Origin of the sequence: Spirosoma flavum (assembly GCF_042686045.1) — a bacterium.
Lineage (GTDB): Bacteria > Bacteroidota > Bacteroidia > Cytophagales > Spirosomataceae > Spirosoma > Spirosoma flavum.
This window is the reverse complement of sequence record NZ_JBHUOM010000050.1, coordinates 1-91,459: the sequence shown is the minus strand read 5'-3', so window position 1 is coordinate 91,459 and position 91,459 is coordinate 1. Positions and strand designations below refer to the sequence as shown.

At 47.6% G+C, this 91,459-nt stretch carries 69 protein-coding genes; 52 read left to right on the top strand and 17 right to left on the bottom strand.

Annotated elements, in window-relative coordinates:
- From ACFS25_RS31415 to ACFS25_RS31385, 7 genes are all read left to right on the top strand, one after another.
- Nucleotides 1–182: hypothetical protein (locus tag ACFS25_RS31415; RefSeq protein WP_381509121.1), on the top strand; the 182-nt coding region annotated here is incomplete at its 5' end.
- Entirely contained in the window at nt 173–502 is a 330-nt protein-coding gene (locus tag ACFS25_RS31410; protein ID WP_381509119.1) for an ArsR/SmtB family transcription factor, read from the top strand. The genes ACFS25_RS31415 and ACFS25_RS31410, both read left to right, overlap by 10 nt.
- Before the next feature lie 56 nt (nt 503–558).
- A complete protein-coding gene (locus ACFS25_RS31405; protein WP_381509118.1) occupies nt 559–1,494 on the top strand; it encodes an arsenite methyltransferase in 936 nt (311 codons plus the stop codon).
- Between the two features lie 32 nt (nt 1,495–1,526).
- Nucleotides 1,527–1,970, top strand: coding sequence for an arsenic resistance N-acetyltransferase ArsN2 (arsN2, locus tag ACFS25_RS31400; protein WP_381509116.1), 444 nt, complete (start codon nt 1,527–1,529; stop codon nt 1,968–1,970).
- Nucleotides 1,971–2,149: 179 nt separating this feature from the next.
- Nucleotides 2,150–3,256 (top strand): ArsO family NAD(P)H-dependent flavin-containing monooxygenase, encoded by a 1,107-nt coding sequence (locus ACFS25_RS31395; RefSeq protein ID WP_381509114.1) that lies wholly within the window; start codon nt 2,150–2,152, stop codon nt 3,254–3,256.
- 10 nt (nt 3,257–3,266) lie between these two features.
- Nucleotides 3,267–4,328, top strand: a complete 1,062-nt coding sequence (gene arsB, locus ACFS25_RS31390) for an ACR3 family arsenite efflux transporter (RefSeq protein WP_381509112.1) — start codon at nt 3,267–3,269, stop codon at nt 4,326–4,328.
- Nucleotides 4,325–5,125 (top strand): metallophosphoesterase family protein, encoded by an 801-nt coding sequence (locus ACFS25_RS31385; protein WP_381509111.1) that lies wholly within the window; start codon nt 4,325–4,327, stop codon nt 5,123–5,125. Before arsB ends, ACFS25_RS31385 begins: the two co-directional genes overlap by 4 nt.
- 19 nt (nt 5,126–5,144) lie before the next feature.
- Here the strand turns inward: ACFS25_RS31385 and pstB are convergent, their stop codons facing one another.
- From pstB to ACFS25_RS31355, 6 genes are all read right to left on the bottom strand, one after another.
- A complete protein-coding gene (pstB, locus tag ACFS25_RS31380; RefSeq protein ID WP_381509109.1) occupies nt 5,145–5,933 on the bottom strand; it encodes a phosphate ABC transporter ATP-binding protein PstB in 789 nt (262 codons plus the stop codon).
- On the bottom strand, nt 5,926–6,786 hold the full coding sequence (pstA, locus tag ACFS25_RS31375; protein ID WP_381509107.1) for a phosphate ABC transporter permease PstA: 861 nt from the start codon (nt 6,784–6,786) through the stop codon (nt 5,926–5,928). The genes pstB and pstA overlap by 8 nt, the downstream gene beginning before the upstream one ends.
- The gene (pstC, locus tag ACFS25_RS31370) at nt 6,779–7,687 is read right to left on the bottom strand and encodes a phosphate ABC transporter permease subunit PstC (protein ID WP_381509105.1); all 909 of its coding nucleotides are present in this window, start codon (nt 7,685–7,687) and stop codon (nt 6,779–6,781) included. Before pstC ends, pstA begins: the two co-directional genes overlap by 8 nt.
- A gap of 8 nt (nt 7,688–7,695) precedes the next feature.
- Nucleotides 7,696–8,670 (bottom strand): PstS family phosphate ABC transporter substrate-binding protein, encoded by a 975-nt coding sequence (locus ACFS25_RS31365; protein WP_381509103.1) that lies wholly within the window; start codon nt 8,668–8,670, stop codon nt 7,696–7,698.
- A gap of 215 nt (nt 8,671–8,885) precedes the next feature.
- On the bottom strand, nt 8,886–9,143 hold the full coding sequence (locus ACFS25_RS31360) for a hypothetical protein (protein WP_381509101.1): 258 nt from the start codon (nt 9,141–9,143) through the stop codon (nt 8,886–8,888).
- Nucleotides 9,144–9,403: 260 nt separating this feature from the next.
- Nucleotides 9,404–9,682, bottom strand: a complete 279-nt coding sequence (locus ACFS25_RS31355) for a hypothetical protein (protein WP_381509099.1) — start codon at nt 9,680–9,682, stop codon at nt 9,404–9,406.
- A 552-nt stretch (nt 9,683–10,234) separates the two neighbouring features.
- Between ACFS25_RS31355 and ACFS25_RS31350 the strand changes: the two genes are divergently transcribed.
- Both ACFS25_RS31350 and ACFS25_RS31345 read left to right on the top strand, forming a co-directional pair.
- Nucleotides 10,235–13,393 carry a TonB-dependent receptor gene (locus tag ACFS25_RS31350; protein WP_381509097.1) on the top strand — a complete coding sequence of 1,053 codons (3,159 nt, stop codon included), beginning with the start codon at nt 10,235–10,237 and terminating at the stop codon, nt 13,391–13,393.
- 143 nt (nt 13,394–13,536) lie between these two features.
- The gene (locus ACFS25_RS31345; RefSeq protein ID WP_381509123.1) at nt 13,537–16,047 is read left to right on the top strand and encodes an alkaline phosphatase family protein; all 2,511 of its coding nucleotides are present in this window, start codon (nt 13,537–13,539) and stop codon (nt 16,045–16,047) included.
- A gap of 469 nt (nt 16,048–16,516) precedes the next feature.
- Here the strand turns inward: ACFS25_RS31345 and ACFS25_RS31340 are convergent, their stop codons facing one another.
- Together ACFS25_RS31340 and ACFS25_RS31335 are read right to left on the bottom strand one after the other, a co-directional pair.
- Complete coding sequence (locus tag ACFS25_RS31340; RefSeq protein WP_381509095.1) at nt 16,517–18,133, bottom strand: RagB/SusD family nutrient uptake outer membrane protein; 1,617 nt, start codon at nt 18,131–18,133, stop codon at nt 16,517–16,519.
- Nucleotides 18,134–18,213: 80 nt separating this feature from the next.
- Nucleotides 18,214–21,222, bottom strand: a complete 3,009-nt coding sequence (locus ACFS25_RS31335) for a SusC/RagA family TonB-linked outer membrane protein (RefSeq protein ID WP_381509094.1) — start codon at nt 21,220–21,222, stop codon at nt 18,214–18,216.
- Between the two features lie 195 nt (nt 21,223–21,417).
- On the opposite strand from ACFS25_RS31335, the gene ACFS25_RS31330 reads away from it, so the two are divergent.
- From ACFS25_RS31330 to ACFS25_RS31275, 12 genes are all read left to right on the top strand, one after another.
- Nucleotides 21,418–22,485, top strand: coding sequence for a phosphatidylinositol-specific phospholipase C1-like protein (locus ACFS25_RS31330; RefSeq protein ID WP_381509092.1), 1,068 nt, complete (start codon nt 21,418–21,420; stop codon nt 22,483–22,485).
- Nucleotides 22,486–22,994: 509 nt separating this feature from the next.
- Nucleotides 22,995–24,329 (top strand): sigma-54-dependent transcriptional regulator, encoded by a 1,335-nt coding sequence (locus ACFS25_RS31325; RefSeq protein WP_381509090.1) that lies wholly within the window; start codon nt 22,995–22,997, stop codon nt 24,327–24,329.
- A 294-nt stretch (nt 24,330–24,623) separates the two neighbouring features.
- Nucleotides 24,624–24,704, top strand: coding sequence for a potassium-transporting ATPase subunit F (locus ACFS25_RS31320; RefSeq protein ID WP_114408399.1), 81 nt, complete (start codon nt 24,624–24,626; stop codon nt 24,702–24,704).
- A gap of 13 nt (nt 24,705–24,717) precedes the next feature.
- A complete protein-coding gene (gene kdpA, locus ACFS25_RS31315) occupies nt 24,718–26,433 on the top strand; it encodes a potassium-transporting ATPase subunit KdpA (protein WP_381509088.1) in 1,716 nt (571 codons plus the stop codon).
- 48 nt (nt 26,434–26,481) lie between these two features.
- Nucleotides 26,482–28,551: a potassium-transporting ATPase subunit KdpB gene (gene kdpB / locus ACFS25_RS31310; protein ID WP_381509086.1), complete on the top strand. Its 2,070-nt coding sequence runs from the start codon at nt 26,482–26,484 to the stop codon at nt 28,549–28,551.
- Between the two features lie 59 nt (nt 28,552–28,610).
- Entirely contained in the window at nt 28,611–29,174 is a 564-nt protein-coding gene (locus ACFS25_RS31305; protein ID WP_381509084.1) for a K(+)-transporting ATPase subunit C, read from the top strand.
- 37 nt (nt 29,175–29,211) lie between these two features.
- A complete protein-coding gene (gene kdpA, locus ACFS25_RS31300; protein WP_381509082.1) occupies nt 29,212–30,921 on the top strand; it encodes a potassium-transporting ATPase subunit KdpA in 1,710 nt (569 codons plus the stop codon).
- Between the two features lie 71 nt (nt 30,922–30,992).
- Complete coding sequence (locus ACFS25_RS31295) at nt 30,993–32,144, top strand: porin (protein ID WP_381509081.1); 1,152 nt, start codon at nt 30,993–30,995, stop codon at nt 32,142–32,144.
- A 73-nt stretch (nt 32,145–32,217) separates the two neighbouring features.
- Nucleotides 32,218–33,348: a sensor protein KdpD gene (locus ACFS25_RS31290; protein ID WP_381509079.1), complete on the top strand. Its 1,131-nt coding sequence runs from the start codon at nt 32,218–32,220 to the stop codon at nt 33,346–33,348.
- Between the two features lie 2 nt (nt 33,349–33,350).
- Nucleotides 33,351–35,129, top strand: a complete 1,779-nt coding sequence (locus ACFS25_RS31285) for an ATP-binding protein (RefSeq protein ID WP_381509077.1) — start codon at nt 33,351–33,353, stop codon at nt 35,127–35,129.
- Nucleotides 35,130–35,622: 493 nt separating this feature from the next.
- On the top strand, nt 35,623–36,012 hold the full coding sequence (locus ACFS25_RS31280) for a hypothetical protein (protein ID WP_381509075.1): 390 nt from the start codon (nt 35,623–35,625) through the stop codon (nt 36,010–36,012).
- 170 nt (nt 36,013–36,182) lie between these two features.
- The gene (locus ACFS25_RS31275; protein WP_381509073.1) at nt 36,183–36,443 is read left to right on the top strand and encodes a hypothetical protein; all 261 of its coding nucleotides are present in this window, start codon (nt 36,183–36,185) and stop codon (nt 36,441–36,443) included.
- Nucleotides 36,444–36,613: 170 nt separating this feature from the next.
- Here the strand turns inward: ACFS25_RS31275 and ACFS25_RS31270 are convergent, their stop codons facing one another.
- Nucleotides 36,614–36,889 carry a hypothetical protein gene (locus tag ACFS25_RS31270; RefSeq protein WP_381509071.1) on the bottom strand — a complete coding sequence of 92 codons (276 nt, stop codon included), beginning with the start codon at nt 36,887–36,889 and terminating at the stop codon, nt 36,614–36,616.
- A 502-nt stretch (nt 36,890–37,391) separates the two neighbouring features.
- Here ACFS25_RS31270 and ACFS25_RS31265 point away from each other — a divergent pair.
- The 6 genes from ACFS25_RS31265 to ACFS25_RS31240 all read left to right on the top strand — a co-directional run bounded on the left by ACFS25_RS31265 (nt 37,392) and on the right by ACFS25_RS31240 (nt 46,731).
- A complete protein-coding gene (locus ACFS25_RS31265; protein ID WP_381509069.1) occupies nt 37,392–37,748 on the top strand; it encodes a hypothetical protein in 357 nt (118 codons plus the stop codon).
- 737 nt (nt 37,749–38,485) lie between these two features.
- Nucleotides 38,486–38,911, top strand: coding sequence for a response regulator (locus ACFS25_RS31260; RefSeq protein ID WP_381509068.1), 426 nt, complete (start codon nt 38,486–38,488; stop codon nt 38,909–38,911).
- 168 nt (nt 38,912–39,079) lie between these two features.
- The gene (locus tag ACFS25_RS31255) at nt 39,080–40,003 is read left to right on the top strand and encodes a sensor histidine kinase (RefSeq protein ID WP_381509066.1); all 924 of its coding nucleotides are present in this window, start codon (nt 39,080–39,082) and stop codon (nt 40,001–40,003) included.
- A complete protein-coding gene (locus ACFS25_RS31250) occupies nt 40,000–41,091 on the top strand; it encodes a response regulator (protein WP_381509064.1) in 1,092 nt (363 codons plus the stop codon). Before ACFS25_RS31255 ends, ACFS25_RS31250 begins: the two co-directional genes overlap by 4 nt.
- Before the next feature lie 934 nt (nt 41,092–42,025).
- Nucleotides 42,026–45,271 (top strand): SusC/RagA family TonB-linked outer membrane protein, encoded by a 3,246-nt coding sequence (locus ACFS25_RS31245; protein WP_381509062.1) that lies wholly within the window; start codon nt 42,026–42,028, stop codon nt 45,269–45,271.
- Nucleotides 45,272–45,294: 23 nt separating this feature from the next.
- Nucleotides 45,295–46,731 (top strand): SusD/RagB family nutrient-binding outer membrane lipoprotein, encoded by a 1,437-nt coding sequence (locus ACFS25_RS31240; protein WP_381509060.1) that lies wholly within the window; start codon nt 45,295–45,297, stop codon nt 46,729–46,731.
- Between the two features lie 424 nt (nt 46,732–47,155).
- On the opposite strand, the gene ACFS25_RS31235 is transcribed toward ACFS25_RS31240, so the two are convergent.
- Nucleotides 47,156–47,308 (bottom strand): hypothetical protein, encoded by a 153-nt coding sequence (locus tag ACFS25_RS31235; protein WP_381509058.1) that lies wholly within the window; start codon nt 47,306–47,308, stop codon nt 47,156–47,158.
- On the opposite strand from ACFS25_RS31235, the gene ACFS25_RS31230 reads away from it, so the two are divergent.
- A complete protein-coding gene (locus tag ACFS25_RS31230; protein WP_381509056.1) occupies nt 47,307–49,313 on the top strand; it encodes a penicillin acylase family protein in 2,007 nt (668 codons plus the stop codon). The two genes, ACFS25_RS31235 and ACFS25_RS31230, sit on opposite strands and share 2 nt — an antisense overlap.
- A 427-nt stretch (nt 49,314–49,740) precedes the next feature.
- Here ACFS25_RS31230 and ACFS25_RS31225 read toward each other — a convergent pair whose 3' ends face one another.
- On the bottom strand, nt 49,741–51,708 hold the full coding sequence (locus ACFS25_RS31225) for a KUP/HAK/KT family potassium transporter (RefSeq protein ID WP_381509054.1): 1,968 nt from the start codon (nt 51,706–51,708) through the stop codon (nt 49,741–49,743).
- Between the two features lie 213 nt (nt 51,709–51,921).
- Between ACFS25_RS31225 and ACFS25_RS31220 the strand changes: the two genes are divergently transcribed.
- Both ACFS25_RS31220 and ACFS25_RS31215 read left to right on the top strand, forming a co-directional pair.
- Nucleotides 51,922–52,923: a type I glyceraldehyde-3-phosphate dehydrogenase gene (locus ACFS25_RS31220; RefSeq protein WP_381509052.1), complete on the top strand. Its 1,002-nt coding sequence runs from the start codon at nt 51,922–51,924 to the stop codon at nt 52,921–52,923.
- 95 nt (nt 52,924–53,018) lie between these two features.
- The gene (locus ACFS25_RS31215) at nt 53,019–53,492 is read left to right on the top strand and encodes a Dps family protein (protein ID WP_381509050.1); all 474 of its coding nucleotides are present in this window, start codon (nt 53,019–53,021) and stop codon (nt 53,490–53,492) included.
- 107 nt (nt 53,493–53,599) lie between these two features.
- Here the strand turns inward: ACFS25_RS31215 and ACFS25_RS31210 are convergent, their stop codons facing one another.
- On the bottom strand, nt 53,600–54,601 hold the full coding sequence (locus ACFS25_RS31210; protein ID WP_381509048.1) for an FAD:protein FMN transferase: 1,002 nt from the start codon (nt 54,599–54,601) through the stop codon (nt 53,600–53,602).
- A 327-nt stretch (nt 54,602–54,928) separates the two neighbouring features.
- Here ACFS25_RS31210 and parS point away from each other — a divergent pair, with 327 nt between their 5' ends.
- From parS to adhP, 6 genes are all read left to right on the top strand, one after another.
- Nucleotides 54,929–55,339 carry a type II RES/Xre toxin-antitoxin system antitoxin gene (gene parS / locus ACFS25_RS31205; protein ID WP_381509046.1) on the top strand — a complete coding sequence of 137 codons (411 nt, stop codon included), beginning with the start codon at nt 54,929–54,931 and terminating at the stop codon, nt 55,337–55,339.
- Between the two features lie 15 nt (nt 55,340–55,354).
- Nucleotides 55,355–55,828, top strand: a complete 474-nt coding sequence (locus ACFS25_RS31200) for an RES family NAD+ phosphorylase (RefSeq protein ID WP_381509044.1) — start codon at nt 55,355–55,357, stop codon at nt 55,826–55,828.
- A gap of 163 nt (nt 55,829–55,991) precedes the next feature.
- The gene (locus ACFS25_RS31195; RefSeq protein WP_381509043.1) at nt 55,992–56,135 is read left to right on the top strand and encodes a hypothetical protein; all 144 of its coding nucleotides are present in this window, start codon (nt 55,992–55,994) and stop codon (nt 56,133–56,135) included.
- A gap of 88 nt (nt 56,136–56,223) precedes the next feature.
- The gene (locus ACFS25_RS31190) at nt 56,224–57,093 is read left to right on the top strand and encodes a universal stress protein (protein WP_381509042.1); all 870 of its coding nucleotides are present in this window, start codon (nt 56,224–56,226) and stop codon (nt 57,091–57,093) included.
- Between the two features lie 235 nt (nt 57,094–57,328).
- The gene (locus ACFS25_RS31185) at nt 57,329–58,159 is read left to right on the top strand and encodes a DUF6544 family protein (protein WP_381509041.1); all 831 of its coding nucleotides are present in this window, start codon (nt 57,329–57,331) and stop codon (nt 58,157–58,159) included.
- Between the two features lie 130 nt (nt 58,160–58,289).
- Entirely contained in the window at nt 58,290–59,327 is a 1,038-nt protein-coding gene (adhP, locus tag ACFS25_RS31180; RefSeq protein WP_381509040.1) for an alcohol dehydrogenase AdhP, read from the top strand.
- A gap of 81 nt (nt 59,328–59,408) precedes the next feature.
- Here adhP and ACFS25_RS31175 read toward each other — a convergent pair whose 3' ends face one another.
- Together ACFS25_RS31175 and ACFS25_RS31170 are read right to left on the bottom strand one after the other, a co-directional pair.
- Entirely contained in the window at nt 59,409–59,825 is a 417-nt protein-coding gene (locus tag ACFS25_RS31175) for a hypothetical protein (protein WP_381509038.1), read from the bottom strand.
- A 261-nt stretch (nt 59,826–60,086) separates the two neighbouring features.
- The gene (locus tag ACFS25_RS31170) at nt 60,087–61,094 is read right to left on the bottom strand and encodes an SDR family oxidoreductase (RefSeq protein ID WP_381509037.1); all 1,008 of its coding nucleotides are present in this window, start codon (nt 61,092–61,094) and stop codon (nt 60,087–60,089) included.
- Nucleotides 61,095–61,407: 313 nt separating this feature from the next.
- Between ACFS25_RS31170 and ACFS25_RS31165 the strand changes: the two genes are divergently transcribed.
- The 11 genes from ACFS25_RS31165 to ACFS25_RS31115 all read left to right on the top strand — a co-directional run bounded on the left by ACFS25_RS31165 (nt 61,408) and on the right by ACFS25_RS31115 (nt 77,290).
- Nucleotides 61,408–63,369, top strand: coding sequence for a tetratricopeptide repeat-containing sensor histidine kinase (locus ACFS25_RS31165; RefSeq protein WP_381509035.1), 1,962 nt, complete (start codon nt 61,408–61,410; stop codon nt 63,367–63,369).
- A gap of 37 nt (nt 63,370–63,406) precedes the next feature.
- The gene (locus ACFS25_RS31160) at nt 63,407–64,042 is read left to right on the top strand and encodes a response regulator (RefSeq protein ID WP_381509034.1); all 636 of its coding nucleotides are present in this window, start codon (nt 63,407–63,409) and stop codon (nt 64,040–64,042) included.
- 143 nt (nt 64,043–64,185) lie between these two features.
- Nucleotides 64,186–65,076 (top strand): DUF4190 domain-containing protein, encoded by an 891-nt coding sequence (locus ACFS25_RS31155; RefSeq protein ID WP_381509032.1) that lies wholly within the window; start codon nt 64,186–64,188, stop codon nt 65,074–65,076.
- Between the two features lie 17 nt (nt 65,077–65,093).
- The gene (locus ACFS25_RS31150; protein ID WP_381509031.1) at nt 65,094–65,510 is read left to right on the top strand and encodes a hypothetical protein; all 417 of its coding nucleotides are present in this window, start codon (nt 65,094–65,096) and stop codon (nt 65,508–65,510) included.
- A 141-nt stretch (nt 65,511–65,651) separates the two neighbouring features.
- Nucleotides 65,652–68,861 (top strand): TonB-dependent receptor, encoded by a 3,210-nt coding sequence (locus ACFS25_RS31145; RefSeq protein WP_381509029.1) that lies wholly within the window; start codon nt 65,652–65,654, stop codon nt 68,859–68,861.
- 78 nt (nt 68,862–68,939) lie between these two features.
- Nucleotides 68,940–69,806, top strand: coding sequence for a glycerophosphodiester phosphodiesterase (locus ACFS25_RS31140; RefSeq protein WP_381509027.1), 867 nt, complete (start codon nt 68,940–68,942; stop codon nt 69,804–69,806).
- Nucleotides 69,807–70,027: 221 nt separating this feature from the next.
- Entirely contained in the window at nt 70,028–72,799 is a 2,772-nt protein-coding gene (locus tag ACFS25_RS31135; protein ID WP_381509025.1) for a TonB-dependent receptor, read from the top strand.
- A gap of 25 nt (nt 72,800–72,824) precedes the next feature.
- Nucleotides 72,825–74,099, top strand: coding sequence for a right-handed parallel beta-helix repeat-containing protein (locus ACFS25_RS31130; RefSeq protein ID WP_381509023.1), 1,275 nt, complete (start codon nt 72,825–72,827; stop codon nt 74,097–74,099).
- Between the two features lie 68 nt (nt 74,100–74,167).
- Complete coding sequence (locus ACFS25_RS31125) at nt 74,168–75,271, top strand: phytase (RefSeq protein WP_381509021.1); 1,104 nt, start codon at nt 74,168–74,170, stop codon at nt 75,269–75,271.
- A 399-nt stretch (nt 75,272–75,670) separates the two neighbouring features.
- A complete protein-coding gene (locus ACFS25_RS31120) occupies nt 75,671–75,847 on the top strand; it encodes a hypothetical protein (RefSeq protein WP_381509020.1) in 177 nt (58 codons plus the stop codon).
- A 129-nt stretch (nt 75,848–75,976) separates the two neighbouring features.
- Nucleotides 75,977–77,290 (top strand): esterase-like activity of phytase family protein, encoded by a 1,314-nt coding sequence (locus tag ACFS25_RS31115; RefSeq protein ID WP_381509018.1) that lies wholly within the window; start codon nt 75,977–75,979, stop codon nt 77,288–77,290.
- A gap of 148 nt (nt 77,291–77,438) precedes the next feature.
- Here ACFS25_RS31115 and ACFS25_RS31110 read toward each other — a convergent pair whose 3' ends face one another.
- Nucleotides 77,439–78,686 (bottom strand): replication initiation protein, encoded by a 1,248-nt coding sequence (locus ACFS25_RS31110; protein ID WP_381509017.1) that lies wholly within the window; start codon nt 78,684–78,686, stop codon nt 77,439–77,441.
- Between the two features lie 937 nt (nt 78,687–79,623).
- Between ACFS25_RS31110 and ACFS25_RS31105 the strand changes: the two genes are divergently transcribed.
- The 3 genes from ACFS25_RS31105 to ACFS25_RS31095 all read left to right on the top strand — a co-directional run bounded on the left by ACFS25_RS31105 (nt 79,624) and on the right by ACFS25_RS31095 (nt 83,326).
- The gene (locus ACFS25_RS31105) at nt 79,624–80,586 is read left to right on the top strand and encodes a ParA family protein (RefSeq protein ID WP_381509015.1); all 963 of its coding nucleotides are present in this window, start codon (nt 79,624–79,626) and stop codon (nt 80,584–80,586) included.
- Between the two features lie 31 nt (nt 80,587–80,617).
- The gene (locus ACFS25_RS31100; protein WP_381509013.1) at nt 80,618–81,571 is read left to right on the top strand and encodes a hypothetical protein; all 954 of its coding nucleotides are present in this window, start codon (nt 80,618–80,620) and stop codon (nt 81,569–81,571) included.
- 531 nt (nt 81,572–82,102) lie between these two features.
- Nucleotides 82,103–83,326, top strand: a complete 1,224-nt coding sequence (locus ACFS25_RS31095) for a tyrosine-type recombinase/integrase (RefSeq protein ID WP_381509011.1) — start codon at nt 82,103–82,105, stop codon at nt 83,324–83,326.
- A 216-nt stretch (nt 83,327–83,542) separates the two neighbouring features.
- Here the strand turns inward: ACFS25_RS31095 and ACFS25_RS31090 are convergent, their stop codons facing one another.
- Together ACFS25_RS31090 and ACFS25_RS31085 are read right to left on the bottom strand one after the other, a co-directional pair.
- On the bottom strand, nt 83,543–84,781 hold the full coding sequence (locus ACFS25_RS31090) for a BamA/TamA family outer membrane protein (RefSeq protein WP_381509009.1): 1,239 nt from the start codon (nt 84,779–84,781) through the stop codon (nt 83,543–83,545).
- 956 nt (nt 84,782–85,737) lie between these two features.
- Entirely contained in the window at nt 85,738–86,427 is a 690-nt protein-coding gene (locus tag ACFS25_RS31085) for a hypothetical protein (RefSeq protein WP_381509008.1), read from the bottom strand.
- Between the two features lie 326 nt (nt 86,428–86,753).
- Here ACFS25_RS31085 and ACFS25_RS31080 point away from each other — a divergent pair, with 326 nt between their 5' ends.
- Together ACFS25_RS31080 and ACFS25_RS31075 are read left to right on the top strand one after the other, a co-directional pair.
- On the top strand, nt 86,754–89,654 hold the full coding sequence (locus ACFS25_RS31080; RefSeq protein ID WP_381509006.1) for a TonB-dependent receptor: 2,901 nt from the start codon (nt 86,754–86,756) through the stop codon (nt 89,652–89,654).
- A 40-nt stretch (nt 89,655–89,694) separates the two neighbouring features.
- On the top strand, nt 89,695–91,398 hold the full coding sequence (locus ACFS25_RS31075; protein WP_381509005.1) for an IPT/TIG domain-containing protein: 1,704 nt from the start codon (nt 89,695–89,697) through the stop codon (nt 91,396–91,398).
- The last annotated feature ends 61 nt before the right edge of the window (nt 91,399–91,459 follow it).

Here is a 91,459-nt window from a genome sequence, read left to right as displayed (position 1 = left end):
TTGGGCCAATTGGGATCCCCAAAATGCCAATTACGATAAATAAGTCTTTAATTTATATTGGTGTCGCATTGAAAAGACCAGAGCCTTGCTCTGGTCTTTTTTTTACGCAGATTACTGTCAAAAAAATTAATCGTACTATTACGATAAGAAAAGAATTGTCTACCTTTGTTATATGGGCGTGACCAAGACTGAAATCTTCACCGAACAACAAAACCGCATTGCGGATCTGGCTAAGGCATTTGCCCATCCGGCTCGGGTGGCTATCCTGCAATTATTGGCCGAGAAAAAAGCCTGCGTCTGTGGGGATTTAGTCGATGAGTTGCCTCTGGCTCAGGCGACAGTTTCTCAGCATCTAAAGGAATTAAAGCGCATCGGCATTATTCAGGGCGAGATTGATCCCCCACGTGTGTGCTATTGTATCAACGAGCCCGTTTGGGAAGAAGCCCGTCAGGCCTTTGGTCTGGTATTTGACTTGGCGGCCTTTCCCAGTTGTTGTTCATGACCGATTGCTTTTTTTATCCACTTGAATCGTAATATTACAATATACCAATAGATTGTATGGAAACTCAGCAACGTAATGATACTAATCTGAAGACAGTAGTCAAAGAAACCTATGCCGCCGTTGCCAATCAAAGCCGACAGCAGAACGCGGCTTCCTGCTGCGGAGCCGGCCCCGTCAGTTATTCACCCGTTGATAATTCGGCTATTATGGCCGATGATTATAGCCACCTGGCGGGCTATGTACCTGAGGCCGATTTAGGACTGGGGTGCGGTTTGCCCACTCAATTTGCCCGAATTCAGCCGGGTGATACGGTTATTGATCTCGGATCGGGAGCCGGAAACGATTGCTTTGTTGCCCGTCATGAGACGGGGCCAACGGGTAAAGTGATCGGCATCGACTTTACCGAGGCTATGATCCAGCGGGCCCGCCACAATGCCGACGTTTTGGGTTATAACAATGTTGAATTTCGGGTGGGTGATATCGAGCATATGCCCGTTGGCGATAGTGTTGCCGATGTAGTTGTATCCAATTGTGTACTGAATCTGGTACCCAACAAAAAGGCAGTATTTGCCGAAATAGCCCGGGTTCTCAGACCTGGTGGTCATTTTAGTATTTCTGACATTGTCCTGAAAGGCGATTTACCCGATAACTTTCGTCAGGCAGCGGAGCTCTATGCCGGGTGCGTTTCGGGCGCTATTCAAAAGCAGGCGTATCTTGACCTGGTTGAGGAGACGGGTTTTATTGGCTTGACTCTGCAAAAAGAAAAGTCCATTTTTCTGCCTGATGATATCCTTTCTCATTATCTGACCCCTGATCAAATTGCCACTTATCGGGCATCGGGTGTCGGCATTGAAAGCATCACGGTGTATGCCCGAAAGCCGGGGGAAACCCAATCATCGGGTGTCGCGGCTACATCGAACCGGACTGAAGGAATGCCCACGGTCGATAGCCCACAAACACAAGTCTGTACACCCGGTGGAGGTTGCTGCTAACATAGTTTTTAACATCCAATTGAGTCTTTTGTATGACAATTCACCTTCAAGCGGCCCGGCTCGACGATCATCCGCAGGTGATCGCACTACTGAAGCAAGCTAACCTGGTTACGGAGGACTGGCCCCCAACGCTGACTGGTTTCTGGCTGGCCTTCGATGGCTTGACGTTGATTGGTTCGGCAGGTATTGAACCACTTGGCACCGATGGCTTGCTACGTTCAGTCGCCGTTCGGCCCTCGTACCAAAGTCAGCATATTGCCCGCCAGCTTATTGAGAAACTTGTCCAGCAAGCCCGCCAGCAAGGTCTAGCTACGTTATATCTGATCACTACAACAGCTGACGCCTATTTTGCCCGGTTAGGATTCACGGCAGTTGAGCGAGCACAGGTGCCGGACTCGATTACTCGGACACCCCAGTTTGATGGTCTCTGCCCGGTCTCGGCCATTGTTATGAAACGAAACCTGATTGTCAACTAATTCAACATGACCAATGGAAGTGTATAGTCTATTGATTTGAATGATGGCTGTGATCCGTCAGATCTGAGTGGTATGCCGGCTAAATTCGTTCGGGTAACTTGTGATGTCGATCGGGCTACCCATGCCATTGAACAAAATGCTTTTTCTCTACTGAATTTGCCGACCCGCCAATTAATATTATGAATACACGTCCAACCCAGAGTCGCCAGCCGTCCATCAGCCAAATTGATGTGATTGTGATTGGCGGAGGCCAGAGTGGGCTAGCGATGGGCTACTTTCTGCGCCGGACGGGTCTTCAGTTTGTTATCCTCGACGAGCAGAACCAACCCGGCGGGGCCTGGCAACACGGCTGGAATTCCCTGCGGTTATTCTCCCCGGCAGATGCCTCGTCTTTACCCGGCTGGCCCATGCCTCGTCCGGCGGCTACAACCGCTGGCTTTCCGGATCGAAATTGGGTCATTGATTACCTGACCCAGTACGAGTCCAAATACCAATTACCCATAGTTCGGCCCGTGTGTGTAGAGCGTATTACCTACGATGGGCAGGTTTACCTGGTTCAAACCGCCAGCGGAGACTATCAGGCCCGAGCCGTGGTGAATGCAACGGGTTCGTGGAGCCAACCCTACATCCCGGATTATCCGGAGCGGTCTGCGTATACCGGGCTACAGCTTCACTCAGCTCAGTACCGGAAGCCCAGACCGCTAGCCGGTTTGCGCACGCTCATTGTAGGGGGTGGCAACTCGGGCGCGCAAATTCTGGCCGAAGTATCTCAGCTTACCCAAACACGCTGGGTTACCGAACAGGAGCCAACCTTTCTACCCGATGATGTATACGGGCGGATTCTATTTCAGCGGGCTACTGAGCGCTACCATCAGGGAACAACCGGAGTACCAGCCCGGAGCCTGGGTGACATCGTTATGGTCCCTTCTGTTCAGGATGCCCGCAGCCGGGGAATATTGACCAGCGTGCGGCCCTTTGTGCGGATGACACCAACCGGGGTTGTCTGGACTGATGGCCGGGAGGAGCCCTTCGATGCGGTCATTTGGTGCACCGGCTTTCGTCCGGCAACGGGTTATCTGCAACCACTTGGCATTCTGGAGGCATCCGGGAAAGTTCGTACGCAGGAAACGCAAGTCCAGGGAATGCCCGGTTTGTGGATGGTAGGGTATGGTTCCTGGACGGGTTTTGCCTCCGCGACGCTGATCGGCGTTGGCCGAACCGCCCGGACAACCGCTGACCAGATTAGCCGATTTTTGGCTCCAAATGAGCCTCTTTCAACCACTTAACCGTAACAGTATGTCTTTACCCATTCAACTTGAACAACCCCGGCTTTCCTTTCTGGACCGGTTTCTGACCCTATGGATCTTTCTGGCAATGGCCGTAGGCGTGGCCCTAGGCTACTTTTTTCCTCAGACGGAAAGTTTTATCAATCAGTTTAACGTCGGCACCACCAATGTGCCACTGGCCATTGGGCTTATTCTGATGATGTATCCGCCCCTGGCCAAAGTCCGTTTCGAGGAATTGCCAAAGGTATTCAATGACCCTAAAATATTGCTGCTCTCACTGGTGCAGAACTGGATAATCGGCCCGCTGCTGATGTTTGGACTGGCGGTTATCTTTCTACCCGACAAGCCCGAGTACATGACCGGCTTAATTATGATCGGCATTGCCCGCTGTATTGCAATGGTTATTGTCTGGAATGATCTGGCGCGGGGTGACCGCTTGTACGCGGCTGGTTTAGTGGCCTTCAACAGCGTGTTCCAGGTTCTGTTTTATTCAGTCTACGCCTACGTGTTTATCACCGTCCTGCCACCCCTGTTTGGTCTGAAGGGCTACACCGTCAACATCACAATTGGGGAAGTAGCTAAGAGTGTATTTATTTATCTTGGCCTTCCGTTCCTGGCCGGTATTCTTTCCCGCTTTATCCTGACACGGCTGAAAACAACTAATTGGTACGAGCAGACCTTTTTGCCCGCAGTGAGTCCGATTACCCTCATCGCCCTGTTGTTCACAATTGTGGTCATGTTCAGTCTAAAAGGACGGTTGATCGTCTCTATCCCATTTGATGTCTTTAGAATCGCCCTGCCTCTAACGATCTATTTTGTGATCATGTTCTTTTCTGCTTTTTACCTCTCCAAGCGGGCCGGGGCCGATTATGCCAAATCTACCTCTTTGGCCTTTACCGCAGCGGGAAATAATTTTGAGTTGGGTATTGCCGTCGCCATTGCTGTATTTGGTATTAACTCCGGAGCCGCGTTTGCCGCCGTTGTGGGTCCCCTCATCGAGGTGCCTGTGTTAATTTTGATGGTCAACTTTGCCTTGAAACAACGTCTTTCTTTTACCCCTTCAACCAGATGAAATTAGCCCTGTTTTCAGACATTCACGCCAACTTGCCCGCCCTGGAAGCGGTCCTTTCCGACATAGATAGCCGCCAGCCAGACGCCGTTTATTGCCTGGGCGATCTGGTCGGGTATAATATTTGGCCCAACGAAGTGATTGCAGAAATTCGTCGGCGTGGCATTCCAACTATCGCCGGAAACTATGATTTTGGCATTGGCCGCAGCAGTGATGATTGCGGATGTGCTTACCGGGAAGAAGACGAAAAGGCAATGGGCAAAATTTCCATTGCCTACACCAATAAAACCGTGGGCGACGCCGAGCGGCAGTATCTGCGCACACTACCTACCCACATCCGGCTCGAATTCGAGTTGGGCAATGATCCAGCCCACCTCTGGCAGCAACAACCTCCTCTTTCGCTTTTATTGGTACATGGCAGCCCCCGGCGCGTAAATGAGTATCTGTTCGAGGATCGGGGTGATAGAAGTCTGGGGCGTGTGCTGGAAGGCGCTGGTGCTGATATTCTCTGCTTCGGCCATACACATAAACCTTTTCACAAAGTTGTCAGTGCTGATCCGGAAGGCCAGGAAACATACCTTCGGCACGCCATCAATATCGGCTCGGTGGGCAAGCCAAAGGACGGCGACCCCAGGGCGTGCTATGTGATTCTGACGATTGACCAAGCCGCCAGACCTGGTTCAAAAGATGGAATCCATGTCGAATTTGTGCGGGTTGCCTACGATGTAGAAAAGGCCGCCCGCGCCGTTGAGGAAAGCGAATTGCCCGACCTCTATGCTGACATGCTTCGGCGTGGTTAATTACACTGCGGTATCAAAATTACCCGAAATGTCCGTTGAGGTAGCTGTGGGTTTTTTCTTCCCGTGGTTGTTCGAATAAGGCCTTTGTGTTGTTCATCTCGATTAATTCTCCCAAGTAAAAAAACGCTGTTTCATCGCTGACCCGGCGGGCCTGCTGCATGTTATGGGTCACGATGATGACGGTATAGTCTTTTTTTAATTCGGTAATTAATTTTTCAATAACGTCGGTAGCCATTGGGTCAAGGGCCGAGGTTGGTTCATCCATCAAAATTACTGTCGGCTTGATGGCTAAGGCTCGCGCAATGCATAACCGTTGCTGCTGACCACCCGACAGTGTCAACGCCGATTTTTTAAGATCATCTTTCACCTCGTCCCACAAACCCGCCTGGATCAGCGAGGCTTCCACCGTTTCGTTGAGTTCACGACCAGTTTTTAACTGATTGATTCTTAATCCATAGGCTACATTGTCAAAAATGGATTTTGGGAAAGGATTCGGCTTCTGAAACACCATACCGACTTGTCGACGCAGCTCGTACACATCATATCCCGGTGCATATATATCCTGCCCGTCGAGGTGAATAGTCCCTTCCATCCGACTCTCCGGCAGCAAGTCGTTCATTCGGTTGAGCAGTCGCAGAAACGTTGATTTGCCGCAACCCGATGGCCCAATCAGGGCCGTTACCTGATTGGGCCGAACGGATAAATTGACATCTTTTAACGCTTGTTTTTTCCCATAGAAAAAATTAACGCACTCAGCGTCCATCTTGGCAGGCGGTGATTCTTGGTCGTTAGTCTTTAGGTTATCCATTTGCCTGGTGGTTCCACCGATTGCGAAGGTAAATGGCCATACCATTCAGCAGAAACGTAATGAGTAGCAGTATGATGATGGCGGCAGCAGCATTGGTAAAATAGGCTGTTTGCGGGCGTGAAATCCAGTTGTAAATCTGTAGGGGCAGCACTGTATAGGGGTCGAATGGCGAATGCGGGGTTGACACAAATACTTTAGCCCCAAGAACGATCAGGGGGGCCGTCTCGCCGATAGCCCGCGATAAAGCCAAAATAATTCCTGTCAATACACCACTACCCGCAGCGGGCAACACCTGTTGGTAGATAGTTTGCCAGCGTGTGGCGCCTAACGCGTAGGAAGCCTCGCGAATCGAAGCCGGTACTGTTTTCAAGGCTTCGCGTGTGGACACGATGATTACCGGCAAAATGAGCAGCGAGAGCGTCAGCGCACCAGCCATAAAACTAGCCCCCAGATGCAGTCCCCGTGAAAAAACCTGAAGGCCCAGCAACCCATAAATCACCGATGGGACCCCGGCCAGGTTGTTGATATTTATTTCCAGAAACGCGGCAAACCGATTATTGTTACCGTACTCTTCCAGATAGACGCCTGCCCCAACGCCCACCGGAATGGCCAGCAAGGCGGTTAGGATCATGAGCCAGCCCGTACCGACAAGCGCCGGTAAAATCCCGGCTTTTTCAGCGAAACGAGAAGCCCCGGTGGTTAAAAAGGCACCATCAAGCCGTTGCAAACCATCCCATAGCAAAGCGCCTAACAGTAGCAAAAGAGTAGCCAAACCCAGGCCGGTAGCCAGAATACCGAGTCCGCGAAAGAGCCAGTCGTTTCGCCGGTTAACCGAAGAAATGGGGTTAGTCATAGTGTTCGCGATAGCGTCGATTGAGAAAATAACCCACCGTATTCAACCCAAAAGCTAGCAGAAACAAACTTAACCCAACCGCAAAAATAGTATTGTATTCCAGAGAGCCCTGTGCTACATCGCCCTGGCTGACCTGCACGATGTAAGTGGTAATGGTTTCTACAGGTACCAGTGGATTGAGCGTTAGTCGAGGTTGTTGCCCGGCGGCCACCGCCACAATCATTGTCTCACCGATGGCTCTGGAAATCGCCAGAATGACTGATACCATCACCCCGGAGAAAGCGGCTGGAATAATAACCCGCCAGGCTGTCTGCATACGGGTAGCGCCGAGGGCCGCAGCACCTTCGCGCAATCCAGAAGGAACCGCCTGCATGGCGTCTTCGCTCAGCGACGAGACGAGCGGTAAGAGCATAAATCCCATCACCAAACCAGGCGATAGAGCATTAAAACCGGCCAGGCCCGGAATAAGGTGTTGCAGCAGGGGTGTCACAAACGTAAGGGCGAAATAGCCGTAGACAATCGTCGGGATGGCTGCCAGCAACTCCAGAAGCGGTTTTAACACGTTTCTCACCGCTGGCCGGACGTATTCACTCAGATAACAGGCAATCAGCAATCCCAGTGGCAACGCGACTAGTAAAGCAATGAGAGTAGTGAGAAAGGTACCACTCAGCAGGGGTAAAATGCCGAAGTGCTTATCGGCAAATAAAGGTGTCCATTGGGTATCGGTCAGGAAATCCAGAATTGAGACATCCTGAAAAAACGCAACGGAATCCCACACCAGTACACCCAGAATACCGAGCGTGGTGAGTAGGCTGATACTGCCGCACAAAGCCAGCAACAACTCGATACCCCGCTCAATTATGCGTTGCCGGGGCCGGTTTGGGGTGTTGCGATCTGCCATGTAGTAGGTTACTTAAGCAACTGGTCTATCCTGACACCAGCGCTTTTTTTAGCAAAGAGCGAGCCAGTTTGTCCTTTCATAAAACGTTGCCGCACACGTTGATAAATAGCCGCTGAAAAAGGAACGTAGCCAGTCTCCTTTACCAAAGTAGGCGCGTTGGCCAGAAAAAACGACATGAACTGCCGCACAATGGGCCGCTGTGCCTGTTCGCGGCTCATATACACAAACAGGGGGCGGGTCAATGGTTGATAAATACCGCTTCGGACATTCTGATAGGTGGGCATAATCGCTCCTTTTCCAGTACTATCCTGATCATCATCAATGGGAATTGCCTTAAGTTTCGCTTTGTTTTCGAGGTAATAAGCCAGCCCCACATAACCCAGTGCAAGCGGGTCGGTCGAAACACCCTGAACCAACACATTGTAGTCTTCGCTGGATGTATAGTCGCCCCGGCTGGACCGACGCGTGCCGACTATAGCCTCGGTAAAGTAGTCGTAAGTACCTGATGTTATACCCGCCCCATACAAATGAATTTCGCTGTTGGGAAAGCTGGGCCGTATCTGGTTCCAGCGCATAAGTTTGCCCTGTGCGGCTGGCTGCCAGATCTTTTTTAATTCAGCCACAGTAAGTTTGTCCACCCAGTTATTGGATGGATGCACAACTACCGACAGTCCATCATAGGCAATGGGCAGTTCAATCAATTCCAGTCCGGTTTTCTTTCCCATAGCCAGTTCGTCTGCTGTAATGGGTCGTGATGCATCGGCAATGTCGGTTTCGTTAACGAGTAGTTTGGCCAGCCCGCTGCCACTACCCGACACGCCGATGGCAACGGATAATGTGGGGTGTGTTTTGAGAAATTCCTCTGCCACAGCCTCCGTAATGGGATAGACCGTACTCGACCCGTCGATCAGGATGAGGTTTTCGTCACGCCGGCGGCACCCCCAAAGCAGAAGCATCAACGCTACCAGCTGGACTTTAGGCATCCATTTGTCGGCAAATAACACCATAGATCTAAACGGAATAAAGCCTGCTGTACCGTTGCACAACAGTTTCTGAGCCGGTGCGGAGATTATCGTCGATTAAGTTTATGTTATGTTTTCAACGACACCGTTAAATGACCTTATTTCAGGACAGATATAGACGAGTCTGCAAGTTAGTAGGGAAGAACAAAATGACTGGTAGTGAACCTATTGTTGATCTAAATTTTGATTTGTTTGAAGACCGCTTTTTGATAGTCATCTTGTATTTTCTCCAGAAATTTTCTCGATTGATTGAGCCCTGTACTAATAGTAAGTCTAACTGTACTGACGACCTCCTCCTCTTCCTCCAGCCGGTTTACTTTTTCCAGGTGACCTTCCAGTTTTTTTATCAATTTTTCATACGTCTTAATCACCTTCTGACGCCTTTTCTGAATCTTTTTTAACACCTTTCGTTCAGCAATTCCGGTTGACTCCATACGATTTTGAGAAAGAAATCATCCTTAACCGAAGCAATGACCGCCGTGATTCATTGATGATAAACAGACAAAAATAACGGCTTGATTTTTTGACGTATTTAGACATACTCTTACAGGAGGGAGTTAGTCGCAACCGTAGAGTGGACTAGTTCATGCCTGAACGCTCTGACAATGACATCCAGGTCGGATTATTGATACCCGTTTTTGATGTAACACCCTAGGAATCAGTAAAGCCGCCATTACGCCTAAACGCGATTTAGTTAAGCAGCTCCCGGGTAGCTCAGACCCGTGAACCGATAGGTATTTTTTAAATAGGCTTTAGCGATGGAACGGATGGAATCCAGGCTTGTCTGTATGGTTATTGATTGCCCGGAGTGATCGTACGGCATGGATTCATCGGTTAATACATCATAGATACCCTGTGGCGTCAGGTCGTTATCTTCATAGCCCCAGAATAGAAAGTCAAGAGCATCGATCAAGCTGTCGAAACCTACTGCCGTTGAGGTTTGAAGCTGGTTATAAACGGCGATAAAGCGCATAATTTTTTCGATTACGTTGAGCGGCAAAGATAGCGGGTTCTTAAAGCGAGGGTGTTACGTAGGCATTATGATACAGATCAGTTAACCTCAGATCTGCTAATCTAGCGATAACAATGAGTGTAAACTGCGTCCATATAATTTTAGACGCTATTCAATCTAACAAGCAGCACACTCGCACAGTCAGTTTAATTTTTTTTGTCAGATTTTGCTGTATTTAGTTGGATTTTGTAATTCCTGCCGAATGAGTTGAGCCCCTTTTATTAAATAAACCGGCAACTAAAAACCTGAATTAATTTAAGCAACTTGATGAAAGTGGGAGGCAATTAAAAAGGTGTTTCCTATACAAACTAATACACAGCACATGTCTATCCTTTGTAATCAGTCGCATACGAATAAAGCACTGATAATTGTACAGGCGGTGATACCCATTAGGAAAAATTTATGTTTACATTAAATAAACATTAAACCTGTTTTATTCAAAGTATGATAACATACACGTAACACCTAGGAAATCTTACGTAGAGACCTTTGGGGGCACAAAAACCCCATGTAATGGTCAATTTTTCAAAGTTTATTTTTGTACTTTTCCTATTTACAGCTTACATTTCAAAAGCTCAAACCAATCTGGCGGGCATTTATGGAAAGGTAATCGATCAGGATGGGAAGCCGCTGGAGATGGCGACCGTTCAAATCAAAAATGAATCGACTGGTTTTAGGGCCAATACGGTGTCTAACGAGAAAGGTGAATTTCGTTTAAAGGAATTACCACTGGGCGCGCCTTATTCCATCACGGTTCAATTTATTGGGATGGCGACTCAGGCACAGACCGGATTTTCGCTCAGCCAGGGAGATCTGCTACAGGTATCCTTCAAACTAGTCGAAAGCTCCCAGCAACTGGAAACGGTCGTGATTTCCTCAACGTCCTTAACCAACAAGATCGAAAACATTGGTACGGCAACGGCTATTACAGCCAAAGATATCAATCGGCTACCCGTAAACGGACGTAATTTCTCGACTTTGGCCGACCTTTCGCCACTGAGCACCGGCAATAGTCTGGGCGGACAGTTAGGTTCTGCCACCAATTTTACCATCGATGGTATGGCTGCCCGAAGCACCATAGCTGGAGGGCAACCAACTGGCGCTTACTCGATTACGATGGAGGCCGTCCGGGAATTTCAGGTGGTGACCAACCAGTACGACGTTACCTACGGAAACGCGGGTGGGGGTACCATCAGTACCGTAACCAAGTCGGGGACAAATAAACTGAGCGGCAGCGCATTTACTTTCCTGAGAACCAGTGGACTCTCGAGTCCTTATGGACTTAACGAGCAGAAAAGAAACCTTCCCTTTAACACGGCTCAATACGGCTTTTCGCTGGGCGGACCCATTATTAAAGACAAACTGCACTTTTTTGTCGCCTGGGATCGTCAGGCCAGTACGCAACCGCTATTAATCGCGCCTATTCAATCGACAGCCGATGCCCTGCGCTATAACGTTACCCAGGCCACTGAAGACAAGTTTCTGAGTATCGCCCGCAGCAAATACGGCGTGGGCAATGCTCCTCAGTTTGGCCAGTTCACCCGTGTCAAAAATACCCAGGCTCTTTTTGCCCGTATTGACTGGCAGATTAACGCCAAAAACCTGCTAACGATCCGAGATAACTACATTTATGATCTGGATAACCAGTCGGATGGGGATAATACGACTATCAACATGTACGAGGTGTATAGCACTCGTAAGAGTTCCAACAACAGCCTGATGGCCTCGTTGCGGACAACGATCAATCCAAAGGTGACCAACGAGTTAAAGCTTCAGCACTTTTGGGAGTACAATAAAATGTATGCCAATCCGCAGTTACCGGAAGCCAATATTCCAAGAGCAACCGTGGCCAATGTGGCGTCTGTCAATCCAACCGATTCAACTAAGTCGTTGTTTACCAGCATTCAATTGGGCGGCCAGCGCTACGGGGGTGACTATTTCAATAATAACCTGATCCAGCTGGTTGACAATTTATACGTGAATACCAACAAGTTCAACTTCACGTTTGGGGCTGGTTTGACGTTCAGCAACCAAAATTCCATCTATGGCAGTGAAACCAATGGCCGTTTCTGGTATACGGGATTACCCGCGTTTGAGAATCTGGCTCCCTATCGCTTCACACGGGATGTTTATTTGAGCGATACCCCCAATGTTAAATTCAACGTGCTTATTCCCAACGTCTACGCCCAGGCACAAACGACCGTTGCTCCGGGCTTAAACGTCACAGGTGGTGTCCGGATAGATTATACCGACTATCTGACCAAGCCGAATTTTAATCAAACCGTATTCAACACATTGGGGCTAAGAACAGACAACAGGCTGGCTACCCTTCAGATACAGCCTCGGGTACAAGCGACCTGGGATGTCCGTCAGGACGGGAAAAATATCATTCGTGTAGGGGGTGGTATTTTAGGTTCTGCCCTCAACCCTTATTCGATGATCAATAACATGCTGTTTGATGGTAGCCACATCGCCAGCATTGATGTGACGGGCAATCTGGTACCAATGCCAAACTTTCCCGCCTATCGCGCTAACCCGGCCTCCGCACCAGGTTTAGATCTGGTTAATAATCCAAACGTGCCTAAATTATACACCATCAATATGAATGGCAAAGACGCTAAGGTCCCTACCGTTTATAAACTCAATGGGTCGTATAGCCACTTCTTCAGCCCTAATTTCAGAATGAGTATTGCGGGGTATATGTCGTTCGCCCGCAACAACTACACGTATATCGACAAGAATATGGTCGATCAGCCCTTCTTCACCTTATCGCAAGAAGCCAACCGACCCGTTTATGTTCCTGCTTCGTCTATCTTAACGTCAAATGGATCTCAGAACTGGATTCTGGGCCGTAAAACAACCGAAGTAGGGCGCGTGCTGCAACTGGAAAGTTTAGGTAAAGTGAATCAGGCTGCCGTTGTCGTGGATGCCAATTACCGGTATTTCAAGGATGGAGAAATTGCCTTTTCGTATACCTGGAACCAGACAAAGGACAATACTTCCTATAACGGTAACGTAGCCAATACCGCAACACTCGTACAATACACGGCTGGCGATCCCCGCACATTGAATCAGATGAATTACTCCGATAACCATTTTCGGACCAAGATTGTCGTTTATGGCAATACGCCCACTTTTTACGGATTTAACCTGGGCTTCCGTTTTTCAGGCTTGAGCGGCACGCGCTATTCGATGATTGTCAATGGCAACATCAACGGCGATTTCGTAGAAACAAACGATCTGGCTTTTGTCTATGATCCAAACAGCGCCGAAACACCACAATACCTAAGAGACGGTATCAATGCGATTCTGAATAATCCGAACGTGGAAAAAAGTGCGAAAGATTATATCCGTAATAGCTTCGGGAAGGTTGCCGAACGAAATGCCGGGGTAAATCCGTTTTATGGAACGGTTGATTTGCGCCTGACCTACAAAGTCAAAACGTTCGGGAAACAATACATTGAACTTTCTGGCGATCTGTTTAACACCGCTAACCTGATCAATAAATCCTGGGGCGTTAACCATGCGCTGGGAGCGACTTCGTTGCTGTCGAGATCTGGCTTCGACCCGGTCACCAACAATTATAAATATGCCGTAAATACTAATGCGGGTGTATCCGGTTTAAGCGGAAGTCCTTATCAATTTCAACTTGGCGCCCGGTATGGGTTTTAGAGATACCCATAGAGTTATAGTGCTTTATACACCAAACGGAGTTACCTAATTTAGGTAACTCCGTTTGGTGTATGCGACGACGCATTTAGTATAATTTGACGTAATTGCAATTACCCCAAAACAAGTTTATGCTTATTTATCACATGATGAACCGTTCAACTAGCCTTTATAGCGTTGGTGTGCTTCTTTTTCTGTCGATACTGGCGGGATGCCACCGGAAAAATAGCTCGACTCAGGCAACGGAGGAAGTGGAGGTGTATAAAAAACTGGCGGCTAAGCGGGTCAATTTACCCAATGGCTGGGCCCTCACGCCACCTGGCCGAAGTGTTGATCTGGATGATTTACCCTTGAACTTAGTGGTGTCTCCCTCCAAAAAATATCTGGCTGTCACCAACAATGGGCAGAGTACCCAAAGCATTACGTTGCTGGATGCCCGTACGGAGCAAATTCTTGATACGGTTAGGGTTGGTAAATCCTATTTGGGCCTGGCGTTTAGTGAAGATGAGACGCGGTTATACGCGTCGGGAGGGAACGACAACCGGATTCTGGTTTATAAACTAGAGAATCAAAAGTTACTGCCCGACGAATCAATTGTACTGGGTAAACCCTGGCCAGTAAAAATTTCACCGACGGGTCTATGCGTTGATGATGCCAAAAACCGACTCTACATTGTTACCAAAGAGGATAGTTCCCTGTATATAGCGGATACGAAAACCCGGCAGATTCTTCATAAGTTAAACATAGGGGCTGCCGCTTACACCTGTATATTATCACCCGATAAAAATCAGCTTTTCGTATCTCTGTGGGGCGGTGCCAGCGTGTTGATTGTTGATATCAATACGCTGAAAACAGTCGCTAAAATCAAGACCAATAAAAACCCGAACGATTTGCTGTTGACTCGCGATGGGCGATATCTTTTTGTGGCCAACGGCAACGATAACACGGTTGCTCTGATTGATGTGGCCAAACAGCAGGTTAGTGAAACGCTGACGACGTCGCTATTTCCGGATGCTCCGGTAGGAAGCACACCCAATGGCCTGGCCCTGAGTGACAATGAGAATACGCTATACATTGCCAACGCCGATAATAACTGTCTGGCAGTGTTTGATGTGACCCGTAAAGGCCATAGCCAATCCAGCGGATTTATTCCCACCGGCTGGTATCCAACAGCGGTAAAAGTGATCGGATCCAGACTGTTCGTTACGAACGGAAAAGGATTTTCCTCGAAAGCCAATCCCAGAGGACCAAATCCTGTGCGAACGCGAACTCCTCAACAAGTCGGGCCCAATCCGCAGGCGAACCCAGGGCCGGTTCAGTACATTGCTGGCTTATTCAAAGGTACACTCTCGATCATCGACATTCCGGACAGCGATGTATTGGCGGCCTACTCACGGCTGGTTTATGCTAACACACCCTACACCAAAAGCAAGGAACTCCGGTCGGAAGGGGAAGCGGGTAACCCAATTCCAATGCGGATCGGCGGGACGGGGTCGGCGTCACGATCACCCATCAAATATGTGTTTTACATCATCAAGGAAAATCGCACCTACGATCAGATTTTAGGCGATATGAAAGAAGGCAATGGGGATGCTGCCCTTTGTTTATTTCCCCAGAAAGTGACCCCGAATCAGCATGCGCTGGCGAAACAATTTGTGCTGTTAGACAATTTTTACGTCGATGCGGAAGTCAGCGCCGATGGGCATAACTGGTCATCAGCCGCGTACGCCAATGATTACGTCGAAAAAAACTGGGTGACCAGCTATGGCGGTCGGGGTGGCACCTATGACTACGAAGGCCAGAAAGAAATTGCCCACCCGCGCGACGGTTTTATCTGGGATCACTGTTTGCGGGCCGGTGTAAGTTTTCGGAGTTACGGCTGGTTTGCCGATGAGGAGAAGCCCAACATTAAGACGCTGGAGGGTAAATTTTGTCCTGCTTTCAAAGGGTATAATCTTGGTTATTTGGATAGTAAGCGGGAGGAAGCCTGGGAAAAAGACTTCGACGAACTGGTAACCGCCGGGAAAGTCCCCCAACTCAACACGGTCCGTTTTGGCAACGACCATACATCGGGGGCTCGGATTGGGATGCCTACGCCAGATGCGGCCCTGGCAGATAACGATCTGGCCGTAGGCCGGTTTGTCGAACACCTGTCCAAAAGTCCCATCTGGAAAGAATCAGTTGTGTTTATTTTGGAAGATGATGCACAAAACGGTCCCGACCACGTTGATGCACACCGCTCGATTGCGTTTGTAGCCGGGGGCTTTGTGAAACGTAATTTTGTCGATCACACCATGTATTCTACCTCGGGGCTGCTGCGAACGATCGAATTAATTTTAGGTCTGAAGCCCATGAGTCAATACGATGCTGCCGCAACTCCCATGTGGCGTTGTTTCAACAAACAAGCTGATATTGCTGGGTTTACCTCTCTCGAACCGGGTGTTGATATTAACCAGAAAAATGTGGCCTTCAATCGAAACTCTAAACGTTCGTCACAGTTCAACCTGACCCGTCCCGACGAGATTGATGACCTTATTTTCAGTGAGATTGTCTGGCAAACGGTACGGGGAGAAAACAGTACGATGCCTGCCCCTCGCCGGGGTGCCTTTGTCCGAGCCGGAAAAGCGGGCATGTCTGATGACGACGATGATGATTAGATTCTGGAGTTAGCATCTACCTGTATTCGATTAGCTATAAGGGATGAAATCCTGACGGAAGCTAATATTTGCCTTGAACTTTAGTCTTGAGTTCAACGGTCTACCAATAATCTAAAAAGTCAGCCACCAGTTTATTCCGAACTAGTGGCTGACTTTTTAGATTAGGTAAGGCAACTCATAAAAACGCCGAACTCAAGCTGGTTCGGCGTTTCCCATTCTCTTAACCTAATGAACTAAATATCTAATTCTTTAAGGGGCATTCGATACCCTAAAGTGCGACTGTTTATTTCTAGTGAATGATTCAAATCGTACCCTAAGTGGGACTTTATTACTTGTTAAATAGTAGCCTCTAGGCCGGTCAAACAGGTAAAAGAAAAGCAGTTCAAGAACATGAGACTAAAATTGCTGTTGGGTCTTAGTCGTGCGATTTCCCATTTCCCCATGTGCAGGCCGGACATTTCATAAGCCATTAGTAACCAGGATTTTGCAGTAAGCTTGGGTTCAAAGACCGTTCGGTGGCTGGAATTGGATACAATCGGCGGAAGGTTTCTTTATTATCCTTGAAACCCCACACATCCTCAAACTTACCGAAGCGAATCAGGTCGTTTCGGCGCCAGCCTTCCCACGAGAACTCGCGGGCGCGTTCGTCCAGCAAACCATCCAGATTGGTACTGGTAGCAAGCGTTGTTTTGGCACGAGTCCGAATTTTATTCACTAGTATAACGGGTGTCTGCATCTCGCCACCAATGCTGGTAGCGGTGGCTCCCCGGAGAATAGCTTCGGCTTTCATCAGATAAATATCAGCAAGCCGGAATACGGGCATATCGTTGCTTTGGTAGCGATCAGTAGACGAGTTTTTATCGGGATAAAACTTTACAGAACGAATACCCTTCGCCTGCGCCAGAATATCGTTACCAACATCCATTTTGGCCGGGTTCGTCAAGGTTAACTCTGGCGAAAATTCCAGTTGCCAGGTAATCGTAGCGGTGCCATCGGCTCCGGCATAGGTAGCATCCAGTCCTTTTTTAGTCGTTTGCGTCGTGATGGGGTTACCGTTGAAATCGAACTGCTTGCCTACCAGCCAGGTATCGTTCCTGACATCGCCGGGTAGATTAAATCTGGCGTAGAACTCCTTAATAGTGCTCATGGCGATACTAGGCCGAAACGGAATTGCGTACTTGGCCATCAAGAGCGGGTGCGTAGCAAAGCGGGTGAACATGTTGCCTTTCACCAGATTACCGTCGTAGGGAACGGCAAAGATTATATCCTTGATCTGCGGCCCGTTATCAGGATTGAAAATACTCTGATAACTGTCGTCGAGGGCAAATAAACCACTGGCTTTTGTTAAAATGGTGTCGCAGGCGGCCACCGTTTCGGCATATTTTGGCTGACCAGCGTACACGCTGGCGTTCAGATACAGTTTTGCCAGAAGGGCCTGGGCCATCCATTTTGTCGCGCGGCCATACGTAGAGGCTCCGGTAGTTGTAGCCAGATTAGGCATAGCGGCTTTTAATTCACTTTCGATGAATGCAAATACATCGGCACGTTTCGCGTTTGTCGGCAACTTAGTATCCCCAAAGACAGTTATAATCGGCACATCACCGTATAAATCCATCATGTAAAAATGATACAATGCCCGCATGGCCCGCAACTCGGCAACCGACGCTGTCTTGGCTGGTGAGTCCGGTGTGCCCTCAAACAGTTTGAGAATGCGGTTCGCGATGTTAATGCCGCCATATCCCCACTGCCAGACACCTTTAACTGTAACGTGATCGGGCGTCCAGTTGTGCAAATGTAACTGGCGATACTGTCCACCGTCATCGAAGTTTCCATCGCGGGCGGGGATAATGGCCTCATCAGTAGCCAGTTCCTGGAGACGCCAATAGTCAATGGCGTAACTGGTGGTCGAACTTAGGGCTAGTTGTGTATAGATGGGACCAGTAGCCGCCAGATAATCACTGCTGGTACTGGGAAAGTTTGCCGGGGTAAGCTCCGATTCAATTGGTACGGTCAGGTCGGCGCAGCCACTCAGCGTAAAGCAAAGGGCCGTTGCGCTGAGTGCAATATAGTTAGTTATGAATTTCATGGCTTCAGAAGAGCTGTAAATCTGTCCTGCGATTAACTAAGTCAGGCTAAAAAAAATACCGCAGAACAGACGATAACGCGTTAAAATGAGATATTAGCCCCGAACACGTACGAGCGCGTTTTAGGGTAAAAATTGTTTTGGTCGATGCCCGGCGTCAGGCCACCCAGACTAATTTCAGGATCAATGCCCTGATAGTGAGTGAGTGTAAACAGGTTCGTGCCGGTTGCGTAGAAGCGTAGATTTTTCAGCACTTTAGAGCCCGTTTTTACTGTGTAGCCCAGCGTAGCATTGTCTAAGCGGATATAGGAACCATCTTCAATATACCGGTCCGAAAGCAGGTACGAATTGATGTCGGTGATTGGCTCCTTGAGGATAATGCGGGGCTGATTATAAGCATTGGCATCAGCCGGACTGTTTAGACCAGCCAGCGTAGCATTCAGGATTTTGTTGCCCGTTACGCCCCGCAAAAATACGTTCAGATCGAAAGCTCCGAAACGAACGCTGTTGTTCCAGCCAAAAAGTAGTTTTGGTTGAGCGCTGCCTGTCGGTACAAAATCGGATGAGGTTGGCGTTGTCGTTAGCGTACCATCGGCTTTCTGAAACTGCGAGACACCTTTTTCGTTCAGCCCCGCGTATTTCCAGGTGTTAAACGTGCCTACCGGCAACCCTTCTTTCACAATCTGCGATGAGTTGCCCGATTGCCCTTTACCCCCTACGTAAGCCGTTGGAATCTGGTTGAGCGTAAATACATCGTTGGACAGCGTTTCAATCTTATTGTCGTTATGAGCCAGATTGACCGATGTTCGCCAGGTTACGCGCTTTGATTGAATGGGTGTAGCCGCCAGTGTCAGTTCAACGCCTACATTTCGCATCTTACCGGCATTGGCTGTCAAGGTATTAACGAAGAATTGCGTGGTCGATACCCCATACGTCCAGATCAGATCTGATGTCAGTTTATTATAAAATTCCAACGTACCGCTCAGCCGATTCTTGAGTACCGAGAAGTCAAGCCCGACGTTGTACATCGCCGTTTGTTCCCACTTCAGGTTAGGGTTGGGGTTTTGTGTTGGACCAATACCGTTAATGAAATTACCATTGTAGTAGAACTTACCCGTTGAGTTGTAGCGCAGCAGGGAAATAAACGGGTCGAAGCCGAGTGAGTTACCCGTCACGCCATAGCCCGCCCGCAGCTTAAGGTCATCGAAGAGGTGGATATTTTCCATAAACCGCTCGTTATTGATGCGCCAGCCCACCGATACTGCCGGAAAAAGACCCCACTGATTGTTGGTTCCGAAAGCCGAAGAACCATCACGACGGATAGATGCCTGCAACAGGTAACGGTCAGCATATTGATAGTTTACCCGGCCATAGTATGAAATCAGGCGGAGCGTTTTGATCGTTACCGTGCCATAATCCGTAAGATAACCCGTTGGCGGGCTCCCTAAGCTGAGGTTGTTGTAGGTGGTTGCATCCGATACGAAACCTTTATTCGACGACTGGAATCCATCGCCGGTGCGGTCCTGCTGCCATGAATAACCCGCCAACAATTTCAGCCCATGCTCACCGAATTGCTTGTTATAACTGAAATACGATTCGATGATGCGCTTAGTATTCGTGTAGGAAGAACGAATGGCCAGTCCGTTGGCACCATAGGCACCCAGCGAATAGCGATTGGCATAGGTGTTATTATCGATCTGCTCATTCTGGCTCGACAGGCTTAAATTATAATCCAGACCGGGTAGAAGGGTAGCCTGAATCTGTCCATTGGCCAGAAACGTTTTGGTACGCGTATTCAGCGTGTTCGTCTCAATAAGAGACAGCGGGTTCGCGTTACCCCGAGCTAAATTTTCTTTAAACGTACCATCAGCGTTGCGAACATTCACCGTTGGTAGGTAGGCCACCATATTCCCAAATACCTCATTCGGAATGTTGTTGGCCAGATTGTCGGAGTTGCTCAGCGACAGGGATAGACGAAGTCGATCATTAAGTGCTTTTTGCTGAATATTAGCCCGGATAATCATCCGCTCGCGCGACGACCCACGCATAATACCTTGATTATTAAGGTAATTAACGCTGGCTCCGTAAAGCGTATTGGCTGTGCCGCCGTCAAATGACAGCGTGTGGTTGTGTGAATAAGCGGTGCGGGTGACCTCTTTTTGCCAATCTGTGTTGACTGGAACACCATTATTGGTATCATCGTCAACCGGGTTTAGGGCTTTCCCGTTTGCTTTCAGATAACCCCGAATTTCGTCGCCTGTCAGCACGTCAATCCGTTTCGATACCTGTTCAATACCACCATACCCGTTATAGGATACCCGCGACTGACCTTCTTTACCCCGGCGCGTCGTCACCAGAATAACGCCATTAGCAGCCCGCGCCCCATAAATAGCCGTTGCCGATGCATCGCGGAGGATGTCGATGGATACAATATCATCGGGTGGGATGAGGTTAATTGACGCATCGGGTACGCCATCAATCACGTAAAACGGCTCCTGAGCTGCTCCTTCGCGCAGAGTTGATGGCCCACGCAGGACGATAGATTGGGCACTCTGGTTCGGGTTGCCGGAACGGGTGATGTTCAATCCGGCCACTTTACCCTGTAGCAGTTGAGCGGGTGAGGTCACTACACCCTGGTTAAAATCTTCGGCTTTAACCGTTGCAATCGAACTGATGATGTTCTTTCGCAATTCAGTACCGTAACCAGTTTTTACAACCACTTCATCCAGTTGACTGGCACCCGGCGTTAACTGCACCGTCAGTGAAGTCTGTGAGCCAATTTCTATTTCTTTTGGGTCAAAGCCGATAAACGAAATAACAATTACCGCTTTACCATCGGGAACGCTGAGGGAAAATTTGCCATTAGCATCGGTAGTTGTCCCCGAATTGCTGCCTTTTAGCTGGACCGTAGCACCGGGCAACGGACCGTTTTTCTCGTCGGTGACCGTACCCGTAATAGTTCGCTGAGGCTGGTCGGCTGTGTATGAGTAGGGGTGGGGTGGAGATCCGGCGAATACTGGCGAACCCAGCAAGAGTGCGGGAACGAACAACGGAACTACACCACCGAATACTATTCGGGTAAAAAGGGCCATACGTATGTTGATACTTAGGTTATGGCCGCAAAATTACTGCCCCGACAACGATTCTACTGATGAATGGCTATTACGATTCTGTTAGCATTGTCGTCCTTTATGCCTGAAAAAACTTTACTTTCCGGGTCGTGATTTAATATACAAATAACATTCGTGCCCGTATCTTGGTCGTTTACTTTAAGCTAGTTAGTTTTTATGAAAGTGATCGTTTCTCTAGTTGTTACTTTGCTGGTTACGGCCCTGGTACCACCCAGTCTGGATACATTGAAACTAAACCAGATTCAGTGTATCGGTTCGCACAATAGTTACAAACAGGCCATAGATCCCGCCCTGTTCGCCATGCTGAACCGGAGTGACTCAACTGGCCGCTACAAAGCCATCGAATACAGCCACATCAGCTTAACGGACCAGTTGACTATGGGCTTACAAAATCTTGAAATCGACATTTACGCTGATGCCAAGGGTGGCAAATACGCGCATCCGCTGGGTCTTAATCTGGTAAAAGGGCAGCCATCTTATGATCAGGCGGGGGTGATGAATGAGCCGGGGTTTAAAGTGCTCCACATCCAGGATATTGATTTTAGAAGCAATTGCCCAACGTTAAGAGGTGGTCTGGCCGAACTCAAACGGTGGTCTGATGCTCACCCGAATCACTACCCGGTTTTTATCACAATGAATGCCAAAGACGATACGATCAAGCGGCCAGGTTTTGCCATTCCTGAACCATTTACGGCGCCGGTACTCGATCAGTTGGACAGTGTAATTGTTGCCGGTCTAGGACGTAGTCGGTTAATAACTCCTGACGATGTACGTGGTCAGGCCAAAACGTTGGAAGCGGCTGTTTTGGCCGATAACTGGCCAACCATGAAAGCCGCCAGGGGTAAATTCATGTTTGTGCTTGATGAAACTGGCGACAAGCGGGCGGCTTACGTAGCAGGACATCCGTCACTTAAAGGTCGTGTCCTGTTTGCCAACGCCGAGCCGGGTACACCAGAAGCTGCTTTTCTAATCCTAAACAACCCGGTGACTGATGTGGACCGGATTCAGGCGATGGTGAAGAAGGGCTATATCGTTCGCACCCGCGCTGATGCCGATACCAAAGAAGCCCGTGCCAATGATAAACGCACCTTTGAGGCCGCCTGCCAATCCGGAGCGCAAATCATCACAACGGATTATTACGCTCCCAGCACATTTTTCAAGTCGCCTTACGTCGTGAGCTTCGACGCAGGAAAGTACATTCGGCTAAATCCCTCTTTGCGGTAGATACAAATACGTTAAGCTTTAAAGTAGTATCTGACTTATGTTAGTGGCGAGTATTTAGCTAATGATACAGGCGTGGTATGAAGAAAAATACCAGCTGTTGAGCATTAAATATGGCTAAGAGGAAAGCATTATGATAAGGCTTGATTAATCCCGCAGGGTCTTGAAAAAAACGAAGGAATATCTCAAAACGGTCGCTTCTCAGCAGGTAGAATTATAAACGTACAACCCCTAATTCTAATCAGGATTGGGGGTTGTTTGATTTATTGTAACGGGGGCGGAGTGAACCCCTAATTTACTCACTGACAGGCCGCCCGGAACTGCGGATTCATAATGCCCCGTTTTATTTATTCAAAAACATCTTTACTCAAATCAGAAATATCCTTTTCCGTTAGCAGCCATCCTTTTATTGTGATAAATTGGTCGTCATAATCATCCAATAGTAACCAGATTTAGGGTACAACTGGCACCACATCTGGATTTGCAAAATCGATATTGTTATTAAAAACTTTATGCCTGGTACCATTCTGCTGATTGACGACGAACCCAAGCTACGGCAGTTGATGGCCCGCATTTTAAGTTTAGAATACTATAACGTATTGGAAGCCAATGATGGCCGTACTGGTCTACGTGTGCTGGAACACACAGACGTACATTTGGTGATCAGCGATGTAAAGCTGCCTGATACTAATGGAATTGATCTGACAGCCAAGATCAAGCAAACTTATCCAGCCATCGAAATCATAGTGCTGACAGCCTATGGTACCATTGCCGATGGGGTTAAGGCCATAAAGAATGGCGCCTTTGATTACATTACCAAAGGGGATGATAACGACAAAATTATACCCCTCGTTAGCCGGGCAATGGATAAAGCGCAGTTGCAACTGCGCATTAAACAACTGGAAGCGCAGGTTCAGCAACGCTACGGTTTTGACGGGATAATTGGCCAGTCACGGGCCATTCAGCAAGCTATCGAACTGGCTCGCAAGGTTGCCCCAACTGATACGACGGTATTACTGACTGGCGAAACTGGTACTGGAAAAGAAGTATTTGCGCAGGCTATTCACCAAGCTAGTCCGCGCCGACTGGGGCCGTTCGTGGCCATAAACTGCGGAGCGCTCAGTAAAGATATTCTGGAGAGCGAGTTGTTTGGGCACCGCGCGGGGGCGTTCACGGGTGCCAGCCGAGATCAGAAAGGGCTTTTTGCCGAAGCAAATAAGGGCACTATTTTTTTAGATGAAATCGGCGAAATGCCGCTCGATTTGCAGGCAAAACTACTACGCGTACTCGAAACCCGTGAGTTTACCCGGGTAGGTGATACCAAGGCTACCCAGGTAGATGTTCGCATCGTGGCGGCTACCAATCGAAGTCTGGAGCAAGATGCCACTGGTGGACAATTTCGGCTCGATCTATTCTACCGACTCTCCGTCTTTTCTATTGAGTTACCCGCTCTGCGAAGCCGACCTGAAGACATTCCTCTATTGGTGGATCAGTTCGCCCAGCAGAATGCGGCAAAAATTGGCAAAAAACCGATGGGACTTAGCCAGGTATTTTTGGACGTGCTCATGCGCTACACCTGGAAGGGTAATATCCGGGAGTTAAAGAATGTTATTGAACGCGCAGTTATCCTCAACGACGGTCCTACGCTGTTGCCTGAGCATTTGCCGCTGGATGTCCAATCACCCGCCAGTGTAATTACTAGTCCCTTATTTGACTTGGCATCGGTTGAGAAACAGCACATCGCCCATATTCTGCAATACACCGGCGGTAACAAAACGGAGACCGCCCGATTACTCGGTATTGGTCTAAGTACCCTCTACCGGAAGATTGAGGAATACCACCTGTAGTCTACCAAAATGAGAATAAACCTTGCCATTTTGGTAGGGTAGCCCGTTCTTCTATAAATCTCTCTTTTTATTTGTTCGTGCTTAACTTTCTGACTTTCAGAAAGTTAAGCACGATTGTGTTCTCATGAGCAAAAGTGGACTGCTTTTTGGCATAACCAGTTCAAACTAAACAATGTCACGCACAAATCATGGGCACTCTTCTGCTTCTCATCATCTCGCCACTACTCTGTTTTGCTCTTTTCTACAAAGCTATTGAGTGGTTCGAACACATTTAATGTATAACCCCGGACTATCATGATCACTCTCGTTTTTATTGCCGCGCTACTGGTTTTCGCCTACATGCTGTACGTGCTGATTAAGCCGGAAAAATTTTAACTTATTCACTACGATGACAACTGAATGGATGGGCATTATCGTCATGTATGGCCTAACGGTCCTATTTGCGATTCCGCTGGGCAAGTTTCTTGCTAAAGTTTTCAAAGGAGAACCCAATGCGTTCGACTTTATGAAGCCCCTGGAGCGGCTGATTTACCGCCTTGGAGGGGTCGACGAAACCGCCGACATGACCTGGAAACAGAATCTGGCCGCGCTGCTGACGATTAATCTCGTGTGGCTGGTGCTGGCTTTCGTGCTGTTACTAACGCAGGGTAGCTTGCCGCTCAACCCCGATGGCAATCCCTCGCAAACGCTGGATCTGGCGTTTAGTACGGCTATTAGTTTTCTGGTCAACTGCGATCTGCAACATTACTCCGGTGAGTCGGGCGTAACGTACCTGACACAGCTATCCGTCATGATGTTCCTGATGTTTGTTTCGGCGGCTACCGGGATTGCCGCAGCCGTATTATTATTTCGCTCGTTTTTGCCCCAAGTGTCAGAAACCGTCGGCAATTTTTACGTGCTGTTCACCCGCTCCATCACTCGCCTGTTGCTCCCTGGTTCCATCGTTATTGCTCTGATTTTAGCCTTTAACGGAACACCGGCCAGCTTTGACGGAAAGGACACTATTGTCACCATGCAGGGCGACACAGTTGGTGTTTCGCGCGGGCCAGCGGCTGGCTTCATTGCTATCAAACACCTGGGTACGAACGGCGGAGGCTGGTTCGGAGCCAACTCAGCGCACCCACTCGAAAACCCCAATTACTTCACTAACATGGTCGAAATGGTAGCCCAGATGCTGATCCCTATAGCGATGATTTTCGCGCTGGGTTTCTTCATCAACCGCAAGCGGTTTGCCTGGATGATCTATGGCGTTATGACCATTGGCATGCTGGTGCTCCTGATACCAACCCTATTTAGTGAGTTGGGCGGTAATCCGGCTATTGCCCACATGGGCGTTTCGCAGTTGACGGGCGCGATGGAAGGCAAAGAAGTACGGTTTGGCCCGTTAGCGTCGGCTTACTGGAGTATCGTGACCACCATTATTTCGACCGGATCGGTCAACTCCATGCACGACTCCTCGATGGCCTTATCGGGTACGATGGAACTGCTAGGCATGATGGTTAACGCGTTCTACGGCGGGGTGGGCGCGGGTCTGTTAAACTTCTATTATTTCCTGATCATCGCCGTCTTTATTTCGGGCCTGATGGTAGGGCGAACACCCGAACTGTTTGGTCGCAAAGTGGAAGCGCGGGAGATCAAAATTGCATCGATCGTGGCCTTGCTTGGTACATTGCTCGTGAAAGGCGGTACAGCCCTGGCGGCCTGGTTATTGATCAACTACGGCGATGCCGACTGGGCAGTGAAACCGTCGGCCTGGCTCAATAATCCCGGTTTTCACGGTTTTTCGGAGATATTGTATGAGTTCACCTCGTCTAATGCCAACAACGGATCGGGCTTCGAGGGACTGGGCGATAATAATTTTTTCTGGAACTTCTCCACAGGTATTGTCCTGCTGCTGGGCCGATTCATCCCCATCATCGGACCAATTGCTATTGCCGGTCTGCTGGCTCGCAAGAAGTACGTACCTGAATCAGCCGGTACACTGCCCGTCGATACGCCAACCTTCGGTCTGATGATTTTCGCGGTCATCTTTATCATCACGGCTTTGTCGTTCTTCCCCGCTCTCACGCTGGGACCACTGGCAGAATTTTTCTCACTAAACTAGTGAACGTGTAGGCCGCGTATTCGGCATAACGCTCTTAAAAATACTAACATGGCAAAGCAATCATCCTCCCCTAGTTTATTCCAGCGTGAACTCGTTGGAACGGCTATCCGGGCCTCATTTATAAAGTTAAATCCGACAATTCTGATTAAAAATCCAGTGATGTTTACCGTCGAAATTGGCACCCTGATCATGGTGTTGGTGACGATCTACATTGCCCTTTCGGGCGATACCACACAGGGGTCGCTGGGGTATAACCTCATCATCACGCTCGTGCTGCTACTGACAGTGTTATTCGCCAACTTCGCCGAGGCCATTGCCGAAGCGAGGGGCAAAGCGCAGGCCGAATCGCTTCGTAAAACCCGTCAGGAAACACCAGCGAAAGTCATTCGACCTGTGGGTAAAATGTATACCAACGAAGTTGAACTGATTTCATCGGCTCAACTGGTTAAAGGTGACGTATTTCTCTGCGAACCGGGCGACATTATTCCCTCCGACGGGGAGATTATTGAAGGTTTGGCGACCATCGACGAATCGGCCATCACGGGCGAATCCGCTCCCGTAATCCGCGAAGCGGGGGGTGATAAGTCGTCGGTCACGGGTGGCACCAAAGTGCTGTCTGACCGCATCAAGGTGCAGGTAACGACCCAACCCGGTGAATCCTTTCTTGACAAAATGATCGCGCTGGTGGAAGGCGCGACCCGACAAAAAACGCCGAATGAGATTGCGTTGACTATTCTGCTGGCAGGCTTCACCCTGATCTTTATCATCGTCTGTGTCGCCCTCAAACCATTTGCCGACTACGCCAATACGCCCATTACCATTGCTGCGTTGATTTCGCTGTTTGTGTGTTTGATTCCAACCACGATCGGCGGACTGTTGTCGGCCATCGGGATTGCGGGTATGGACCGGGCGCTCCGGGCCAACGTGATTGCCAAATCGGGCCGGGCTGTTGAAACGGCTGGCGACATTGATACGCTGTTGCTGGATAAAACGGGTACCATTACCATCGGCAACCGGAAGGCGACCCACTTTTATCCGGCTCCGGGCATTTCGGAAGCGGATATGATTCGGGCGTCTGCTCTGAGTTCATTAGCTGACGAAACACCGGAAGGAAAATCGATTGTCGAACTGGCCGGCGTGCCGGTAACCAGCCGACTATCGACGGAGGGCGCAACGCTGATCAAATTCACCGCAGAAACGCGCTCGTCAGGAATTGATATACCTGGTGGAAATAATAGCGGTCCATTGCGAATTCGGAAAGGGGCTACCGACTCCATTCGGAACATCGTCACGCGGGCAGGCAATACCTTTCCGCCTGAAACCGATGAACAGGCTAAAAAGATTGCGGCTCTTGGCGGTACGCCATTAGTAGTTGCCGAAAATGAACTGGTGATCGGTGTGATCGAATTACAGGATATTATCAAGCCCGGCATAGCCGAACGTTTCGAGCGACTGCGGAAGATGGGGGTCAAAACGGTTATGGTAACGGGTGATAATCCATTGACAGCCAAGTTTATCGCTGAAAAGGCGGGCGTTGACGATTATATCGCCGAAGCCAAACCGGAAGATAAAATGAACTATATCCGTCATGAGCAAACGGGTGGCAAACTGGTAGCCATGATGGGCGATGGTACCAACGATGCCCCGGCTCTGGCGCAGGCCGACGTAGGGGTAGCCATGAACTCAGGCACGCAGGCGGCCAAAGAAGCGGGGAATATGGTGGACCTGGATAATGACCCCACCAAACTGATCGAAGTGATTGAGATAGGTAAGCAGCTTCTCATTACGCGGGGCACACTGACAACCTTTTCAATCGCCAACGACGTAGCCAAATATTTTGCCATCGTACCTGCCCTGTTCACCCTGTCGATTCCGGCGTTGCAAGCCTTGAATATCATGGGTCTGCACTCCCCTGAATCAGCCATTCTGTCGGCGGTGATTTTCAACGCTATTATCATTCCTATGTTGATTCCGCTGGCCCTGCGGGGTGTTGAGTACAAACCGATTGGCGCATCAGCCCTGCTACGCCGAAATCTGCTGATCTACGGTCTGGGGGGTATTATAGCCCCGTTCATTGGCATCAAGCTGCTGGATATGGTTGTCGGATTGTTCGTATAAGTTTAGTAATCGGACCCTGATTTCAGGATCCAAATCACCTCAAAAACAGAAGTAAAAACATGAAAACGCATATTGGACCCCCCATTCGTCTGACGTTAGTGATGCTGGTGTTATTAGTTGTCATTTATCCCTTGGTAGTAGCCGGTATTGCCCGTTTTGCCCCCGGTAGCGGTAAAGGCGAAACGGTTTCTGTCAACGGCAAAGTCGTTGGCTACAAGTTAATTGGGCAGAAATTTACCGAAGATCGGTATTTCTACAGTCGCCCTTCGGCAGTAGATTACAACGCAGCCGGGTCAGCGGGTTCTAACAAAGGACCATCGAACCCGGATTATCTGAAAGCCGTTCAGGCCCGTATTGATACGTTTCTGGTACACAACCCGGGCGTTCGGAAAGAAGCTATACCGGCTGAACTGGTAACGGCCTCAGGGTCTGGTCTGGACCCTGATCTATCGCCCGCCGGGGCGCAGGTTCAGGTGGCCCGGATTGCTAAAGTACGTGGATTACCCGCTGATAAACTGACTCAGTTGGTTGACCAGCAAACCGAAGGCCCGTTACTGGGTGTGTTCGGACCGGCTAAAGTGAATGTGCTAGCGCTAAATATAGCCCTCGACCAACTTAAGTAAACTTCTTAACTGGATTGAACAGTAGTCAATCATTATTATGATTACGCAAGGTATTGGGCTTGGATTGCTCTTTAGCATTGCCGTCGGTTTGGCGATCCTGGTTGGTCGATATATGAGCCGCGTTTTCAAGGGAGAGAGAAATGCGTTGGACTTCCTGGCTCCACTAGAGCGATTAATATACCGGATTGGGGGCATTGACCCAACGAAACCAATGAATTGGCGGCAGTACGTGGTGGCTATACTGACAATCAATGGGATATGGCTGGTGTACGCTTTCGTTTTGTTGCTGGTGCAGGCCGTCATTCCAATTTGGAATCAGCAGAGCATTCCGTCGATGGAGTGGACACTAGCACTTAATACGGCGATCAGCTTTCTGACCAGTACGAATTTACAGCACTATTCGGGCGAAAGCGGAGCCACCTATTTTACCCAGATGGCCGTGCTGACGTTTCTACAGTTCGTGTCAGCCGGAACGAGTTTGGCGGTTGGCGTAGCGGTGGTGCGTTCGTTGCAGGGAAAAGCCAGCGTGAGCGTGGGTAACTTCTATCAGGATTTTGTCCAGTCCATTACGCGGGTGTTTCTGCCTTTGTCATTGCTGGGTGCCATTGGATTGATGCTAGCGGGGGTTCCAATGACGTTTGAACCGTATCGGGTCATCACAACTTTACAAGGAGCGGCACAAACGATAGCTAGTGGACCAGTAGCGGCCATGTTGCCCATTAAACACTTGGGTTCTAACGGGGGCGGCTTTTTCGGGGCGAATACGGCGCATCCATTTGAGAATCCGTCCTTTGTTAGCTATATCATCAACCTAATCAATGTGTTTCTGCTGCCACTGGCGTTTGTCGTCTTTCTGGGGTATTTCCTGAACCGCCGGAAGTTAGCGATCATCCTGTTTACGATCATGACAGGTTGCTGGTTAGTTCTAACTATCCCAACAATTCAGCAGGAACTGGGGGGCAACGTAGCGATTAGTCAACTGGGCATCGACCAGTCGGCGGGGAGTTTGGAAGGAAAGGAAATGCGGTTTGGTACCTTGGCTTCCGCTTTCTGGTGCGGGGTAAATGTGGTGATTCCAGCCGGTACTCTGACTTCCATGCACGACAGCTATACGCCCCTGTCGGGGGTGTTCATGCTACTGGGCATGCAGGTAGATGCCTTCTACGGTGGCGTTGGCACCGGCTTTCTCTATATGTTTCTTTACATCATTCTTGCTATTTTCATCGGTAGCCTGATGATCGGTCGAACGCCCGAACTGCTGGGTAAGAAAGTGAGTTTGCCCGAGATTCAGATCGCGTCATTTGTGATTGTTAGTATGCCGCTGCTCTACATTGGTGCGACCGGTTTAGCAGTGGCGATTAAGAACGCAAACCCTGCCATCGGCTGGCTGAGTAACGGAAACGACCAACCGCCCGGCTCTCACGGCTTTACGACAATACTTTATGAATACGTCTCATCGGCGGCTGGCAACGGGTCGGGTTTCGAGGGCCTGGGCGACAACACCCCCTTCTGGAATCTGTCAACGGCGTTTGTCATGCTTTTTGGGCGATTCATTCCCATTATCGGGCCGCTGGCCATTGGCGGCATTCTATATGCTAAGCAATACATACCCCCAACATCGGGAGTATTGCCCACCGAATCGTGGACGTTCGGGCTGTTATTAACGGCCGTCATCCTGATCATCGGTGCCTTGTGTCTCTTTCCCGCTTTGGCCATTGGGCCTATTGCCGAGTACCTGACCCAATGAGGCATTGGGTTATTTTAAGGTGAGCGCCATTGCCTGACATATTAAATACGGAGTACAACAAAACCATAAACATGAATAATTTTCTAATCACATCTGCTTTTGTGGCCGGTGCTTTTACTGCATCTATTGCCCAGTCCACAGATACAACCCAAGCGCTGACCGTTTTGAGCCAACCGTCAACCGCTACTGCACCAACAACCGGATTGATGGTTTCCGGCTATATCGAAGCCTACTACAGTCACGACTTCACCGCGCCCAAAACCGCGCAGGAACGCCCCGGCTTTTTGTATAACCACAAGCGAAACCGGGAAGTAAATATCAATCTGGCGTTTGTCAAAGCGGCTTATACCAGCGAGCGTGTCCGGGGAAACCTGGCCATCCAGGTCGGTACATACGGCCAGTACAATTATGCCGCTGAGCAGGCTTTGGTGAAAAACATTTTTGAAGCCAACGCCGGGGTTAAACTGAGTAAAACGAAGGAGTTGTGGCTTGATGCTGGAATTTTCTCTTCGCACATTGGTTTTGAAAGTGCCATTTCGAAAGACTGCTGGACATTAACCCGGAGTATTCTGGCCGAAAATTCTCCGTATTATCTATCTGGGGCGAAACTTACCTATAACACGCCGAATGGTAAATGGACGCTCCTCGGATCGGTGCTTAACGGGTGGCAGCGGGTGGCTAAATTACCGGGCTATAGCGGCCCGTCGGTCAGCACCCAGGTGCAGTATCGACCTTCTTCGAAGCTAACGCTAAACTGGAGTACGTTCGTTGGCTCCGACCGACCGGACTCGCTCAAACAGGGTCGCTTCTTCAATAATTTCTACGCTATCATTAACCCAACCGGCAAGTTCGGGGTGATTTTGGGCTTTGACATTGGAGCAGACCGCAAACCAATCATCAGCGGTGATCGGCGAGTCGGTAACGGTTCTTACGTATGGTATTCACCCGTCGTGATTGCCCGGCTGGCTACCAGTGATAAAAGCTATGTGGCTGGCCGCATCGAGTATTACAACGACAAAAACGGTGTCATTATTGGGACCGGAACGGCTAACGGTTTCCAGACCTTCGGCTATTCACTAAACTACGATTACGCTATTTTGCCCAATGCCCTGTTCCGAATCGAAGGGAAGGTATATACCAGCAAAGACGCCATTTTTGAAACAAATAATAGCCTTGGTAAAACCAATACGTCACTGACAACCAGTCTAGCTATAAGTTTTTAACTTGTATGTTACGCAGCTATACGGGGAGGTAATCCGTAATTCTTTTCTTTGTGTTTCGCTGTAACCTTACTTTATGATGACCGACGACCGCGACCAGTCCGCCGACCAATTTCTCCGGCTCATTCAGGAGTCAAGGCGAGGGAAATTTAAGATCTATATCGGCATGAGCGCGGGCGTAGGTAAGTCATACCGCATGTTGCAGGAAGCCCATGCGCTTCTTCGCAATGGCATCGATGTGAAAATTGGCTTTATTGAAACCCACAACCGGGCAGAAACCCACGCATTGATTGACGGATTGCCGCTTATTCCCCGCAGAACCCTATTTTATAAGGGGCGTGAGCTGGCTGAAATGGATGTACAGACCATCATCAATATCCATCCTGAACTAGCCATTGTTGATGAACTGGCCCACACCAATATTCCCGGTTCTAAAAATGAGAAACGCTGGCAGGACGTGTTAGAGATTCTGGATGCGGGTATCAATGTGATCTCGGCGGTTAATATCCAGCACATCGAGAGTTTATATGATGAAGTGAACGAAATTACGGGCATCGACGTCACCGAGCGCGTGCCTGACCGGGTGCTTCACCTGGCCGATGAGGTGGTCAACATTGACCTGACGGCCGATGAGCTGATCAACCGGCTGAAAGAAGGGAAAATCTATGATCAGGCTAAGGTCGCCACGGCCCTAACAAATTTTTTTCAAACTGAGAAGATTCTGCAACTTCGTGAACTGGCCCTACGCGAAGTGGCTACCGCCGTTGAACGCAAGATTGAGACGACCGTTCCGACCAACCTACAGGCTAAGTCGGAACGGTTCTTAGCGAGTATCAGCTCGAATCCGGATATTGCCCGTCGGGTTATTCGCAAAACAGCCCGGCTGGCGGCTTACTTCAATTCGCGTTGGTATGTGTTGTATGTCCAAACGCCTGCCGAAGCCCCGGACCGCATCCGACTGGACCTGCAACGGCATCTGATCAATAACCTGAAACTAGCTACCGAATTGGGGGCCGAAGTTATTCAGGCAAAGGGCCCCAACGTGGTGAGCTGCATAATGGAGGAGGTTCAAAAGCGGAAGGTGACGACGGTCTGCATTGGTAAACCCCATTTCAACCTGCTTCAGATTATTTTGCGCACGTTTGCCTTCAACCAGCTTCTCAACCGGCTCTCCGAGTCGGATACTGACTTAATTATTCTCTCGTAACGATGACGCTTAAAGCCAAAATATCGCTCTCGCTTGTCTTTCTCTTTAGCATAATTTTGGTGCTAGGGGGATTAGGTGCCTTCTATCTGAACCGGTTATCCCTTGATTCGCAGGCAATCCTGAAAGATAATTACATTTCGCTGGAGTTTGTTAGCAACATGCAAAAGGCCTTGAATACACTCGATGATCCGGATGCCTTACCTGATTTTGATGCCAACCTGAAGAAAGAAGAAGCTAACGTGACAGAGGTGGGCGAGCAGGACGCTGCGAGTGCCGTACGACGGGAATTTAATCGACTGCGGAGTGGTACTACCGACAGAATGGCCATTAATCGAATTCGTCAGCATTTATTTACCATCGATGACCTGAACCGGCAGGCCATTGCGCGAAAGAGTAAAATAGCCGAGCAAACGGCCAAGAATGCGCTGGTTTGGCTAGGGGCAATTGGTACACTGTGTTTTTTGGTTGTGTTTTCCTTCGTCATCAACATTCCCAGCTACATTGCGGGTCCACTTAGGGACTTAACGCGGGGTATTAAACAGATTGCCAGCCGCAATTTTGAGGAGCGGCTGCACTTTAAGTCAAGCGATGAGTTTGGAGAACTGGCCAGTTCGTTTAACTCCATGGCCCAAAAACTGGATGAGTACGAGCACTCCAGCCTGGCCAGGGTTCTGTTTGAAAAGAAACGAATCGATACGCTGCTACAGATCATGCCCGATGGCATTATTGGATTAGATGAGAAACGTCGAATCCTGTTCATCAATCCGGTTGCCGAACGACTACTTGGCACAGACAGACAGCAATTTGTTGGTAAGTATGCGCCGGACGTAGCCACCTCGAATGACTTACTGCGTACGCTGATTCAGGATATTATGGCCGATCCGATCAGTGAAGAATCACGGCCAGCCGGCCAGCTTCCTTCCGATGGAACCAGTAATCTGCTAAAAATTTATGATCCCGATGCAAATGGAAAAGGGAAGGAAAACTACTATGCCAAACAGATTCACGCCGTTGAAGTAACGCCCACGGGTGAGACGCAAACCGTTCATGCCGGATATGTGATTGTGCTACAGAACATCACCTCGTACAAGGAACTGGACCTGGCCAAAACCAATTTTATTGCGACGGTTTCCCATGAATTAAAAACGCCCATATCCGCCATCAAAATGAGCTTGAAACTCTTAGCCGATAAGCGGCTTGGCTCACTAAATGAGGAGCAACAGGAGTTGGTGGGCAACGTGGAGGAAAGTGCAGATCGCTTGTTACGCCTAACCGGGGAGTTACTGAATATGGCGCAGGTCGAATCCGGGCAAATTCAACTTCAGATTCAGTCCGTAAATCCAGCCGAACTACTAAACGTAGCGATTAGCGCTCTAAAAACACAGGCCGAGCAGAAACACATTCAGTTCGCCTTAACTATACCTCCTAATCTTCCCTTTGTGAAAGCCGATCCGGACAAAGCCTCCTGGGTACTAATTAACTTTTTGTCCAATGCCATCCGGCATAGCCCCAGTGAGTCATCAATCGATCTAACGACCCGTCAGGTTGGTGATCAAATTGAGTTCTCGGTGCGCGACTATGGCCCCGGTTTACAGGAAGAGTATCGTGACCGGGTCTTTGATCGCTACTTTAAAGCACCTGGACTCAATGGATCTCCCAGCGGAACGGGTCTTGGTCTGGCAATTTCCAAAGAGTTTATACAGTCAATGGGTGGCCAGATCGGACTGCTCCCGGAAGTGAGGCCTGGAGCGGCTTTTTATTTTCGGCTGGCGATTGCCTGAAACGACGGTCAAGTACTTTTAATGCGGTCGTAGCAACACATTTGAGGACTAATTCATCCAGCGTTAGAGCGTTAAAAGGCTGCCAACTTAATGAATGACTAACGAGTTAAAGGCCGGCCTACAAGATCACGCTGTTATGTAGCTACTTCTTAGCAAAAGTGGCCAGGGTATAAATTATCTTACCCGTTCTAAAAGACAGATGGCATGCTTTTAGATCTGATGCTTTTAGATCTGATCATTTTGGATCTTGACATGACACCATTAAATGGATTCGAAGTACAGGAACGGTTCCCATCCGAATTGACTTTCCAAGTATTAACTAGCTGGTTACGAAAATATTAGTTAAAATTATGACAAGATTGCAACACTGAAGATAGGTCCAGCATTTTTTTGAGTAAGTCCCTTGGATAGATTCCTGTTGAAGAAATTTGGTTAATTGGTTTAGCATTGGCAACTTGTTTAACTGAACCAGCCACTGTTATAACTAGCCTTAATGCTTGAACAATATCTGGGTATGGAGCAACAACCCCGACAAACCGATCAGATAGTCGATGTAGGCAGGGAGCAAGACGACAAGTTCCGTACACTTGCTCATGACCTGATGAATTGCTTTAGCGCCATCAACTTTGCCGCTCATTTTCTGGAGTCAACGGCGCTCTCTACAACCGAAAAGACGGTATACAGGGACGTGTTAACCCGTAATTTGACGAGTGCGGAATCATTACTAACTCTGTTACAATCTTTTTCACACCAGTCGGATGTTACTTCATTGTTGCCACGTCTTCATGCTCAACTGCCAGCTGTTGTACCTGAAGAAGGGAGAAATCAGATTGAACAGTTCAAGCAGATTATAGACGGTTTATTACCCCCTATAATCAGCTAGAAGCAGTATCGACTTTAATAGCCTCAGACACATAACGCAGCTGTGTATAGCAAATCTGAACTTATTAAGCCGGTCGCTAACATCCCCTTTTTATTTGCCCGCATTGCTGATGCCTTTAACCTAATCTATGTTTTCCTAGTTATGTAAAAGAAACTTAATTTGTTACGCTAATGGCAAAACGTAAACAGTATGCATTGCCTACCAGTGACGAGCTGATGGATCAAACCACTCAGTTTAGTGAGGTATTCGCCCTCGATAACGTTACTCAACTACGGAAGGCCGTCGATCAGGTAGTATATGGTGAGGCTGAAACCAGTGCATCCGGTGATGATGTAGCTCGAGCACATACGATCGAGGTCTTAGCCACACTGGGCCAGATGGGCATCTTGACGGAGATGGATTTAGATGAAGCCAGAAAAAGTTATTTATAAGTAGTGGTAGAAAAGTTACGGGGCGGTTTTAATCGAAGCATTGAGAGGAATTAGCTATATCGAAGGTCAAAGTTGAATACCCTTTTCTCTAAGGTTGCTATCTAGAATAAGTAGTGTAAGCCAAGCCATGAATACTGATAAAGCGTATCGTAACTGCGTAGAAGAAGCTGTTAATGGGGAAGTGACAAAATATCTTCCCATTCCTGCTTTAGATTTTTTAATGGTTCTCTAAAGGACTTTCCATCGAAGATCTCAACTGGCAAGGATATCGTTTTTTGTGAGCCGTTTACCAATTCTACTTTGCTTAACTGCCAGCCTTCATTAACCAGACTAGTTAAAATGTCAAAGCCTGATTCAAGGTCTGGACCACCAAAAGTTGAAGCTTGAAATTCACCCTGAGGGTTGCGACCGGAAAACAACAAGATTATCATTCTATTTGGGAACATACAAGGGTGTACACAAGAGTTTATGCCCCCTTTTCAATTACCTGAGCTACTAGGGTTAGAGAAAATTAAGTACAAATAGTAACTCAGATTTTTAAAGAATACTGAAAACGCCACAATCGCACCAGCCACGATTCTGAAAATTATCCTGCTTTAATTTCCTTTTTTATTGTCTGTAAAATTTAGATTTTTACTCTACGTTTCACACGAGCATTTTAGGCGTTTAGGAAAAAAGGTTGTACTTTTTTGGGTACAGAAATCCATATACAGGTAAATGGAGTGTTGTTACCTAGGATCTGGGCGAAGTTAAAAAAACGTTGAGATTTGCTGGATAGAAAGCCCAAATTCTCATTTTAAGGTCCCCCAAATGAACCATCTCGATCAACTTGAGTTCATGACAGATTTGAAAACGGCGAGTAATGTACCATCAAAGGCAGCCTTTAAAAGAGTTCACCAGTTTTGATAATTGATTAATTACAGATCGAAACCCTTTAATAATACACTTATGAAAGCCACTATACCAGGGAAAGTGAATGTAGAGCTATTGACAATTTTTGAGTCAATTTCTCAGCGGGATTGGGTAATCAAGGGATGGGTTATTCACTTCTTGTTTTCCGAAAAGAAGCTTCAGCAAGTCAAGAAATTATCAAAACTTGACAAATGGTACGAAGACCCCCTCGTTATTCATAGTTGTATCGACAGGCTCCAGAGTTGTTTCAATAGTATCCAAAAATTTCATACTGCCTTTGGGGTGTTGCCTCAAGTTGGAGATCGCTTATATGACGAAGATTCGGGTATGATCGTTCAGGACCGCTCTATCGATGGTGATCTAATGGTTATTAGCTTTACCCTCAGTACGTAGTCAATCAATCGCTTTGTTTATCAATGGCTGTCTTATGATTTATGTAGGCTTAATGAGGTATGTAACTGACTAGTTAGTTGGATACGATAGTAACTTGCCTGCCGCTCAAGAGAAACGATTTTAACTCGGTCCCTTTGCCATGGACTTAACTGTTTGTAAAATTGATTCGTTGATCTGAAATATTATTCGCCACTCCTCATTGTCCTTACGTTTGCTAGAAAAGAAATTGATACAAGAAGATGAGATAATTACATTAAAATTTCCTTCAAAAGCATCCTGACGACTTCGTGAGTGACAAGAGTGCCGACAAAATTAAGTAGATAAGTGACGTTGCAGCTAGGGTATCTCCTTTATTAACCAGGCTATCTAAACGCGAATGCTTAGCGAGTGAGCCGAATTTGGGAAGGTAGTTCAGTTGATTTGCAACCGTAATGACATTCATCATCCAGTCGTATGATTATTGCCGGACCACCTCATGCCCCCTGTTTTTGACAAAGTATCAATTCTCTAACGTGCGGCTTATTCACTGGTTGTAGCCGCTTATAGACAGGATACTAGCCTATCTATCAAGTTAAAAACGTCGACTGACTTATTTATCCAGTGAGCCGTAAGGGTTGATAAAGGTCGACTATTCGGTTAACAATCATATTGTATGTTGACATCCATCATTGACAAATCTTTAACTACTACTCAATTTTGTCTTGTCTGGTACAGACGTTAACCCACCTGCATACTTAATGAACTTTCCTGGCAAAGTGATATACATGGCTGATGATGATGCTGACGACCGATACATTATGCATGAAGCCCTTAAGCAGGTCGATCCATTAGTCACCATTATCGAAGCTGGAGACGGCGGGGACTTACTGGCCATGCTGGAGTCCTGGAGCCAGCAGCCATCTCCTCAGCCCGTACATTTAATACTGCTTGATATGAACATGCCTAAAGTCAATGGCCTGGAAACACTGACGGCAATTAAAGCCAACCCGGTTCTTCGCCATATCCCGGCCGTAATGATTTCTACCTCTGCCGAACCCGCTCAGGTGGTCGCTGCCTATCAGCACGGTATCAACGGATATATTCAAAAGCCTGTGACGCAGTCCCACATGAATCAGATTGCCCAGGCCATTAAAATCTGTTTCTTAAATACAGCCGTGGTGTAAACTACGGAGTGGCATACCATGACCCTTACCAGTCCCAACCGGTTTTGATAAACGCCATTTAATCGCCAACTTCCCATCCTGTCAATAGTACCTGTAGACTGAGTTATTGCTTTTCTCAACAGCGATGCGTCCACACCGGTAGGGTAGGGGCCATTTTTCAGTTTAACTATGAATACTACCCCACCTGGTCTGTCGGAAGAGGAAACAGATCCCGCGAGTCTCTTGCGTCAATTACAAGAAGCTAACCACGCGCTGGTCCGTCAGCTAACTGATCGAACAGTCGAACTTAATCGGGTTCAGGCCGCCCTGACTGCTTGTGAACAAACCAAGGCCCAAAGCTTGCAAAACGAGATAGAACGTTCCCAGCTACTGTCTCGGGAACGAGAATTAAATGACCTGAAATCGAATTTTATTACACTGGCTTCCCACGAATTTCGCACCCCAATGGGTACCATTCTCTCTTCGGCTTCCTTAATCGGGCGCTACAACGGGGCCAGCGATAGAGATAAACGTGAGCGGCATGTCCAGCAAATCAAATCGGCGGTGAATAATCTGACGGGTCTGCTCAATGACTTTCTTTCACTTAGCCAGATGGAACAGGAAACCCTGTACGGTCGTCCCTATCCAGTGGATATAGTCACTTTTTGCAAGGAGTTCATCGACGACATGCAGATGGTGATTAAACCCGGTCAGCATGTGGTCTATCACCACTTGGAAGGCCCATCGACTGTATCAATTGACGGGCAGATGCTCAAAAATATTCTGGTTAATCTACTAGTCAATGCCAGCAAGTATTCGGCCGAAGAAAAAGAAATTGAGCTAACGACGAAAGTTCAGCGCAACCAGCTTGTTATTACGGTCAAAGACCAGGGTATTGGTATACCCGATGTTGATAAAGACAATCTATTTATCAGTTTCTTCCGGGCCCGTAATGCCATCAAGGTGCAGGGAACAGGATTAGGTCTTTACATAGTTAAGCGATATGTAGACCTGCTGGGCGGCACGATTACCTTCACCAGCCAAGTTAATTCAGGCACCGTCTTCACCATTGAGCTTCCGCTAACTTCTCTTCCCGCACAGCCGCCTGTATGAAAACCATTTTAGTCATTGAAGATAATGCCGAGATGCGGGGTAATATAACTGAGATTCTCGAGTTAGCTCCCTATCAGGTGGTTCAGGCAGAAAATGGTAAACAGGGTGTTGCTCTGGCCCGCCAAACCCGTCCTGACCTGATACTATGCGACATTATGATGCCTGAACTAGATGGTTACGGTGTGTTGCATATTTTGGGTAATGATCCCGGTTTAGCCGAGACGCCCTTTCTGTTTCTGTCGGCAAAGGCCGATGCCGCTGACTTTCGTTTTGGGATGAACTTAGGGGCGGATGACTATTTAACCAAGCCATTCGATGACCTCACTCTGCTCAATGCGGTGGAGTTACGGCTCAAAAAAGGGGAGCGTGATCAACATGGCACTATACTTACCAACACCGCGAGACTCGAAAAATTAACGCGCGCCATCATGAGCGAAGGCGACGCTCATCAGTGCCTGCGCGAAAATTACCCCATAACTCACTATAACAAGAAGCAGCCGCTTTTCACCGCTGGTAGCTCATCCACATCATTATACTTTATCGACAAAGGCAAAGTCAAGATTTTCCGAACGGACCAGGGTGGGAATGAATACATTACCGCTCTGCTGGGCGCTGGCGACTTTGTGGGCTATATAACCTTGCTGGAAGATGGTCCATATGAAGAAACCGCTGAGATTCTGGATGATGCTGAGATCTGTACTATTCCAAAAGGAGACTTTCTTGAATTAATTTATCACCATCAGGATGTAGCCAACCAATTCATCCGGCTACTGACCGGTGCTGTAGCCGAACATCAGGAACGACTCCTGAAGCTGGCCTATCAATCTGTGCGAAAACGGGTAGCTGAAGCACTGCTGATGTTTCAGCGAAAATACCATCCTCAGGCCAACGGTTTAACGGATACACCAATGGGCAACAGCTCCACCGCCATGACTCTATCGCGGGACAATTGGTCAGATTTAGTAGGAGCCTCTACCGAGACGGTCATCCGTATCTTAAGCGACTTTCGAAACGAGGGGCTTATTGTCATTAATGGCAGCCAGATCACCTTACTTGACATTGACAAGCTAACCCGTCTGAAGCACTGACGAACTGAAATTTATGTCTATCAAAGTTGATAAGAATTATCCTCCTATCTGATAGATATCATCACTGGTTGGGTCGTTTGTCATATTCAGATGAGTTTCTAAACCAAGACCTGCTTGCCTTTGCCAGTGGTAGTAGTGTTGAGAAAGAAAATCTTGTTGAGGAGCCTAACCTCTCATAAACAACATAGAACAAGCAACAGAGAAAATCACGTTGGACTAACAGTTTAACGTGATTTTCTCTGTTGAAAAGGTACGGGAATCATTTCTTGTATAAATACCAGTTTGTAAAAGTGTTATAGATTTTTAGAACCTTCATTCGAAAACATAATACCTTCTGATTTTAATTCTCTCCACATGTGGAGAGAATTAAAATCATTGAATAACTGATTGTTTTGCGTTTTCATAGTTATTTCTTTTTCTCATTACGAAAGAACAGCTTCAAGGTTAAAATATATTAAAATACATAAAATTTAATTTCCCTTTAATTAACGGTACTATATTTTGAATAATGCATCATTTTATTGTATAATAAGTAGAATATAGTCAATATTGACGAATTATATATTGATATTTATATAATATGCAAAATAGATTTTTATCTTTAAATGTGGTTTTAGAACTATATAATCTGGTCAATTGAATGATATACCTGATTTAAATCGCATTTAATGAAAGCAGTGAAAGCATTTCCTGCATAAGAGGATTGTTATAGAACGAATTTCAGCATTTCGTTTAACAGGCGTTCGAGATAGGTTTAACCCATTCCAGAGTAAGAACGGGGGCAACTATTTATCTATACCACCCATCATATTCCACAAAATACTTTTACGGGCTACAGACAACCCGTCTTGGAGGAGTATAGTCATTTCTAATTTTTTGTATACATAAACAATAAAATAGTTACAAATAATCAACGGCTAACGTCAATCTAATTATGAGAAAAGTACGTATACGCTTACTGGTGCTTCTGATTCTGTGCCTATCTGGACCATTATTTGCTCAAACCCGAGTGATAAAAGGTATTGTTACATCTGGTGAGGACAATGGAGCCCTTCCCGGTGTAAACGTACTTCTGAAAGGAACCTCGATTGGCACATCGACCAATGCGGAAGGAGCTTATTCATTTACTCTGCCGACAAGCGCAGGCAAGAATGCGACCTTAGTTTTTTCGTTTATTGGTACTGTTACTCAGGAAGTGCTTGTTGGTAACCAAAGTAGCATTTCTATCAAGCTCAAACATGACGCAACGTCGCTGGACGAAGTCATTGTCAGTGCGTTAGGTTTCAAAGAAAACGCTGATAAACGGGGAGCTACGGCATCGAAGATCGACGCTAAAGACATTGTTCGGTCTGGTGAAACAGGCGTTATCAACGGTATGGCAGGAAAGGCTGCCGGTGTTCAGATTACTAAATCAGCTGGTGACCCCGGTGCTGGTTCCTACATCCAGATTCGAGGTCAAAATACGATCACCGGCTCCACGCAGCCACTGGTTATTGTTGATGGTATTCCCATTAGTAATTCGACACTGGGCGACGGAGCCGCGGGTGTAACCCAACAATCCCGCCTGAATGATATTAACCCCGAAGATATTGCTTCCATGCAAATCCTGAAGGGCGCTTCTGCCGCAGCCTTATGGGGTTCACGGGCCGCCAATGGTGTAATTGTCATTACAACAAAAAAAGGGGCCAATAGTGATAAGGTGAATATCTCCTACAGCTCCACCGTTTCGTTCGATACACCTAACCTGTTACATCCCCTGCAAAGCAACTATGGGCAGGGTTCCGATGGTGTATATAATCCAACCAGCGCAAATTCATGGGGCGATAAGATTGCAAATCGGGCTGGAGGTACTGATGTCGTCAACATGAACGCTGGACGTTTTGAGTCTTATTCCGGTAAGACATACTACCCAATTCTTACTAAAAACTCGCAGCAAACCTATCTTAACGAGCGTAAGGACGCTGTATTTCGGACAGGTACCTATATTGATAACAACCTGTCTATCAGTGGCGGGAATGATAAAGGAAATTTTTATCTGAGTATTGGCGACCTGCGTCAGAAAGGAATAATTAACGGGCAAAGCGATTATAATCGGACTACTCTTCGGTTTAACTCCGAACGTCGCTTTAACGATGTTATTAAATCTACGACCAACGCTACCTACGCCCGGACAACATCCAACCGGATTCAACGGAGTAACAGCGTTAATGGACTATATATCGGGTACTTACGTACAGCACCTGATTTCGATAGTCGTGATTACAAAGGGAATTATTTCGCTTCGCCAACGGCCAGCGCTATCCCAAACCGCCAACGTTCCTACCGAAACTATATAGGGGCTTTGGCTAATCCAATCTATAACGATCCGTTGTGGGCCATCAATGAATTGACCAACTTCTCGGAAGTTGACCGCTTCATTATGAGTTCAGAAGTACTCATTACGCCATCAAAATGGTTCGACATAACGGCTCGCGCGGGTATTGATGCAAACACAGATCACCGAATTACAAACTACCCCATAAACTCAGCGGTAAACAGTGGTCTGGGAAGTTTCGAGGAAGCTATCTATAAAGAATCGGAGATGAACGGCGACATTATTGGCCGGGCGTTTGGTGATTTCGGGAAGAACGTTACCAGTACGTTGATCGTTGGCTTTAACCTTAACGACCGGAAATACCTCAATCTGGGCGGTACGATGAACACGTTCATTATTCCTGATGCACCCGCCAATTTTGGTAATTCGCTAACATCTAACGATGCACCGTATCGGACAACCACACACCGCCGGATGGCTCGACTCTACTCGACCCTGAATGTGGGATTCTATAACCAGTTGTATGTCAACGCATCGGTAGCAGCTGAATCGGGTTCTACATTTGGTAGCCAGACAAAGTCGACCTTCTATTATCCGTCTGCCGATCTGGCCTGGCAGTTTACGCAACTGCCGATCCTACGCGACAACAATATCCTGTCATTCGGTAAACTACGCGCTTCTTTTGGTACTGTGGGCGTACAACCTGACGCCTACAGGAACACCACCACCTACATAAATGCTTCGTTTAGCAGTTGGGCCAATCCACTTAGTGGTTCTGGTTATGGCAATGGAGCTTATGTACGCAATGCCACTCAGGGCGATCCATTTTTGCAACCTGAACGAAAGACAGAATATGAAGTTGGTACTGACCTTCGCTTCTTAAACAACCGATTGACCGCAGGCTTCACGTACTATTCAAATGAAATTACCAATTTGTTGTTAAACGTAGCCGCGGCTGGTTCGACGGGTTATACGTCGAAATATACCAACGCTGGTTCGATGACCAACAAAGGATGGGAATTGGAACTTCACTACAACATACTCAATAATAAAGGATTTAACTGGAACGTCTTTGGTAATGTAAGTCGGAATATCAACCGCGTAACCAACTTAGCCGGAACGGACATCATCACGCTTGGGGGCTTCAGCAGCACAGCCAGCACGGTGGCTAAAGTGGGCTACGCTATGTCATCGCTCTATGGGGGTACATATCTGCGGTCGGAGTCAGGCGCGCTAAACCTCAATGCCAATGGTTTTCCGCAAGTCGCTCCGCAGTTTGGCGTTATTGGTGACCCGAACCCAGACTATCGCGGTGGTTTCGGAACAAACCTGTCTTACAAGAAAATCTCTTTAAACGTCCTATTTGAGACCTTCCAGGGTGGGGATTTCTACAATGGCACAAGAGGAGTTCTCTATAACTTTGGTACGCATGCTGACGTTGGCAACGACGTAACGCTGACGAAAGATTTGAAGAACTACGCGGGCAAAACCATTGCAGCAGGGAGTACCGTTCGGGGGAATATCCAGGACTTTGGCGCGGGTCCGGTACTACTCGATCAGTCATACTACACCTCAATTGGTGGCGGTTTCAGCACATTGGTCGAACAGTTTATTACGGATGCCAGCTGGACCCGGATACGCGAAATTTCGGTGGGTTATTCGATCAGTTCGCCAAAATTCCGTCAGAAAACCAAATTGCAGTCTATTGATGTAACCGTAACAGGCCGTAACCCCGTTCTGTGGACTAAAATGGTCGGTATTGATCCGGAAACGGCACTTAATGGAGCCAGTAACTCACGGGGCCAGGACTACTTCAACAGCCCGAATACCAAGTCACTGCTTTTCAGTGTGAAAATCAATTACTAATTCTCTCGAAGCCGTCTCTTATTATGAAGCGAATATATAAATCCGTTTTCTCCGTTTTACTTGGTCTCCAGTTTCTTTCCTGTTCGTCTATTGTAGAGAACTTGAACGTAGACCCCAATAATCCAACTAAGTCAACGGCTAGTTTGCTGTTGACCGGTGCTGAGATTGCCAATATGGCGACTCAGGAGGGTATGGCCAGCCGTTTGACAAGCATCTGGGACGGCTACGCCACCGGGGCTGACCGCCAATGGCTGGATTACTATAATTACAATGTGACGGCTGGTGTCTATGATGCCGACTGGAATCTGGTTTATCAGGCAACGAATGCCAATGCGCTGCTCGCCATTGATCAGGCAACAGCTCTCGGAAATCGCAAACTGGTTGGTATAGCCAAAGTATTACGTGCCAATGCATTAGCCACCGGCACTGAACTTTGGGGCGACATTCCATTCGATCAGGCAGGTGATATTGTCAAATACCCCAGCCCGGCATTTGAACCACAGGCAACAGTTTACACAAAACTGCTCGCACTGCTGGACGATGCAATCGCCGATCTAAAATCGGGTGTGGGTACCGTTACTACAGAAGATATTCACTTCGGCGGAGATGCCGCCAAATGGACGCAGGTAGCCTATACCCTAAAGGCTCGATTGCTAACCGATATGAAGCAATATGATGCCGCTTACACAGCGGCCCAGACTGGCGTTAGCGTTTATGCCAATTCGCTTTATGCGCCACATGGCAACACGGCCAACGTAAACCAAAATGCGTATTTTTCCTTTCTGGCTAGTTCGCGAACCGGCGATATAAATGCCGTAGGTGCCTACAATGTTGGTCTATTGAATCCTACCAGCGCCAAAAACAGAAGTAATGCGAAAACCATCGAAACGGCTCGGTTCAAGTTTTATTACTTAGAAGTTGGTGTTAATAGTCCTGGTAAAGTTGAGCCTAACACAACAGGTACAACGGGCTTCTACGCTCAAACAGCTAGTTTCCCACTCGTAACATATCAGGAAAATATTCTGACGCTGGCAGAATCGGCTTTACGTTCGGGAAAGGGATTTGCAACGGCGTTAGGTCATTTGAATGCCTACCGGGCTTTTTTGAGTACAGGCGGCTATATTAACTCAGCTTATCTGACGGCGGGTACGTTCAAATATGATCCGTATGTAGCGGCTGATTTTGCAGCCGGTGGTATCGAAAATATCGATGGCATTACAAGTGATAATGCCCTGCTACGGGAAATTTTGCAGGAACGCTACGTCTCCTTCTACGGGCAACATCTGGGATGGGATGATGAGCGCCGTACCCGTGCCGAAGCATATGGCATCAAGTTAACGCCTAATAATGGTACGTTGCTCCCATGGCGATTTATTTATCCACAAAATGAACTCAATTCCAACGCCAATGCGCCAAAACCAGTACCGGCTACCTTCGAAATACCAGCGATTTACAAGTAGTTCTTTTTTAGAACCGCTATACGTCCAGCGGTTCCGAAACTAAATTTCTCTTTTGTATCCCCTAAACTTACAGGAGAACTACGCCGTGAACCGCCGAGATTTTATTCAATTCTTAGGGATGGGCGATCATCAATGTGTTGAATTAAATAACCGACAAAAGCTTTTACCTTTTTTGTGGTGTTGGCGGGGCCGCCCGTGCGGTTTAAGAACCCGACACTACAAAAAAGGTAAAAGCCTAATTTATATCGGCATATCGTCGGTTTATTTCTTCAAACAAATAATGCCTTTCCATCCATCCCTGACAATTCACCCATGCGGGTCGATGGTAGCCTGATTCCGCCCATGAAAGTTTGCGATTTTACATTTTCCAGTTTATCAGATGCAGTATAGCTTCAACGTCTATTTACTCGTTGCCTTCGTTAGTTTATGGGCTCGTTCGGCGGGGGCGCAGGCTCAGTTTTCCGCTCAGGAAATCAGCAATCTGAAAAATCAGGCTAAAGGCATCGACATTGTTAAAGATACCTACGGCGTTCCGCACGTATATGCGAACAGATGCCGACGCTGTATTTGGTGTCATGTATGTACAGTGCGAAGAGTTTTTTGACAAAGTAGAAAACTCACTTATTACCCGGTTGGGTCGGCTTTCGGAAATTGAAGGCGAGTCGTCCATCTACAAAGACCTCTGGACCCGCCTGTTTATCGATTCTACGAAGGCTGTTCGTTTCTACAAACGATCTCCACTCTGGCTTCAGAAGTTATGTGATGCCCACGCGGCAGGAATTAACTTTTACATAATTACGCATCCAGCGGTCAAACCTAAACTGCTTACCCGAATAGAGCCGTGGATGATTTTGATGAATAATGTGCCAGCTATGGGCGGCAGTAACGTCAGTGAAGCAGATTTCAAGGCTCTTTACGTGAAAGAAGCCACACAATCCCCTACGGGCAGTCGGAGTTTTACGGCTGAACCACCAAAAAATGATGGTTCTAACGGCTGGGCGTTGGCACCTTCCAGAACGAAAAGTAAAAAGGCCATGCTTTTCATTAACCCGCATTCCGAATATTATGGGCGACTGGAAATTCAGATGGTAAGTGAGGAAGGTCTAAATGCGTACGGCGCTCCTTTTTTGGGGCAGTTCAATATTTTTCAGGGCTTCAATGAATTTTGCGGCTGGATGCACCCGGTTTCTCTTTCTGATGCGAAAGACCTGTATGCCGAGCAAATCGAACGCAAAAATGGTCGGCTTTTTTATCGATACACTGGAGCGTTGCGTCTGGTAGACAGCACCCGGCATGTTCTCCGGTACAAGACAAAAGATGGCTTCGGCACCAAAAACATCGTGACGTACCGAACCCATCACGGTCCTATCGTCTACGCTACTGCTACTCGGTGGATTTCGCTCAAAACCTACGAGCCTAACGTTGACTTACTCGCCATGAACTGGCAAAAGATGAAGGCCCGCAACCTGAAAGAGTTTACCGCTGCCTTGAACACCCGGGCGATGGTCGGCAGCAATATCGTTTATGCCGATAAAGCGGGGAATATTGCCTATTGGCACGGCAATTTCGTGCCGAAGAAAAATCCGTTACTCGACTGGAAACGCCCCGTCGATGGGACCACTACAGCGACGGAATGGACGGGTACACATGCCTTAAAAGAGTTGCCTCAGTACCTCAATCCGGCCAATGGCTGGATACAGAACTGCAACTCGACACCCTTGTACGGCATTGGACGGTTGGACACACTAATGATAAAACTGCCAACCTACATGCTACCCGATGGTCATACCCCTCGTGCGGTTCATGCCGTACGCGTACTGACTCCCTTGAAAAACGCGACGATGGATGATGTTATTTCGGCTTCGTACGATTCGTATTTACCCAGTGGAGAACGATTTATTCCCAGCCTGATAGCGGCTTATAATTCCATTGCCAATGACTCCCTGCGGGCTAAGCTAGCCGAACCTATAGAAACCTTAAAAAAGTGGGATTTCAGAACAGATACAAATTCTGTAGCTACTACACTAGCCGTACATTGGTTGGAAAAAATCATTCAGTTGGATATGGCCCGGCTGCCTAAACCCGCCACCACGGAGGAGCAATATTCACTTACTAACGGAGCCGCCATCACAACCGAATTTATTTCTGCTCAAGAGCAAGTTACGGCGCTGGTTCAGGTGGTAATGGACTTAGAGAAAGATTACGGTTCCTGCAATGTTGCCTGGGGGGCCGTCAATCGTTTCCAGCGAATCGCCAGTGGGGAACCCAGCGATCAGAAACCCAGTTGGGCAGTTCCTGGTACGCCCGGTTTTATGGGTTCGCTGAATGCATATGTTAGCCGCAAAAGCCCGCAAACGAAAAAGCGGTATGGTATTACAGGGAATACGTTTGTGGCCGTAATTGAATTTGGTGACAGGCTCAACGCCAAGACTATTTTGACTGGAGGATCAAGCACAGACCCGAGTTCACCGCACTTCTCCGATCAGGTGAATGGCTACATAAATGGTACCTACAAAGACATCTTCTTCTACAAAAAAGACGTCTACCAGCATGCCGAGAAAGTGTACCATCCGGGAGAATAGACTCGTAGACTACCAGAAATTGCGGTCAAATCCAGTATGAATTCTTATTAAGTGATAAGAATGAGGTCGCCCGAGCGGTCTAAATCTCAGTCCCGAGCATCAGAAGCGGGTACCTCTCCAAACTGCTCTCCGCCAGAAAAGAGGTCAAGTATCTAGTCGTAGTCTTCCTTGTGAAGGTCTACGTGTTCTGCTTCAGGCTTTGACTTCCTTACTGGTTTGTCCGGTACGAATAAGTCAATTAGCCCGTGGGCAAGCAGTAATGACGAGACAAACAGAAGATCATAAAATCGTCTGAACATATCACTTAGACGGTAGAAGTAAAGAAATGTCACTACAACTGTAAAATAAAAGCACCACCTTAATACAAGACGAATCGGCAGATACAGCTAGTCGGTTGAATAGTGCTTTTAATTGAAAGGGGGTAGCATCATACCTGAGCGAGAGGTGAGGTCAGTTGAGAAGGAATTCGCTTCATTTCCAGTCGTTTGGCTGGCGTCAGTACCAGCGGCACCGCTTCGGTCATTACATTGCTGGTATCTAAGCCATAAGTCTCTTTAGTCGATAAGGAGATTCGTTTGAGCAGCAGATATCCTTTCATTATCACCTGCTGATAAGTACTTAACTCATTGTCGTAGGATAAAAACCGCTTGAATAGCACAAACCGGAAATCGCCCGCGATACGGTGGACATTGAGCGAGCGGTACTTAGTCTCAATCTGTACCTCCTGGTCAGCCACCATGTCTAAGACAACCTGCCGAAACAAAAAATTCAGCCGAGGTTCAATCCGGAAGCCCAGATAAAACGTCACGAAATAGGCATCTTCAGCCGCCAGCGTATCAACTTTATAGCGCATCCCATAGGGTTCATCTTCCACACATAAGTGAATAAACCAATAAATATCGGCCCGTTTGGGGGAGCGATTCAATATCGAAAATAAGGTCTCGGCTTCAATCTGGTTATAATCATCAGCCGAGGTCAAGTAGACCAGGTGAGTGGCAAACTTAGGTACATTCAGATCATTGCTAAGAGCTTTTAGTACGGGTAAGTTATCCGGCAAAGAATCGTATTGGATCAGTTGATGCGTAATCGTTTCGCCCTGATACCAGAATACCATCATACCCATTAGCAGTAGTCCCAGTGTAATAGAAATCCAGCCTCCCTCTTCAACCTTTACCAGGTTAGCGGCTAAAAAGGTGGTTTCCACAATTAGAAACAGAGCGGTGATTAGCCCCGTTAGTAGAGCATTAGTGCCCTTCATGCGCAGATAAGCGTTGATCAACACCGTAGACATGATCATCGTTAACGTGACGGCCAGCCCGTAGGCAGCTTCCATATTTTTGGATTCGCGGAAATGCAGCACAATTAGGATACAGCCGACCATAAGGCCCCAGTTGACGAAGGGTACGTATAACTGCCCCCGCTCGTCGGAAGGATAAGCTACCCGCTGGCGGGGCCAGAAGTCGAGCCGCATGGCTTCGCCTACAAGGGTAAAGGCTCCACTGATTAATGCCTGAGAAGCAATAATGGTAGCTAGCGTGGCTAGAACAATGCTGAATATTGTCAGCGAAGTGGGTACGATACTATAAAAAGGGCTGGTGTCGCCTACCCGCTGGCCCAGATGTTGCATTAAATAAGCAGTTTGTCCGGCGTAGGACAGCAGCAGCATCGTTTTAACATAAACCCAACTTGCCCGGATGTTTCCCCGACCGCAGTGGCCCATATCGGAATAGAGCGCTTCGGCTCCGGTGGTACACAAAAATATACCACCCAGTAACCAGAATCCACCAGGATATTCTACCAGCAGCCGGTAGCCGTAGAGAGGGTTAATAGCCCGCAATACAGAGAAGTGGCCCAGCAGCGCTAACCCGCCAATCACCCCAATAAAGGTAAACCACACCAGCATGACCGGCCCAAAGAGCTTACCAAGCAGTTGGGTACCAAACTGTTGAACCACAAATAAGGCAATAAGAATACCAATGACAATCGGAACGGTATCGAGCTTTGGGTCGAAAATGAGCAGTCCTTCAATTGCCGACGAGACTGAGATGGGGGGAGTAATCAGCCCGTCGGCCAGCAGAAACGAGCCACCCACGATGGCAGGCACAATCAACCAACGACCGGAAAAGCGGTGGACCAGAGCGTAAAGCGAAAATATACCACCCTCGCCTTTATTATCGGCTCGCAGGGTAATAATAACGTACTTAATGGTGGTTTGGAGGGTAAGCGTCCAAATAATGCAGGAGAGTGTTCCCAAGGCCAGAGTTTCGGTTAATTCCCGACCACGAACAACCGCTGAGAGCACATACAAGGGTGAGGTACCGATATCGCCGAAGACAATGCCAACGGCTACCAGTAGGCCCTGGGGTGATACTTTATTAATCGAATAGGAGGACATGAGTTGTATGATCAGGCCGTCAGGCAATAAAGAGGATAAAGTTCTTGCGGGTAAAACCCACTTGTAAAGGCTTTGTTCGGATTGGCAGAAGGATAGCTAAGAAAAGCTCGTTTTGTTAGGTCAACTCGTTAATAGATCGTCTAATCCCTATCTTCGCAGCGCTCTCATTTTTAATTAGTGATTATCTGTCAACTTCATAAACACGCAAATTAAATGGCAACGATTGCTTTGTATGGATTTGGTCGCATTGGGCGTCAATTCCTTCGCATTGGCTTACAAAATAATCTGTTTGTACCGATCGCCGTGGCCGACATTCGGGACGAACCAACCCTGGCTGCACTGTTCTCAGTTGATACCAACTATGGTCGCTGGCCTGAGCCCGTTACCGGAAGCGAAGGTAAACTAACTATCGGAGACCGGACAATTCCGTATATTAATTCATCGAAAGAAGTACCTGATTGGGGGTCACTTGGCGTTGATTTAGTTGTTGACTGTACAGGGCGCGCTTCTACCCGCGCTGGAGCGCAGATACATCTGGACCGGGGAGCGAAATACGTGCTCATCAGTGCCCCCAGCAAAACCCTGGCCGACTGCGATGCCGTGTTACTCAAAGGTATAAATCTGGATACCTTTGATCCAACCAGTCATCACATCATCAGCATGGGCAGTTGCACAACCAATGCCCTGGCTTCGGTGGTTAAAGTGATCCGGGAAAACTTCGGTATTCAGTACGGACTTTTTTCAACGGTGCATTCGTACACGAATACCCAGTCGCTGACAGACCAGCCTATGAAAGACCGGCGTGACTCGTGGGCTGCCGCCGAAAACATTATCCCCTCTTCGTCGGGAGCAGCCCGGGCGTTACAGTTCATCTGGAAAGACTTAAAAATCACCGGCAAAGCCTATCGCGTACCCACCCGAACGGGCAGCATTGCCGAACTGAACCTGATTACCGAAAAAGACTGTACAGTGCAGGAAGTCAATGATGCGTTTCGCAAAGCTGCGGCTGAAGGTCCGTTGAAGGGCGTTATGGACGTGCTGGAAGGCGAATGGGCCTCGTCGCGGATTGTGGCTGATCCACACTCGTCCATTATCGATTTACCACTGACGGCAAAGGAAGGCAATCTCCTGTCAGTAGCAGCCTGGTATGATAACGAGTGGGGATTTTCGAATCGTCTGGCTGAAGTAGCCGCGTTTATCGCTGAACGAATTTGATTGACCAGCCCAGGTTTTATCCTCGGAAACAACGTTGCACAGACAGTAATCAAGTCCCACTAACCAAATTCATTCACTTTTTAACACGACCATTCATGCAAACAAGTATTGGTATTTCAGAAGAAAACAGAGCCGTTGTGGCTCATCAACTGGCAAAACTGCTTGCCGACGAATTTGTCCTCTACACCAAAACGCTCAACGCTCACTGGAACCTGGAGGGCATGGATTTCCACTCTGTACACCTCTACTTCGAGGATTTATACAATCAGTCGGCGGGCATTGTCGACGATGTAGCCGAACGCATTCGGCAGTTGGGCCATTACGCCCCGGCCACGCTGAAAAACTTCCTGCAACTTACCCACCTGACCGAGCAGGACGAAGACGGCAACGACAGTCGTAGCTTAATCAAAAAATTGTTAAGTGATCACGAAAGCATTATCGAATTCATTCGGGGCAATATTGACGAATTTCAGGAGGCCCATAAGGATGCCGGAACCAGTGACTACATAACGGGCCTGATGGAAAAGCACGAAAAAATAGCCTGGATGTTACGGGCCCACCTTAAATAAAAGGAATTCGGAACTCTCTATCGGTTCAGCAAATGACTCTATCACAGTGAAGTAGAAAAACCTATCACTACCCTCCCGGTAGGAAACCGTTCGAGCCGAACGGTTTCCTACTTTTCCCGACCAAGCAGGCTGTATTTTTTCATATCCAGACTTGAAGAGGAAAAAACCTGCCCCTCATCGGTGATCATGATATAGGTGTATTGTGGATATTTTTTGATCAGTTTCAACCCTGTCTCTTTACCCAGAACCATCAGCGAAGTACTGAACCCATTGGCCGTTTCGGCACTGGGGCCGAAGACCGTCACGCTGCTTACGCCGGTGGCCGGATAACCCGTGCTGGGATTAATGATGTGCGAATACCGCTTGCCGTTGAACACCACAAATTTTTCGTAACTTCCGGAGGTCACAACGGCACTCTGCCGCAGCGGTACAACCGCAAAAACCGTGTCTTTGTGTAGTGGATTGGTAATTCCCACAGCCCAGTCACGCCCACCCGGTTGTTTGCCCCAGGTACTCATATCGCCGGACCCGTTGACAATCCCTGCTTTAATCCCTTTTGCCAGCATCATATCGCGGCACCGGTCAGTAGCATACCCTTCGCCCAGAGCACCGAAACCAATTTTCATACCTTTCCGTTTGAGGAAAATGGTGGAATTCCCCCTGTCCAGCACGATATTCTGATACCCTACTTTCTCCACCGATTTCTTAATAGTCTCAGAACTGGGCATTTTCGTCATCGAACCGTCGAATTTCCAGATCCGATCCATTGCGGCAAAGCTAATGTCGAAAGCACCGTCTGTGATTTTGGAGAAATGGAGCGCCCGCTCTGTTAGAGCCAATACTTCGGGGTCTACCCGGACCGGAGCGATCCCTGCGTTTTTATTTACCAGCGAAATTTGTGAATCAGCTTTCCAGTCAGAGATTAAATTCTCGATCCGCGTAACCTCGGCAATCACCAAGTCGATATGGCGTTCGGCTGAAAGGGAATCGGCAGCGACAATAGTAATATCGAATCGACTGCCCATCAACTTGACAGTTCTTTTGCGCAGCACCTGAGAAGTCGTATTGAATCCCGATAAAATCAGCAACAGAACTACTACGTTTTTCATGCCGCAAAGATCGGAAGACTTGAATTAACAAAGGGCGTCGGTGGAGTCGTTTTGCAACTTTAGAACACCGTTTGATTTGGCCTTGAACCGCGAACCCGATAGTTTAATTTCGGTCCAATACAGTCCGTCGCATACGGGTTGGACAGTCATTAAATTATTATCCGTTTTAACAGTGAGGCTTTTTTCGATTCTGCCCGAGTTGGAAAAACCTCCTGTCGCAAATACAATAAAAAGCCCAATTTAAACTGCTGTATCAACTATACCTTGCAAAGTTGAACGGCTATGGCCATATTGCAGTTGTAGTGGTGAAAAAAGGCACTGTTTCTTATGGCATACGCAACACATCCTCCTCAGACGGCTGTTTATACTCCTTACACCGTTATTGACAAGTCCCGGCAGGGTATGCCTCGAGCAGAAGTGGATCGGGTAGCAGGCTTAGCCAGATTAACTGACGTCGAACTGGCCCGCATCCTGAACATGTCGGTGCGCAATCTACACCGGCTGAAAGCCGACGATAAACTGGCGCGGGATGCTTCTGAGCGGCTGTTGTTGCTAACCAATCTGTTACAACATGGACTTGACGTATTCGATGAGGATACCCAGACATTGACCGAATGGCTTCGCTCCCCCATTCGAGAACTCAATTCTCAAGCTCCTTTATATTTACTAGATACAACGACCGGCTTTGGCCTAGTCGATGATGTACTGGGGCGAATTGAACACGGTATTGTCGGTTAGTCAAAACAGTAGCCGATGTTACTCGTCTATCGAACGGTAAAAGCGAAATACGCTCCTGAGCCATTAGCCACCGAAGGAGCCCGGTTGTTTGGGGGCCGATGGAACCCAAAGGGGTACCCGCTACTCTATACCACCTCCTCTCCCGCACTGGCCTTAGTCGAATCGTTGGTTCACCAGCCCCGCGTCAAGTACGAAAAGTTGCCGAAGCTATTTTTGTTCACCCTGGAAGTGCCGGACGATGAGGTGACAACCTGGTCACAGGACGATCTACCTCCTTACTGGAACGATGAAAGTTATGAACGTACTCAGTGGATTCTACGGGATTGGCTAAACAGCCCGACCACGCTGATGGTGGCTGTACCCTCGGTAGTAGTGCCTATGTCGTATAACTATTTGCTTCATCCGGCTCACCCAGCCTTTGGCCAAATTCGCATTGTCCATCAGGAAGCCTTCCCCATCGAACGCCGACTCTGGCAACAGGAAAGTTAACGGCGTCTATTTAAGTGGCAAAAGCTACTGACATTCATCACATAGCTACGTGATGAATGTCAGGTAACAGGAAGAGCGAGGATGGTACATTCGCATCAGACAATGAAACCCATTTACTATTCCGGCTCCGCGCCAGTGGCTTGGTTTTACTCCTCTTTTACGCATGAAAACAACCGTTCTTGCTACCGATTTTTCGTCCAGTGCCAATCGGGCGGCTCACTTCGCGGAGCAGCTGGCCTGTAACAAAAATGCTATATATTCATGCCCCAACCTCACAATTGACCCCGTACGTTTCACTCGAATTTGACGCGCAGGAAGCGGCCCGATTAATCACAATTCCTATGCTTGCCGCTGTCTAATTACATCCATAACTGTTTTAAATCACTCAACACCGGATGAAAAAGATTCTTATGCTGACCGATTTTTCGGAAGCGTCCCGTAACGCGCTTTGCTTTGCTCGCGCCTTTTTCGCTGATACCCTCGCTGACTTTCACCTACTTACCATCTATCCGGCTCAAACGGAGGGATTTAACGGACTTAAACATAACGCGGAATCGGCTCGCTCAGCCGGTGCCAACCAATTACATTCTATTGTGACTGAGTTGCGCCAACAAGCTACCAATGACTGGCACACCTTCCACTCCTCGGCTCTACCAGGTAATTTGCTTGATGTGGTTGAGCAGATAGTGAAGGCAGATGGATATGATTTCGTGGTCATTGGTCTCCAGCAGAACGGTATTTATGGGTTGTTTGGCAATGGTGCTGTTGGTTTGGTTCATGAGCTTAAAGCAAATATATTGGTGGTGCCGACTGATGCCCTAACCAAACCAATTTATCAGGTTGTCCTGGCCATTGATTTTGCCAGTCTGAAGAACAGCAAACTGCTTAGCCCGTTAAAGGAATTCGTGACGCTCAAAGGAGCATCACTCACTCTGCTAAGCATAGAAACACCCGGCAAGCAGGTGATCCACCCCGATCAGGAAATCCATATTCGTCAGTTTTTGAACCCAATCAAACCAACCGTAGCCCATTTGCAGGCTCCCACTGCCAAAGAGGGAATTGATGCCTATCTAATGAAGCATACGGTCGATTTGTTGGTAACGATCCCCCGCTACAAGGCTATGTCCAGTGCGCTGCCGGGGTATGGCAATTCCCACACGCAAGCCTATACGCCTTTAGTGCCGCTGCTCACCCTTTACGACGACGGCAGCAACGACCTGCCCCAATTAATCGATGATTTCTCGAACGTCGATTTGGCTCTTTAACCAGCCCGTTTCTTGGTATAGGTCAACCCGGTGCTGATACCCTGATGACGGGTGAGCAGATGACTGTCGTGGACGAATTGTCATTTCAGGAAGGGGCGGCACTAACAGTAGTGTTTGCCAGTATGTTTCGCGAACTAAACTGTGGGTGGTGGAAGCCCTTAAGCTGAATAGTGATGTAGCAGCCATAATCGGCAACGGCCTAAACAATGCTCCGGCTCTTAAAACAAAAGCCTCTATGAAAACTACCCTTAAAATTCTAGCGGCTTTAGCGGTTCCTCTTACAGCGTTACTGACAGGACGATGGCTCGTAGCGCGTCAGACACGTAAAAATGTGGCAAATTTATTTTCTCTGGCTGCAACTGGCCCGGTTCAGATCTACGATCCCGCTGAGTTAGCCAGTTTGCCAGCACCCGTACAGCGGTATTTTCGGCGTGTGCTCAAACCCGGTCAACCCTACCTTCGCTCGGCCCGACTTCGGCACGATGGACAATTCAAAACCGATTTAAACAAGGATTGGATGCCCATAACCGGCGAAGAATATTTTCTGGCCGATAAGCCTGGTTACATCTGGATCGGCCACACAAGCTGGTTCAGCGCCTGTGACCAATACATAGCAGGGGTAGGAAGCCTGACCGTACGGCTGCTGGGCGTATGGCAGATTGTTCGGGGAGCTGGCCCGAGCTTCAATCAGGGAGAGTTACTGCGCTGGCTGGCAGAAACGGTTTGGTTTCCTACCAGTTTACTACCTGGCGGACGGACTGTCTGGTTGCCAATCGATGACGATTCTGCTACACTTACCCTCACAGACCACGGCCAAACCGTCGTTTGCTTAATGGATTTTAATGAACTAGGCGAAATTGTGCGATATCAGGCGCAACGGTATCGCGACGAGACACACATCGACACTTGGACGGGACATTTATCAGCTTATCAACAGATGCATAATGTGCGTGTGCCTACGCAGGCCAGTGCCGCCTGGGTTATACAGGGCGAAGAAAAACCGTATGCTCAGTTCATTTTACGCGAAATAGAGTACGATAAATCGCAGGCATATTCCCAATTTTAGGACCACGTAGGAAACTAAAAATCTTATATGATACATGTCTGTTCAGCAGCTGATATGTATCATATCGGGTGGTAGGTCAAGTACTTACGTTTGTACCATCGACTTATACATTCACTATTTACTCATCATTATGATTCCATCATCGATGAAAGCAGCGGTCCTGCACGGATATGGCCAGCCTTTACAGATTGAGCAAGTCCCCGTACCAACCGTTGGAGTCGGACAGATATTGGTTAAGGTTGCAGCTTGTGGGGTTTGCCACACCGATCTGCACGCTATTGATGGGGACTGGCCGGTAAAAGCAACCTTGCCTCTCATTCCCGGTCATGAGGGCGTTGGCACAGTTGTGGCCGTAGGAACAGGTGTAACTCATATTCACGAAGGAGATCGCGTGGGTGTCCCCTGGCTTTATTCGGCTTGTGGGCACTGCGAATACTGTTATACGGGCTGGGAGACCTTATGCCACAGCCAGCAAAATACCGGCTATTCGGTGCAGGGCAGTTTTGCCGAATATGTCCTGGCTGACCCTGATTACGTAGGCCACATTCCCGATACGCTGTCGTTTGCTGACGCAGCGCCCATTTTGTGTGCCGGTGTCACCGTCTACAAAGGGCTGAAAGAAACAGAGGTCAAACCAGGCGAATGGGTCGTAATATCAGGTATCGGCGGGTTGGGACACCTAGCCGTTCAATACGCCAAAGCGATGGGTATGCACGTAATCGCCGTTGATATCAGTCCGGAAAAACTTACGCTGGCCAAAGCCGTTGGGGCAGATTTAGTTATAAACGCGACCACCGAAGATCCCGCTACGGTTGTTCAGGCCTCGGTGGGCGGGGCGCAGGGCGTACTGGTGACAGCGGTATCCCGAACGGCTTTTGCGCAAGGCGTTGGCATGTTGCGCAGGCGGGGTACGCTGGCCGTAGTTGGCCTTCCGCCCGGCGATTTTGATGTCAATATCTTCGATGTAGCGCTGAACCGTAAAACCATTCGTGGCTCAATCGTTGGCACACGTCAGGATCTGGCTGAAAGCTTAGCGTTTGCCGCCGAAGGGAAGGTAACCGTTCATTACCAGACTGATCGGCTCGAAAACATCAATCAGATTTTTACGAATATGAAAGGGGGCCAGATCGACGGACGCATTGTCCTTGATTTTAGTACTGTCAACTAAAGTAGGTGACAGTATCGTATTAACTCTTACAACAAAACCCCGCGCCAGTTAAAACTGAGCGCGGGGTTTTGCTGATTTTTTTCAGGAAAGCAGGGCCAGGCTGTGATCACCAAGCCGACATATTTTTGCTGAAGACGTGTTGATCAGCGCATCTGAATTCACAGGCAAACCGAATGCCTGATCATCAACGAGTAGATAAGTATAGGGTCGTAGTAGCAGGTGAATCGTAGCCGCTAGTTCAGGGGTGGCCAGCAGGGTTTCCGTTTTAAACTCACCCGACCACAGTTGAGGCAACAAATCAAGCCAATTTTCCAGCCGGTCGACAGCCTGTTGTTTGGCTGCACGACATGTAATCTTAGTGAGCGTAGTGCCCAACTCGATATCGTAAGGATGAACAACCGTTAGACGAATAGCCGCTTTAGGATCAATTGACAGCCAGCGACGTAGGGAAAGGGCGGAGTCAACAGAGCCGTCTGTAAGAAATAAAGCCGTTTTCATAGATACCAGTTGAAAGTACGTAACGGCCCGAAGGTAGCTTTATCACGTGCTTTGAGGCATGAGCAAAATTAGTCTCAATTCTGTTTGTTGTCAGGTGCTCAGTCTGGTTAATACGATTCGTGGATTTATGGATTCAAAAAGGTTGTGGTGTGTTTGACAACGTTGTTGCGATTGGTTTATCGCTTTTCCTAACAACGCGGTCAAACACACCACAAGCCTTTCGGCTAAAAGCCTTTTCTATGAATCTGTCAATAGCCTGACTTATGGTTGTCCTTTACCACCAGCGGAACCATAAACCTGCCCCGTGGCATAACTGGCATCACTAGCCGCAAGCTGAACATAAATTGACGCTAGTTCGGCGGGTTGCCCTGGTCTGCCCAGCGGGGTATCACCGCCGAAGGTTTTTAGTTTTTCCTGTGTCGCACCTCCGCTGGGTTGCAAAGGTGTCCAGATCGGTCCGGGGGCAACGCCATTTACTCGGATTCCCTTCGGACCCAGTTGCTTAGCCAGAGATTTAACGAAGTTCATCGTAGCCGCCTTCGTCTGCGCATAGTCATACAGGTTAGCTGACGGGTCATAGGCTTGCTCCGACGTAGTACCTATTATAGCCGATCCTGGCTGAAGATGAGGTAATGCCGCCTTGATAATCCAGAAAGGCGCATAAATATTCGTTTTCATGGTCCAGTCAAATTGCTCGGTCGAGATGTCGAGAATTGACTCATGGGCTTGTTGTCGAGCCGCATTACTAACGACAATATCCAAACCACCCAAACCACGAACCGCTTCTGCCACCAGTTTTTGGCAAAAAGCTTCATCGCGGAGATCACCGGGTATCGCAATTGCCTTACGACCTTCGGCTTTAATCAACGCGATCACTTCCTGGGCATCCGGCTCCTCGGCAGGCAAATAATTTATGGCCACATCGGCTCCTTCCCGGGCATAGGCAATAGCGGCTGCCCGTCCCATTCCCGAATCGCCCCCGGTAATCAGTGCTTTCCGGCCTTTTAACCGACCTGAACCTTTGTAACTGGTCTCGCCATGATCAGGACGAGGATCCATTTTACTGGCTAGACCTGGCCAGGGTTGGGATTGACTTTTAAACGGAGGTTTAGGGTGGTTGGTCGTGGGGTCTACAAGGGCTACCGACTCAGGAGCATCCGAGTGCTGTACGCCTGAAGACCCTAACGCTGGTGCCGCCACGACGGTGGCTAAGCCTGATCCTATTCCCTGAATAACTTGCCGCCGGCTAAGTTGATCTGCCTTCTTCATGATTGTATTCTATTTTGAGTTTACCCGTTTAGTCAACACCTTCAGTTATAACCCAGAACTGATATCCGGCCTGATTGCCCTGGCTACAACACAGCCAAAGCAAGTGCTCCCTTAACTGTGTGGTTAATCTATTTGTTGGATATAGTTTATCAAAAGAAAAGCAACGGGTCGTTACCTAAACAGACTACCTACAACAGCCGGTCATAATGGCTATTTGGGGAGATCATCCTACGGTAAATGATTAATCTTTGGAGTACCTAAACAGCTTGCCACTATCTTTGCGACTCAATGGTTTAGTGGAATTGTCCTACGTATGCTGGTTAAACAACGTCTGATTTTTATTTCTTTCCTGATTCTCTACACCGTCCGTAGCGCTGCTCAAGTGGTCTCCAACCCCACAGACACTACCTATATTATGACCCTGCTTAGAAAAGCAGAAACGATTGAAATGCAGCAGCCTGAAAAGGCATTACAGGATTACAAAAGAGCCTTTTCATTCTCCCAAAAAATTGATTATACAAAAGGCTATTTCGAGAGTATCCGGCTGATAACGTATCTGCTCGATATACTTGGCCGCCACGATGAATCCGCTAAACTGGCTGCGGAAGGGCTGCAAAAAGCGTTGCGGGATACATCAGAACAGTATCGGAGTACGTGCTATTTTGCCTTGGCGCAATCGGCGAAGTGGCAGGGCAGAAATAAGGAAGCCATTGGCTATTTTAAGCAGGCGGCTCCCTTTATGCTGGCCAACCCCAACCGCCGAAAGGCCGCCGTCCTCTACCAGAATCTGGGCCTTATTTATGAAACCGAAAAACTCTATCCGCAGGCACTTGCCTACTTCAACCGGGCTCTCAAGTATGATCGACTGGCGAATAGTTCTCCACAAGATCTCTCGCTGGATTATCAAAGTATGGCCGTCGTTTATGTGAAACAAAACCAGTTGCAACTGGGAATGGCCTACTACCAAAAAGCAAGGGCAATGCTTGACCCGACCCGGGACATTCAGTTTTTAATCAATATATACGGAAACATCGCCAATCTACATAAGGAACTCACTCATATTGATTCATCACTTTATTACTACCAAAAGGCTCTGCGCCTGAATCGTCTGTCAAACAATCCACTTCAAGAACTGCATCTGTTGGCCGGACTGGCAGAAACGTACAATGAAATCAAGCAATTTGGGCAAGCAAAATCATTGCTCAACAAGGCGTATGCGCTAGCGAAAAAGAACAACGTGGGCCTATCCGAATTTCGGAATATTTACCGGGAATATGCCAATGCAAACTTGGGGGTAGGCGATTACAAAGCCGCGATTCCCTGGTATGATAAATACATGCAAACAAAGGATTCGCTCTCAACCCTGGAGACCAAAGCATTGCTGGAAGACTATGAACTGAAATTCCGCCAGGCCGAAGCCAGACAAAAACTGACCGAAAAACAACGCCAGATTGACCATCTGGAACAGGCTCGTCAACGTCAGAATTTATGGGTTTTAATAGCAGCCCTGATTGGGGTAGGCGTTGTGAGTGGGTTGACATTTGCCTATTTCTACTCACGCCAGCGCCAGCGCACATCCGATACTGCCTTGCTGGTGGCCGAACGAACCCACACACTGGCGGTCGTGCAATCGGAGTTGCAGGGCCAGCAGAAAGAACGGCTGCGCATCGCCAAAGAAATGCATGATGACTTGGGAGCCTCGTTGACTGCCATCGGGCTGCTAAGCGAAGTGGTCAAAACGCGTATGGGTACGGCGACTACCCCCGAAGTGGAAAAGATTTCGGCGATATCAACCGATATGATCACTACCATGAACGAAATAATCTGGTCGTTAAATACCAAAAATGATAGCCTTAATGGGTTGATCGCCTATACTCGGGCATACGCCAGCGAGTTTATCGACAACACGACTTTGGGCCTACGGACACAGGTCAATGAATCGTCCCGGGAGATTACCATACGGGGTGCTGATCGTAGAAATGTATTTCTAACCGTGAAGGAAGCGCTTCATAATGTGGTCAAACATGCTCAGGCAACCCAAATATCACTCACGATTCGGCCCGAAAACGACCACTTGTTCATTGAGGTTGGCGACGATGGACACGGGTTTGTTCCGAATGAACGAACCCGATTACGGAATGGGCTTGGTAATATGCAGACCCGAATGAGCGAATCGGGGGGTACCTGCGAAATTACGTCGTCGTCGGAGGGTACCTGGGTGAAAATTACGTATCAATATCCGCTTGTGCCAACCGCCAAAATACTACAAACGTAGTATAGTATCGACGAGGAAAAAAGGTCAATATTGCCGGATGAAAACCTCCATTACCGTCGCCATCGTGGAAGACAAAGAGCCGATTCGGCAGTCGTTGGCCATTTTGGTCGATGGAGCTGAGGGCTTCAGTTGTCAGGCTACATTCGAGAATGCCGAATCTGCACTCGATTATCTACCGAGCCATTGCGTCGACGTCGTCCTGATGGATATTGATTTACCCGGCATGAATGGCATCGACTGCGTTCGGCACTTAAAAGCCCTTTGCCCCGATACGCAGTTTATGATGTGCACCATGTACGACGAAGACGAAACCGTTTTTGACGCGCTCAAAGCTGGTGCTAACGCGTATATTCTCAAACGAAGTCCTCCTCACAAGCTCCTCGAAGCGATCACTGAGTTACACGAAGGCGGGGCACCCATGAGCAGCACCATTGCCCGAAAAATTGCGGGTTCATTCCACGTCAGTTCAACGGCCCCCAGCGAGCTGGACGTGCTGACACCCCGCGAGCGCGAAATTCTGGACCGGCTCTCGAAAGGGCATAGCCACAAGGAAGTGGCCAATGAGTTATTTGTCAGCCCGACTACGGTGCGCAAACACATCTTCAATATTTACCAGAAACTTCAGGTACATTCTAAAGTTGAGGCCGTCAATAAGTATCTGGGGAGGAAGTAAACGGGAAAATTGACGCGATTTCGTGTTCACTTATCCGTCATTTAGGGCAAAAATCATGCAAATGCGGTATTGTCGACCCTGTAATCAGCCGGTAGTTTTGCCTCGGTGATTGACCCTAATCACTACCAAAACGACTACCTGTTGTGAAATCACTCTTTCTTTTCTCACCCGGAACGGGGCCCCTCAAGGCCTGTAAAAAAAATGTATTCCACTGTACAATTGCTGTTTTGCTGGTTGCTATTACATCATTGGGCGGCTTGTCGTCTTGCCAACGTGCGCCAACAGCGTATTTTACCCCAACCTATCACCCGGCTCACCAGCGGTTGGCACTAAGCACTTCAGCACCAGCAGTAACGCCAATCCCCGATTCGTTGGCTACCGCTTCACTCAACAGTATGCCTTCGGTTTCGACTAGGCCAATCTGGGAAGAAACGGCACCTCTTGTCGAGGTACCGACCGAAGCCGCTATTGTAACTGAGGTTCGTCGACCAACGGTTTGGAGTCAATTCAAGCATATGTTGCCCCGAAAACCAGCTCCGCCACAGTGTGATCAGATCGTTTTGCGCAACGGCGATGTAATTGAAGCAAAAGTGAAAGAAGTTGGGGTCAACGAGATTCGGTATAAAAAATGCGACCGGCAGGACGGCCCTGATTACACGATTTCTAAACGGGACGTTCTCAGTATCAAATACTCGAACGGTGAAATCGAACGGTTTACGACTGGAAGTACCTCACCGTCTACCAACAATTCGAGCGGCAACCGCACGTCATATAACAGCCCTACCAGTCCGCAGAACGACGGTCCCCGCACAGACCCGTTTGCTATCGTCGCCATTGCCGCGGGTGGTTTGGCCATCTTCACGGGTTTAGGCTCGCTATTACTGGGAGCCGCTGCCGTCGTGTTTGGTGCTTTGAGTCTATCGCGAATCCGCAAAGAGCCAAACCGTTTCAAAGGCAAAGGGATGGCTTTGGCGGGTATGATTATCGGTATTGTGGCGGCTGCCGCCATCTTGTTGTATGTGTATATTATTTAAGCTAACTACTCACTTAGATGATTCAACGCGATATGAAAAACGGAATAGTTGCTATTTTTTTCTTATTGACAGTAGCCTCCTGTTTACCTAAAAAGAAGACCGATGTAGAACCTGATTTAGCTGGTACGTATCAGGTGAGTCAACTTATTAGCGGCTCTACAAAGATAAACCTTCCTGATGGCAACGGCACTTCGGCAACAGCTGTTGTAAGCCACCCGAGTGACAGCCGGATTGAGGTGATTGTAAACTTGACCAAAAACGGGTCTACCAGCGCCAATGATTTTGGAACACTCACCACTCGAAAGGCCAATGGCCGGGACTATGATGTACTCGATCCAACCACCAGTGCGCGTATCGGTTCTATTAATGGCACTGATTTTACGTTGGATTATACCGTCAATGGGCAACGGTTTGCGCTGATCTCCCGAAAGTAATTTCTCAGTTCCACGTTGATTTACGTCGTCAAAAACTACTTATCTACGTAGAACAATGGTAACAAATTGACAACATTAATTTAACATTAAAGACGAGTAGTTTTATTCTCTTTGCAGCGGGAAATTTTACGACCCTACTGCATGAAAAAACACGTACTTCACCTCATTCTATTTTTTGTTTTTGCTTGTTTCATTATTGACAAGACAAGCGCTCAAACTACTCAAGCTTCTATTTCAGGAATCATATCGGAGAACCAGAAATCGTCACTTCCAGGAGCTACCGTTCAGGTTCGCAACGAGTCAACAGGTTTTACTACCGGAACGGTTACCAATGCCCAGGGAGAGTACTCGTTTAAAGAATTGCCATTGGGCGGTCCATACACCGTTCGCGTTACATTTGTGGGTTTTGGCGACCAGAAAAGAACCGGATATATGCTGAATCAGGGCGACGCCATCCGGGTAAACCTGGCCATGCAGGATAATGGACAGACACTTGAAGTTGTACAGGTGGTAGCTTCTGGCCTGAAAAACAAGACAGAGTATCTGGGTGCGGCTACGACCATATCAGCCCGGTCAATTGCTGCATTACCGGTCAATGGCCGCAATTTTACGTCCTTAACCGATCTGTCGCCATTGAGCAGGGGGACCAACCTATCCGGACAGCTTGGCTCGTCGACGAATTTCACCATCGACGGCACAACCGCCAAGAACCCAACGTCGGCTGGTTCAACGACCAGCCGTAGCGGTGCTCCTTACTCGATTTCCATCGAAGCCGTTCGCGAATTCAAAGTGGTTACCAACCAGTATGATGTTATTTACGGTCGCAGCGGTGGTGGTACCATCAGTGCCGTGACGAAAGCCGGAACGAACAAATTAACCGGTAGCGTTTTTAACTACACACGAGCCAACTGGCTATCGAGCCAGTACGATATTCGGGGCAACGCACGCAAGGTTCCGTTCTCGACCAACCAATTCGGCTTTTCGCTGGGCGGGCCGATCATTAAAGACAAACTGCACTTTTTTCTCGTCTGGGATCACCAGCAGGATTCGCGCCCGTTGATTATCGCCGACGTTCAGACACCTGCCGACGAAAGCCGGTTTCTGGTTACCAGAGCTACCCTGGACCGGTTTGTGGGCATTGCCAGTGCTAAGTACGGCACGGCGAGTACACCCCAGTATGGCACGTTCGGTAAAGTTCGGGGTTCCGATGCTGCCTTTGCCCGTATCGACTGGCAGTTGAACGAAAAGAACCTGCTCACGATTCGCAATAACTATACCAACGACCGCAATAAGCTGGGTCTGGCCGATAACACGGCCATCAACATTTTCGAATCGTACGGGAACGACTTCAACGTGGACAACAGCCTGCTGGCTACGCTGCGCACGTCGCTCAATTCCAAGTTTACGAACGAGTTAAAAGTTCAGCATTTATACACCTATCAGAAAAGCAGCCCCGGCGATCAGCTACCGGCAGCCAACATTCCCCGTAACATCGTCGAAAACGTAGCGTCAACCATCGACGAGGTCAGTCGGTCGACGAACATCCAGATGGGCGGCCACCGATTCGCGCAGGAAGGCTTCACTAATAACGTGATCCAGTTGGTTGACAATCTGTATTATAACACTAACAAAGCGCAGTACACCTTTGGTCTTGACGTGATGTACACTCACGCCAAGTCACTATATGGCAGTGAAGTTAACGGACGTTTCCACTACACGGGAGAAGTTGTCGGTGGCGTTGCTGCTTCGGCCCTGGATAAGTTTGAGCGGCTGCAACCCTACCGGTATTTTCGGGAAGTGCCTTTAGTGGCCGATCCAAGCGTTGTTGGGAACACGCTCAACGCCGGTTTGTATGGCCAGATGAGTACGAAGCTGGCACCGGGTCTTGACATGACCGCCGGTTTGCGGTTCGATTTGGGCGTATATCCGAAAGCGGCCTTCAACCAGGCGGTTTTTGATGACCTGAAATTACGCACCGACAACCAGCTTAAATCATTCGTAGCGCAGCCCCGCTTGCAGTTAACTTGGGACGTTAAGGAACAGCATAAAGATTTCATTCGTTTCGGGGCTGGTGTCTTCGCGTCTGACATCAACAACTACGTAATCATCAATAACCTCACCTTTGACGGTAAACATTACGGGACGGTAGATGTTCGGGCTCCTAACATACCCACTCCGGATTTTGCCGCTTACCGGGCCAACTACGCCAGCATACCTTCACTGGCTGCTTTCCAACTGCCCACCATCAACATGACCGGTGCCGATGCGCGGGTGCCGGTACTGTACAAAGCCAACCTGTCGTATACTCACTACCTCACCGACAAACTAAAAGTTAGTTTGACTGGGTATGCGTCGCTGGCCCGCCATAACTATACGTATGTCGACCGGAATATCGTAGCGGACCCATTTTTCCGGTTAGCCAACGAAGATAATCGGGGCGTTTATGTACCTCTAGCCTCAATGCCTTCCAATGGCGCGAGCGACTGGCAGCAGGGCCGCATCAGCCAGCGACTGGGTCGGGTATTGGAACTGGGTAGCCAGGGCAAAGTCAACCAGTTTGCCGTTGTGCTTGATGGAACCTACCAGTATTTCCGGGATGGTGAAATATCGGCCAGCTTCACTTGGAACGATACGAAAGACAATACCTCCTACAATGGTAACGTAGCCAATACGGCAACCCTAGGGCAGTTAGTAAAAGACGATCCGCGCAACCTGAGCCAGATGACGTATTCCGATAACCAGTTCCGCAATAAATTGGTCATTTATGGTACGCTGCCTTCGTTCCTTGGCATCTCGGTCGGGTTCCGGTATTCGGGTATTGGCGGTACCCGCTATTCGCTGCTGTCAGGTGCCAATAATAATGGTGACTTTGTGGGGACCAATGATCTGGCCTTCGTTTTTGACAGAAACAGTCCGGAGTCAGCCGCCAACATACGGACTGGTTTACAGACCCTGCTGGATAGTCCCACAGCCAGCCAGAGCCTCAAAGATTACATCAATGCGTTTTCGGGCAAGATTGCCCAACGCAACGGGGGGATCAATAGTTTCTACGGAATTGTCGATCTCCGGGCCAGTAAGCGGTTCCAGTTGTTTAAGAAGAGACAGTACCTCGACTTTTCGGTGGATGCTTTCAACGTGGCCAACTTGCTGAACCGGAACAATGGAACAAACCGGTCATTGGGTAGCCAGGCGTTGTATGCGCTGGGTATTCCAGCTTCAGGGGGCAACGCGGCCGTACCCGCTTTTAGTCAGGCAACCCAGCAGTTTAACTACCGCGTAAACGCAACGGGTGCCGTTACGCCATCGGGCGATCCGTTCCAAATTCAGTTAGGTGTACGGTACGGATTTTAAAATTTAATCGCATTTGTAGTGTGGCTGGAACGCCACCGGGCTGGCGTTCCAGCCACACTACAGAAAAAAGATAATCTTATGAAAAACATAGCCATACTAAGTCTGCTCTTCTGCGCCCACATAGTAGCAGCACAACCCAAATTCAACCGAGAAGGCCATCGGGGTGCTAGGGGACTCATGCCTGAGAACACCGTTGCGGCCATGAAAAAAGCGATGGATCTGGGCGTAAATACGCTAGAACTCGATGTGGTCATCTCCAAAGACAAGCAGGTGGTGGTATCGCACGACACCTACATGTCTGCTGACATATCCCTGAAACCAGATGGTAGCCCTGTAACGACTGACGAACAAAAGAAACTCAACTTATATCAGTTGACCTACGCGGAAATAAAAACCTTTGACGTGGGTAGTAAACCGCATCCTCAGTTTGCCCAACAGCAGAAATTCAAGGCATACAAACCGTTGCTTTCTGAACTGATTGATTCGGTAGAAACATACGCAAAATCCAAGGGATTACCCTTGCCAATGTATAATATCGAGATTAAGTCCGCCCCCGCCGGCGATGAAATCGCTCATCCCGAACCTAAGGCGTTTGTCGATCTGGTAATGGCGGTTTGTCAATCCAAAAACCTTGGCAAGCGGCTAACCATACAGTCGTTTGATACGCGTCCGTTGCAGCTAATTCACCAGCAATTTCCCACTATATCACTGTCTTATTTAACAGCAAACGCAAAGACACTGGCCGAAAATATGGCACTCCTAGGCTTCACTCCGCATACATACAGCCCATATTATAAAACAGTAACTGCCGAAACGGTAAAAGCCTGCCACCAGCAGGGTATGTCGATTATCCCCTGGACGGTCAACACCAAGGCCGAAATAGATAGTCTCATTCAGCTGGGTGTAGATGGAATTATTACAGATTTCCCTAACCTGTTTATCTAAGGCCGACGTAAGTAAGATAGGTATATCTAAAAATAGAATTCTGGTTGCTCCACCCATTTTGATTTTATGGGTATTATCCAAATCTGTGAATTAAATTAATAAGAAGATTTTTACGTAAGATCTAATAAACTCATAATAAGGCAGATAAGCCACTTCCCAATAGAAGTGGCTTTTTTTGTGGTGCCGTTAGAAACGGTTATTTCTGGTTTTAGTTCGTCACTATGTATTGCATTTCTATCAGCAAAATATACCTGTTTATTAGCTTACTTTTCGTCTCGCTAGGAGCATTGGGAGGCACTATCCGTGGTCGTGCTATTGATGCCGCTACTGGTCAGCCAATTGTTGGCGCGACGCTGATCATTGAACATACTAAACTCTATGGTATTTCAGGATTAGACGGCTCATATCTAATTAAGAACGTACCCACCGGGTTATACAAAATCCGCATTAGCTACGTGTCATACCGGACAATGAGTCACGACATTGTCATTAAAAGTGACGATCATATTCTTGCGATTGATCTGCCACTGGAAGCAGAAAATGACCGTCAGCTTACCGAAGTGACTATAAAAGCAAAACGCGACGGTTCCAGCGACCATACTGCCCGCGATCTCGAACGAAATGCCTTGCAGGTGACCAACATTGTATCGGGACGAACTATCGAACTCTCACCTGATCTCACGGTAGCTAATGTTATCCAGCGTGTATCCGGAATCTCCATTGAGCGAAACAGTAATGGCGATGGACAGTACGCGATTCTGCGGGGCATGGACAAACGCTATAACTACACGCTCGTTAATGGCGTCAAGATTCCAAGCCCCGATAATCGTTACCGATACGTTCCACTCGATATCTTTCCCGCTGAACTCCTCGACCGATTAGAAGTTTACAAAGCCCTGACACCCAGCATGGAAGGCGACGCTATTGGTGGAGCTATCAACATGGTGATGAAGGACGCACCTGACCGCTTAACGGTACTGGCGAACGTATCGTCGGGCTACAGCGAACTGTTTCTCAATCGGCCCTTCGTAAATTTCGACGCTAAAAATATTAATTCGCAATCGCCCTACGATCAGTATGGCAATCAGTACAGCGCCAAATTTTCGGACTTCAACAAAGCGCCAACGACATACACCAGTCACAATCCACCCCCAAATTTGCTGGGCAGTTTTGCCATTGGCAACCGCTTTTTCAATCGTCGTTTTGGCGTTATGCTGGCCGGGAGTTTACAGAACACATATCGAGGGAGTAACAGCCTGTTTTTTAACGGTGATGTGGTCGATACGTTACGGGGCATAACGCTTACCAAGCAGAGTGAGCGGCAATATTCGGAGCATCAGACTCGATACGGGCTTCATGCTAAGATGGATTTCCGTATCAATGAAAATAATAAAATCCAGTGGTTCAACGCACTCATCAGCCTGGCTAATCAGCAGATTCGCGAAACAAAATCGACTGAATTAGGCATTGGTGGTTTTGACCCGGTATTGGGAAATGCAACCCTTGGCTACGAGACCCGCTCCCGACTGACGAAACAAAAAATATATAACAGCACGCTACAGGGAACGCATCAACTGACGCCCGTTTTCGGTGTAAACTGGTCGGCGGTCTATTCGCTGGCGACCAATGAAGTACCCGACCAGACGTACGTACCATTATTGGGTATCCGCAAAAACTTTGTTGAAACGCGCACAACTGTGCAGGATGGCCAACGTCGATGGGAGCACAACTCCGACACGGATCTGGCGGGGTATCTGAATCTGACACTTAAAACCAGTCTGGCAGGTATGGCCGTAGAATGGATGGCGGGTGGGTTGTATCGCGATAAACAACGGACCAATTTCTACAACAATTACACGCTCCGGCCTACGAATCCTTTTGCGCAGTACGGCGTCGATTTTACCAATTACAACCAGATTTCCTGGAACATACAAAATCCGCTCGGTTCGGTCGCATCGGCGCTGAACTACGACGCGACGGAGAAAACAACATCGGGGTATCTGCAATTTCGCACCACCGACCAACCGCTCGAAGTGACTGGAGGTGTTCGCATCGAGCATACCGACCAGCACTACGCGATGAAATTTCCGATTGGCGAAGACAACCCAACCGGCAGTCAGATTTACACCGATGTGCTGCCGAGTTTGCATTTTCGCTACCGACCCACAGAGAAAACTAACTGGCGACTGTCCTATTTCCGGTCGCTGAACAGACCGGGCTTTTTTGAAATCGTGCCGTACCGAATCGTTAATGAAGAATACCAGGAGCGCGGTAACCCCAACCTAAAACGCGCCATCGCCGATAACGTTGATCTTAGATACGAGTTTTTCCCGCGCCCGCTGGAGCAGTTTATGATCGGTGCGTTTTACAAGCACATTAAAGATCCCATCGAGTACACGCTTCAGAAAGATGCGATTCGGGGACAGGATTTGTACTACGGACCAGGCAATTTCGGGAACGCAACCAATTTCGGTCTGGAGCTTGACGCTATCAAGTACTTTCGGCAGTGGGGAATAAAAGCAAACTACACCTATACGAACTCCAGCATTACAACGCCAAAGTCAAAGCGCATTCGCAATGAACAGGGTGACTTACAGACCATTACCGTAAATCAGACACGGTCGCTCTACGGCCAGTCGGCTCACATAGCAAATCTATCACTGCTCTACAAAGACACTGAACACGGCTGGGATGGTCAACTGGCGGCTAGCTACACGGGGGGACGTATCAATACCGTCTCGCAATTTGTCGACAACGATCTGTACCAGAAAGGCTTCGTACAAATGGACGCTTCGGCTGAAAAGCGCATTGGAAAAGCGTTGCTGCTTTTTGTCAAAGCCAACAATCTACTCAACACACCAACCGAGATTTTTATCAAGAATGTCAGTAGTAAAAACTCCGATGTGCCGAACCAGGATGTATCGGGCAAGACGCTGATTCGACGCGACTTTTACCAACGCTCGTATCTGTTGGGAATACGGTATAAACTTTAAATAAATTACTAACCAATTGATTACCATGAAACAAGTCTTTATTCTGACCGCACTGTCAGCCGCTATGCTGGTAGGTTGTTCGAAGAGCAATGATACCAGCAACGTCGTAACACCAACCCCCGTAACGCCCATTGTGAAAGAAGCCGTGTCGGGCGATGTTTCAGGTGTTTGGGAGAAGGGTAATACCTATAAAATTACGGGTCATTTGCAGGTGCCTGCCAGCCAGTCGTTAGTGATTCAGGAAGGAGTAACAGTCGTTTTTAGTGACTCAACGGTGAAGCCGGAATTTATTATCAAGGGCAATCTGTACGTGATGGGAACGTCGGCCAGCCCCGTAAAATTTACAGTACCCGATACCTGGAAAACAACCGCCAATCAATGGGGCGCACTCTGGGGCGGTATTATTGCCGCACCAACCTGCGCTGAACTGTTGATTGATAATGCCATTCTGGAATATGGAGGAGCCGTAACTACGGAAAGTTCGCCTTCTGTAAAGGCTGGTTTGTATAAAGCCGCTGCGGGCAACCACGTTCCAGCCGTAAATTACTCAAACGTTAATGGGAAATTGGTCATCGTTAACAGCCGGTTAAATAACCAGAACGAAGATGGATTTTACATTGAGGGCGGTAAAGTAATTGTTGCCAATAACAAGATTTACACGCTGGGTGTATCGGGTGGCGATGCCATCAACATCAAATCGGGTGTTCAGGCCGATGTAGCCTTCAATCAGATTTATAGCCCTAATACAAATGCGCTAAAACTCTCGAACACCGGCGACCGCACCCCACAAGCGTATGTTGTTGCGTATAACAATACGCTGTTGAATGCGGGCTGGCGTCGGCCAACGATCAAGGGTGGGTCCATTTGGGTAGAAATTGCGGTTCGGGCTGAGTTGTATAATAACCTGCTGGCCAACGACCGTTTCGGCATCAAGCGCGATCCGAAAAATCCGGAAGATGCCCGCTCAAAAGTGAGCAACAATTTATATTATAACTACACCGCCGAAGGCGTAACAAATTTCCAGCCCTCAACCGAAATTCTGACTGGTACGAATGACGTAATTAGCAAAACGGCTGGCGACAATGACCCGAAATTTGTGAATTATCCGCTCAACACAGACCAGAAAAGTGCAGCCTTCAACACGACCTGGGATTTCCATCTTCAGGCCGGTTCGCCAGCCATTGGCAAAGGCACCACGAGTTTCACACGGCTGTATGCGGATGGCATCTCCTTTGCGAATGGTACGTTGTATAAATCGCCCGCACCGTCAACGACGATCGGTGCCTTGGGGACAAATTAATAGCTGTGTTTCGGGCTGGTTTTAGCTTTTCAAAGCCAGCCCGAATTTCTTTTTTGCTTACACATTTTATGAATTATTTAGTACACGGCGGCTTCCTGATTAACATACTATATCATCAAAGCCTGTTGTTTCGCCTATCAATTTCATTGCCGGTGGTTGCTTGCCTTCTGCTCTTTTCCTGCCAGAGACCAGCCGCTAAAACAGCCGTTGTCCAACCCGTTTTTATTACTGATACCGTTCGACACGACACCGATGACCCGGCCATTTGGATCAATCCGGCAGACCCGACAAAAAGCTTGATTATCGGCACGGACAAAGACGCTGACGGTGCCCTGTATGTATTTGACTTAACGGGTAAAGTGATCGCTGACAAGGTTGTCCGAAATCTGAACCGACCTAACAATGTAGATATCGTATATGGATTGTCGTTAAGCGGAAAACCGACTGATATAGCCATAGTAACAGAGCGTGGCACTTCGCGCATTCGCACATTCCGGTTACCTGACATGGAACCACTTGACACACAGAATCTGGACGTATTTACTGGCGAAGCGAATCGATTGCCAATGGGCATTGCAATTTATAAACGCCCAACGGATGGGGCTATTTTCGCCATTGTTGGCCGAAAAGAAGGTCCAGCAGAGGGATATTTGTGGCAATACCGGCTCGAAGATAACGGCACCGGCCATATTAAAGCGACGGTTGTGCGAAAGTTTGGTACGTGGAGCGGCAAGAAAGAAATCGAATCCATTGCAGTCGATAATGAACTTGGTTACGTGTATTACTCCGACGAAGGCGTTGGCGTACACAAGTACTACGCCGATCCTGAACACGGGAATACGGAACTGGCTTTATTTGCCAAAACGGGTTTTGCCGAAGATCACGAGGGCATTTCTATTTATAAAACTGGTCCTAAAACGGGTTATCTGCTCGTTTCGGACCAGGGAGCTAACCAATTTCATATTTTCCGACGTGAAGGTGAACCCAATAACCCTAATGACTATAAACAGCTGAAAGTAGTGAAAGTAGCCGCTCAGGTGAGTGATGGTTCGGAGGTGACGAACCTGGCACTGGGTAAGCAATTTCCACATGGGTTATTTGTGGTCATGTCAGAAGGGAAAACCTTTCATTACTACCGCTGGGAGGATATTGCCGGAAAAGATCTCAAGTAAAAATAAGGTCGTTGACATTCAGTAAGAACATATGTGTATTATAAAATCAGCTGGCGTATCGAGTTCCAAGTCTTTGTATCGCTTCTAGTTCATGGTATCAATCTGGTCTGGAATTGTACTCTTTCAGGTGACAAAAATTACTGAAAGATCTATTTCATTTCGAGTTAATAGAGAAAGAATAAACAACTGAGTTATGTCAAATAGATATAATATTTATATAGCGATTCGGCTAACTAAAAAGGCCAATTCACGCGATACAGAGTAGGCAATTAACTAACTGTTTTATCCATTAAATAAGCTGTTTTAAGTGGTATGGGACTTGTAATGAAAGTGACTTTAGAGAATATAGCCAGACTGTGGTTTGGGGCTGACACGCCAATTCGACAATACAAAATCGCTATGAATCCGCAGCTATGGGCGGCCTGTCAGCGAGTGAATCAGGGGTTTATCCCGCCCTCCGGCATCTTGAATCAGGAACAGTATCGTAAATCGGACAAGACCGCTTTCGCAAAAGCCGTTCAGGAGACATTGAAGGCTAAAGAAATTATGGTTCAAGAAATTTACGAATGGGCGTAACGAATCAACTAGCCAATCAGGCAGGTTGTAAAACTTAATATAGACGTAACAGGCTAGCCGAATCGATCACACACGCTTAATATGGGGCCATTTATCTTTGTCGGCTAAACCAAATTTTACTCCTACTATATGAGCAGACCATATTTACCTGTTCGACTAGCTCTAATTAGTGTTCTTACTGGCGGATTACTAATGACCGCCTGCGAAGACCATCGCCTACCGGCTATTTCCTATCCAACATTCGCCGAAGCGTCTAACCCTAGCGTATTAGCCACTTCGCCCAACGGCACAGTTATCTACAATGGTGGATTTGGCTCCGCCATTGCCGCCGATCCTCTTGATCCCGCTGTTTTTTATTTACTAACTGACCGTGGACCAAATGCCGCCGGATCAACAGCAAATTCTATTATTTTTGGTAAAGCTGATTTCACCCCCCAGGTCGGCAAATTCCGGGTCGTTGGAAACCAGTTGATCCTTGAGCAAACCATTTTGCTCAAAAATGCAGCAGGTCAGTTACTGACTGGTCTGCCCAATCCTATCGGCCAGGGCAATACGGGTGAAATCGCACTTGATTTAATGGGTCAGACGATTGCGCCCAACGCTGACGGACTTGATTCGGAAGGATTAGTACTGGCTCCTGATGGATCATTTTGGATTAGTGACGAGTACGGCCCCCACATTGTCCATTTTGATGCAACTGGTAAAACGATTGAACGTATCAACCCATTTGGTACTGGTACCGGTGGGCGCACATTGCCAAAGGTATTAGCCCGGCGTCGGCCCAACCGGGGTATGGAAGGGCTGACCATCACACCGGATGGCAAAACACTGGTGGGTTTAATGCAATCCCCTATGTATAATCCGTCTTCAGCAGCGGTATCGGGGTCAACCGTGATTCGCGTTGTGACCTTCGATATTGCTACGGGTGCGACAAAACAGTATGCCTATCTTATGGAAAACGCGAGCCTAACCGGATGTAGCGACATAGCGGCCATTACCAGTACAACATTTTTAGCCTTGGAACGTGACGGCGACTATGGCGGTAGCCCCACAAAGCCTGCGACGTTTAAGCGAATTTACAAATTTGATCTGGCCGGTGCAACAGACATTTCCGACGCGAATAACAGTGATGACGGTAAACTTTTCAGCGGCATGACGGTAGAGCAACTCAAGGACAAAACTGGTTTTCTAAGCGCAGGAGTTGTACCAGTCACTAAAACGCTGATTTTTGATTTATTAACCGGTATTTCGCCAGTCTATCCGCACGATAAAGCTGAAGGGGTTTCCCTGATTGGAACGAATCGACTGGCTATTTCCAATGACGATGATTTTGGGGTAGTCGACAATGGAAAGAATGGCTTCACCGCTAAGATTTTACCGGCTACAGGGAGGGTTGATCTAAATCGAATTTATTTTGTAACCTTACCAACCGCGTTAAAATAAGGCATTACCTAATTACATTTCCTAGTTCATCAATTGCTTTATAAACTTCTTATATTGCAATCAAACGCCCAACTATAGCTAGTTGGGCTTTCTCGTTTTGCACCCAGTATGAGTCTGTATATATACTCCGGATATCAGTAAAATCAACTCAAGCTGGCTCAGTATACACCAAAACTTCTTTACCATCAACTACGTCCATATCATATTCTTCCTGCTCCAGCATCCAATCTAAGTAAGCCTCGAATGAAGCATAAGTAGAAAGATTTTTATCATGTAATGTTCTGAATTGTTCACGCAACACGTCAAGCGGAATAACTTCCACTTTAGGCGTTTTAAGCGTTGGTTTGGGCGAGTGATACGTTAACTGGTCAGCCTGCCAGACTAAAAATTCTTGTTTCAGCTGGTCAGTCATCAATGCCTTGTATATAGCACCGGCTGGTGACTTGATTCGGCCTTTCTTTTTAGCTTCCTGATAATAGTGGATAACAAATCGTAAATAATCCTCCGACAGTAGTCCTTGCTGGTAGCGTACCTTTACTTCGTTGAGTGATTTTAGGCTTATTCCTATTTCGGCCAGAGTTTGCTGAATTCCTTCCGGCAGTTTAATCTCATCCTGTGTGACAACGGCTGGCCGCAACAGATGGAAGAGTAAAGCGCTTACGGCCCTACCCTCTTTAAGCTGCTTGTACTCAAAAGCCATATCTGTCAGGCTGAGTTCATTCTTGGCAATGTCTAAAACGAAACGCTTGAAGTCGGCGAAATTCTGGTAACGCTCCTCCAAATTCAGCGTTTTTTTGAGAGAAGCTAGCTCCAGCTTTATAGAATCATGGTGGAACGCAGCCGATTTGAGCAGCCAATAGAGCCGGTATGAATAAAAACTCCGAAACCCCAACAGGGTTTGAATTTCGGCTACGCTAAAGTTACCCTGAAGTTCCAGAAGGTATGGCTTGACGAAATTATTAAACTGAGCAATAAGGTAACCCGATCCTTCTTTATAGCGACAGGTTGCCATCAGGGGATTACTGACAATTTCCCGTCGTCCCTGCTCATCTCTAGTTTCTACATGAATGACCCGGCTAGCCAATCGGATTACCGCTTCCCGGACCTGAGAGTATGCCTTCCCTCCTATTTTCTCGTCAGGATATAATTCTGAAACGGGAATTCGACAAAGCACAAAATCTTTATCTTTCCGGTCAATTCGTCCTAATAAACAAACAAACAAGCGCGATTCCAGCAGAGACATATCATAGCGCGCCCGAATCAAATCATTGTGCTGGGCAACCATACTATCCTGCCGAATCTGCCGAGTAGTTGCCCGTCGATCCGCTTCTAAAAACTCGGAATCATTACTGAATATCTCAGTTTGAGAATGGGAAGACTTCGTACTTTTAGGCATACGATATCGGTCTTTTTACAAAGCTAAGTAAAGGCGTTAAGTTCGCAAGTTATTCATTAAATCAGTCAACTATTTCCACTACACGAGTCTCCCGATGTCGATAAACAAGCGAATTGCGAGTAAAAACCCGTCAACACGTAAATCACTCGATAACCAATACCTTTTTTGATGCACCTACCAACTGCAAAACCAACCTAACGGTCTCTTTCGATGGGATTTACTTTAAATCAGGTAAGAAAACACCCATTTAGACGGTACTTTCCTCGCAATTCAAAAAGTGTGCAAATCACTGACGGTAAACTACTCGCATTTGTCAATTATTGCTGGCTAACCTTGTAAGCTAACTAGTATGTATTCAATGGCGATAACTCTACAGAAGTGTAATTTACTCATTTTTAAAAGGTCTCCCTGACGGTACTTTCCTCGCAGTAACGGTACTTTCCTCGTAGTTGACGGTACTTTCCTCGCAGTAACGGTACTTTCCTCGCAATTGACGGTACTTTCCTCGCAGTTAAACGGTACTTTCCTCGCAATTGACGGTACTTTCCTCGCAGTTAAACGGTACTTTCCTCGCAATTGACGGTACTTTCCTCGCAATTTGACCCCGTAACATATTGGATTTCAGTGGCTTACGGAGCCTTTAATAGTTAATATAGTTAATATTTAAATGCCAAGCTAATTTTTTTAATAGGCAGGTTTCTTTTAATTTTTTAAAAAAAAGACCTCTTGTAACACACATTCTGCCCGAATAAACTAGGAAATCTGTTTTTCCGTGACGGTACTTTCCTCGTAGTTGGACGGGTATTTCCTCGCAATTGGCAAAAGTAAGCAGGCAGTTCACAACGCTCTTTAATGAAGCAGTATATCTGTAGTCTATATTACTTGACAAACTATGTTATTTGTCCTATTTTTAGGACAAATAACATAGTTTGTCTGTATGATCACTAACGCTGACGTAATAACGTTCTTTCAGCAAAACCCAGCCTTATCCGCTTCTGTGATTGAACAGGAAGCAGGTATTCCGACAACTACCCTTACAAAAGCCCTGACGGGCGACCGAGTTCTGAATGCAAAACATTTGGCATCATTGTATCCAATTCTAAAAAAATATGGGTTTGTTGACACGTCAGCTCGAAAGGCAAAAGTTATTTCTATCGCCAATCATAAAGGTGGCGTTGGTAAGACAACAACGACATTGAATTTGGGGAAGGCTCTATCGTTGTTAGGACACAGGGTGCTACTCATCGATCTGGATTCGCAGGGTAACCTATCGCAAGTACTGGGGATTGAAGAACCTCAAAAGCAAGTCGTTCACGCTTTGTTGAAAAATGAGCCCCTGCCAATTGTGCCAATCAGTGATAACTTCGATTTAGCTCCCAGCGACTTAGAACTTGCCAACGCTGATTTAGAATTGGTACAGGCTGTGGGCGGAGTTAACCAACTCAAGAATGTAATTTCCACTCTACGAGCTCAATATGATTATATTCTTATAGACTGTCCACCCGCACTGAATATATTCACTAATTCGGCTTTAGTGGCATCAACATCCTGCCTGATCACTCTTCAGCCGGAAGCTTCAGCTATGAAAGGAATTAATAACCTCTTTGAACGCATCATGCAAGTGCGAGACCGAATCAACCACGAGTTAACGGTAGAAGGCATCATCTTAACTTTAGTGGATAAACGATTGAACGTGCATAGGGATATGATCAACTACATTCGGGGGGGGGTATTAACGAATTTTACAATTTTCAACGTCGAGATTCGCTTGAATGTTGCTTTAAAGGAATCTCAAATAGCCCAACAGGATATATTTACTTACGCGAAAGATTCAAATGGGGCCAGTGATTACCATAATCTGGCACTAGAATTAACTAGACAAAGTGCTAAACGAGCTTAATCGAAATCGTTCCACTCATATTAACCTCTCCATGACAAAAAAATATCAGGTGGCTCTGGCTGGAAAAACGATGATTAAAGATCAGAGTTTATTGCGGCACGAAGATATCAAGCAGCATATTCGTGTTTTACCCGAGTTAGCTGCTTATATCCCACCATTATTACCTGATGAATACAAACAACTGGAAGAAAATATTAAACAGAATGGCTGTCGGGAAGCACTACTGGTTTGGGAAACGGCAGGCGAGCAAATAGCGAATCTGGATACCACAACCCCAGTATACATTCTCATTGACGGGCACAATCGATATGCCATATGCCAGAAGTATAAGCTGGATTTTAAAGTGTACCTGATGAACTTTTCGTCCATTGAGGAGGTGAAGTTCTTTATGATTGATAATCAGCTGGGTCGACGCAATCTTGCGCCTGAGCAGGTGTCGTATTTGCGAGGGTTACGGTATTTAAAGGAAAAACAGGAAAAGGGCAAATACCTACGGGATGATCAAAAGGGTCAGAGTGACCTTTATGAGAAGGAGTCTGATTTGAAAGAGGTAGAGTCTGAAGGAGAAAGCCGGGAAACTACAGCACATCGTCTAGGTAAGCAATTCAGTGTCAGTGAAAAAACTATAAAACGAGATGGTGCTTATGCTCAGGGTCTGGAACGATTGACGCCTGACTTTAGGCAGGATATCCTATCTGGCAAGATAAAGGTGGATAAGGGCATGGTACAACAACTAGGCCGATCCGAAAAACCTTTAGAACTAATTTCAAATCAAGCCAAACTAGACCGGGTCATTCAACAAGATGAGCCTAAAGGGCAAACCGATAGTAAATCATCTCGGCCTCTATCACCTGATAAAACGGCCAAGTTGAAACAAGAGCTTTATCAATTAGTTAGCCAACTGAATGCGAAAAAAACTAACATAAATCAGTTGTGCAACGAAATAATTGAATGTGCCCGTCAACTGCAACAGCAGGGTAAATAACTTACGTTTATTAAGTTAGATACAGTAGTTTACGGAAATAGGGTGACTGGCTATGCAGAGGTCGTTTTGTGAAATAATGTATCCTAACTCACTCAACAGGTTAGTGAAAATAAATATCGGTCGAATCATATTCATAGTCCCACGTACTGCTAAGTCGCCCATATTTCATAAAGGACATTTTGTCCTTTATGAAATATGGGCGACTTGTTGATTATTACGAATCTTGGAATTGTCTCTAAAGTTAGGTCAATCTGATGAAATAATTCGTTAGTCGAATTTTGCCTTAAATATGCCTACTGACCACTGCCGATGGGCGTGCTTAGAAAATGCATCACGACATTTGCTCACCTTAGATACAGGCGTAGGCTGGACTACATGTGCTCACAATTAGTTCTCCCGGCAATTGGGTTGATTCATACATTGATAGTGTATAGCAGTCAAAAAGGTCTTTTTTCAACAATTCTCGGAAATGAGTATTTCCGAGATGTTGAATTTCTTTATAAATTGTCCCATAAAAATTAGAATCAATCGATGGCAAAGTATTCTTTATCTGCTACCACCGATACGGATGCCGGTGTGGGCATTCAGGCTGCTAGGAGTGTACTCACCCTGACTCAGGTCCTGAACTACTTTGCGGCCTGGCTGCCTAAACCCGGTAACTACCCCCGAATTGTTCGACCATACCTGATCTTTTGCCTGACCAACAAATATACCATTGACCGAATTAGTCTGAGTCTCTTTGCGGCTGCCTTGCCTGCTAACCGGGTTTCCCCCCTACGGAAATTTCTCCTTTTTTATTACACTCAGGGATTACCTCGTCTGATTGTTGATCCACCACATGCATCGACAACCATTCCAGCAGCAAACGAACTAATTCTGGGCTTTCTGCGGGATACGACCACCCTGCGGGGCGATGAGTCCAAAAATACGTATACCAAATCCCTTAATGCTTTTTTTCGCTACCTGACCGATGAACAGTTGATGGGAAAGCAAGCCTCCTTCAATGGACATACAGTAGGGCGATACGTCGAATGGCTCAAAAAAGAAGGCCTATCGGCTTTTACTGTTAATGTTCGGCTTTCGGCCATCAAACAATTAGCTACTTGGATAATCAAAAACCGGACGCCAGTTGGTTTGTCGACTGATCAGGCGGATGCCTTGCGGGACGTGGCCGCCGTGCGGGGACTCACTACCGAACGTAAGTTTTATAAAGACAGTTTACAACGCGACGAACGCGACGAGTTACTCCATGCTATTGAGGATTCTGCCGACCGGGCTCTGGTGGCTCTTTTAGTGATAGAAGGATTACGGACCGTTGAGGTGACCAGGTTGAGGGTAGGGGATATCGATTTTGAGCGGAAACGATTATGGGTCAAAGGAAAAGGGAAAGATACACGAAAAGATGTTCACCTGTTTGATACCTGCGCACAGGCCCTGAAGACTTATTTACAAGATGAAAGGTACTGGCCGCTCCCGGCACATGCGGGTAAGGCATTATGGGCTGATCTGAAAACGTATCAAATCCGGTACCGGGTTGATAAGTACCTGCGAAAACTGGACCTCAAACGCCCACGGCTATCGGCCCATAGTCTGCGGCATACAACGGGTCAGTTGTTGATTCAGGCTGGTATAGAACCGGTGCACGTGCAGCGGCATTTACGTCATGAATTATTTGAAACGACGCAGTTTTATATCAAAAAACAGACTGAACAGGATTATTATGTAAAGCTAACCGAGCCCATTTCAATCAAGTAAGGCTAAAATTCGTCACTCACCTACCTATAAAACACTGTACCATTGGTTGGTCCGTTTCTTAAAACAGGCAGAGAACTTTTGCCCTACACGCTATCCGTTATAATCATTCGGCAGTTAATTAGTTTTAGTTGCTGAATTTGTTTCTTCTCCTTTTATCTTCGTTCTGCGACTACCTTTGTCCACTTTCATTTGACAATACACTACTAATAGTATAGGCTAAAATACTTCTCCCAGCGTCAGATTAACGCTTGAATAATCCCGGCTAAGGCCGTAGTTTAGCCCAATGTTGGTTCCCGACCGTTTATTCATTTTAATGCGTATCCCAGCTCCTGCTGCGGGATTCCATGTAAGCAAATAGGTGCTATTAGGACCACTCACCGTGTTCGCATTGGCAAATAGTACAAAGCCAAAAAAGCCATCATTTGTCAGATCACGTCGATATTCGGCTTCCAAATACAAAAGGTTCCGGCCCCTGTATCGGTTTTGATCAAACCCTCTTCCAGAACGGTTATAATCTTCCCATCCCAGACTGGGAAGATCAAGGTAGGGTACATCTTTATCAAAAACTTTCCACACGTAGCACCACAACGCCAACATATTTTGTTTTTGAGCACTGACATCAAAACGGATATACCGGCGAAGATCAATGTAGATTGACTGCCATAACTGGTTGTTTCCTAAAAAGTGGGGATTAACTCGGTACTGTAAACTAGCATAAAGGCCGTCCCAGGGGTTAAGTGAGTTGTTGCGTGTGTCGAAAAGCATATTCAGGCTCACACCCGATGAAAAGCTGTTTGAAGCCTGTGCCGTTCCAACAGTGTAGTTTGTATACTCCTGTAAAAGGGGTTCGGGGGAATCTGTATGAATATTAATTCTGTAATCAACGTGATACCCTACACCGGCGAAAAAGCCTTTAGAAAAGCGTCTTAAGGCTTGCTGATAGAGACGTAGGTAAGAATAATTCACCAGCAGTTTGCCCCCCTCGTTATATTGCCGACCCAAGCCCCAAGTGTATTGCGGGTAGACCATCAACCGGGTGTCACCACTAATAACCCAACGATTTTGATCCAACCAGATATAAGAGCGAATTGGGAGCCCAAAGCGTTGTTTGAGATTCCAATACGGCGTGAAAGTCACTTTTGACATGTAGGTATCCCTTCTGTTACCAAGATAAAAACCAGCCGTAGTTGACGTTACCAGAGCCGTTCCACCACCTGGCACCTGCGTAGAGAAAGGCAACACTGAAAAATAAATTGTTTTACCATCAGTGGCTTGAGGTTTGCTGATTGACGTACGAAACAGTTTCTTCCCAACATCAATCAGGTCGAACAGTTTACTGGTATCAGCCTTTACTGTCGAATCTCTTTCCAGTACGTTTCCCGGTCTTTGGGCATAGATGTCACTTATGCAAAACAAAAAGCTGCTCAGTAGATAAGATAGCGTGCGTCTATTCACATCACAAATTTCGGTAAAAGAATAGAATAACTAAAATACGGATGCTACCGAAAATCGTAACTGAAATCCAGTGTGAACATCTATCTCGATTACTTATGGCTAAAAAAGGAAACGTAGCACGGGCGTGCGGTCGTAAATTCCAGGCTTTCAACTCCAAGCCTACTTTCCCAATAAAAGGTGGTTAAGGGCTTACTCACACCAATCCTCATAATAGCCCCCAAGTTCAAGTAGCGCATATAAAGTTGCTCGTAAAAGGGTCGTTTCTGTACCTTCATTCAGAAGTAAGAGAGTACTTTCGCTCTCCTGATACAAGCTAAACACGTCGCTAGAGTCAACTGAGTTGGCTAGCAACCACTTGTTGGTCAAGTAACTGGCTTGAATCCCTGTATTCTGACGAACTCGTTCGATAATTACGGGGATAGAAGGCGGAGAACCCTCAAAACACACTTCCCGACTGTATACCATCCTGTCTGCCCGTTTATCTATTGTGTCCCTAACTTCGATAATTTAAGACTACTGATAAGATCAAATAAGCGGAATGCCTCTTTGTGGTTGGGGAATGCCGTTATTTTCCTTTTAAAGGCTACCCATTATTGGGGCCTAATGCAGGTTCTGCGGGCGTTTGGCGAGTTATTGAGACAATTAGAAAACTGTTCTAACAACCGACTCACGACTAGCCTCCGGCTGTCAATGCCCTTGCCAGTATAGATGTCTAATTTAGTTGTAAAGGGGTGAAAACCAGTAAAAAAGGTAAACGATATCAGATTTGTAGCGTATATATCCTTATGTCATTTGTCTATAAAACTATTACTAACAAGAATCAATGTAATTGGTACGCAGATAATTCTCTAGTGTACAAACAAATGGCCACCAAACTTTATGTATTCTCAGAAATGAACGTGGGAATTTAATTTCTCTCCACTTGATTTACTGAATCTCTATTATCAACTTTCACTCTATAAAGATAACTTGGTTACTCGTCTGGCTTCTCGTCTATAGATGAGCATTCGACCACGGGCTGCGCCAATAGCCTGATCAAGTTGTCGATGTAAAAGAAGTTGGGTTAGCTGGATTTCTCGCAGGGTTTCAGCGAATTGCCTACCTTGACCAGCCAAGGTATTGAACTGACCAGCCTGCTCCTGTAACTCGGCTAGCGTACATCGTATGCGATTCGGCGTGAAGTGGACGATCTGTAAGAGATCAATTAACCAACCAAAATACTCCCCCAAAAGGGCATACGAATCTTCATACAAGCGTACTTCTTTGGGGAAGGCGGGGTTTTTCCGGCTGACAGGAAAGGTAGGCAGCAGTAAACGCTGAATCTTCTGGCAGAGGATTTTTAGTAGATCATTCGCTACTGTCCCATCTCTAAATTGACAGATAATATCTTTCCACAATGGATCCATTAACGGCTTAATAGCCTTGTCGTTCCCATTGGCTAACCCCCTCCGCGTTTCGGCCAGTACCCAGTACAAATCAACCTGTCGATCAAACTGCTGAGAAGTAACCTCGATCTGCTCAATGAGTGTTTGTAATCTTGCCGCTTCCGGAGCTGGATCAGTACCCGTTAGGCTGGCCCTACGGACCAGTTCATCCCGCAGACCAAGGGCCTTTGTGAGTTTTTTAGTTTGGGTATTTTCATACATGAGTATACATAAACTGATTGTTCAATGGCCGGGCCACTCGATAAAGAGTTGTCAAATGAACCGGTAGCCTGGTTGTCGAAAAAGTAATAGCTTGGACCAAGTCCCATCTATTTCACCATCTTAACATCCCGGTCATAAACTACAAGAAGCCAAAACATGACCATTTTCATACAAGTGGCTATTTTACCATAGTATCTGGATTTGCAAAGTAACAATAACCTGGTTTATATTAAAAAGGGATTAATAGAACCATAATACTGAGGTAATACTGGGGTAACATCGGCCCGGTAGTTTTGCGGTGCGAAAGCGACACCCCAATTACCACTATGAATCGGAATATTTTATCACTCTTTTTATTTTTAAGTTTCTTTACAGTCTTTGCCCGCAACGAGGCTCCTCTGGGCACGGTTCGCGGCACCATCCGGGACGAGAAAACAAAGGAAGTCCTCATTGGTTGCACGGTCCGCATTGACGGCACACAACTGGGCGTAACTACTGACGTTGATGGCAATTTTACAATTGCCAATGTACCTGCCGGAACGCAGAAAATTGTTATCTCCTACATCTCTTATAAAACGAAGGAAATTCCGAATGTGCGCGTCGAATCGGGCAACACAACCGTCGTTGAAACAGAATTAACCGTTGAGGGGCAGGCCCTTCAGGAAGTGGTTGTTCGGGGCAACCGGGCTACCAATACCGAGATTGCTGTCATCACGGAAATTAAACAACTCAAGCCGATTGCTGTGGGTATTTCGGCGCAGCAGATTCAGAAATCTCAGGACCGGGATGCAGCCGCAGCCATCCGCCGGGTACCTGGAGTGAGTATTGTTGATAATCGATTTGTGCTCATTCGCGGGCTGGCAGCCCGGTATAACTCGGTGCTGATAAACGATGTCATTACGCCTTCTACAGAGGTCGATACCCGCTCGTTCTCGTTTGATCTGGTACCCAGCAATATTATTGATCGGATGATTGTCTATAAGTCAGGATCGGCTGATTTGCCCGGCGATTTTGCCGGTGGGGTTATTAAAATTTATACTAAACGGCGACCCGAGCAAAACTTTCTGGATGCAGGCTTAACATTTGGCTACCGCAACAACACCACCTTTCAAAACGTGCAGACCCAAGCTAGTTCGGGCCTGAATTCAATCGGTCTTTGGAATGCCAGCCAACAGGTTCCCACTAGTTTTCCGGCTACCTCAGCCGCCTTCAACGCATTGAATCCGTTGCAACGAGCTGCCTATGCCCGTTTATTACCGAACACCTGGGGTCTTCAACAGGCCACGGTATCTCCTGACATACGCTTTGCGTTGAATATGGGCCGTCGGTTTGACGTGGGTAATGTTCGCATCAGCAATCTGACGAGTATCAACTATGCAACGACAAATCAATTCTCAAACATTGACCTGAAATTGTACGATAACGGCACTATCGCCAATGCCGTTACGCAGCAATATAATGATGTTAACTACGCCCGTCAGACCCGCCTGGGAATACTTCACAACTGGTCGGCACGGTTCTCTCCAGCCTTTACCTTAGAATGGAAAACGCTGTATAATCAACTTAGCACTACTGAGACTGTTATTCGAACAGGGGCTCAGGTGGCCGATGGCTACGACGTGCGAAGTTATTCGGAACGGTTTGAGAACCGCAGTATTTTGACTACGCAACTAGCCGGAGAACATACCATAAGTCCCCTGACAAAAATTAACTGGGTAGGCAGCTTTGGCTACACTGGCCGCTGGGAGCCTGATTGGAAACGGGCGCGTTACCTGAGAGCAACTGGTGCAACCGGATCGGATGGTCAGCCAGCTCCGTTTTTGCTCGCCACGCCAAACGATCCAACGCCGACAGAGGTAGGCCGATTCAACTCGAAACTGCACGAGTACGTCATCTCGGCCATTGTCAATGGTGAACATACTTTTGGCAACCCAACAGATCGGGAACCCAACAAAATTCGCTTCGGTGTCTATACCGAACAGAAAAATCGAGATTATTCTGCCCATTTCTACGGCTATCAGGCCGTAGGGGGTGCCTCGGCGGCCAAGCAACGGGATATAGCCACCATATTTGCGCCTGAAAATGTAACGGGTTCTGATGGGAGTTTCTCGCTGCTCGATGGGACGCGTGACCGGGATGCTTACAAGGGTATCAATACGTACCTCGCAGGCTACGTGAGTGGCGACGTGTATTTCGGACCAAACGCGAGCCTAACGCTTGGTTTCCGGGGTGAGTACAACGACCAGGGTATCAAATCGAATGTAAATGGGGTTGAAACCCGCCTGGTGACCAACAAAATATTCAGTCCGCTGCCGTCACTCAATTTTACCTACAAACTGAGCGAAAAGACAAACCTACGCTTTGCGTACTCCTCAACTGTTAACCGACCCGAGTTTCGGGAGTTAGCGCCGTTTAACTACTACGACTTCAATCTGCTGGCCGATATTCAGGGTAACACAACTCTAACGACGGCCAAAATTCAGAACCTGGATGCCAAGTGGGAATTTTATCCAAGTGCGAATGAACTGATCTCCGTAACGGGGTTCTACAAACACTTTACGAATCCGATAGAATCATACCTGCTGTTCCAGGGGAACGGTCTAGCCTATACGTTTACTAACGCCCAATCGGCGCAGAACTACGGCGTTGAGATCGAACTACGCAAAGGCTTCCAGAACTCAGCCAGTGCATTCCTGCAAAATCTGTCGGTGGTTGGTAATGTATCGCTGATTAAAAGCCAGGTCAACGTCGGCGACTTTGTAAAAGCACCGGATTTAAGTGGTACAATTCAGCAATACGATATCCGCGGCATCGCCGATACCAAACGGGCACTGGCGGGTCAATCGCCATACCTCATTAACGCTGGTGTTTATTACGCGGCTCCCAACTCAGGCTGGCAGTGGAACATACTCTACAACATTTACGGGCAGCGAATCTTTACAGTAGGCAACAGCCAGAATCCAACTGTTTACGAACTGCCCCGTAACGTGATTGATCTAAACCTGACTAAACAATTCAGCAAGAAAATTGAAGTCCGTGTGGGCATCCAGGATCTGTTGAACCAAGCCGTTCGGTTTGCACAGGATTTCAACCACGATGGTAAAATAGGCAGCGATGTGACATCCCAAACGGCTGGTGCCGATCAGATGGTGCGCAAGTTTAAGCGTGGCAGCTATTTCACCGCCAGTGCGATTTACACCTTCGGTCGCCGAACGGTCATTCCTTAAGTACACCAATTCCAATATTACCCAATTCAAACACAACCCAATGTTTATGCAATTTTCTCAATCGGCTCGTCGGGCCTCGCCAGGCAGGACCTGGATTCCCGTAGTAGCGTTGGTACTCGGTTTATTTATAGCCGTTTCATCCTGTAAAAATAATGACACGCCTGGTCCGGTACTGAGCATCCTTAGCTTTACCCCGTCGTCCGCACCGGTTGGTACACCCATCGTAATTACGGGTACCGCGTTTAATGCTACCCCTGCCAGTAATACAGTAACCTTTGGAGGTGTAGCGGCAACCGTGACGGGGGCTTCTACCACCTCACTAACCGTTGTGGTACCTGCGAATGCCGGTACACCTATTGCTGTTACGTCAGGCGGTGCAACGGTCACCAGCTCAACAGCGTTTGCGTTGGGAACTAAGCCGGTTAAGGAAATAACGGGTAATATTACAGCTGACACAAAATGGACGGCTGGTAATGTTTATTACCTGCGTGGTTTTGTGCAGGTAGTAGCACCCGCTACACTAACCATTGAAGCGGGCACAATTATTAGAGGGGGCGGCAAAGAAGTTGACCCAGCGGGTAAACAGCAGGGAGCTACTCTAATTGTTTTACCCGGTGCTAAAATCGTGGCTACTGGTACAGCTAGTGCGCCTATCGTATTCACATCGAACAAAGCCGCTGGCTCGCGTAATTACGGGGACTGGGGTGGTATTGTCATAATGGGCAAAGCGCCTGTCAATCAGCCAGGTGCAACCGGCTTTGAAGGCGGACTTCCAGGCATAGTAGGCACTTATACGGATGTCAATGATAATTCGGGAACGCTACAGTACGTACGTATTGAGTTTGGCGGTATTGCTCTTCTGGCTAATAGCGAAATTAATGGTCTGTCATTATACGGTGTTGGGGCGGGTACAACGCTCGACCACATTCAGGTGTCCTACAGTGGTGACGATTCCTACGAGTGGTTTGGTGGCACGGTCAATGCGAAAAACCTCATTGCTTTCCGGGGTTGGGATGATGATTGGGATACGGACTGGGGCTGGTCTGGTAAGGTGCAGTACGGCCTTTCTTTACGTGACACTGACGTCGCTGACCAATCGGGTTCTAATGGTTTTGAGTCGGATAACTTTAATCCGGGTTTACCTGCTACAGGTGCAAATGCTGGTCTACCTCTGACAGCCGGTGTCTTTGCCAATATGAGCAACTTTGTGTTTAGCGGTACGCCATCAAACGTGCCAACATCTAAGGGTAGTGGCGCGTATCAGTCGGGTATGCATCTTCGCCGGAATACATCGCTGAGTATTTTCAACTCGCTTTTAGTGGGTTATCCTGAAGGATTGCGGTTAGACGCGCCAACGGGTACAACCGGTACGCTCGATAATGCTACGAGCGGAGCCTTGCAATTGCATGGGGTTGTAATAGCCAACATGACCGCTCCGGTGAAGGGTGCCGGTGCGATCACAGATGCGCAGGCTCAAGCCTTCTTTAACACGGCAGCCTACAAAAACCAGATTATTCCAAGTACGGGTGTTGCGGCTTTGCTGCTTAATACGGCCAGCTTTACGCTGACAGCACCAAATTTCTTGCCCCAAACAGGTTCGCCATTACTGACGGGCGCCATCTGGGATGGTAAGGGAGCTGATACCTTCTTCACCAAGGAAACGTTCATTGGTGGCTTCGGTACAACCGACTGGACTAAAGGTTGGGCCAATTGGGATCCCCAAAATGCCAATTACGATAAATAAGTCTTTAATTTATATTGGTGTCGCATTGAAAAGACCAGAGCCTTGCTCTGGTCTTTTTTTT

Coding starts and splice junctions, on each gene's coding strand:
- ACFS25_RS31240 (WP_381509060.1), top strand. CDS start 45,295: ATGAAGCGAATATATAAATCCGTTTTCTCCGTTTTACTTGGTCTCCAG.
- ACFS25_RS31295 (WP_381509081.1), top strand. CDS start 30,993: ATGAATAATTTTCTAATCACATCTGCTTTTGTGGCCGGTGCTTTTACT.
- ACFS25_RS31115 (WP_381509018.1), top strand. CDS start 75,977: ATGAGCAGACCATATTTACCTGTTCGACTAGCTCTAATTAGTGTTCTT.
- ACFS25_RS31360 (WP_381509101.1), bottom strand. CDS start 9,143: ATGGAGTCAACCGGAATTGCTGAACGAAAGGTGTTAAAAAAGATTCAG.
- ACFS25_RS31175 (WP_381509038.1), bottom strand. CDS start 59,825: ATGAAAACGGCTTTATTTCTTACAGACGGCTCTGTTGACTCCGCCCTT.
- ACFS25_RS31075 (WP_381509005.1), top strand. CDS start 89,695: ATGTTTATGCAATTTTCTCAATCGGCTCGTCGGGCCTCGCCAGGCAGG.
- ACFS25_RS31235 (WP_381509058.1), bottom strand. CDS start 47,308: ATGACACCAAATACAGCGTCGGCATCTGTTCGCATATACGTGCGGAAC.
- ACFS25_RS31250 (WP_381509064.1), top strand. CDS start 40,000: ATGAAAACCATTTTAGTCATTGAAGATAATGCCGAGATGCGGGGTAAT.
- ACFS25_RS31325 (WP_381509090.1), top strand. CDS start 22,995: ATGCCTGGTACCATTCTGCTGATTGACGACGAACCCAAGCTACGGCAG.
- ACFS25_RS31195 (WP_381509043.1), top strand. CDS start 55,992: ATGAAAACAACCGTTCTTGCTACCGATTTTTCGTCCAGTGCCAATCGG.
- kdpB (WP_381509086.1), top strand. CDS start 26,482: ATGGCAAAGCAATCATCCTCCCCTAGTTTATTCCAGCGTGAACTCGTT.
- pstA (WP_381509107.1), bottom strand. CDS start 6,786: ATGACTAACCCCATTTCTTCGGTTAACCGGCGAAACGACTGGCTCTTT.
- ACFS25_RS31170 (WP_381509037.1), bottom strand. CDS start 61,094: ATGAAGAAGGCAGATCAACTTAGCCGGCGGCAAGTTATTCAGGGAATA.
- ACFS25_RS31245 (WP_381509062.1), top strand. CDS start 42,026: ATGAGAAAAGTACGTATACGCTTACTGGTGCTTCTGATTCTGTGCCTA.
- pstC (WP_381509105.1), bottom strand. CDS start 7,687: ATGGCAGATCGCAACACCCCAAACCGGCCCCGGCAACGCATAATTGAG.
- kdpA (WP_381509082.1), top strand. CDS start 29,212: ATGATTACGCAAGGTATTGGGCTTGGATTGCTCTTTAGCATTGCCGTC.
- ACFS25_RS31150 (WP_381509031.1), top strand. CDS start 65,094: ATGATTCAACGCGATATGAAAAACGGAATAGTTGCTATTTTTTTCTTA.
- ACFS25_RS31260 (WP_381509068.1), top strand. CDS start 38,486: ATGAACTTTCCTGGCAAAGTGATATACATGGCTGATGATGATGCTGAC.
- ACFS25_RS31130 (WP_381509023.1), top strand. CDS start 72,825: ATGAAACAAGTCTTTATTCTGACCGCACTGTCAGCCGCTATGCTGGTA.
- ACFS25_RS31080 (WP_381509006.1), top strand. CDS start 86,754: ATGAATCGGAATATTTTATCACTCTTTTTATTTTTAAGTTTCTTTACA.
- arsB (WP_381509112.1), top strand. CDS start 3,267: ATGTCTTTACCCATTCAACTTGAACAACCCCGGCTTTCCTTTCTGGAC.
- ACFS25_RS31190 (WP_381509042.1), top strand. CDS start 56,224: ATGAAAAAGATTCTTATGCTGACCGATTTTTCGGAAGCGTCCCGTAAC.
- ACFS25_RS31085 (WP_381509008.1), bottom strand. CDS start 86,427: ATGTATGAAAATACCCAAACTAAAAAACTCACAAAGGCCCTTGGTCTG.
- ACFS25_RS31320 (WP_114408399.1), top strand. CDS start 24,624: ATGATCACTCTCGTTTTTATTGCCGCGCTACTGGTTTTCGCCTACATG.
- ACFS25_RS31330 (WP_381509092.1), top strand. CDS start 21,418: ATGAAAGTGATCGTTTCTCTAGTTGTTACTTTGCTGGTTACGGCCCTG.
- ACFS25_RS31095 (WP_381509011.1), top strand. CDS start 82,103: ATGGCAAAGTATTCTTTATCTGCTACCACCGATACGGATGCCGGTGTG.
- ACFS25_RS31270 (WP_381509071.1), bottom strand. CDS start 36,889: ATGTTCCCAAATAGAATGATAATCTTGTTGTTTTCCGGTCGCAACCCT.
- ACFS25_RS31110 (WP_381509017.1), bottom strand. CDS start 78,686: ATGCCTAAAAGTACGAAGTCTTCCCATTCTCAAACTGAGATATTCAGT.
- ACFS25_RS31340 (WP_381509095.1), bottom strand. CDS start 18,133: ATGAAATTCATAACTAACTATATTGCACTCAGCGCAACGGCCCTTTGC.
- ACFS25_RS31120 (WP_381509020.1), top strand. CDS start 75,671: ATGAATCCGCAGCTATGGGCGGCCTGTCAGCGAGTGAATCAGGGGTTT.
- ACFS25_RS31105 (WP_381509015.1), top strand. CDS start 79,624: ATGATCACTAACGCTGACGTAATAACGTTCTTTCAGCAAAACCCAGCC.
- ACFS25_RS31410 (WP_381509119.1), top strand. CDS start 173: ATGGGCGTGACCAAGACTGAAATCTTCACCGAACAACAAAACCGCATT.
- ACFS25_RS31305 (WP_381509084.1), top strand. CDS start 28,611: ATGAAAACGCATATTGGACCCCCCATTCGTCTGACGTTAGTGATGCTG.
- ACFS25_RS31225 (WP_381509054.1), bottom strand. CDS start 51,708: ATGTCCTCCTATTCGATTAATAAAGTATCACCCCAGGGCCTACTGGTA.
- ACFS25_RS31255 (WP_381509066.1), top strand. CDS start 39,080: ATGAATACTACCCCACCTGGTCTGTCGGAAGAGGAAACAGATCCCGCG.
- ACFS25_RS31385 (WP_381509111.1), top strand. CDS start 4,325: ATGAAATTAGCCCTGTTTTCAGACATTCACGCCAACTTGCCCGCCCTG.
- ACFS25_RS31355 (WP_381509099.1), bottom strand. CDS start 9,682: ATGCGCTTTATCGCCGTTTATAACCAGCTTCAAACCTCAACGGCAGTA.
- ACFS25_RS31125 (WP_381509021.1), top strand. CDS start 74,168: ATGAATTATTTAGTACACGGCGGCTTCCTGATTAACATACTATATCAT.
- ACFS25_RS31140 (WP_381509027.1), top strand. CDS start 68,940: ATGAAAAACATAGCCATACTAAGTCTGCTCTTCTGCGCCCACATAGTA.
- ACFS25_RS31145 (WP_381509029.1), top strand. CDS start 65,652: ATGAAAAAACACGTACTTCACCTCATTCTATTTTTTGTTTTTGCTTGT.
- pstB (WP_381509109.1), bottom strand. CDS start 5,933: ATGGATAACCTAAAGACTAACGACCAAGAATCACCGCCTGCCAAGATG.
- ACFS25_RS31275 (WP_381509073.1), top strand. CDS start 36,183: ATGGCAAAACGTAAACAGTATGCATTGCCTACCAGTGACGAGCTGATG.
- ACFS25_RS31100 (WP_381509013.1), top strand. CDS start 80,618: ATGACAAAAAAATATCAGGTGGCTCTGGCTGGAAAAACGATGATTAAA.
- ACFS25_RS31285 (WP_381509077.1), top strand. CDS start 33,351: ATGACGCTTAAAGCCAAAATATCGCTCTCGCTTGTCTTTCTCTTTAGC.
- ACFS25_RS31200 (WP_381509044.1), top strand. CDS start 55,355: ATGTTACTCGTCTATCGAACGGTAAAAGCGAAATACGCTCCTGAGCCA.
- ACFS25_RS31280 (WP_381509075.1), top strand. CDS start 35,623: ATGCTTGAACAATATCTGGGTATGGAGCAACAACCCCGACAAACCGAT.
- parS (WP_381509046.1), top strand. CDS start 54,929: ATGGCATACGCAACACATCCTCCTCAGACGGCTGTTTATACTCCTTAC.
- ACFS25_RS31165 (WP_381509035.1), top strand. CDS start 61,408: ATGCTGGTTAAACAACGTCTGATTTTTATTTCTTTCCTGATTCTCTAC.
- ACFS25_RS31265 (WP_381509069.1), top strand. CDS start 37,392: ATGAAAGCCACTATACCAGGGAAAGTGAATGTAGAGCTATTGACAATT.
- kdpA (WP_381509088.1), top strand. CDS start 24,718: ATGACAACTGAATGGATGGGCATTATCGTCATGTATGGCCTAACGGTC.
- ACFS25_RS31345 (WP_381509123.1), top strand. CDS start 13,537: ATGATGAACCGTTCAACTAGCCTTTATAGCGTTGGTGTGCTTCTTTTT.
- ACFS25_RS31290 (WP_381509079.1), top strand. CDS start 32,218: ATGATGACCGACGACCGCGACCAGTCCGCCGACCAATTTCTCCGGCTC.
- ACFS25_RS31160 (WP_381509034.1), top strand. CDS start 63,407: ATGAAAACCTCCATTACCGTCGCCATCGTGGAAGACAAAGAGCCGATT.
- ACFS25_RS31185 (WP_381509041.1), top strand. CDS start 57,329: ATGAAAACTACCCTTAAAATTCTAGCGGCTTTAGCGGTTCCTCTTACA.
- ACFS25_RS31350 (WP_381509097.1), top strand. CDS start 10,235: ATGGTCAATTTTTCAAAGTTTATTTTTGTACTTTTCCTATTTACAGCT.
- arsN2 (WP_381509116.1), top strand. CDS start 1,527: ATGACAATTCACCTTCAAGCGGCCCGGCTCGACGATCATCCGCAGGTG.
- ACFS25_RS31395 (WP_381509114.1), top strand. CDS start 2,150: ATGAATACACGTCCAACCCAGAGTCGCCAGCCGTCCATCAGCCAAATT.
- ACFS25_RS31220 (WP_381509052.1), top strand. CDS start 51,922: ATGGCAACGATTGCTTTGTATGGATTTGGTCGCATTGGGCGTCAATTC.
- ACFS25_RS31405 (WP_381509118.1), top strand. CDS start 559: ATGGAAACTCAGCAACGTAATGATACTAATCTGAAGACAGTAGTCAAA.
- ACFS25_RS31210 (WP_381509048.1), bottom strand. CDS start 54,601: ATGAAAAACGTAGTAGTTCTGTTGCTGATTTTATCGGGATTCAATACG.
- adhP (WP_381509040.1), top strand. CDS start 58,290: ATGATTCCATCATCGATGAAAGCAGCGGTCCTGCACGGATATGGCCAG.
- ACFS25_RS31135 (WP_381509025.1), top strand. CDS start 70,028: ATGTATTGCATTTCTATCAGCAAAATATACCTGTTTATTAGCTTACTT.
- ACFS25_RS31335 (WP_381509094.1), bottom strand. CDS start 21,222: ATGGCCCTTTTTACCCGAATAGTATTCGGTGGTGTAGTTCCGTTGTTC.
- ACFS25_RS31215 (WP_381509050.1), top strand. CDS start 53,019: ATGCAAACAAGTATTGGTATTTCAGAAGAAAACAGAGCCGTTGTGGCT.
- ACFS25_RS31365 (WP_381509103.1), bottom strand. CDS start 8,670: ATGCCTAAAGTCCAGCTGGTAGCGTTGATGCTTCTGCTTTGGGGGTGC.
- ACFS25_RS31230 (WP_381509056.1), top strand. CDS start 47,307: ATGTATGTACAGTGCGAAGAGTTTTTTGACAAAGTAGAAAACTCACTT.